Raw genomic sequence first — 115,343 nt, forward strand, 5'->3', positions numbered from 1 at the left:
TAGCAACATCAAGAAGACGATTATTATGACGAGACTCAACTTGTTGAACTACATATTGTAAATCCAGTCCTTTAGCATGTACTTTACTATTTACATATTTATCTGCATTACTGCCAAACTGTTTTTTCACAAGCTCTTCTTTACTCATATTATCATCTTCTTTCTATTGTTATTTACATATACGACTCATATAATTATTACAATTCTCTTCATGTATTTTCAAATCCTCTTTTCATCTCACTTCTCATCACGTTTCCTTATAATCAAAATAATATGATTACACGTTATTGCATTAAACAAAAAAGGCTACGGGAACTTTCCCCCTAACCTGACTAAATATTTACTACATTTTTATTTCTTCGTATATATCTATATAATATAAATCCTCTTTCAACTTCATAATAACATCTACTTCGTTATAAGTAGCCTCACGAGCATGTAAACCAAATTGATCCATACCAATCCATATCCACCCAGGTGTAAGATATAAAACATCTATATTAAAATAATCTAACTTAGTAAGCTCCGATGTAATAAATTTATCTTTATTAGCGATTTGTTTATCTATTAAACCATATTCTTTTCCATTTTCAAATAGCGATATAAATTTCCCTACAATCGGATGTTCACGAACAATAAAATGATATTCTTTTTCCTCTATATTTACCACAATCAAACGAGAAACAGATAAATCAAGCCCTGAATTCGACATATTTGTTTATTCACCTCCTTATATAGGCTTCTTAAATATGATAACAAACGAATATTCAAATTAAGTTAATATAATGTAAAAAATAAAAAAGCTGAATTCCCTTTAGAAATCAGCCTTTATAATTCGATCAACTTTATACTTTTACAAATTATTATAATGTTTCTTTTTCCTCATCATTTCCGGAAACTAAACTTCCTATAGCATCCGCTGTTACTTCCACTACAAACTCATAAATACCAGCTACAACTTCTCCAATTATTTCATCCATCTTTTTACCCCCTTATTTTATATAACTATTTGTAGTATAGAAGAAATTGGTAAATACAAACTATCGAAAAAGGTGACATAAACCTTACAGAATTGTAAGCTCTTTCCCCCCTTTGAAACTCGAAGTATTTTTAGCAGACAAATAGGCCATCATAATATGGGACAACTAATAATCCTGTCAAAGGAGGTGTTTAAAATGTACTATGTGAAATTAATTAAAGGTCAATCATTCTATGCTTTTGATCATCGTTTCTTAGTGTCTGAAGAAGAAGAAGTTTCCGAGAAAATTTATAATTACTTACGACGTAATGAATTTTTTGAAGTACGTAAAGAAGAATATTCTGCTTAATTACAAAAAGCATTAAGAAAAATATCATCTTATTTTGATATATTCTTGATGCTTTTATGTGAATTTCTTCTTTTCAATAATTGTTGTTGACTCTATTAAATAATCTAGTATTTGTCCAAGCTAATTCTTAACTATTTTTATATTCTAGTATATGAAAATAGTTAAGAATATGACTCATATCATTGATTACCAAGCTACTCAACCTATTAGTAAAACTGGTGAAACAACTTTTGCAATCCCCTCTTCTCCAAATAAAGCAATTTTAACAAATTTGAAATTGAGAATTTCAAGTAGAGATTCACGTAATAATCGAGTAGAATTAATCGCTACAATTGGTGTAGAAGGAATAACTGGGACTTCACAAGTTTTATTCCGAATTTTCCGTGATAATATTGAAGTTTTTAATGCACAAGTAGGTATTGAATCTACAGATTCTGAACAATTTTACGTACAAACATTTCAAGCTATAGATCAAAACGTTAGCAGTGGAACACACGAATATTCATTAACTGTAGAAAACCTTACTAGTGGTGCTAGTGCAGAAGTTGTTGGTCCTCTATCTTTTAGCGCTTTAGCTATTGGAAAAGAGCAAAAATGTTGCTAAGTGAATCTAATATTTAATTTTGTACTTGAGAAAAGCGAGGCGTAGTTATACGTTCTTGCTTTTATATATATTCTTACTTTCTATTAGCTTTAATCATAAAATTTTTACGTTTTGATTCACTTATTTCAGCACTTAACACATCAAATTTTTGACAAATCAAAAAGATTGAAATCCACTTATGAAACACGTAATATAGACTCTGACTCTAAAAAAGTTCGTATAAAAACACTACATAAATAAGGAGGTTTTATATACGAGTTTTTCATTTTAAAAGACGGAGAGGTTTTAATGTTATGTGGCGTAATAAAAACGTTTGGATTGTTTTAATTGGGGAGTTTATTGCAGGTCTAGGATTATGGCTTGGTATTCTTGGGAACCTTGAATTTATGCAAAAATATGTCCCTTCTGATTTCATGAAATCAGTTATATTATTTATCGGACTATTAGCCGGTGTTCTAGTTGGACCTATGGCTGGCCGTGTCATCGATCAGTATGAAAAGAAAAAAGTTCTTCTTTACGCTGGGTTTGGTCGAGTTTTAAGTGTTATTTTCATGTTTTTTGCTATTCAATTTGAAAGTATCGCATTTATGATTGCATTTATGGTTGCTCTTCAAATTTCAGCAGCATTTTATTTCCCTGCATTACAATCTGTAATTCCACTCATCGTACGTGAGCATGAGTTATTACAAATGAACGGTGTACATATGAATGTTGGTACAATTGCTCGTATTGCAGGTACTTCACTAGGTGGAATTCTTTTAGTTGTGATGAGTTTACAGTACATGTATGCCTTCTCAATGGCAGCATACGCCTTATTATTCCTCTCGACTTTCTTCCTACAATTCGAAGACAAGAAATCAACAACACCAAGTAAACAAGCTGCAAAAGATAATAGCTTTATGGAAGTATTTCGTATTTTAAAAGGAATTCCTATTGCTTTTACAGCACTTATATTAAGTATCATCCCTCTATTATTTATAGCTGGGTTTAATTTAATGGTTATTAACATTAGCGAAATGCAACATGATCCTACGATTAAAGGGTTCATATATACAATTGAAGGTGTCGCATTTATGTTAGGTGCCTTCGTAATTAAACGTCTATCTGATCATTTCAAACCTGAAAAATTACTATATTTCTTCGCAGTTTGTACTGCTTTTGCACATCTGTCATTGTTCTTTAGCGATATAAAATGGATGGCTCTTACATCATTTGGTTTGTTTGGGTTTAGTGTTGGCTGCTTCTTCCCTATTATGTCGACGATTTTCCAAACGAAAGTGGAAAAAAGTTATCACGGTCGCCTCTTCTCATTCCGTAATATGTTTGAGAGGGTTATGTTCCAAATCGTCTTACTTGGCACAGGCTTCTTCTTAGATACAATTGGGTTACAATATATGGTTCTCATCTTTGGAGTCGTTTCATTATTGATTATTTCTATTTCCCTTTCTAAGCAGAAACATTATGAAAAACAGCATTCGCAATCTGCAAATTTATAAAATAAACAAAGAAGTATGGGTCTAATATTGAATCCATACTTCTTTGTTTTATAATACGCCTATTTATTACGTTTATTGAAATTACCTAAAGGAGTATCCCCCTTTTATTTCGAATAGATTATAAAAAGTACTCTTTATAAAAGGAGTGGTAAAATGTCTGATGGCATCGAAGTATTTATTGTCCTGCTCTTTGCAATTGCTCTGTTTAGCATCCTAAACTTTTTAGCCATTTCCTCATCTGGACATAGTTTTAAAAAAAGAATCGTGGCAGGTTTCATATTTTTACTACTGACTCCCATTATTTTTTTGACTATCGCAACATTTGCTTCTATATTCGATAAAGCAGGATTTGGCGCAGGTACGTTAGCCTTTATGATCGCAAGCGTATATATATTAAATGGAATAGTGATTCTGCTTTCCTCTTTATTTATCCTCAAAAAAGACATAACATAGGCTATAGTACTAGCATGAATCTGACTTTACACTAGATTCATGCTTATTTAATTTCTCTTAAATTTTTATATGAAATTAAATAATTCTTTAAAAAAATTTAAACTTTATTTATTATAATATCCCTATCGTATTCGCACGTTTATTCAAATTTAAAAGAAAGGAGCACAAAATGAAAAAGGTTCTACTTACAATTCCTATACTAATCATCCTACTTAGTGGATGCAGCAATAACGATATATACGGTTCTTGGGAAGTCGTTGACAATAAAAAAGGTGAATGCCCTGTATATTATAAATTTGAAACAGTTGTCAAAAAAGAAAATAAAGAGGAAATTGTGCAAAATTTAGTAGAAATGCAGACAACAAAGAATAAAGACGATTTATATAAAGGCTCATTTGTCAAAAATTCTAATGTATATCACATTGATTATGGTAATTCATTTACATCGGACCAAACTTTAAAAGTTGCCGACGGTACATTAAATGTATACTTTTTGACAGCCGAAAAATTATGCACATATAAAAAGAAATGATTACATTTCAGAGGAGACGCAGAAAATATTTTCTGCGTTATTTCACTTTAGAAATCGGCCACAAAAATAGCCCTTGTTTTCGTATTCTTTTTCATTCAAAACATGAGAAATATACTTAATAAAAACTAGAAAATACCTTAAGTTATATAAAATGAATCCTATAATAGACATTTCAATTAACACATCTACGCTATTTACATCGATACTTTTCAAAATAGGCTAATCCTTCCTCTAAATTTGTCAATCGTTTTAATTTTCATAAAAAAATGATAAAATATAAACATGTGTTTTCAGAATAATTAAAAACGCAGAATGAAAGCACTGTTTTAGGAGGGGTTTTGATGACTTACACGTTAGCAACTAGAATGAAAGCATTCCAATCTTCTATATTTAGTGAATTAGGAGCCTATAAAAAAGAAAAAATTGCAGCAGGTCATAACATGATTGATTTGAGCATCGGAAATCCTGATATGCCGCCCGCTGATTTTGTAAGAGAAACAATGGTACATACAGCGAGTGAGAAAGAGAGCTACGGGTATACATTATCAGGTATTCAAGAATTTCACGAAGCTGTAACTGAATATTACAACAACACTCATAACGTTTTATTAAATGCGGATAAAGAAGTTTTATTATTAATGGGTTCACAAGACGGGCTCGTTCATTTACCTATGGTTTATGCAAATCCAGGTGATATTATATTAGTTCCTGATCCAGGATATACAGCTTATGAAACAGGTATTCAAATGGCTGGTGCAACATCTTACTACATGCCTTTAAAGAAAGAGAATGATTTCTTACCAGACTTAGAAGTCATCCCTAAAGAAATTGCCGATCAAGCAAAGATGATGATTTTAAACTTCCCAGGGAATCCCGTTCCAGCAATGGCTCATGAAGATTTCTTTAAAGAAGTAATCGCATTCGCGAAAAAGCATAATATTATCGTTGTCCATGATTTTGCTTATGCTGAATTTTATTTCGATGGTAATAAGCCAATTAGCTTCCTCTCTGTACCTGGTGCTAAAGAAGTTGGTGTAGAAATCAATTCTTTGTCAAAAAGTTATAGTTTAGCGGGTAGCCGTATTGGATATATGATTGGAAACGAAGAAATTGTTCGTGCACTTACTCAATTTAAATCTAATACCGATTACGGTGTATTTTTACCAATTCAAAAAGCGGCATCTGCAGCACTAAGAAATGGCGCTGCATTTTGTGAGAAAAACCGCAATATTTATCAAGAACGGAGAGATACTTTAGTCGATGGATTCCGAACATTTGGCTGGAATGTCGATAAGCCAGCTGGTAGTATGTTTGTCTGGGCAGAAATTCCACAAGGGTGGACTTCTCTAGACTTCGCTTATGCATTAATGGATCGTGCGAATGTCGTTGTTACACCTGGTCATGCATTTGGACCTCACGGAGAAGGCTTCGTACGTATTGCACTCGTTCAAGATAAAGAAGTGTTGCAACAAGTTGTTGAAAACATTAGAAATAGCGGCATTTTCGTTCTTGAAAAAGTAAATGAATTAGTTAAAAATTAATTCCGACTCCCCTGCTTAACTTTAGCAGGGGTATTATTAATTGGAGGTACTTTCATATGCATATTAAAGACACACTTCCCCATCGTTATCCATTTTTAATGATTGATAAAGTAACAAATGTAAAACAAGATGAATTCGTTACAGGATATAAACTCATTACAAATAACGAATGGTTTATAAATGATAGTCACAAACATATGCCTCATATGTTAATTGTAGAAGCACTTGCTCAGCTTAGTGCATTTGTACATACAAGTGATTCTGAAGGACTAGGATTCCTCTCCTCTTTAGATGGAATTGAATTCCACGGAAAAGCATATTCCGGTGATAAACTTGATTTACATTATGAGCTAACGCGCAATCGCCGAGGTTTTGTTCTTGGTAAAGGTATTGCAACTGTAAACGACCAGCCTATTGTAACTATAGAAAAACTATTAATATATCAAGCAGATTAAAGTGTTCCTTATATCAGTTGGAAATATCTATTCTCAACCAATTAAGTAAATAGGAAAATATATTACGTAGTTAGGAGCAGGAAAATGGAACGTACTATCGGTATCGATGCTGGAGGCACATTAACGAAAATAGCTTATTTTAACAAAAAAAAGCTATTAACTTTTGAAAAATTTTATTCGCATGAACAACATAAAATAATAGATTGGATTAAAAACAACAATGGCATAAAACAAATATGTATTACGGGTGGTAAATCGAAACTATTACAGCAACTGCTTACAGGTTCATATAAAATAATAGAGCTAAGCGAATTTGAAGCTACTCTTGCAGGTGTCCAATTCATATTAAAAGAAGAACAACATACTATAAACAATTTTATTTTAACCAATATCGGTACAGGTACTTCTATCCATTATGTTTATAATGAACAATATATTCGCGCTGGTGGAACCGGAGTTGGCGGTGGGACTATTATGGGACTCTCAAAATTGTTAACAAATATAGATCATTTTGAAGATATAATACCTCTAACAAAAGTAGGATCTAGAAAAGAACTAGATATTACGGTTGGAGATATTTATGGTGGTATTCTTTCCCCTATCGATAATAACTTAACTGCTAGTAACTTCGGAAAAGCAGCCATTACAGAATCAAATAATAGTAGCTCCGATATACTAGCTACTGTACAAGGACTTGTCGGTGAAGTCGTTACTGCATTAAGCCTTCAATTCGCTGAAACAAAAAACATTGAACATATTATTTATATTGGTTCGACTTTATGTAATAACGTACAACTTCAACATATTATTAGTAGCTACACCGAATATCAAAATAAAACACCAATCTTTTTACAAGATGGTGGTAATAGCGGTGCAATTGGTGCATTACTTCATGCTACGAAATAAAAAGCTGACTTTTGTCAGCTTTTTAGAAATGGCACTTCAAATTCAATAATTGATTCCCCGTTCTCTCCAATTCGCTCCACGCTTATTCTATCAATCAAACAATTTAACTTCCCATGAAAACTAGGAATCTCCTTCACTACTTCAGCAGCTAATTCGGCACTTTCTTTTCTTCCGACTGTTACATGCGGGATGTACGGAATGTCTTCTTTCAAAAATTGTAATAAAGGTCCTGTATATAGAATATTATGTAGTTCCTCTATTTGTTCTTTCCCCTTTTCAACTCGTAAAAACAAATATTCTCTTTCACTTGTAATTTGATTCGTAAATTCAATTTCTATATTCTGTATCGGTTTTGATACATTTATAATATGTAATTTCAGCTCATCATTTGAAATCGAACTTTCAAATGGGAATACGATTGTTATATGCGGTGGAATTAATCCAACTAAAGGATCATGTTTATGTCTAATGTTCTCTATTTTATCGATGGACATGTTGTTTAGAAAAAGTAAAATTGTACGCATTTTTATCCCCTCAACTTTTCCTCATTATAATATGTATCATATTCTATGATAGCCTGCCCTTCAACAACTTGTTTTGCTTACCTATAAAAATAAAAAAACTTCTCAAATGAGAAGTTTTCATATAGCATGATTATTATTTTCCCGCCAAACTTTTCTAAACTTATACTTTGAACTGTTCCACCACCGGGTAAATGATTAACAATTGCAACCACATCTGAATTATTACCAACGTATGTCCCAGTATATTTCTTAAAATCATCTGACCTAACATCATATATATCTTTTATTCTTTCTCCGTTAGAACAAGCCGCAATGAATAAAAAAATTGTTAGCATAACGATCATGTTATGATGCATATATTTCATTTAGCATCCCCCATTTTTATCGATATTTCGTTAATTACAATATTTACTTTCAAATCCCTTTTTAAATATACGCATTTTAATCAAAATTAAAAATTTTCATTTTTTATGTTTACAATTATCCATTAATTGTATATACTTACTAACGTAAGAAAAAAATTCTAAAAGGAGGTCGAAGGAAATGATGAAATTACAATTACATGCATTAACTTTAGCGTTAACTGCACCTGTGTTTTCTGGACAATTAAATATGAATTCGACCACCCTAATGGAGAATTGAAAATCGTACTTTATTTCATTTAATTCATAAATTCGCCACAGGAGGTCGTATACTTTCCTGTGGCTTTTTCACGCCCAGCCATAGGAGAACTGTATCTTCCTGTGGTTTTTTTGCGCGATTTTTTAGTCTCTTACATTATTTTTCTAAGAAAGGAGCAACATTCAATGACTATTAGCGTATTGTTTTTAAGTATTACGATTCAAAGAAATACAATTTCCAAAGATGAAATTCTTCATAATGAGCAAATTGAAAAAGCTATGAATGATGTTAAGGAGCGCCAAGCACTTTACTGTGATCACCTGTAATTCCTTTTCGAAAGGAGGAATTCATTTATGACTTTTCATATTTTCTTTTTTACGACTGTACTTCAAAAACATACTTTATCTGAAACTGAAATCAATCGTAAACAACAGTTAAAACAACTGACTGATAAAATAACTGACATTAAAAGTTCATACTACACTCAAATGTATTAAAAATATATTTTAAAGGGGTAATATATTCATGAAATTTAAAGCATTCTTTTTAACAATCACCATTCAAAAACGTAAGCTTTCACAGAAAGAGATTTTACGTGAACAACACATTCAAAACATTATGGACGAAGTAAAAGAGCGCCAATCTTCTTATTACACTCGTCTTTTCTAAATCACTTATAAAGGGGTAATTATTTTATGAAATTTAAAGTATTCTTTTTAACCATTACCATTCAAAAAAATAAATTTTCCGAGTCTGAAATGCTTCATGAGCGACAAATTAATCAGGCTATGGATTCTGTAAAAGAAAGACAAAGTCATTACTGTAGTCACCTGTAATTTCTTATTACACTCGTTTTTTCTAAATCACTTATAAAGGGGCAATTATTTTATGAAATTTAAAGTATTCTTTTTAACCATTACCATTCAAAAAAATAAATTTTCTGAGTCTGAAATGCTTCATGAACGTCAAATTAATCAGGCTATGAATTCTGTAAAAGAAAGACAAAGTCATTACTGTAGTCATCTGTAATTCCAATTCGAAAGGAGGAATTCACATATGAAGTTTCACCTTTTCTTTTTAACGATTACGATTCAAAAAGAAACAATATCTCAAAATGAATTAAAACAAGAAAGACAATATAAACAAGTTATTAATGAAATTCGAGATCGTAGAAGCAAATACTACACTCACCTTTAATCGTTTAACTATATGGAATTGAAAGGAGTCGATTATGATGTTGATAGCACGCTGTAAGGAAATGATTTGGATAGTTCAGAGGGATTCCACATAGTTTTATAGAGCTTATACCACACAAGTTTATCACTGAATTTGATGTATAAAAAATATATAATAAAATCAAATCAACCCACTTTTAATTATTTATAAACAAAAGAGATACACCACTTAAAAAGCGGTGTATCTTCCTCAGTTTTTACTATTTTCGGTTACTTCTCTTCGTCTTAAACAATCTCACTAAGTTCGAAACAACTGTTTTTGTTACTGCATAAACTGGTACTGCTAAAATCATTCCGATAATTCCCGCAAAGTTACCTACCCCTAAAATTAAAATAATAATTGTTAGTGGATGAATATTTAATTTCGAGCTCATAATACGTGGTGAAATAATATTACTTTCAAACTGTTGTACAATTGTTACGATAATAATTACGTATAAGGCTTGCATCGGAGATACGAACAGTCCTACAATAACAGCTGGTGCTGCCCCGATAAATGGACCTAAGTTAGGAATGATGTTTGTAAATGCTGCGATAATTCCTAAAACGAAAGCGTACGGTAAATCGATAATTAAATAACCGATAAAAGTAAACGCACCTACAAATATACAAACGAGCGCTTGCCCTTGAATATATGCAGATAATGTTTCGTTCGTTTCCTTAATGATACGAAGCCCCTCTTCACGGTAAGACTCTGGTAATAAACTTACCGCTTTTCCTGGAAAGGCATGTCCATCTTTAAACATGTAAAATAAAATGAACGGTACAGTAAATACAACTAATGCAACGTTCGTGATAATACCAAATAAAGCCGTTGCACTCGACGTAATTGTATTTGGTATATCTTTTAAGTATTCAATCGCATTTTTTTCAATTGTTTCAATGGAAACGTAGTTTTGTGTAGATAACCATTCAAACAACCTATGATGTGATAATTCTTGTATGTATACTTTTCCCTCTTTTATGTAGCCTGGCATATTTTTTACTAAGTCCATTAGCTGTTGTGAAATCGTAGGAACAACTACTCCAACGCCAACCGCAGTTAATGTTATGATAAAAAGATATAACAGCAATATCGCTAAATTTCTAGGTACTTTTTTATTCTCCAAAAAGATTAATACAGGATTAAATATGAAGTATAAAAAAAGCGCGATTAAGATTGGGAAAAATAATGTTGATATGAAGATACCAATCGGTTGAAATAAAAATGATATTTTTGTGCAAATAAATATGATTCCTACAACCATTAGCACTTCTAATGTCCAAAAGTGCACTTTTGATTTCAAAAAAACGGCCTCCTTTAAACTAGCACTTCTCTTCATTGTACCAAAATAAGTATGAATTTCACATAATATTTTCCTTTACAATATTCCAAAATACCGATAAATACACTACAATGAGATTACATACAAATTTGCAGGTAAAGGTGATAAAAATGACACAATGCATCATATGCAGAAAAGATACGAAAGAACTTAGTGAACAATATGTCATTCCAGAAATATTATGTGGATATTATTTCACAAACTCAATTTGTGATACTTGTCATGAACAAATGACAACAAATATTGATCGTCCTTTAATTAGGCATAAATTGAGTCAATTTAAGATTGAACAAATGAAAAGACAAATTGATTCCCCACTCTATACGAATGAGCACGGTGAGGAACTTGCGGCTGCTGAGACTGATGTTGTCGAAGTAAGCGACGAAATTCTTTATTCTAATGCATTAATTATGAAACTATGTAAAAAGCACGATATTTCCTTACATAATGAAATTTGGAAAGAGGAACGTGTAACGAAAGTAGCGAGTTCTATTCAACGGGAATTACTATTAGATAACCGTAAATATAAAATGAGTATATTAAAAATGGCTTATACATTCGCTGTACAAGCAGTTGATGGCTACTTTGAAGATCAAGATGCGATTGATATTTCTACCATTCTCTCAAATGCAGATTTCGTGGAACTAAAAGAAAAAAGTATTGTACGTGATTTAAGCAAAAGTTCTTTATGGAATACGTTAAATACAAGTAGTGAAAATCATTACTTTATTTTACTTAGCGATAAAGACGGTCTGTTTTGCTTCATTCGTTTGTTTGACATCTTTGATGTTGTCGTTCATTTATCAGAAAAAAGATTTGACCTTCCATCACCCATTGTCGGTGTAAATAATGTGAATACACAGAAATTTTATGTCCAAAGTTTAAAACAGTATATGGATGGGCTGTTCAAAGAAAAAGCACCTACTATATAATAGATACCAGAACATACGGTCTCCTTTCTTGATGAAAAGACACTGTGTTATAATGAGTATGAAAAGAACAATACAATCACATAAACCAATTATAAATTGTATATAAATAAAAAAGACTAGTGTGCGGCTACACACTAGTCCACGTAACTTAGCAGATTGGATTGTTCATTTATCCTATTTGTTTCTTACAAACAAAACAACCCACATTCTATAGGCATAGGTGGGTTGTTATTTTTTGAGCTTGTCTATTAAAACGACGACGAACGTTAACAATGCAACGAGAAACAGTCCACCCTGCAGTAGCAACGCTATTTCACTCACGTATTATCACCCCCCTCCTACTTGGAGAAGTGATAATTGAACAACCAACCGCACCTTAAGTTACCCTTTGATTTTACCATATTTTCTAATAATTTACGATGAAAACCCGCAAGCGAATAACTTGCGGATTTTTTATACCCTATTAACAGGCAGTAAACAAAATGAAGCAATAAATAAGTGAAACTTTATTTCTCACTATTTTTTTAATGCATATGCATCAGCAATCATTTCACCAACAATTTTATTTTCTTCTTTCTTCTTGTCTTTCAATAATGGGAATAACAATTCTGCCACTTCATACGCTTCTTCTAAATGCGGATATCCTGATAAAACAAACGTATCAATTCCTAACGATTCATATTCTTTTATCCTTTCTGCTACTGTATGCGGATCGCCTACAAGTGCAGTACCTGCCCCACCTCTTACAAGTCCAATTCCAGCCCATAAATTAGGGCTTATCTCTAACGACTCTCTCGTACCTTTATTTAAATGTGTCATCCGTTTTTGACCAACCGAATCATATCTTGCAAATGTCTTTTGAGCAAGCTCAATTGTTTCATTATCCACATATTGAATTAAACGTTCGGCCTCTTCCCATGCTTCTTCTTCTGTCTCTCTTACAATTACGTGTAATCTAATGCCAAATCGGACTGTACGCCCCTTCTCTTCTGCAAGTTTTCTTACTTCTTCTACTTTTTCTTTTACTTGCTCTGGCGGCTCTCCCCACGTTAAATATACATTACTATGTTCAGCTGCTACTTCTTTTCCAGCAGCTGATGATCCTCCGAAATATATAGGAGGATATGGCGTTTGAACTGGTGGGAATACAACTTTACTATCTGTAACTTGAATATGTTTTCCTTCTAAAGAGATCGTTTCACCTTGCAATGTCGATTTCCAAACTTTTAAAAATTCATCCGCTGCTTCATACCTTTCATCATGATCAAGATATAATCCATCTCCTTGTAGTTCAACTGGATCTCCTCCAGCTACTACATTAATAAGCAGTCTCCCATCTGAAATTCTATCAAATGTAGATGCCATCCTCGCTGCAACTGTAGGGGACATTAGTCCTGGTCTCACTGCTACTAAAAATTTTAATTTTTCTGTTTCAGCAGCAAGAGCTGAAGCTAACACCCAAGGGTCTTCACATCCTTGACCAGTTGGAAGTAAAACACCCGTATATCCTAAATAATCAGCTGCCGCAGCAACTTGCTTATAATAACCATATTCAGCTGCTCTTCCTCGTTTTGTCGTTCCTAAATATCGACCATCTCCATAAGCCGGAATAAACCATAATAATTCCATGCCTTTACACACCCCTTATTTATTTTGAATCGTATACTAACACATTCTATATAAATTACCCCTAATAATTTATATGTTAATTCCCAGTCTCACCTTTAAAATTATCTCGCCATCTTAAAAACTTCGCTTCTAGTAAACGTACTAGAGAGTCAGAAAACTTCCCAACAAATGCAAAGATAATTATGCCGACAAATACGATATCTGTATTTGAAAATTGCCTTGCATCCATAATCATATAACCAATACCTTCTGTAGATCCCATAAGTTCTGCTACTACTAAACTCACCCATGCAACACCTAACGATAACCTTGCTCCTAGTAAAAGGTTAGGCAATGCAGATGGTAAAATGAGTTTCGTAATTAGTTTTCTTTTGCTAAACTCTAACACTCTCGCAACATCAAATAACTTTGAATCCACACCTCTAATACCTAAAAATGCGTTTACGTATAAAGGAAAAAATGCACCATCTGCAATTAATAACACTTTCGATGTTTCACCAAAACCGAACCATAATACGAAAAGTGGCGCAACAGCTAGATGAGGTACAGTTCTTAACATTTGCACAGACGGATCTAAATATTGCTCACTTCTCGTTGAAAATCCAACAATCGTTCCTAAAATGATTCCTAAGCCCCCACCAATAAAGAAACCAGCCGCAGCCCTGAATACACTAATACTTAAATGGCCGAATAACTCTCCTGTTTTAATAAGCTCTTGGAAAGCTAGAAAAATATCTAATGGTGTTGGTAAAACTGTTTTAGAAACAAGGCCGAATACGCCAGCTAACTGCCAAATTATTAATATAATAACCGGTATAGTAATCGCCCTTACTAAAACTTTTACATTTAACTTTCGCACATTCTTAACTCTGTTTTTCTCAATCGTTATACTCGCTGGTTTCATAACAGCTTTCGTATTTTCCACTTTACAAAACCTCTTTTCACTTCGCTTTCAATGCTTTTTCTACGAAAGAATTATCTACAACTTTTTCCGCCTTAATTTCTTTCTTTATAGAACCGAGCTTATATTGAAAATCCGCTGTCTTTTGTTGTTCTGCTATTATTTCCTTCGTTACCGGAACTAAAATTGGTTTGTCGTGATTAAACACTTCTTTTACGATCTCCGCATCTATCTTTTTTACAGAAGTATATACTTTTATTGCTTCATCTAAGTTAGCATCTTGCCATACACGTGCTTTCTCATAAACTTTGAGGAATTTCTCAACTAATTCTGGATGTTCTTTCGCAAATTTTGTTCTCGTAATTAAAAATTCTGGTGAAGAGACATTTAATGTTTCACCGTCTGCAATCACCTTCGCACCTTTATTTAACGTATGTAATGATATGAAAGGGTCCCAAATCGCCCATGCATCTACTGATCCTGATTCGAATGCAGGCTGCGCTTCATCTGGTTGTAATTGAATGACATTTACCTCTTTTGCATCAATCCCTTCTTTATCAAGTGCTCGATACAATAAATTAAAGGCACTACTTCCTTTTGCTACCGCAATTTTTTTACCTTTTAACTCTTTTACACTCGCAATCTTGCTATCTTTTTGAACGAGAATTCCAGTTCCTTTTCTCGCATAACTTGTATTGGCGATTTCGGTAAATCCAATACCTGCTGCTTGCGCTGAAATGACTGGAGAATTCCCTACTTCACCAAAGTCTAATCGGTTTGATGCGATTGCTTCAAAATAAGGAGGTCCACTTTGGAACTCTGTCCATTTCACTTTAACTCCTTCTTTTTTAAACTCCTCTTCAAACCACCCCTTTTTCTTTGCTAGTAATAGCGGGCTTAACCCTTGCTGTATACCAATTTGTATTGTTACATCTTCTTTCTTACTACTTGCTGTACTTTTTTCACATCCTAATAAACATACTGATATAGCTAAAGCAAAAGAAAGAATTTTAAATTTTTTATACATATAAAATCACCCTTTTCCTATATACTTGTTTGAATCAACCCTCCATATTCAAACTGCTGTAATACTTTCGTTCGAAGTTGTTGGAACGATTGAGAAGTTTTATTTCGCGGATAAGGCAAATTATTTTCAATCACTTTATGTATTTTCCCTGGTTTTGCACTCATAATGATGATTCGGTTTGAAAGATATATCGCTTCGTCTATATCATGTGTAACGAATATCATTGTTGTTTTCTTCTGCTCCCAAATATTTAGCAATACTTCTTGTAAATGACTTCGAGTAAAAGCATCCAGCGCTCCAAAAGGTTCATCAAGTAATAATACATTTGGATCTCTTAATAACGCTCTCGCTATCGCAACACGTTGTGACATCCCGCCTGAAATTTCTTTCGGATACGATTTTTCAAAGCCATCTAACCGAACGATTTCAACCCATTCTCTCACCTTATCTTTCACATACTTATCTTTTAACGACAAATCTGCCGCTATATTTTCTTCAACTGTTAACCATGGAAAAAGCCTATGTTCTTGAAAAATAAAACCTTGTTTCTTGCTCGTTTTTAAGATAGGCTCCCCGTCAATAACAACTTCACCTTCAAAATCATTATCTAGACCTGCAACAATTTTTAGTAATGTACTTTTTCCGCACCCACTCGGACCAATTACTGTAACAAAATCCCCTTCCTCTAATTGAAAATTAATATTCTCTAGCACTTGAACCGTACCAGTTTGTTTCAAAAAATATTTTGATACCCCATCAATTGAAACAGTCATTTCTTCCCCTCCTTAAAATGATTCATATAAATGAACAGATTCAGTATTTGTGCAATAAAAAAACCAAAGGCATTTTATCTGTTGATAAAATGCCTTTGGTTTCTCCAATCAGCAATACGTTATGGAATTAAGTACATATTATACAAATATTTCCGATAAGTCAACTAGGTTTTATTAAAACATACATATGATTTGTTTGAACATTTTACTTTTGTTTATTTAAACGACGTTTACTTACTATTTTTTCTGATCTTTAATCCACTGTAACCAATAAGAAAACTCACACGCTAAATGCATTTGATGGGATTTAATTAGACTATTAGGACAAAGGACTGGGAACTCAACAACTAGACTTACTTCTATCCCTGTATCAGTATCTTTAAATTGATGTCGAACTCCACCAATAGTAGTACCATCTTTCATACGTGCAACACCTGTTGATTGGTATTGATAAGATTTATCTCTCGGTGTTTTCAATCCGGTTTCGTCACCAAAAACAATGAAAAATTGAACTGGAAACGGAGAATTACCAGTAGTTTCGATAACCTCTAATTCATTTTCCCCAAAGGGTCTTAGTACATAGTGATCAGGACAAGCAGATAAATTCACTTTGTTATTTTCACGTGATTGTTCAAGCATCAAACTATCAATTCCATGTATAGCTACTTCTGCTGTAATCCCGTCTAAATAAATACTAGTTTTTGAAAATTTTCGTCTATCACCAGATAAAAGAGTGCAGATACGCATACCTAATGCACTTAATCTAAGTTTTGATTTCAACTTTTCGTACATTTCATTGTATGTATATCGCAACTTTATTTCCGTTAGCTGTTTTATCATGACGTCTGTATCATTTATTTCAAGCTCTTTATGTCCTAATGTATATAATACTTTTTTTATCCGTTCTCTTTTCCATTTTATAAGTTGCTCTTGTGAGATATTATTTCCATCGATAATAATTTTCATAAACTTTCTCCTTCCTTTTCATTGTATCGTAGTGTAGTTAATACTAAATTAACCATTTCATGTTTTGTATCTAGATTCAACTTTACTTCTGAATGAGCAATACTGCTAAGACCGTATAGAATAAACCCAGAAGCTAATAATGAGTTATCAATATAAAAAACCCCTATGTTTATTCCCTCTTCAATTACTTGTCTAATTAACGGTTGCATACGTGCGAATAATTTCTGTTCCAGTTGAAAATGTTGTTCCGTCTGAAACGAACTCACATTTTTATAGGGTGCTAACTTTTCAATAAATGTCCAAAATATATCTAGTGAATCTTTCATCTTTTGCATGACAGACCGTTCATTTGAAACAAGTATTTCTTCAATTAACTCCATATTTTTCACAATACAGTCATTTAAAACTTCATCAACAAAATTCTCTTTAGACTTGAAGTAATAATAAAATAAGCCCGTTGCTACACCTGCATGATTCACAACATCTTTTATGCCAAATCCTTTCATACCATTTTTCATATATAGTTCAAAACCAATATCCATTAACTCTTGGCGTCTTACATCTGGTTCTTTTGATATTCTTTTCATACGTCATCTCCTACAATGTTTTCACCACGACTGAATCTGATTCAATCATAAACGACTGAACTTGATTCAGTCAATATTATTTCATAAATTTAAAATCGATTTAATAACTAAGCGACGAAATTTCTACAAAAAAAGAGTAATCTCAAGAGATATGCTACTAACCTTAGATTTTTCAAAAAAGTTAGATCATATAACTTGAGACTACTCATTCCCATTCAAAATATTTATGTAATTAAATTTTATTTCCTCTGCACCCTGGCTGTCTCCAAAACTATTGGTGGCAGCTCTTTTTGAATGATTTCTTTTAATCCATAAAGAGCTTTCTTCACATAACCACCTTCGAAATTTCCTAATGGTTCTGGTAATTCATCCTCATCCAATATGAAGTATTCTCCATTTGGAAGTACCATAATATCGATGATTAAATCTTCAAAGGAAACCACTTCATCTTTTATTTGTGTGTTTTTTACGATATTAAAATAGGAACCTAAATACTTTCCTTTTATATCTCTCCATACGTATAAATTGTACGGACGATCTCTCCAGTAATATGCGATTGTATAACTCCCTTTTGGGATTGTTAACTTAGTATCATTTGCAGTCATTGTAAATGAATACTGCACCTCGTGAAATAAAACGATACTTTGTGATTGCTTTTCAAGTAATAAGCAATTGTGATCTACTATTGTTGAGTTATACCGGATTTTTCTTTCTATAATTTCAATTTTCGATGTAAGTAACTTATTCATTATTTTGTTTCCCCTTATGCTAGTTCTATCCTCAATTATATCTATTTATGTAGTGATAAAGAAGTGTATAGTTTTTTATATAATGATTTATACAAGTACATAATAAAAACTCCTTCTTATTTAGAAAGAGTTTTTCACTATCCATGTTTCATATTTTTTCACTTCTAACGGAAACTCATTTGTTTTCATGCAACTAACAGTACTATTACTCATGTTTTAACTTTTCCTTAACCGCATCATAAAATTTTCGTTCTTCATCAACATTTAAGTAAACACGACTTACTGTTTTAGAAAAGCCGTATAACAACTGCGCTTTCACTGGCTCTTTTAATGTTATTTCAAAAGTAGCAGGTTCTTTTATGAACTCCATAACAGTTGCATCCAATACCTGCTTCCCTTCTTTTTCCGTTAGCAATTCACCCTTGTAGAACGCAATATTATCAATTTGTGTAAATGGCATAACAATTTTCTTTCCTAATCCGATTTGAATGATTACTTGTTCTTCTGTTACGACAAGTGGATTTTTGCGCATCGCTTGTATTTCAGCTATAAAATAAATCATCGCGTATACATTTAAAATAAGTAAAATCCATGCTATTACTGGATTCCACTGATGTAGTAAATAATGAAAACCAATGCTTTCAATTGCTGTTGCGTGAATAATCATGATATACACACCTATAGCACCAGTCTTTTTATGATATGAGTATACAGATTTACCTGTTGGTACTTTTTCACGCCACGATAAAAACGCATAATAGATTAACTTACACTCTGTTAGAATGACATCTATTAACTTACCTCTTTTCATAGTAGCGTCAAACGCTGCATCAATTGCATAAGAAAAGGAATAATTTTCTCTTCTATATTCTTTATATTTTTTTATTATTTTAGGAAGCACTCTAACAATTTTATAGAGAAGGAATAATTCTAGACCTACAAATGCAATTTCAGCCGCAACAATAATATAAGAGATGAATGAAAAAGCTTGTAAATAATCACTTGGAATAATAAATCTTGCAAAAATATAACCAGCTATTACAACAGGAACTATATATGTTAACGAGTATCTTTTTCGAATAATGAAGAAATACGTGATGATTGGAATGACAAACATGCAATCTAATAATGATCCAAGCACAACTTCTTTCGGCGCAACTGGTACAATTGGAAGGGCATACAATAAATAGTTTGATAGCATAATTAAAGAGACGAGTCCAATCCAAATACCTTTTCGCCTTCGTGATAGTGTAACCTTCATACGTTCACTCCTTTATTTAAAAACCTCATTTAAATGGTCTTTATAAAATGAAATGGCACGTTCAAATTCTTTTACTTCCTCTACTTTCACGACAGTTTCAAGTAATAATTTCATCGCTGATTCGTGATCGTTTACGTTATATTTTGCTAATGATAAAAATACTTTCATCGGAGCGTTCTCTGGAAATTTTTTCACCCCAGCTTCTAATACTGTAATTGCCTTTTCATATTCCCCTATACAACGATATGTACTTCCTAAACCAATATAAGCACCGCAAAGCGATTCGCCATCAAGTCCATTTGCGATTGCCTGCTCATAATACGGAACTGCTTCTGTTTCTAGCCCCATTACATCATGTATCCACGCACACTGATACAGTACTTCTGCATCCTTTGTAAAGTTTGTTAATCCTATAAGCATCTCTTTAGACTGCGCATATTTCTTTTCATTTCTAAGTTTAATAGCTTGCTTTAATAAATGTTCCATAGAATCCACTCCTCACCAATTATTCTGTGTATAGCTCTTGATTGGTATACGCTTCACATTCGTGTAAAAGTAAAATTCCCACCAATTAAAGTTTCGCTTACTTATTACTATGCGGATTCATTCTCATCTAAAAACTTAATTTTAAAAAGCAGTGACACGATTACATAATACCTCTAAGCTTTTGACAATTTCTTTCGCTGTTTCATCTTTCCCATTACACAACTTCCCTTTACCATCCTGTCCAATTACATAATGCACAGCCCCGCGCGAATATAAAGAATGTGGTGAATTCGCAATCATTACATTCGCCCTTGCTTCTTTCATTCTATTTTTTGCTCTTTCAAACAGTTCTTCTTCATTTAAATCACTTTCAAGTTTAAAACCAACAAGTACTGTTTCTGGGTCCCATTCTTTTATTTGTTTTAATACCTTTGGAGCCTTTTGAAAGTGAATAATCGGTGCTATATCACTTGAAATTTTTCCGTTCATATTAAGAACATTACCATCTTGATCACAAATTTTCTCTACAATCCAATCTGATCCAGCCGCTGCCATAATGACTGCATCAATCTTTTCATGTGATATGATACTTTTCATTTTATCTTGTAAATCAACGATTCCTTCAAATGGATGTAATTCTAACCCTCTATGTACATCACTCGGTTTCTCCGCAAAATAACCGTGTAAATATATAACATGTGCCCCTTTAGCTAGAAGTTCTTCTGCGATTATCCTTCCGATTGTACCTTTGGCCATATTCGTATGCCCGCGTACTTGATCCCATTTTTCTAGACAACCACCGCTCGTAATTAATACCTTTTTCCCCTTCATTGTAACCATCCCTTACTAATTTTTCTTACGAAACCATTCTGTTCCAAAGTCAACTATATCACGCTGTTTCATTAGACGACACGTTGCATTCCCTATCTTCCCATTTTTTACAGTTCCTTTTCGCTCAAACTCCACACCAATTTCTACAAACTTCTCAGATTCGTAATCCATTTCAACAAACTCTTTCCACACTCTTTCACCGTTTTCTATAATAGGTGCTCCTACTTGTATTAACTCACATGCACCAGAACGCACCTCGGATAAATGAACAGACGTATTGGAATCATATCCAACACCAATTAATAATACGTACCCGTCTAAATCATATATTTTTCTTAATGGAGATTCTTCTCCAAAGCTCATTGATAACGAATGGTTCATTGTTATTTCTACTGCATGTTTTCCCCATGCAGCAAAACTTCCTAACGGATGATTACTACGTACTACATTCGGATATGTACGAAAACATTCAACTATTTCACCCATTCCCCTTGTTGGGGTTATACGTGAATCAAATGCTGGGACGTTATCTCGGATAATTTGCCACCAGTCTTCCGGTACAGGTGGTCTTGACCAATGTTTCGGATCGGACAAATCCGAAGATTGCGTTGGCATTATTATCGTTCCTTCTTCCGTAACAACTTTCATTAATGCTTCTACTACAGCAACGGCACCACCAGATATCCACCCGATAGAACTTAGTGATGAATGAACGATAATTGTCATTCCTTTTTCGACTCCTAATGCTTTTAAATCTTTTGTTATTGTTTCGATTGTATTTGGAAATTGTGTACTTGCTACTATTTCATTCATTTTCATATTGGTTCCCCCACTAGCCACGTAAATTTAAACTTTTATATAAATATATTATCATATTTTTCTTAATTTTTAACTTAATCATATTCATTACTACAAAAATATGTATATTATTATACTGAAGCCTCAAAACTCTATTAAAATCGTAGATAATGATGAGCGAGAGTTTTTTTGAAATGAAGAAAAATGTAAATCCTATTTTTTCAAACTATACTCCATATGCATATTTTATACTATTTTTCCATGTAACAATGAAGTCTTTCTATCCCTGGATATTTTTCTCCTAAACTTTTAACTTGAAAACCAATTCTTTTATAAAATTCTACCGCCCCATCGTCTGTCTCCGCTTCTATATAAGTCAATTGATATATCCTTACCACTTCTTTAATCATTTGCAGTGCAATTCCTTTTTGACGATAATCTGGAGCCACTGCTATATGACATATGCGTGCTTTAGTTTCTCCGATTATTTCAATACCTAGACAAGCTTTTTCTTCATATTTGTACAAAGTCCCTTTATTACTTTGATAAAATATTACTGCCTTCTTTAAGCTTATTTCATTTGGACCGACGGCATATTGTAGCACATTTAATATTGAATCTTTCTCAATTTGTTTAACACACTGTAAATTCATACTTTCATCCCTTTCTATGAAAAAAGACTAGCTCTTAATAAAAAGAGCTAATCTCATTACGCCGTTATTTTTTCTTCTTTTTTTACAACGACAGCCACATAACTATGAAGTATCATTCCAATAATAACGAGACTCATACCAATCCAAGATAATGATGATGGGATTGGTGCAGATAACCAGATCAACTCTCCTACTAGCGCAAATAAAACTTCACCAGACTGCGTCGCTTCCACTGTTGCTAATTTTTGCGGATCATCTTTCACAAGATCTGTTGCAAAGAAAAATAATACTGTCGCGATTAACCCAGAGCTAACTGCTACAATAAAACATTGAAAAACTTGGCTACTTGACGGTAATCCGCCTGTTGATACTTCGTAACCAGATAATAAAAACCAAAATGGTAAACTTGCTAATGTCATACCGAGTACTCGCTGAAATACATCTAATTCCCCTTTACAAACTTGCATCATTTTTCTATTTCCAAGAGGATACGCAAATGCTGCAATAAGTACAGGAACTACACATAAAACGGTTTCACGAATACCTAATGAAGAAGCATGTTCTACTTGCATGAGAACGACACCGAATAAAATAATGCCCGACATTACTAATTCCTTCATCGGAAGTTTTTTATGTAGTGGATCCACCGCAAAAAATGGTGTTAACAAAATCCCTGCAACGATTGTAATTTGCCATGTTGATGCAACGAGCCAACCTGGTCCGAACGCTCCAGCAAAACTAAGCGGTGCATAAAAGAGACCAAATCCAACGATACTCCACACTAACCATTCTTTCGGATTGTTTTTCATATATTGAAAGAGTTGCTTTAAGTTCCCTCTATACATAACAATAAGTAATAGCATTGGAACCATAAAATAATACCGTAATGATGCACTCCAAATCCAGCTTCCACCTTCTAAGTCCATTGCCCTGTTCAAAACAAAGGTAAAGGCAAAGAAAAATGATGCCAGTATCCCTATAACAATTGCTTTCATTGTAAAACCCCTTGTATTTAATTTTTTATCTCTATGACATATATTTTAGTATACGCGATGAAAAATCTACATTCAAACTTACATTTCACTTTGGGATGATGAAGGAATTGTAGTAGATTTACATGGGAATAAAGTGCATTGGTATGAAATCGAGGCCATTACATGTCAAAATTTTCAAGGGTCAAAATCTACTTTAATCTCGACCCACTATACTCACCATGAAAATATACGCATCCGCTATAAAAGATGGCTACCAACTATTGCACATTCAATTTACTGGTTTTCTATTGAGAAACCAAAAGATTATCATAAAAATTTAATGATAGCTTGGGAAGAAAAGCGAACGAATAAAAACAAACGCCTCCTTTAATTATTATTTAGGGGCGTTCGTTCATTCAAAAATTAAAGAATATGTAGTTTATATTCTCTGTATAATTTCCTCAATCGACTTATATGAGCTTGATGATACCGATTATGATCTGCTATATGCCATATTCCCCATCTTATTGTCGCGTTTTCCCCTTTTTCATACAAAACTTCCCGCGTTAAATCAGTTTCTGTTAGTTTCATACATTCTTCATAAAACAATTTTTGCACTGCTTCATAATCTTGCATTAACTCTTGCAATGTGTTTTTTCTTAAACTTGGTAATTCTCCTACTTCATTTAACTTAGGACCATATTTATTTTCAAATGCTGGCGGAACATCTTCTCCCTTGAAACGATACACCCAATGTAAATCAACAACTGCTAAATGCTGAAGTAACTGCCCAATACTATTTTCATTATTTTCAGACCCTTTATAGGATAGTTCGTTCTCTTCAGTACCTTCGACTAACCTTTGCAATCTATTAAACGTATCAGCAACCGTCGCATACAAAATCGCTACTTGAGGGTCCATTTTACTTTCTAAATGGAGATCTTTCATACAAAACTTCCTCTCTTAAAAGAACAACACCATATGTTCATCATCACTATACACACCATTCATTTTTATAGCCCTTTTTTCAATTCCGTATGTTTTAAATCCCATTGACTCATATAATCGTTTGGCTGGTTCGTTCGTTGACACAACCCCTAAATTCAATTGCTCTAGCTTCATCTCTTTTGCCCTTTCAATTGCTTTACGTATTAAATCACGTGCAAGACCACTTCTTCGATTTTCAGTATCCACATACATTGCAACGATATGTCCTTTATGCTTATATGCGTCTTTTTCTTCTGTTAATAAAGTAACAACCCCAACTAAACGATTTTCATTATTAAAAGCACCAAATGTAAAACTACTGTTGGATGAAAGATTACTAGCAACTCGTTCAAGAGGGTTTTCTTGACGTACTGCTTCTTCATAAGTCGTTATAAATGCTTCTGGATTTACTTGTAGTGCTTGTAAACGCAACTCCCAATATTTTTTTGCATCCGCTTTTGTAAGTAATCGAATCATTTTATTTTCCCCTTTTTAATTTACATAATATTTTTATAGGTTATTATTTTTTTGATTCATACTCTTCTTTTAATATACTGTAACGATAGCGATGAATGAACTTTCCCTGTCTCAATCGATCATTTCTCATTAACCCTTCGCATACAAATCCGGCACTTTCATAACTCTTTTTAGCTTTTGTATTATCTTCATCTACACGTAACCAAATTTTCTCCAATTCAAACTGAGAAAAACCTATTTGTAACATGCTGTTTAGAGCTGCCATTCCAAATCCTTTACTCCAATAGTCTTTATTTCCAATCGCAATTCCTAGTTCAGCATTTTTATTTGTTTTATCAAAATTTTTAAGGTCTACCCATCCAATATGTATACCTGTCTCAGTAACGATTGCCCTTTGTTCATAACCATTTTTTCGGCTTATACAAGCTTCAATCCAGTTTCTCGTATCTCCACGAGTGAACGGAGGATATTGATCTGGTACGACTAAATGCTTTGTTACATCTCTATCTAATGACCATTGATAGCGATCTTCTACATCATCTAGTGTCAATTCTCTTAATTGAACATATGGTACATTCATTTTTTTCTCCTCTCTTTATTTACCAATAGAAAATCCTTCGAACACTCTTCCACCATACTGTTCTAACGTCTTTTCTATAAAATGAATTAATTCATTTTTCCCTCCCGTTTTATAAAAATGATCAAAAGCGGCTACAAATTTGTTTGCATATTGCTCATCATATCTTTTTAGCACTCTAATAAACCATTTTGAACTCCCAAGCCACTTACCATTTACTCTTAATACATATTCATGTACTAAATCGGCTAATAAATTAGCGATAAACAATTCTTCTTCTCTTTTTGTTGCACCAATAAAGTCATCTAAAGTATCCGTAATAAAATATCGCTTCTGCTTAATCGTTTCTTCGGTCCATTTAGCTGGTCCTTTATGTAGTAAATCATTCGCTTCTTTTTTTAATTTCTCAACAATTTCCTGTTCCCCTTTTAAGGCAATCCCTTCTGAAACTAATTGTGGTAACGACGGCCTCCCTCGATCACAATCCATTTTGAAAAAGGTTTTATATGTTTCGAAATTATGAACAAACACCTCAACAGGCCATCCATTACTATAGAAAGATTCTCTATAGCAAGAAGTTAAACTTTGATCGACTATTACAATGTCAAGGTCAGATGTTTTCGTCGCTTCTCCTCGTGCAACGCTTCCGCCGAGTAAAGCTACATCACAATTCGGAAATTGTAATGTAATTATGTTTTGTGCTGCTTCAATTGGTTTCATAACCGATCCTCTTTTCTTATTTCACTTTCTTTTTTTCAGCTCTTTCTCTCGCTTTTTTTATATAGCTTTCTGCATCTGGTGTTTTACATGATGTTGCACCATGATCAACCTCTATTTTTCCAATTTCACTTGCAATTTCAATCGCTTGTCGCTCTAAGTCTTCATTACGAATTCCTATTGCGATTAAAGCACTATTCATCGCTTCTTTTTTTCGATTTTTTTCATTATGTATATTTTCTTTAATCTCTTCTAAGTACGGAGAGAAGAAATCATCATGTAACGTTTTATTTTTAATCGCTATATTTGCTAATAAAGACCAGCCAGCTCTTCCAATCCATTCATCATTAGACTTTGTCCACTCTTCCATTCTTTCTATTGCAATTGGCGAAGTACATATAGATGTCATCAGAACATCCATTAAACAGTAATAATCAACATCCTGAATCCAACTATTAAGCTGTTCTGTCGTTATTTTTTTCGGGTCTAAAATATAAGTTGCTAATGTCATTGCGTCCATATTTTTCGTTTCCCACAATTCAACTGCTAAATCGTGATCTTTTTTTATCTTCTTTTTTAACAATTTTAAATTCGCAAAACTAACTCCAAATAACGGCTCTTTCGCTCCGTGGTTTTTATACGTTTTTCGATTTTGTTCTGTTCCATATTCCTCTAGTTGCCGCATTACTTCCTCAAGTAACATATACCCACCTCTTTATCTTTTATGTTGACTGTATATATGTATGTACGATATATTCTACATTACTTTTTGGTTTTCCTATATTTATTTTTAAAATACGGTATGTGAAATTTTTAAACATTGCACAGCTATACCATTAAAAAACTGTACATGTTAAACATACAGTTTTTTGATGGTATCAATTTTGCGTAGAATAAGATATAAACTACGAAAGAACTTTTAATAAGATGTGTATTTCCAACATGTTTAGAAAACGCTTCAAAATGGTTTACTATCATACTTTTATACCTCCTTCATAAATTATGTTTACTACATTTGTTCTTAGCCAAAATACTTTCTACATTTTAATAACTCTCTCAATAAAAATTTCTTATATAAAAATCCCTACAAACACTGTAGGGATTTATGTCTAAATCATTTTGTTACACTCTATTTCATATGAAAATAGTTTTCTTATTCAGATGCATTCATAAGCACAATTCTCCAACCGTCTGGATCCTCTATTGTGGTTCCTTTCTCTATCCAATACGGGTTTTCAGGTTCTACCTCATGATAGCCCATATTACTTAATCGATTCACTATCTTTTCAATTTCATCTTTAATAGGCATATAAAAAACTAGTAAATTATCTTTTGTCGGTGCCGGACATGGACTTCCATTAACATGTGTAGTAAACTCCAAATGATACTCTTCATCTGGTAAGCCAAACATAACCCCATCATATCCTTCATGATTGTGAAATTCCCCTATACGTTTTAAACCTAATCCTGTTTCATAAAAACTTATCACTTCTTCAAATTTATCTGTTGGTCTTGCAATTCTAAATTGAACCCAATTCTTCATGCAAATCTCCTCCTTTTCATTTTCCAAAGCTTTATAGTAATTAGTATAGGTTACATATATTCCCTTTAACATCCCTCATTAGTGTGAACTTCCTAAGTTGAAAGACCTATTAGTTAATAAACAATAGGACTTTAGTATAAAATTCATATAAAATTAGTTATATAAATATAGAGATGAATTACAAGCTATTACGTATGAAATAGTTCTCCTTGCAGGGCCTTTATATACCGATCAGCAGATCTTTGTACAGCTTTATTCGCATCTTCCACCACACCATGAAATGCATTATATAGTCGACTAAATTGGATATCTTTTACCTTCTCTGCCATATCTCTAACTGTATTCGCTGGTAATGGAATGAGATTGGGATAACTATACATAAAACTTACCCATTTCCGATCCGAAACTACTTGTATAATATCACCTGATAACAAAATACCTTTCCCTTCATTACCGTCTTTCCAATGTATAACAGTTCCACCCTTAAAATGGCCTCCTAAGCGATGCAATGTAAGTTCTTCTGATAATATCAGATGCTCCCCAGACCAAAATTTAATTTGCTTACTCGGACGAACCACCCACTCTTTATCATCTTCATGAATATAAATAGGTACATTGAATGTTTCCGCCCATTTAACTTGTGTAGAGTAATAATGTGGATGAGAAAGTGCTATTGCTTGAATACCACCTAAATCATATATACGTTGTATCGTTTTATCATCTAAATAACTAATGCAATCCCACATAACATTTAGAGTTTTACTTTGTATTAAAAATGCTGTTTGTCCAATCGCAAATTTAGGTTTAGTAGTAATGCTATACAAACCGCTTTCTTCTTTTATTATTTCGTTTTTGTATAAATTGCTATTTTGCATCGTTTCTAATGTTGTCCATGACTGCCCAATTGGATTAACATATTGTCTTTCCTCATTACAAATTTTACAGCGAGAAGGTGCTTCTTCATTTTCGGGATACTGTACTCCACATGTAGTGCAAATATAATTATCCATATTCCCACTCCTTTTTTCATGTAATTGTTTCTTTACCAATATTTTAATAAAAAACAAAAATATTCGAATCAATAATTGGAACGAAAATGAAATGATACGAAAGTATGATTTGGTGATTGAAAGTTTAAATAATAAAGTTTAAATTCATCCTATTTTTCAAAACTGCAATTGATATAAAATCTTGCATACTTTTGAATAAACTTTTTTACACTTGTAAAAAAGTTTTTTTGCATTTCCCTACCTATAATTGCTAATATAGTAGAGTAGAACTTTTATAGAGAGAAGGAAAATTATGCACAATGGAATTCGAATGACAACTTTAGTAAAAAGGGCTATGTTAGTTTGTGCGGGGGTATTATTCACATACGAAGTGGCTTTTGGATCAGTACATACTGCTCTAGCTAGTACAGAGGATGAAGCAAAATCTGTTCAACTTGTGAGTGAGATTCAAACATCTCTTGCTCCGAAAGAAGCTCCAAAACATTATAACGGGCAAGTTAGAAAAGTCGCTTATTTAACATTTGATGACGGTCCTGGAAAATACACAGCTGAGCTTTTAGATATGTTAAAGAAAGAAAATGCAAAAGCAACATTCTTCCTAATTGGTTCAAACGTAAAAGCTTTCCCTGATCTTGTAAAACGCGAAGATGCTGAAGGTCACTACGTTGGGATGCACAGTATGACTCATAACTACAAGAAACTTTACACTGAAGGTCATTACGTAGATGAAATGAAGGAAGACCAAGGCTTAATCGCTGGTGTTTTAGGTAAATCACCAGTATTAACTCGTCCATCTTACGGCTCTATGCCAGGATTAAACGAAGCTCTTCGCAACAAAGTTGTAGAAAACGGCTTAAAAGTTTGGGATTGGACAATTGATTCTTTAGACTGGAAATATAACAAAATGCAAGTTGATGCTGCATCTGCTAAAATTGTAGAAAACGTGTTACATGGTGCTACAAATCCAACAGAAGTTATCCTTATGCATGATATTCATCCACAATCAGTAAAAGCAGTTCCTGGAATTATTAAAGGACTGAAAGAAAAAGGATATGAATTAGAAGCATATAATGAGAACGAACACTTCCCATTAAACTTCTGGCATGATAATCGTATGTAATGAAAAGACTTGATTTCCTTTAGCTGGGAATCAAGTCTTTTTATCATTTTGGGAATTACTCCTCGTATATTCGACTCAAACTCCCCCTTCTCTAATATCAATAAAAATTCAAAATCACATGTTATACTATAATTTAGTTTAAATAAGTAGGTGCCATATGATCGTATATACAGTACAAACTGAAGAAGCATGGAAACAATTTAAGAAACTTGGTTATTTAGAAGGTAATAAAGAATTCATCGATCCAGACGATGTATATTCATATGACTGGATGGTGCGCGTCGCTAAAACAAGATTGCCTCATTACGAAGGTAACTATCCTATTTGGGTCTGGGAAGCAAATAATTACCCAAATCGAAATCATAAAGCTTGGGGTAGAACAAATTCAAAAATGGTAATTTTAACACTAGATGTACCGAAAGAATGGGTACTATGGAGCTATTTTGACTATTGGTGCTGTGCTATGACTGATGGATCAACATATTTACATACAAAAAATAAGTGTACTTTAGATGAATGGTATACATATATGGATAAAGAATACGGGATAATATTTGATTTCGACTATTTATTATCTCATCCTGATTGGTGTCTAGGTAAAGATGATTCGTTAGAAAAACAAGGTGTTATCGGCAAAACACCCCTTTCCTTCGTGAAAAAAGTAAGACGTTTTCGTGCTAAGACAGATAAGTCTATTAGTAAAATTCGAAGTGATAACTGGGATAATAGAAAAGAAAACCGCATTAAAAAGATGAATCGAAAATTAAGAAAGCGAAACGATAAACAAAAAAGAATACAAAAGCGACTTATACGACATTAAAACATATATCAAAATACAGTAAGAAATTATGGATTGAATATACAAATTCAATCCTATTTTTTATATTATCAACACTTTAGCACATATTACTCTTAAGGAGTGATGTGTATATGGATTTTCTTTCAGCCGAATATTTGTCCGCCCTACTTGCCATCATTGTAATTGATTTAGTGTTAGCCGGTGATAATGCCATTGTAATTGGATTAGCAGCAAGAAGATTACCGAAAGATCAGCAAAAGAAAGTTATTATATGGGGAACTATCGGGGCAATCGCGATTAGAGCCCTCGCTACCTTAGTTGTTGTTTGGTTGTTAAAAATACCAGGGCTACTTCTAATTGGTGGTGTACTCCTTATATGGATTGCTTATAAATTAATTGCTGAAGGCAAAGATCATGATATTAAGGCCGAAGAAGGATTTTGGTCTGCTATTAAAACCATTATTATTGCTGATGCGTTAATGGGCATCGATAATGTACTCGCTGTTGCAGGAGCTGCCCATGGTAACTTTTCTTTAGTAATCATCGGATTATTAGTGTCTATTCCAGTAGTCGTATGGGGCAGTACATTGATTTTAAAATGGGTAGATCGTTTTCCTGTCATCATTACGATTGGAGCAGCCGTTTTAGCTTATACTGCCGCGAAAATGATTGTAGATGAGAAATGGTTCGCTGGATTTTTCGAAAGTAACCCTTTCGTTAAATGGGCATTTATCATTATTATCATCATCGGTGTAGTTTTCTTCGGAAAGGCTAAACAAAAAGCAACAGCTGGTTCTGTCTCATAATGATGGTATATTTACAAATAAAAGGCGCTATTCATATGAATAGCGCCTTTTATTATTTATTTAGCTTCCCCTTCCGGAGTCGTTTTTACCTTCGTTTTGTTTTTATCGCGGTTGTTATAGTTATACTTCGAACGATCTACTGGAGTGAATCCTTCCGGTGTGTAGAATCGTAATAAGTCACCATTCACGACTTGGTCAGAGTATTTTAGTGAGTTTTGAACCATTTGTTCATTTTTCTTTATTTCATCTGTAAATTCTACAGGTTTTCCAGTAGTTGTATCATAGTATTTGCCGTTTAGTGCAGTAACTGTTGGGCTTACGTAGTTACCGTTACGGAACGCAACGACTTGTTTATGATCTGGTGATAATAAATCAGAACCGAATTGAACATAATTCTTTGTATCTGTACCTAGTAAGTGTAATAGCGTTGGAAGAACGTCAATTTCACCACCGTATTGATGTTGTACGCCACCTTTCACTCCTGGTACACGAACGATTAATGGTACACGTTGTAACTGTGCATTTTCAAATGAGTTCATTTCTTTACCCATTACTTTTGACATTGCTGCGTTATGATTATCTGAAATACCGTAATGGTCTCCGTACATAACAATAATTGAGTTATCATATAAACCAGATTGTTTCAAGTAATCGATGAAGCCTTTTACAGATTCATCTAAATAGCGTGCTGTTTGGAAGTACGTATCTACTGATGAATCACCTGTTGTTGCTGGTTCAATCGTTGCTTCTGCCTTATCGATTGGATAAGGGAAATGGTTCGATAACGTAATAAACTTCGTATAGAACGGTTGTTTCAACGTTTGTAATAACGGAATAGATTCATTAAAGAACGGTTTATCTTTTAACCCATAGTTTACTACGTCTTTTTCATTCATATCGTAGTATGACGCATCAAAGAATTTATTAAAACCAAATGATTTATAAATATCGTCACGGTTCCAGAATGTTTTGTAGTTACCGTGGAATACTGCTGATGTGTATCCTTGTTGTCCTAAAATAGCTGGTGCTGATTGATACGTATTATGAGATTTCGTTGTAAAGACAGAACCTTGCGGTAAACCAAACATTGAATTCTCTAACATAAACTCCGCATCAGATGTTTTCCCTTGTCCTGTTTGATGGAAGAAGTTATCAAAATAAAGTGTATTCGCATCTTTTGTAAATGAGTTTAAGAACGGTGTAACTTCTTGACCATTTAATTTGTAATCAATTAAGAAGTTTTGGAATGACTCTAAATGAATGTAAATTACGTTCATTCCCTTTCCTTTACCGAAATACTCAGGATTTGGACTTGCATAAGTTGATGTTAAATAATTTCGTACTTCTGTCATATTATCGCCATCAGCTAATGCTCGTTCTGTCGATGCTTTCGCACTTTGAATTCCATCATAAATTGTGTAGTTGTATGCACCTAAATATTTCACAATATAATTACGGTCAAACGTTCTTGTTAATAATTCAGGACGGTCAGACTCTGCAAGACCTAAGTTAACACTGAATAATAAAATACCTGCTACAAATACTAGAGATAATTTATGCTTCGCAACACGAATTGGTTTTGGATTTGCAAATTTTGTTGCGACTAACACAATTAATATAATCGTGTCTAAGAAGTATAATGGATCATAAAGATGTAGCAACGCAAGAATACTACCACCTAAATCTCCAAAGTTATTCGTTTGTGTTAATGTCGGGAACGTAATAAAGTCACTGAAAAAGCGATAGTATACTACGTTTGCGTATAAAAGAATCGACAATAACAAATTAATGATAATTAACCAAATATAAGATCGTTTCCCTTTTGCAAATAATGCAAGTCCTAAAAATAGAACTGCTGAACTAAGCGGGTTAAAAAACAGCAAGAATTTTTGAATTGTGTTTGAAATTCCTAAATTGAATTCCGTTACATAAGCTGCATATGTTTTGAGCCACAATAAAATAACGGCAAACAGAAAGAATCCAAAATGATTGCTTAACACGCTTTTGCTCTTTAATAAGAACTGTTTCATTTCTCCACCTCTTTTGATCATCCAAGGCTTATTTTTTTATAAGTCTGTCTCTCTATTCAAATTTTCTTCTTCAAATAGATTATCTTTTTTTAACTATATGAAGAATATTAGTAATTATAATTTGAAGCTAGTATTTATTCAACTATTTCTTTCTAGACATTTTGACCTTGGTTTCTATTTAACAAAATAAATTTGTAACATTTCCTGTTTTCTCCCAAGATTCATCCACTAATTATGACACCCCATACTATATACCTTTATAAACTCATTCGCAAACTATTCTATCTCCAAATTTGGTACATATTTCACATGACAAAATAATACGATTTGATTATATTACTCCACTTACATTTCCCTTCTTCAACTAACTCTTTAAATCTTAAAGTCATTACATCCCTTCATACATGAAAAAATTCTCCTGTTCATTAATATTATATTTGAATAATTATTCATTTGACCGACCAGCGATGTTACGTTTTCTCGACAAAAAAACTCGCTCTAAAAAGAGCGAGTTTTTTCATTATATATTATTGACCTTTGTACATTGCATCTACTTGTTTTTGAAGTTCCTCATTTTCTAAGAACTCATCATAAGTAGCCTCTTTATCGATTACGCCGTTTGGTGTTACTTCGATAATGCGGTTTGCAATTGTTTGCACGAACTGATGGTCATGAGATGTGAATAAGATTGTACCTTTGAATGCAATTAAACCGTTATTTAATGCTGTGATTGACTCAAGGTCTAAGTGGTTCGTTGGATCGTCAAGTGTGATTACGTTCGCACCACTTAACATCATTTTAGATAACATACAACGAACTTTTTCGCCTCCAGATAATACAGAAACGTTCTTCTTAACTTCTTCACCTGAGAATAACATACGGCCTAAGAAACCACGTAAGAAGCTTTCAGACTCATCTTGTGGAGAGAATTGACGTAACCATTCAACTAAGTTGTAATCACTGTTCTCAAAGTACTTAGAGTTATCTCTTGGGAAGTAAGATTGAGAGGTTGTAACACCCCATTTGAATGAACCGCTATCCGGCTCCATTTCACCCATAAGAATTTTAAATAATGTTGTCATCGCAATATCGTTACGGCCGATAAATGCAACTTTATCACCTTTATTTAAAGTGAAGTACACATTATCTAACACTTTTTCACCATCAATTGTTTTAGAAAGACCTTCAACAGTTAATAAGTCATTTCCTACTTCACGCTCAGGTGTGAAGCCAACGAATGGGTAACGACGTGATGACGGTCTAATATCATCTAATGTAATTTTGTCTAATAATTTTTTACGAGAAGTTGCTTGTTTCGCTTTAGAAGCGTTTGAACTAAAGCGTGCAATGAAGTTTTGTAACTCTTTTACTTTCTCTTCTTTTTTCTTATTAGCATCTTGTGTTAATTTTAAAGCTAATTGGCTTGACTCATACCAGAAGTCATAGTTACCAACATAAAGTTGAATTTTACCGAAATCAAGGTCAGCCATGTGCGTACATACTTTATTTAAGAAGTGACGGTCATGGGATACTACGATAACTGTGTTTTCAAAGTTCATTAAGAAGTTTTCTAACCATTGAATCGCTTTTAAGTCCAAGTGGTTGGTAGGCTCATCTAATAATAGAATGTCAGGTTGACCGAATAAAGCTTGAGCAAGTAATACTTTTACTTTCTCTGCCCCAGTTAATTCTGACAATTTCTTATCATGAAGATCTTCACCAATACCTAAACCTTTAAGAAGAATTGCAGCTTCTGACTCAGCTTCCCAACCGTTAAGCTCAGCGAACTCACCTTCAAGTTCAGCAGCGCGCATTCCATCTTCATCACTAAAGTCTTCTTTCATGTAAATAGCATTTTTCTCTTGCATTACTTTGTAAAGTTGCGTGTGACCCATAATTACTGTTTCTAATACTGGGAACTCTTCATATTCGAAATGGTTCTGTTTTAATACTGCTAGACGCTCACCTGGCGTAATATGTATGTCACCTGTTGATGGTTCAATTTCCCCAGATAAAATCTTTAGAAATGTAGATTTACCAGCACCGTTTGCTCCGATTAAACCGTAGCAGTTACCTGGCGTGAATTTTATGTTAACATCTTCAAATAATTTGCGATCCGCGAAACGCAAACTAACGTTACTTACTGTAATCATTTGTGTCCTCCTACTAATACCTAGGGTTTTTCAACCCTTTTCCAATTTTAACAGAAATCCATAATTTACGATTCCTTTATTATCATCTGTAAACAATTCTACTAGAACATGCTAATCATTACAACTTATAATTATGATATAAGTAATTTTATTACTTTTTTTAAAGAATTATTTAAAAATCCCCTCTAAAATCCATTAATAATTTAAGACGCTAAACACCTAGCAATATAATCACAAGAATTGCTGCCATTATAGTATCTAACAAAGTAATTTCTCGGCGACGTTTCCTATTACATACAAAAAAGAGATGGAACCCCCGTAGGATCTCTGTCAAGTTGCGTTATTTATTTCACACGTTATCGTTACGTGCTGCCCGTGGTATCTGATTTGCATATGTCTCGGTCTCCTTCGATAGTTAAATAAAAAAAGAGCGATACCGATAAGGCATCGCCCCGCTTCGTCACTACCCGACAATCTTCCGACTAGTTGCCGCACCTTCGCATTTCATGACCTCTAGTACAAACGCCTTTTCATCTTGTACGCGCATGATGGCTTCCCACCATTCCTTTTCAGCCTGTTCCTGCGCTTTTAGTCGATCTTGTTTCTCCTCGTATAGCTTTTGTTCCTCTAGATATATTTCATGTAGTGTTCTCATATTAATACACCTGTCCTTTTCGTTTATTTTCGTCTCTGTGATCGTTTTGTGAGACGTAATTTTCAAGCGCTATTACGTACAGAATTGCATCATTTTTCGTTTTCGTCCTGTATGCACGTTCGTAGAAATAGCGTAATTCTTTGTATGTAGTCGGCAATTCACCTTTTCGCAGTGGTGACGGGTTCAACTCAATTCCTGCCCGCTGCAAAATATCTTCGTCACCTGTGATCGTTATGTGCTGGCCGTGATACTTGATCTGCATTTGCTGCGGCCTCCTTCGTTGTATAAAATAAACGGTCATCGCAACAGTTTATAATGTAGTATGTGAAATTGTTCTACATTATAATTTTTCCGCCCACTGATAGACTTCGCGGCGCATTCTTTCTTCGTTCATGTGAAGACAGACCCCCGTCGCCCTTCGCCATGTTATAGACCGCTTTCCAGTGCGGATCGTTGTACGTTTGTGTATTCATTACAAGATAATTCCCGCCAAACCTAACACGTGCGGCCGCCATTACATCATGTATAGATTTCCCTTCGATTTGTTCACCGTTATTTGGATCGTAGTTTGTTTTCATTTTCGACTTCCTCCTTTTTTTGACCGCATGTTTTGACTCTGTGCGGTTTTGTTCTACTCGTTTATGTTCTATGTGACCGAGCGCAGCAGCAGCGATAAAAGTCGCCACCGCCAGCACATGACACAAATATATAACTATCATTCAGTGATTGCCGCGCCTTGCATGTCTGGATTTTGCATCTGTACGCGCAACACCCTTTCACGATGTACATCGAAATATCTTTCGCTATCATTTGCGAATTGTTTTAGGATATTATCGCCGCTGATTTCGCTAAATACTCGATCATACTTCGCATTGCTGATAAACTGCACGTTTTCCATTTCCGCGATATCCGCCAGGCTTCGTTGTGCTTCTTCATATCCGTCCGCCTTTGTGGCCTTGTTTAGCTTGTTATGTCCGTTTAATAATTCATTTCGCAGTTTCATGCCTTGTTCACTATGGCCGACACGTTGTGCGATCGCTGCGCCTAGTTGCAAGTATTCTTCCTGTACTTGTTTCGCTAGGCTCGGATGTACTGACGCCTTTTCGACTAGTTCAGCCAGGTGCTTCGCTGATCGTTCTGGCGTAGTTCCAAACATAATATTGCCGCGAAGTTGGATAAGATCCGCGTCAAAGATTGCCTTTGTCTGTGCGTCAACTGCTGGCACTTCTCGTAACAATTCCGCCTGGGCCGATGCCTTCGCCTTGCTTAAAATTTCTTTATATTCGCGATGCTTATCAGCAATCATCTGCATTGCTGCGACTTCCATTTTTCGTTTTAGGCCCGCTTCTTTTTCCATTACACCTTTACTTGATAGCATACCGTCTTTATTTAGACTCTCTTTTGCGCTTCGGAAATAGGTTGCCAGTCCTAAAATATCTCCGCTTAGTGAATCTTGAATTTCTCCCGCTTGCTGCATTAGTTCTTTTGTACTGTTTTTCATTTGAATTCCTCCGTATATCTTTATATTTTTACAGTCTGTTATTAACTTTTGTTCGTAGCTTGTCCATCATTTCAACGTTGTCAAGATCGTACAAAATCGCCTCTATACGTTGAAAAGTTTCTTCTCCAACGAAGCTGACAACCTTCGCAGCACTTTCCGCATTCGGGTTGTATCTCCCGTTTTCCCAGGTTGATATTGATCGACTTTCGATGCCTAACAATTTCGCCAGTTGCTTTTGCGTTATATTTGCGAATACTCTTATCAATCGTAGCTTATCGCCTGTTAGGTGATATTTTTTATCGTGCATTATATCGCTTCCTTTCGTGTGTGTATCGTTTTATGTGGGTATCTTTACATTTTTGATGTATCGTATTTATAAATAATAGTTTTGGAGGGTTTCACCCCTCCTAGCTCGCTACCGCTTCACATTGACGTATTATGCGACGTATGCCACCGTGTGGCGTCACGGCTGACATACACAAAGCGCCTTGAATGTTCGAAGAATTGTTGTTCAAAGAAAAATCTCAATAACTTCGATATAGAAACATCGAATTATTTTTATTTTGCGGGATTTTCCCGCTAAGTGGTTTATATTAAAATGATCGGACCACCTTTCTATAAAATTCATGTCCTATAAAAGAGATCCAGCAACACCAAACCGTGCAGCGCTGCTGATCCTAAAATAAGAGATGGAAGAATGCGAAAAACATACAAATTGTATATAACCGTTGACGACTCGCGAAGTCCGTCACAAATGATTTATGTATTTCGGGAAGTTGGGAAGGCTGAAAAACCTCCCCTTCAAATGATAAAAGAAATCTGATCCAGAAAAGAAGGACGGCTCCTTCTCTTCACTACATATGTACGGCCGATCCCTATCGAATTTCCACAAAACACGACTTTTTCTATATTTTTTTATGATTTTGTTGTATTGGCTGCAATGAGCGCCAGTTTTACCGCCCTTGAATTCCATTTTCTTTCCTTTTTCTCGCGGTTTTCACACGGTCCGCAACTTCCACGCCTGGAATATTTGCCGCGGTTTGCTCCGTTTGAATGGAATTCATGCAGCGCCTTTACTTTTTCGCAGGTGTTACACTTCTTGCATTCGACTTCCTGGCCATCAATTTCTGCGATGAATACAGATTGTTTGCCGCTATATTTAAACATGGCTTACAAGCCGATGCCAATCCGTCGTACCTCAATCGGTGTTTGTGGAAATGATCCAGCATTTTGTATTTTTTACATACGTTGCAGCGTTTAAGACCGTCGGTTTCTAGTAACGTGATATTACTTTGGTTTACTTCGCCATTGATTCTCACTTTTAAAACCTCCGATCAATTTCCGAACTCTATCCAGGATTCATTTAAACGCGGATCACCTACATATTTTTGTGCCAATTTAACCACTCCACTAGGCGTAATCATTAATGTAGTTTTCATTGCATTGTTATACTGTTTAACTGGTACGTTAATGAGCCACTGTTCGAAACCTTTTCTAGTTCGATATACTGCGTTTGTATTTCTGTTTTCGTATAAAATCCCGTCTGATTGCAACCACGCAATAAACGATTTCGTTTTTATGCCGTCTAGGTATCGTTTGCAGAATTCTTGTAGCGTCATATTTAGACCACTATCGATATACCGATCAAATAGATCCGATTTTCTACGCGCTTTTTCTAAATCTTTCACTACACTTTCGAGTTTTTCGCCAGTTTCGGTTGCTAACTGCTCGAATAGCTTCGTATTTTCTTCGGCTTTCTTCCGTGCTGCCTTTGCATCTTGCGTTATTTTTCTTTCTTCTTGTAACTCTTGTTCAGCTTTTCGCTCTAGTTCTCTAACCGTAGTTTGATAATGTTCAATCGTAGTTAATAACGATTCTTGCGCCATTTTCGGTACACCGTCGGTCATTTCATCGTACAATTCGGCTTTTTTGCGTAGCTGATCGTCTTTAACTTCGACAATCGTGTTGACATCCGCCCTTTTTAGAATTTCGGTTGCCTGATCGCGGAATTCTCGGGCAACCTCTGAATCCCTCAGCATCATGCCAACGCGAATAATCGAATCTTTTGTGAGCATCGTGTTTCTTCCGTTCGCTATTTTTGCGGATCGTTCGCCGATAGTGATTAATTTATACCCGTTCTTTTGTTCGATTTCTGTTGGTAAATTATTTTTACCGACAGAATTGATAACATCCCTACCTGATACAACTTTAACCCCTGTTTTTTGAAATTCCTTTTTGTTATTTCTAATAAGCATTTTAATTGTGTCTCTAGTTGCATTATAGAATCTTGCAACCTCGTTAAGAAGTGCCAAACTCTCGTTATCTAGTAGCATTAATCCGCCTACTTTATTGATAATATCGAACGCCTTATCTCGGTGTTTTCCGATTTCTTCACGTAGTGACTTCTCGTAGATGATATTTTCATTTACATTTTCTTTTGTATTTGTTTTCATTTTTAGTTATCCCCTTTAAGATTTTGAATTTCTTTTAATAATGTTTCTCGGCGCTGCTGCATATGTTTGGGCATTCGATCAAGATTCGTTTTATTGTATATCTTTAAATCATTCCGCAATTTCACATATCTCTTTTTCGCAGCTGGGAAAAGTTTTAACATTCGTTCGAGTTTCATCGGTACTAGTGGCTTGTACACATTAGCGAAACCCTTGCCGCGGCTTTCCGTTTTAAGCAGTCCGACGTTTTCGAGTACACGCAAGTTTTGCTTTATCGCGTTTGGCTTTCGGCCCATTTCGAATGCTAACTGGCTTTGAGTCGGGTATGCATATCCGTATAAATCGTTGTATCTATCGACAATTACGAGATATAGCCACAATGTAGACTCTTTCACGCCGTAGTCAGACATAAACATGTAATGCTTTAGATCCGCTGGTGTACGGATGAATCGAACCCCGTCGTTAAAATTCTCCTTGTTATATTCGGGCTGCTCTCCGTGTTCCTTGAATACTTCTTTTGCTGAAATTAATGCCTTTCTTTTTGGATCTTTCTTTTCTTCCTGTTGGCTGGTTTCGTTGATCTGATTCATTATCGATTTCCCCCTGTTAGGTAGTTTTTTTCGATGCTAGGATCTTTTCGAATACTACCTAGTATTTTCCCGAATGTTACATAGTATTTTTCCGATGCTTAGTGTTGTACTTTTCCGATTACGTAATAAAGCATTATATAAATCATTATTTATAAAGCATTATCTATTTATTTGAGTTTCGAGTATAAAAAGAATACTCTCACTCTACGCATACTAGGTTATTGATTAATAGCGAGATCTTTTATATAAATAATCGCCGCTCGCCGCCTTTAATATAGATGCTCTCACTTATACGTTTGGGGCTGCGTCCGTACAATTTATTTTGCGTTTCTTCTCAGCTTCTTCTCGCTTACAAAAACATAGGCGCGGCCGTTTCCGAAACTGGGTTAATAAAAACGCCCTGGTTTTAAAAATCTGATGCGCGTAAAAATTACGATCGATATATTAGCGAGCTTCGAACGCCTGGGTAAAATAGATTCGATAGACTACGAAAACGACTTACGAGATTCGATGCTACTGCACGTTAACCATCTATATAACACAAATACAAACAAATTTTATATAAATGCGCAGAAAGGTCGATAGACGTCTTTAAATTGATATATAGATAAGTGGCGAAGGGAAGTCGATAGGATAAGCGACGGATTTCGAAGGGATTGGCGACAATTGGTGCGCGGTTTAACACCCCGACTTCAAAAATTGTGCGCGCTTGTTCTGGCAGCAGCTGCAAGGGATTTCGGCCCGTGGCCTGGAGGTATGGCACTTGATTTCGATTTGGGATCGCCGTGCCTGGTCCGCTTGCTTCGATTCAATTTGATCCGATTCGACTGCGACAACGAAACAAGAAAAACTTTTAATCGCTGATTTAAACAACGAAAAACAAACAACGAAACAAATAACGAAACAAACAAACGAAATGAAGTTCGATTGACAAACGATTAAACAAAACGATTCGATTGATCAACGGTTCTTTTTAATTAGGAAAGAAAGAGCGCAACTAACATCGAACGATCTTCGATTGACTTCAATCAAACAAACGAAACAATAATTCTTTTCGCTCACGTAATTTTAATAAGAAGAAAGAAGAACGATCAAAGAAAGAGCGCAGCCACTCACGATGATCGATGACATGATACATTGCAGCAGCAGCCGACACGATAGTATACAGACATAAGTCACGCTACTTATATATAATAGACTGCGACAGATATCCGATAGGCGTTCATATCTCTTCGACAATGCTTTCTAAACGTTTAGCAACGCAATAGTATTCGAAGTATATACGACGTACCGTGCAACCTATACACGGCCTTGTATAGTGCCCTGTTATATGTCGGGGATATACGCCAACTGCTTGCGATAGGTATGGCCGCCCTGGTTATGTATGAGCGTACGGCCTGGTGATAGATATTGCGCAGATATATACGGGCCTATCTTCGTATAAGTTGCGGTCCTGGCCGAATGTATGAATTTACTTAAAAACGTACATTCATTTCATTGTTATTATTGATGCGTACGCGTTTATATGATATTCTATAAACACATTAAAAAAACGTACATTCAGATCCTTATAAATAGAGGCCTTATAATAGGAGGAAAAGAAACATGAATCAAATTAAGGACGTGCAGCCAATCCGCAGTAAACAACAAATAGAGGATATGAAGTGGGCTTTGAAACGTCATTGCTCTGAAAGGGATTACATATTATTCCTTATTGGTATTAATACGGGATTACGTGTCGGAGATCTTTTGAAGTTAAAAACATCGGATGTTATTCGTAGAAAGATCGTAAAGGTTTCAGAGGGAAAAACAAAGAAAGTCCGTGAAGTTAATCTATTAAACATATACGAAGAAGTACAAGCCTATGCGAAGGCTAACGATAGTGAATGGTTATTTCCGTCAAGAAAAGGTGATAAGCCGATCACGACAACGCAGGCATATCGACAGTTACAAAAAGCCGCTGAATTCGCAGAAGTAGAAAGCATCGGAACTCACACGATGAGAAAAACGTTCGGTTATTGGTTCTATAAGCAAACGAAGGACGTTGCGAAACTCCAAACGATATTAAACCACTCACACCCACAAGTTACATTGACATATATCGGAATTACTAGCGAAGAAATCGAAAATAGTTTAAACGAATTCGTATTATAATGCGTGAAGGATCGGCCGCTTTTGGTCGGTCTTTTTATTTATCATGAAACTCGTCTCGCTGCACCCCCTGGTTTTTGAGATCGGTCTTTCTTCGACCCTTTCCAGCTAGTATAAAGGCGAAAACTCAACGTTAATCTACCGTAATCCATGCGAAAATTTTTCTCGAAATTGTATACAAATGCAAACGCACTTACGTCAATTCGCGTATGTCTAACGCTTAGAGCCGCAGGGGATTCGGTTACTTTACGTCAAATAAGCGTATAGTTTACATTCCACTTCATTACGCTACATTTGACTACATTTTTACACAAACGACTACACTTATACGATTCATATTGCGGTTAAATCGATGGAGGATCCTACATTCCGTTACAAATATTTGTAAATCGGTTTGTTGCGCTACATTCTAATACAGAAATACGATTAATATCTTGATGCGGACGGACTCGCACTCTACCATCTCAATTATTAATATTGTACATACATTAATCGCTTTACAAATGCGATAACGCATGTTAATATGTGAATAACAACAAAAAACGTGCGGTAACGCACTCGTTAGGAGGATTCGAATGATTTTAAATAAAGTAATTGGAGTTGAAGAAGCTGCGGTTTTATGGGACTTATCGCCTGGATACATAAAAAATCTATGCGCAAAAGGGGATGTAGTATCAAAAAAGATAGGGAAAACATGGGTAATCGATGCTACACAAGGACATCCCACATTACGTTTGTACATAAAGAATATACAAGGAAGCCCATTTCTAAAGGAAGTATGTATAAGCGAGGATTCTAAAAACGTCAACATTCAATACGTTAATTCTTTCGAAGAATACGTTGCACTAAATGAAAAAACGGGTAATGACGCTAAAGCATACGAAGAATATTTCGGAACAGGCGACAAGATTAATAAAATACTAACTCAAGAAAGCGCTCGCCTACTACGCCAGTTTTCGTTTTTAGATAACGTTTCGATCAATATTCCTTATAAGGGATTAGTTCATGAAATTAAATTGAATCGGGATAAATTTAACACTTATTTAGGCTATAAAATAGAGGATTTAAACGTCCAAGATAGAACATGGCATCAAGAATTTCTGGAAAGACATGCGTATCCCAAAGAAGGTAGATCCAGACTTGTAAATGAATTCGTAACAGTAAAGTGATTTCTGAAACTAGCATAAAACGATTAAAGCCGCTTGAGATAGCGGCTTTTTTGTTACATGGTTATCTTTCCAGTAGAGCATCCGAAGTGACAGTTAATTTTATAACGTAAACACCATAGCCATTTCCTTCTATATTGCGTAAAAACCAGTCGCTATACATGTCGTTAAAAGTCTCGAAATGATCGCGTATAGTGATTAAAAAACGGAAGAAATGGGAAGCGTTTGGAAGTCAATATTATATATTTTCTTCTATGTGTAAGAAGGGAAACTGTTGTCTCCCCATTCCGCTACTTATTCTACCTCTAGCCTTGAAACATGTGCTTTAACTTTCCGTAAGTTTTCTATCAATCTTAGCACCAAATCTTTCTTCAACGGGTCTATTGCTGCTTCTTTTAACTTATCTTCAACTTTTAAAGTAAAAGCCTCTATTTCCTCTACTTCATGACTGTAGAAATCCCTTGCATTACTAATCCTTAAATATTTATCTTGTAATAATTTCCCAAACATACTTATACCTTTATTAGGCATGTAAATAATCTCACTACTGAACTTTTCTTGGTCAATAGCAACAAAGAAGTTTTTTTCACTTTCAAGCTTAGAAAAACACTGCAATAATTTCTCTTCATCTTTCCCTTTCAAAACATCTAAAAATTCAGTGAACAGAGCCTCTTTTTGTGATTTAATAATTTCAACTCTTTTATCTTTTATTTTACAAACAAGTTTTTTATAATTTTCATCCTCACACTCGTTCTCGAAATATCTATTAAGCCTAGCTTCATGTAGTGGCATCTCATGTTTATTTAGTCCATTATCTAATCCATAATCAAAAATCTTATATAGTTCTGTCTTATTTTTTTCGATATATTTTTTATCAATAAATTCAATCAATAGTTTATAAATCCCTGGATACAATTTAGGCGAATAATACGCCTCCTCAATTCCTTTAATTACAATTTCAACACACTCTCTAAGCCTATCTAATTCAACATCCTCATAAAAATAGAGGACATTAACTGCTACTTCTTCTTTATTCTCTGTCTTATAATGTTTCTCCAATATTTCTTGTTTTAATACTTCTATATCTAAATGTCCTGTAAAAATATATTCCCCTATACTTTTATACATTTTAATATACCTACTTACAGGAGATTCTTGCGCAAGGTACTTATTATAAAATTCTTTTGAGTAAATTAGCTCCTTTTTATCATCCTTATCTTGCATACCTATATAAAATCCAATAGAGAGAATCATATATTGATTCCAAGGATTCTATACTATTTAATTTCCCTTTTTTGTAATCAATCGAAATTAAAAGTATATTAGCAAAAATAGAGAGTAAAATATTATTGTTATTCTCCTGAAAAGTCTGATCGCATTTATTAATTACTTGTAAAAAGCTATCAAAAACAAACCTTAATGTTCTTAAATTAAATTCTTTTGTTGCAAAATTTATTATTTGTAATATTAATTGATTATTTTCTTTATAAAATCGATTTACTGCACTGCTTTCTCCATAAATATTACTGATAAATTCTGGTAACACTTCTTCAACTGTCTTTTCGTATTTTATAGTTCTACCAATTACCTTTTCTCTTATTAACTTAAAATGTTCATTATCATGTAGTTGATCTTCATTAGATATAAATAAAGTTTTTATATTTTCGTGTTCAATAAAATTCGTATTTATATAACCTAGAACTTGCTGGATTGAAAGTGTGCGATCAATTCTTTCCAAGTCATCAAAGCATAAAACTGCATTTTCCAAGTTAGTAAATTGCTTTGCGATATTCTCCGCTTCATCCTCTATTCCTTTTGCCAAACCTACTCCTAATCCAGGCACTTTTCCAATAACTCTTAATCCCACTTTAGTATACCTGTATGCTTTATTTCCATACTCATTAGTTGAACTCAAGAATAAACTTTCATCTATTTCCCCAACACTTTTCACACCATTTAATGATATGTAAATAAATCGATACTTCTCATTACTATTTGGAATATCCAAACTTTCTATTTTATGTTTTAATGTTTCCTTCACATAATACGTTTTTCCAATTCCCCATGGGCCATTCAACTGAATCGCATAATTAGTTTTAGGTAAATTTAAATATTCATTAATTGTTGAAAAAATAGTATCCATCCTCTACCTCCATTACATATATCTATATATTCATTCTAACATATAAAAATATTTTAAGAATGGCATTTCGTCAACCAAACATCTCACCCTGCATCGTCGGCAGCACACGGATATATGTATTAAGTGCCGTCTGTATATCCCCTAATTTTATTTTCTTCGCGTAAAATCTTTATGCGCCCCCTCTTCCTTCCTCTTGTGTATAAAATCGCCAATCGAAGCGACTACAACTAGACCAAATACTATGCTATATTACTAGCTAGTGTACAGTCGATTAGTATACGATATCCCAACGATTAACATACGTAATTGCATCGCTTAGCATATAAAAATTATACATATACGAATTCATAAAAAAAGACGCTAAGATGGTTAGTCCTAGCGCCATTTAATACGATGTATCCTTTTATAATGCGGTGTTTCGTGTGGTGTCCGCATGAATTTCGATATTATATCGTTTTTAATCCGCGTCAAGATCCGATGTATTTTCATTAATAATCTGATCAACGGTTTTTCCTCCGACTAGTGTTCCGAAATTATCCGATCCAACTGATACAATTTCATTAGTATCGTTCTTAACTTTGATCGTAAACTTTTCACCATCCTTATCGGCTAGGCTCGCGAATAAGTATACCGTGTGCCCTTCGTCATTGAATGCAGTTTTGTCCGACGTCATTCCACCATAATTTAAGATTTTTTGTGCCTTTGCGAAATCAGTTACGCCGATCAATTGATTAAACTGCGCCCTTGTCGGTGCAGCTTTCATGCCTTCTATATTCGGAATATCTTCCATACGCTCGATTTTCGATGTATCGACCGCAGCTTCGACTGTTTTGCCTTCCATATCGGCTAGGATCTCGGCTTTCACTTCCTGACGCATGTCATTCCAGTAGCTATCGTCAAAATGAACTGACATCGCACCTAGTACGAATGATACTGGAATAACTACGACGAAACCGCCAATTATTAATAATCTTTTTATCCATGTTTTCATATGCTTCTTCCTTCTTGTATAAATTCTCGTTGAACATTCCCGACGTATGCCGCGCCTTCTCTGCGTATGGTGTCGCCCTATTCTAGCGAGTGATTAACCAGTAAGTAATAAATCTTTTAACAATTACTCTCGTAATATATCAGGTATCTAGTCGTATATACTTCGATAGATGGCATCACACATCTTGTATAGCTTCCACTAAAGCATTATTTCTATTGTATGCATTCATCATCGTTCTACCTCCGTAAAATTCCCGTTATTATCCAACGTAGTTATTTTGACTGTACCGTTCCGCGTATCACTAATCGCATGATCTGCATAATATAGTTTTCCATCGACGAAGAATGCTTTTACCATCGCTACGCCATTTGAGAAATTGTATTCAATGCCTTCGACATCGAGCATCGTAGTTTTACTAGCGTGATTAGCGTTTTTAGATAGTTTTTTAACGACTGCCTCCGTCGTGTCACCTATCGTCAATCTATCGAATGTGTCGCGGTTCAATAATCCACGGTTACAATATAGTCCGCGCTCATTACACGTATTAAAATGATCGGGTTTCACTCTAGCTGCTTCGCGTTTTTCCTTCGCGATTCGTGCTGCTTCTTCTTCCTTCGCCTTTTCCGCCGCTTTTTGTTTTTCTGCTGCAGCTTCTTCGCGTTTTAGGCGCTTCGACGTTTCTTCGATTTGTTTAACTTTTGCACTTTTTTCCGTATCTTTGATAGAGTTGCCGCCAGTGAGGGCGTTACAAGCTCCGATCCCTAAAATAATCATACCGCCGATTAATAATTTCTTTTTCATTTTGATTCCTTCTTTCTATATTTTTTTGTAATAATTGCAATCGAAACATCGCGATTTTAACCTTTATACATCCCCCTCTTCTTTCCTCTTCCGTATAAAATCGCCAATCATCGCAGTAACAAACACCAAACCTACCGATAACCCGACTACAACACCGAATGCTGCTACATATAGATTGCCGAACGCCTTCGCTGCGCACATAAATACGAATGCGAATATAATTTACGCTTGTTTCTCACGCTATAATATCCTCTCTTTTGACGTTCCTTTTACGTAGTCTCTTCTTAAAACCTCTTATCGTACCTCTAGCAGAATCAAATGATCGCCCCGTCTTTTTCGATAATGCTCTAGAGATTTCAGCCTCCGTAACCTTTTCATAATACTTTGCCGTATGTATCATTGCGTCCAGTACAATAAAATCTATTTCCTTCACGCATATGGTCTCGTATAACCTTACGTAAGTCTCTTGGTATGTACTTACATTATAGATCGCTTTTTTTTCGGTGGTATCTGTACATTCCCCCGCCGTTCTAAACACGTTACTATCTTCTATAAGCGTTAACTTATCTCGTTTCTCTCCCCTTCTTCCACAATAGTCTCGTAACGATCGATAGATAAAGTACTTCACTCTTTTGTCAAAGTCTCCTCGCTCTACATCAAACGTTCTAATTGCATATCTTATTCTACGGAAACAATCATCAATGAAATGAATCTCATTGTTTATACGATGCCAATTATCGTTGACTAACCTTTCTATTAACGGTATGTAATGCGCCTCAATCCTCGTTCTATATTTATCATTGTATATTCCTATATAATAATCTTCAACTTCTTTTTTGGCTAGTATCGCTATTCTATTCAATGTTTCTTTTATATTTTCGCCTTCATTTGCGTATTGTCTTATAGTAAGCCTGTTTTCCATGCGTAAGTCTTCCACCTTTTATAGCGCCTGTGTTGTCCTCCAATATTCAGCTAACTTCCGCTAGTGGCGTTCATACCGAATTTATGCTATTGACGATCGGTGACGCATCGACTAGCAAAGGCGAGGAAGTTGTAGGAAGCTGGGCGCAGTTTGAACCCCTATTTCGCATAGATAAAAAATAACAAAGCATTTAAACTTCGTCAGATTTCGTATATATCAATGCGAATAGAGGTAAGGCGTTAACAACTAGCGTCGGCTCGTCGTGTGAGGTTTTCAGTAACGCATTCCCCGTCCTTGTGCTTTCGCACATATCGACTTTCTACACTACAAAACGTCCCGTAGTGCGTAAATCTTTCGATACACCCTGTTACCGTAGTAACAACGTATTTCCACCCTGACCTTTAACGGCAGTCACCACCTAGACCTATACGACGCACGGGGAATGATATGCGTTGAGTTGTATAGCGCTAGTGGTTGCGGTGGTCTAGCTACCCTTTTACGTTTTTATAGCGGTACGGCTTCCGCATTTTGACTTACCGCATCAGTACCTAAAAAGACATTACTAAAGACGCCTTGCAATCTTCGAATTTTTTCGATATACTGCAAAGTAGATGATCGGACTGATACGGCTTGTCCTGTATTCAGTTTAGATGTGTGTAGTTTTGAGTCTTCAGTTGGCGCTGGGGACTTTTTTAATTAATCTCTTAATTTCCTTAATGGACTGTATTTTTTATGTAATTCTGTTATATCGTCAAACATAAAATGCGTGTATCTCCTTGTCATCGTAATATCGCTATGACCCATTATTTGTTGTAGTGAAAATAAATCTCCACCGTTCCTTAAATATATGGATGCAAATGTATGTCTAAAAATATGAGGGCTACACCTAGATTGAATGTTTGCTAATTTGGCATACTTATAAATCATTTGTCTTAATCCACTATTTGTTAAAGCCTTTCCAGATATTCCACAAAACAATCTTTTTGTATACACCTCCCCTCTTATCAGTAACCATCGCTTTAGTGCGTTTTTGGTATTATCTGTAATCGGTACTTTTCTTTGATGATAAGTTTTAGTGTGTTTCACTAATAATAAATCTTGCTCCCATACTACATCTAATACACTAAGATTCAATATTTCATTTTGCCTTAATCCTGTCTCTATTAAAACTAATAAAATGGCATAATCTCTAATACCATTCCAAGTCTTTCTATCCACCTTAGAAAGTAAAGTTTTGAGTTGTTTTGGCGTAAGAACTTCAACTTCTTTTGCACGGGCTTTTAATTTTTTAATATCTTTTATTGGATTTATGGGAATATGTTTGTTCTCAAATAGAAATTTAAAAAATGTTTTATTTGCCCTTATTACAATGTTGATTGTTGATGGCTGCAAATTTCTTTTTACTTTACAGAATACAATAGCATCCTCTATATGTTCTTTCGTTACCTCGTATGGCTTAATTCCAACAGGTAATGCCCTTAAAAGTGATTTCAATTGGGCTTGATAGTGAAATAAAGTCGCTTCCCTCAATCCTTTTAAAATGCCCGCTTTATGAAAAAGTCCAAAAGCCTCCTCCCAACTCTCGATATATTCCTCGGCTGCTTCCAATTCTCCGAGAACATCTAATTCTTCCATAGATAATCTGAAATTTCTTTTCGTTTTACTTTTTTTAGCCATTAAAAAAACCTCCAGTTTACGATTCAATAAAGCAGAACCACAAACTAGAGGTTGTTATAACTGGGTTTATATAGGTTTTATAGAGGAGTCAAATAATTTGCGATCCGCGAAACGCAAACTAACGTTACTTACTGTAATCATTTGTGTCCTCCTACTAATACCGCTTATTTCAGCGTTTTCTCACCGATTGTCTTAAAAAATCGCATATTACGACTCAATTATTATAGACTATAGCTATTATATAGTAGAAGCTGGATGAATAGCAACGGTTGATTGCTATTCCTTTCTTTCCAAACTCGAATAAAACCTTTGTTTTTAATTAGATTAAAGTTACATACACGTTTTAAAGAGGATTCATTTTGAAAAAACATTTATAATTGGAGCATTATGTTTATCAATTGAAATAACACAATAATTTGTATGCATTTCGCATTATAAATAGCAAACTAAAACGCTCAGAAAATATTCTGAGCGTTTTCATTTCCTTCTCCAACTAAAGCACCAGGTAGTGTAAAAAGCTATTTCACCATTTGTATTGTTAACTTATCTTTTAACATTGACCTATATGAGTCAATTTCATATTTTGTATTATTGATTTTTTCTTTTTTCATTTTTAACATATCGAATATTTCTAACTCTAAATTCCTTCTAGCTTCAAGAACTTTTATCGCTCCTTCTACCCCTGAATGGTTATGTTCTTTCCCATAGCCTTGGTTCGTGTAATAGTCGACAATTCCTGTGGACCATTCTGGATTTCTTTCTTTTAATGCCTTCCTAAATGAAAATTCAAGATCATCTTGTTCTACATAAAATAACATTGGATTTAAATTCTCTATGATTTTTGCGACTTTCATTACATAATTTATTATTTTTTCTTTTTGTTCACCGTATTTAATCATCCCAATTGTTAATGGATTTTGTATGAAACAACATTCAAAAATATAAACCTTATTATCTTCTAGAGCAATTTCAGCAAAGTCATTCCATTTGTCAGCAATTAATTCAACATTTTTATCGAATGGCAATTCATATATATCGTTTTTAAAAATATCATTACATAATTCGTCCGAAAACTGGTCACCAAACTCATTTTTTATCTTTCTGTATGGTAATAAATAATTGCTTCCTTTTTTTAAAACTCTTTTAAGAAGCACTTCTTTAAAATCTCCACTGTTAGATACTAATCTATCGAATTCAAATTTATTAAAACAAGATACACCATCATAGTCGGCGGGGTGATTCAAATTCCCCTCTAAAAATAGTTCAACTTCAATTTTATTTTGGCTTAGAATTTCATTTATTAGCTTTGCAGTGGTCGATTTTCCAAATCCAGGTAAACCTTCTACTATTATTAGTTTTGTATTCATATTTATAAATCCCTTCCTTCAAAGTATTTAACCAAGATTTAAAAAATTACTTACTCAACTGCAATCACTCCTTCAAAATACGATATTCAACATTTCCTTTGAAAAATCCTTCTTAAAGTAACCTGACCGTTAGTTTAAGAACATTTTTTTCACAATCTCTATCATTATTTTAACATAAATTCCCATTTACCTTTTAAAAAAGATAGTCCACCATTATTTGAGTGAACTATCTAAAGTAAATTATATCTTTTAAATCAAATACTTTGTCAGTAATCCCCAATCGTTGCGCTGGTGTTTTTACTGTTTTCTTTTTCTCTTCCTTTGCAATTTAACTAGATAAAAGTACTTAAACAATGCAATAACAATTAAAAAAGGGATGCTAAATCATATGTGATTTACATCCCTAATTTGTGTGTTATTTTATATGTTCTCTCCCATAACTGAAACAGTTACTTTTAAAAGGGGATTCTTTTATTTTCTTTCACTTAATTTCTTTGCATAATTCTTCATTTTACTCGTTAAACCTATTAAAGCAGGTAACAATATTGGCATCACAATGATAGCTAATAGTAACAACGCAACGCCAACTACGGATGCTACTTGTATAAGCGTTAATACACCTGAAGGGATTAATGCAGCAAATGTACCACCTAAAATAAGTGCCGCTGATAATACGACTCCTCCGATATGACGAGAAGCAGTTACAATTTTCGTCGCTGGGTCCCCTTCTAACTCATTGTATCTCATCATTACAAAAATACTATAATCCACTCCTAAAGCGACAATCATTATGAAACTAAAGAATGGAACATTCCAGCTTAATGAATCTACATGTAAAATATGCGTACTAATTTGTTCACTTATCCCTAATGATGCAAAGTAAGCTAATAGTAACGATCCAATAATAAAGATGGTGTTTAATAATGAACGTGTAATCACAATTAATACAATCGCGATTCCAATTAACATAATTGTAGCTGTACGTAAGAAATCTTGCCCAGTTACTTCTTTTAAATCAACGTTTCTAGCTGTCGTTCCTCCGATTGCTGTTTTCGCATGATTTAATTCCGACCCCTTCAAAGTACCATCTATTGTGTTATTGATTTCTTGAATAATTGGCATCGCTTCTTTTGAATACGGATTTACGTCTAAAATGATTGTCATTTTAGCAGTCTTTCTATCATGTGACATGTACGTATTCAAAGCTTTTTGGAAATCTTCTCCCTCCAAAACTTCTTTTGGAATATAGAATTTCTCAGAGCTTTTTGATTCGTTCAGTTCTCCTAAATATTTCTGAGCATCCCCTAGGCCATTACTTACCTTTTCAAGGCCTTCTGTACTTTTAGTTAGTCCGGATTGTAATTGACCCATCTGTTCTTGCAAGTCTTTCAGTCCGGTTAATAGCTGACCTTGCCCATCGTTTATTTTCGTTAATCCGGTTTGTAACTCAGATGACTTGTTCGCAATTTGTTTTGAACCTGAAGCACCTTCATTTAATCCATTTTTAAGATCAGCTGCTCCTTTTTGTAACTTAGTAACTCCATTGTTCATTTCTTTTAAGCCATTATCCACTTTCAATAACGATTGATTCGCTTCTTTAAATGATCCCATCGCCGCATTATGCTGCGCTTTCAATTTATTTAATTCATTTGAAAGCCCACCTAATTGCTTTTGAGCCTCTTTAGCAATTCCTATCGTCTGCAGAATGTTAGGATCATTTGCTAATTCTGGTTTCGTTTGAATGAAATTGGTCATTAACATTTCAATTTGTTCATAACCTTTCTTCGCACCGTCAATCGCTTGAGAAATACTTCCGAAGTATTGATCGTAAGAACTTAAACCTTTTTCTAACTGTGTATAGCCAGCATGAAGTTGTGAAGTTGCTTGAGATAATACACTTATATTTTCATTTACTGAAGTTAACCCACTCTCAATTTGCCGCGCACCTTGTGCTCCGTCATTTATGCCATTGGATAGTTGATTTAAAGCTGTTCCTAATGCTGATACACCACTTTTCGCTTCATTTGTTCCATCAATTAACTTTTGAACGTTCGCAAGACTATTTGAGTCCTTATTACCCATCTTATCTTTCGCAGTAGTTAATCCATCATTAATTTCCTTTATACCACCATTGGCATCTCCTAAACCTGTATTTAGTTCACCCGCTTGTTTATTTATATATAGTTCTTTAATCCTATCACCAGTTGGACGTGTCGGTGAATATACTTCTGAAACACCTTTTACTTTCAAAATCTTATCAGTTAGTTCATCTAAAGTTTGAAGCGAACTCGCCTCATCTAACTTGTTATTCGATTGAATGACTAACGTACTTGGTGAAGAAAAACCAGGTGGAAAATGTTCTTCTATTACGTTAATCCCCATTTTCGACTCATATTTATTGTCTACTTCAAATAAATCGTTGTAATTAAGTGTATTAGAATATTTTAATATGAAAGTAATTGATATCACGAATACAATAATTAAAGCTACAAATGGTCTCACTACTGAGTTTTTCGCAAAGAATCCCCATAGACGACTGTCTTCATGACCTTTAAATGTTTTAACGGGATAAAACATCCCTTTTCCTAAAAGAACCATAAAAAACGGATTTAACGTAGTTAATACTAGTAATAAAACTGCGACACCAATTGCTACCGCTGAAGTAGATTGATATAGTTTAAAACTCGCTAAAGCAAGAGATGCAAAACCAATTAGTACTGCTATCCCGCTATATAAAACGGTTTTCCCTGCCGATTTAAATGTTTCTTTCGTAGCCAAAAATGCGTTTTCTCGTTTACTTAATTCTTCTTTAAATCTCGTAAATAATAAAATGTTATAGTCTGTTCCAACCCCAAACAGGACAACAACGACAAACACTTGTGTAAAGTTAGAAAATGGAAAATTAAATTGATCTACTAAATGAGCAATAATCCCCATTGAAACTAAATATGATACCCCAACAGTAAGAAGAGAAACAATTGGAACAATAGGTGAACGGAATACAATGATTAATATTACAAGAATGAAAATGATTGAAATAACTTCAGTCTTTTTCACTCCCTCTTGAGAAGATGTAAGGAAATCTCCTGCTATTAAATCACTTCCTGTTAAGTACGTTGTTACCCCTTTCGTTTTCACTTTATTATGAAGGTTATTTGTAACTTTCGATATTTCACCATGCTTTTTATCTATCGATATTTGCGTTAAAATAGTCGTATTATCTTTAGAAACTAATTGTTTCTCTAATTCTTTATTATCTAAATGTGAAACAACTTCTTTAATTCCTAATTGTTCTTTTTCATTTTGCAAAGCGTTGATTGTTTTTATTATTTCCTCTTTTTGCTCAGTCGTTAAAGCTGTTTTACTGTCACTATTAAAAACAACTATAATGTCATACTTTTCTGTCCCGTCTTTATCCATTTCTTTTATCATTTTGTCAGCAATACTACTTTGTTCTGTATTAGGAATCGTAATGTGCCCTTTTTCTTTCACTAATTTATCCATATTAGGCATCGTTACGATCATTGTAATGGTAATAACTATCCATAATAGAAAAGATAAACTTCTCCAATTTTTCAGCTTGCTCATTTGCATCATCTCCCGCGATTAAAATTTACGTTAGTTACGGAATGAATATTCATTCCTATTATTCTATTACATTATTTGTAAACTCTATTAAACTAGTCTTTCCGGAATGAATATTCATTCCTTTAGTTGCACAAATACCCTCTCCTACTCTCATTTTTTAATTCTATTTAGGAATGAATATTCATTCCTGTCCTTATAAAGCTATAGAATCAAATGATTCTAATAGCGTTCCAAGAGCTTTCTTCCAATTCTTTTACTAACTCTTTCGAGTATTCTAATTGCCCTGTTGCAATTACTTTCGTTAATTTTTCTAACGGTTGATATACAATAATAATTAAAGCAACTGGAGGCAATGGACGAAGCAAACCTTTTGCGATTCCATCTTCAATAATATTCATAAAGAAGCCTATAAAATCGTCAAATATTTTCTTACTCTGCTCATCAAGAAAATAACTATCACAGTGAGAATTTGTAAATAAAAAAGCATCCACATTGTTTCTCGCAAATTCAAATAAACGGTTATACGTATGACTAAACTGTTCACGAATATTTGCTTCAACAGGAAAATCCGTTTTTATCATTTCAGAAAGCTGTAACATACTTTTTGAAAATAATGAGTTAACAAGCGCCTCTTTATTTTCAAAATAGCGATAAATAGTACCCGCACCGACATTTGCTTTTTCAGCGATCATTGGAATTGTCGTACCATCGTAACCACGCTCTGCAAAAAGTTGCATCGCAGCATCAAAAATATCCTCTTGTTTGTTTTTAGCCATTTTTTCCACCTCTATTTTCAGGAATGAAAATTCATTCCGTTTTTAATTATAAATTACAGGGAATAAAAGTCAAGTGCGTGACAACGTATAGTTGCGATTCTATTCTCTTGTATGTGAATAAAATTATATCAGCGATTTTCAGGATATATCAACTTACCGACAAAAATTAATACAATGAGATGGAGCTATCCCAAAATTTTGTTCGAAACAACTCCATCTTATATGCAAATTAAAAGAAATCATAAATAAACGACTTGCGCACTGGTACTACATTCTCAAATGCCCGTATTTCCTCTTCGCTTCCGCTAATTAATTCTAATTCATTTAGTTCTAATGGGCGTTTGTATCCAAGCAGTATTGTAGATAGTGCATTTATATCTAGGTTGATCCCTTTATCCATTGGTTCTTCTATAATTGCTATTTCATAATTTGCAAGTCTCACCGATACATTATTCCACGGTGCAAATGAATCTGTAATATGTAAAATGACTTCTTGTTGTACATTGTTCCAGTTTAACTCATACTGTTTTAAGAACTGCTCTACATCTACAATTCTTCCCATAAAATATGGTTTTATTTCTGTTTTCACACGTGGTTCTTGCAATGTATATAACAACTGTTCGTTTTCACTTACTGTCATTTCAAGCTCTTTAATCATAGAATCATGCTGGCAAATAAAATTCCATAGACCATTTCGTGCTTCATTATGCAGTGGAACAAATTCATCTACTGTCATTTTATAGTTTTCTATTTTATATAACATATAGCCGGCTGCAGTTTTATTTTCATCGTAATAAATTGCTAATGTTAAATCCTCATAAACAGCTTGTAACCACCATTTTTCATTGCGAACTAGCATACCAGAAAAACGTTCTGCAAATGTTTCATAAAGCTTCTCGACCTCTTCTGGGTGATTTTCTTTATTGAAACGTTTCACAGTACCATTCACTTGTTTTTTCATAACTAAATCACTCTTTGTCAAATGACATACGAGAAGATTCGCACAAAGTTCCCAGCCGTATTTACGGTAAAATGTAACAGCAAATGGGTGTAACATAGAGACTGTAAAGCCATCTTTTTTCATTCTTTGAAGTGAATGTTGAAGTAGCTCTTTTACATACCCACTTCTTCTGTACTCTGGATACGTCGCTACTCCTGCAACGCCACCCATTTTAAATTTTTCTTTACCTATGTAAATATGAAACGGGATGAGGTGTAGTTTTGCAGCTAAGTCTTTCCCTTCCATAATGCCGTATATTTCATGACTTTCCTTCATTTTTGTAAGTTGCTGCTGTAATCGTTCCTCATCTACTTTATATTGAAAAGCGTATTCTGATAAACGTAATGCTTCTCTGAATTTATCTTCTTTTAATTGTATGACATTCATATAATTCTCCTCCATTCCCTTTTTGAATTGTATCATAATTCTCACTATTATAGTTCGGTAAGTGAAATTACAAGGACGTTTTAACAAAAAAGCAGATACATCACGTATCTGCTTTTCACCCTTTTTATTTAGCTAACTTTTGAAGTTCTTCGAAGAATGTAGGATATGATACACCTACTGCTTCTGCATCTTCAATAATTGTTTTTCCTTCTGCTAGGCAGCCAGCAATTGCAAGCATCATTCCAATACGGTGATCACCATAACTATTTACTGTATTGCCTTTTAGAGCTGATTTTCCGTAAATGATCATACCGTCATCAGTTGCTTCTATTCGAGCTCCTAGTTTCGTTAACTCAGCAACGACTGTATCAATACGGTTTGTTTCTTTTACTTTTAATTCGTGTGCATCTTTAATTACTGTAATTCCTTCTGCTTGCGTTGCCGCTAATGCGATTACAGGAATCTCATCGATTAATCTAGGGATAATATCTCCGCCAATTTCAATTCCTTTTAATGAAGATGTTTCGATTGTAATATTTGCAGCTGGTTCTGATGCCCCTTCGTTAATTAGGTCTACAGTGAACGTAGCACCCATTTTTTCTAAAACATCAATAATACCTGTACGGGTTGGATTCATTCCTACATTTTGTAATACTAGTTTACTATTTGGGATGATTGCACCTGCTACTAAGAAAAATGCTGCTGATGATACGTCACCGGGCACTTGAATGTCTGTTGCTGTTAATTTTTGTCCACCTGACAGCTTCACTGTTTTCCCTTCGCGAGTTACTTTAACACCAAATGCTTCGAGCATTCTTTCCGTATGGTCGCGTGAAATATGTGGTTCTGTAACAGCTGTTACACCTTCTGCACGAAGACCTGCAAGTAAAATAGCTGACTTTACTTGTGCACTTGCAACAGGAGAAATATATTCAATTGCTTTTAAATCTCCGCCACGTATTGTTAACGGTGTAAATGTTCCTTCTTCTCGGCCGTCTATGTTTGCGCCCATTTGTTTTAATGGGTTTGTTACACGCTTCATCGGTCTTTTTGCGATAGATTCATCACCTTGTACGCAAGAGAAAAATGGTGTGTTAGCTAATATACCTGACATTAATCGGATTGTTGTACCAGAATTACCAACATCTAATACAGCTTTTGGTTCTTGTAAACCTTCTAATCCTTTACCAACTACAGTAACCTCATCACCGTTTTGCGTAATTTCTACTCCCATTTCTTTAAAACATGAAATCGTACTTAAACAGTCTGCACCGGGCAAGAAACCTTTAATTGTTGTTTTCCCTTCTGCAATAGAACCGAACATAACAGCACGGTGTGAAATGGATTTATCACCTGGGATTGTAATATTGCCATTCAATCCGTTATTAACAGGTTGTATTGTTCTTTCTTTCACGTTTTTCACCTTCTCATTTAAATTGTTTCATAAGTTTGGTATTCTTCTTCTCCAAGCGCTAGTTTTGCTTTCATACGATCTTCTTCCCTTTGGAAGCTAATACGTAATACCCCAAGCAGTCCTTCACGCGCTTCTAATATTTGCAAGTTCGTAATACTAATTTCCTCGCGCGCCAAAATACTCGTAATATGAGCCAATGCCCCCACCTTATCTAATACATCGACGTATAAGTCGTGATAGGCAGGAATTGCCCCTCTCTTTCTTACTGGTAAAGAATCACGGTATTCTTTCGCATCTGCAAAATAGTTTTGAATCTCGCCTGCATCTCCGGTAGAAACTGTTTTATATAAATCTTCCATTTCAGAGATCCACTCTTTTAATAATACCATTAAATGCTCACGATTTTGCTTTACAATATCACTCCACATTTTCGGACTACTAGATGCGATACGTGTAATGTCTTTAAACCCTCCAGCAGCTAGCTGATGAATGAGCGGATTATCTCCTGCATGTTTCTCTACTTGCTTCACTAAACCTGCTGCGATAAGGTGCGGGAAATGACTAACGATCCCTGTTACATAATCATGTTCTTCTGTATTTAAAACAAGGAAATGTGATCCCGTTCCTTTTAACCAATCTTTTAACTCTTCCACATGTTCATTTGGCACATGATGCATCGGTGTTAAAATGTAAAATGCATTTTCAAATAAATGCGCTTTTGCACTTTCAACTCCCGTTTTATGAGAACCTGCCATTGGATGTCCACCAATGAAAGATACTTCCTTTGAAAATAAAGTTTCTGCTTCATTCATAATCGTGCCTTTTGTACTACCAACATCAGTCACTATAACATCTTCTCGTAAACGGAATGACGCAAGTTTGTGTAATAGCTTCTTCGTTTCTTCAACTGGAGAAGCAAAAACAATTAAATGTGCCTTTTCACATGCAAGCTGTAAATCAACTGCTATTTCATCTACTACGTGTAATTCTTTTGCACGCTCTACTTGTTCTTGAAATATATCATAACCTGTTATCGTTACATCGTGCTCTTTCTTAATTGCTAATGCGAGAGAGCCTCCGATTAAACCAGTTCCAATTAATACTACCTTTTTACGCATTTTCCTCATCTCGAGACTTTCTTTTTTTATTTTCAAAGTGTTGTTGTAACACTGAAATCACCCCTTCATTTTGCTCCCTTGTTCCGACTGTAATACGGATACCATTCGGGAACGGACGAATAATAAATCCTGCGTGTGCACAAGCTTCATAAATCTCTCCAGCATTCTCAACTGGCAAGAAGATGAAATTTGTTTGCGATGGATAAAATGGAATATCATTTTCCCTACAAAAGCTCTCGTATTGTTGTAATCCTTCTGTATTCACACGAACTATTTCTTCAATAAACTCGTCATCACCAAAAGCAATCGTCGCTGCTTTTTGCGCTAATGAAGATACGTTAAATGGCAAACGAACGACATTTAATTTTTCGATTAACTCTTCCTGTCCAACCGCATATCCAACGCGGAAAGAAGCTAATCCGTACGCTTTAGAAAATGTTCTAAGTACAAGAATATTTTTATGTTTTTCTAAAAGCGGTAATGTCTCTGGGAAATCTTTTGCTGTTACGTATTCATAGTACGCTTCATCAATGACAATTAACGTATTTTCACTAATACCTTCAATGAATTGAGTCAATTTTCGGTCATTCACATATGTGCCTGTTGGATTGTTCGGGTTACAAATCCATACAATTTTTGTATCGTTATCTACTACTGAAGAAATTTCTTCTAAGTCGTATACACCGTTATTTAACGCAATTTCCTTCACTTCGCAACCTTCTATAATGGCATGATGACGATACTGTGGGAATGTTGCACCTGCTGTTACAATGTTATCTCCCGCTCGTAATACGGCGCGGCTTATTATTTGAATGATTTCATCTAAACCACTACCACAAAGTACTTGTTCCATTTTCACATGTAACTTATCTGCGATTGTTTGACGGAGCGTTGTAGCACCTCCGTCAGGATATAAAGCATGTTCCAACCACGATTTTTGCAACTCATCTAAAACACGTGACGAACAGCCGAATGGATTTTCATTCGATGCTAATTTCACAAACGAATGATCTCCGTACACTTCTTTCATTTGTTCTGGTGATTTACCTGGTTTATATGGTTGTAATGATGATAGTTGATCTTTTACTTGCACGTTAAACCCACCTTTTTATTAAAATTCTTTTGCGTAGTTATTGTGTTGCATAATGTTTTGTTTTAATAATTCCATACGATCTTTTCCGAATTGTTCGACTAGTGCATCTGCAAGTTCCCATGCCACAACAGATTCAGCTACTACACCCGCCGCTGGTACTGCGCAACTATCAGATCTTTCAATACTCGCTTGGAATGCTTCTTTCGTATCAATATCAACGCTTGCTAACGGTTTGTATAAAGTAGGAATTGGCTTCATCACGCCTCTTACGATAATTGGCATACCTGTTGTCATACCGCCTTCTAAACCGCCGGCATTATTCGTTCTTCTCGTGTATCCTTTTTCTTCATCCCACAGAATTTCATCATGCACTTTGCTTCCTGGTTGTCGTGCCGCTTCAAAACCTACGCCGATTTCAGCACCTTTAAATGCATTTATACTCATAATTGCACCAGCAAGTTTTGCATCTAATTTACGATCGTAATGGACGTAACTACCGACGCCAATCGGCATACCTTCTGCAATGACTTCCACAATACCACCGATTGAATCTCCACTACTTTTTGCATTGTCAATCGCATTCATCATTTCTTGCTCTACTTCTTTATCTAAACATCGAACTGGTGAGTTTTCAGTAATTGTTTGAATTTCTTCAATTGATAAGTTTGAAATATGTTTTGCTTTTACTCCACCAATTTCAAGAACATGTCCTGCAATTTCCACGCCTAATTCGCTTAAAATTTGTTTTGCAACTGCACCAGCAGCTACACGAACTGTCGTTTCTCTTGCAGATGACCGCTCTAATACGTTTCTTATATCACGATGACCATATTTAATTGCTCCATTTAAATCTGCATGTCCGGGACGTGGTTTTGTAATTGTACGTTTCATGTCTTTACTTTCTTTTTCCGAAATTGGCTCTGCACCCATTACTTTCGTCCAATGTTTGAAATCATCATTTTTTACAATTAACGTAATCGGTGATCCAAGTGTCATCCCGTGACGAACACCACTTACAATTTCAACTGTATCTGTTTCAATTTGCATACGTCTTCCGCGTCCATGACCTTTTTGTCTTCTTAATAATTCTTTATTAATATGTTCCGCCGTAAGTGTCAAACCTGCTGGTACACCTTCTAAAATAACTGTTAACTGCGGTCCATGTGATTCTCCAGCTGTAATGTATCTCATTTCTCTTGCCCCTTTACTATTTTTTTGTACAAAAAAGTCCCTACTGAGCGCTCAGTAGGGACGATGTTTATCGCGGTACCACCCTAGTTGTAGACTTCTTTCGTCTACCTCTCTTCTTCTTTAACGATCGTTTGACCGTCTTCCCCTCCAAAAGTTGTCGGGAAAGATGCTCCAAGGCTGTAATTCATGCTTACCTTTGTACTGATTCACACCGACCATCAGCTCTCTTTAACAGTGAGATAAGCACTACTGTTTCCTCTTCAACGCATATATGATATGGAATTAAGATAATTTATTTTTGAAACCTTTTAACTCATCCATGAATCTATGGAATTCTGGAATGTCCATTTGTTGTGCAGAATCTGATAATGCAACTGCTGGATCTGGATGAACTTCAGCCATTACTGCATCTGCGCCAATTGCAAGTGCCGCTTTCGCTGTTGGTAATAATAAATCTCTGCGTCCAGTTGAATGTGTTACATCAACGATAACTGGTAAATGTGTTTCTTTCTTTAAAATTGGTACTGCAGAAATGTCTAATGTGTTACGTGTTGCTCTTTCGTATGTGCGGATACCGCGCTCACAAAGAATAATTTGATCGTTACCTTGCGCAATAATGTATTCCGCTGCGTTAATGAACTCATCAATTGTTGCTGCTAATCCACGTTTTAATAATACTGGTTTGTTAACTTTACCTACAGCTCGTAATAAATCGAAGTTTTGCATGTTACGTGCGCCAACTTGAATTACATCAACGTAGTCTAATGCCATTTCAACATCGTTCGGATTTAAAATTTCACTAATAATTGCTAAGTCAAACTCGTCTGCTACTTGACGTAAAATTTGAAGTCCTTCTACTCCTAAACCTTGGAAATCATATGGAGAAGTTCTCGGTTTGAATGCACCACCGCGCATTAATTTTAAGCCTTGGTCTTTCATCGCTTGCCCTACTTGACGAACTTGTTCTAAACTTTCTACTGCACAAGGTCCCATGATGAACGTTTGTGTTCCGTTTCCAATCAATTCACCTTTTACATCAACGATTGTATTTTCTTGTTTCTTTTTACGTGATACTAGTAACGCTTTACGGTTATCATCTTCTTGTAACTCTAAGCTTGCTTTGAAAATCGTTTTGAAAATATGTTGAACTGTTGATGTTTCGAATGGTCCTTCGTTATGCTCTGCGATCATATCAAGTACTTCACGCTCACGTACTGGATCAAAGCGTTTCGTGCCTTGTACTTGCTTTTGCTCTCCAATTTTTTGAACAATTTCACCACGTTTGTTTAAAAGGTGTAATAGTTGTAAATTAATTTCATCTACCTGTTTACGTAATTGATCTAATTCATGATTTGCCATTTGGAAATCCTCCTCTAATGTTTTAAAAGTATAGTAAGAGAATAAAAAATTCTCTATTTTCTGAACTGACTAATTATACAAATTTATAGTGGAATCGATACCTCTTCTTATTTTAAACTAATAATTCGTACACAGACATAAACTACTAGTTAAAAATCCACTTTTTTGTACAAAAAAGCCCTACTGATCCAATCAGTAGGGACGATATTTATCGCGGTACCACCCTAGTTGTAGACTTCTTTCGTCTACCTCTCTTCATTGTTAACGATCATCTGACCGTCTTTCCCTTCATAAAGACAATACTATCTTTACTACGAAAAAGATGCTCTAGGACTGTAATTCGCTCTTGTTTATGTACTGGTTCGCACCAACCACCAGCTCTCTGTTACAGGGAAACAACAACTACTGCTTTTCCTTTCAATGCATGACTATTTAATTTTCAAGTTGGACCACTAAAATACAAAAAGTCCCTACTGAATAAATCAGTAGGGACGATATTTATCGCGGTACCACCCTAGTTGTAGACTAACTTTCCGTCTACCTCTCTTCACTGTTAACGATCAATTGACCGCTTTTTCCTCATAAAGAAAAACTATCTTTATTACGAAAAAGATGCTCCAAGACTGTAATTCATGATTATCCCTGTACTGGTTCACACCAACCACCAGCTCTCTGTTACAGTAAGACTAACCACTACTGTGATCTCTTCATTGCACTTTGTTTATTCAAATGTTTTTGAAATTGAATAAGTATGATTCGTATTATAGAACGCTTTTCAAAACACTGTCAACAACTTTTTATATATTTTTTAAAATTCCACTTTCGTCCTATAATTCTTTTTGTAAATCACCCATTACAATTCCTATGCGAATTATTTCATTTTCTAGTAAATGTAAAACATATCCCTCTACTTCATACTGAACTAATAATTCTTTTATTTTTATGATTTCTTTTTCAAATAAAACGGCTTCGTGACATGTTTGTAGTAAAATAAAAAACACATTTGCAAATATTTCTTTATGCGCTTTCATACTTTCTTTTTTATGAAGCATTTCAATCAATAACTGCTTCATTTCCTCACCTGCACATTTACCATGTACACTTGAAAATGCACGAGACATAATACATAATCCTTTTTCTAATATTTCATCCATGTATAAAATAATACGTAAAAGCATTACATATTCTCTTGCAGTTATCTCACCCATTTTTGGTCGTTCTCGCAAAAATACACTGAGCCAAGCTGTCCAAAATTTTTGTTGTTCTTTTACACTTAATGTTTTGACGTAATAGCATAAAAACTGCATAAACTTAATTTTATTTTCTTCATTTTCTAGTATGAGTAACGGGTATAACCAATCTGTTTTTTGCTCCCAATATAGTACACATTTAATAAATACAAAGCTAAGCCATTTCAAGAAAGCTTCTCTCGTATGCGGATGTAATACTTCCAAATGTTCTATCGCATACTTAATAAATCGCTTCATTTCTGTAAATAAAGGTAGATTTATTTGCGTGTAACATAAGCCGGCCCATGCATATTCCGTAATCTCATTTTGTTTTTTTAAATCTAAGTATGGTAACAAATATTTTCGGCACCATTGTTTTTCAATATGATATAGGAATGTAATATCTGCTATTAAACGAGCAAACATAAAGTTTGTTCGTTCCGAATTAACTCTTACTTGTTCTTCAAATAAAAATAAATATTCATATACATTACGATCGTATAAATGATCATATGATAACAACTTTAATAATACAGCCGTCATTTTTCCAACTGGATGCTGAATTGATTCATTATAAAAATCTTGTTTCCCAAGCTTAAAGTCTGTATCACTCTTCATAACTTGAGGAAACACTGAAAAAGCAAATCGTTTTACAACACGTATACTATTCTCTTCTAACTCTTCTAGTCGATTACTAATTTCATATAGAAAACTACTAATTAACCAATGAAAAGCAGTATTTCTAATAAATTTCTGCAATAGCGGAATAATTTTTTGGATTTGATCATTTGTCAATCCTCGATTATTTCGCCATTCTCTAATACAAACAAACCATACTTCATTACTTATTTCTTGCACTCCTACTAATTGGTATGCAAATGAAATACTCCACTCTGTGTTTAATTTACATGCTTTTGATAACATCTCTAAAAAATGGCGTTGTTCAAAAACACCATCTTGCGAAAATTGCTGAACTTGCTTCATAATTTCAACATCTTTCAGCTGCAATAATCCGTCAGCAGTTACATTACAAGTAATGCTTTCTGCTGTATCCTCTTTCTTTTGTACACTGTATCGTTCAGAATGAAAATGAGGATGCTTTTGCTTCATTAACTCATACCCATTTGCCGTAGATGGGCTATTCGAATCACACTTGAATAATAAGTCTAATACGAGACATGCATCAAATACCCTCTCTTCTGTAAGATGCTTTATTACAGTTCGAGTGACTTCTTCTTTTGTTTTTTCTAAACAATGTGCATAATGCCTTTTTAAAAGTTGAAAAACTTCGTGTTTATAAGTGAAATCTAAAAGAAGTCCTTCATGTAACAACCATTTCATTTTGTCATCTACACGAACAAAAATATTTTTATTCATCGCATCAATTGCAATTTGCTTTTGAAGTACACTATTTGCTTCTATCATTTCTGTAATATAATAATCCGCTTTTTTCTCATTGTTTTCGCATAAATAAGTTAGACACTCTTTTACAATTCGTATTAAAAATGCAAGGTCATTTTGATGAAACTCTTTCTCTACATTTTCCTTATTTCTTTTTTTCAGTGCCGTTTGTCTTAACGACAACATTCTCAATTTTTCTAATCCAATCATCATAATTGGAACAGAATAATAAGCGATATATGGCCTCATCTTTTCGTTCCAAATTTGCTCCACATGAGAAAATGTAGATACTGGTAAGCGACTCGATTCCTCGAGTTCTATTGATTCTTGCGTATCATTTCCCCATTTCCTTACACGTTTCAACTTCAGTTTTCCGTCTAAAATAAAAGTTAGTAACAATAAGGCAATTTCTTTATGCTCAGGAAAAGAACATTTTTGCAGTAACTTAGAAATCTTTTCTATAGAGCTACTATCTTTTTCAGCTGTTTCTAATAAAAGGAGTGTCCACCTTGCAAACAACAACGGGTCCATCTTACTCTTCGTTTCGGTTAAGTAGTTACAAATTGTTCTCCATAATAACGGTGATATTTTAGAATAGTTTTTATAAATTAATTGAAATAATTCTTTCTGATGACTAAAAAGAAATTGTTCGACTAACCATTCTGCAAGTAATTCATCTACTTCATTATAGTTTGGCGTAAGCATAAACAAATTTTGTAATTTACCTTCTACTTCTAACCATTCGACCCATTCATAATCATGAGCAAATTCCACAAAGTAACGAACTGTTTCAATTTTTTTAATTGATTGCTTTATGTATGATAATTGTTCCTGTTCTACTGACGGGGGAACCGTTACAATATCCCGAATACGCATTCTTTTCGTAATATAATTATCACCCATTAATTCCGCCCAGCGTTTTACCGCTTTTACGAGAGATTGATGATTATTTACTTTATTCGGATACACAATTGGTCTTATCCCTAAATGTTCCCAGTGGTACGTATTTTCTCCTTGTGCGACAAAAGCAAATCGTCTTGTACTTGGTGGTAAACCAGTTGCTAAATATTTCATTACTGGGTCATTATGACTATATCCAACGAATAAAACGGTGTAATTTGAGAATAGATCAACTAAAAATCTTCTTGCCCACCCTTCTGTTAAGTAAGCCCTTCCAAAATCACCGTCTGTTAAAATTAAAGCCTCTTTCTCCTGTTCTACATTACCATGTATGTAAGCAAGACCTTTAAAAGCTCTCCCAGTCGGTAAAGCTGGAGCGTAATAAACATTGATATCTCTATTTATTTCTTTAATTGCAGTTGTAAAATGTTGATCAAAATTTGTTGTTACAATGCGGATATCTGTATCTAAAGGAAATAACCTTGGAATTGCATAATGCAATGGATTCGGTTTTGATTTCTCTATATGAACGAGATCTCTTGCGACTTGATGTACATCTTTTGTTTTCGCAATTTTACCAAGATAATAATCATGTGGCTCTGTTATTTCACGTTTTTCGACATATAACGTTTTTGCAATTTCATCAACTAAATCATCAAAATTCGGTAAGTTTGATTTCCCTTTCATAGAAACTCCCGCTCCAACAAATAACACTAACTTTCCTTGCTCAAGGTGATCAATTAACTCATCTGGAATTTCTACTTCTGAAGTAATCCACATTTTGGATTCCCCCTTACCTAAAAATGTCATACACTCTCATTTTACTATAACATTTTTTCATTGTTTTTATAATATTTAGACTAAATTCCGAACATGAAAAAGTTTTATGTAAATAAATCCGTTACAATGTATGAACTCCAGAATTTATTGAAAAACTATGTATAAATCGGAGGTGTAAATTTTGAATGATTTCACAGTAGTGCTTATCAAGTTTATATCGTGCATTATCGCATTTAGTATTGGGCTTGCTTTATTTTTCCCTGCAACGTTTGTTCAAATTATTTCATTCAGTCTCTTTGTTACAATCGTATCCTACATGTTCGTTGATAAAATTATTTTAAATCGAATTGGCAATACTGGTGCCATTATGTCGGATTTCTTATTAACATATTTAAGCGTATGGATTTTCGGTAATATTTTATTAGACAACTATATGCAAATTGCATGGGGCAGTATCCTTTCTGCCATCGTCTTCACTTTATCTGAAGTAATCGTTCATCGCTTCTCTAACTCTCATACAAGGCACAACAATGATAACATTCGTATTAATCGCCGCTTTGCATATGGTACAGAGTTTGCTGAAGAACAAAATATATTGGATAAAGATAAGAAAAAGTAACGTTTTAATGCAGGAGCGCCCTTTTTAATTATGTGGTGCTCCTTTTTTGTATTTTTTCATTATGGTACGTGAAATTATATAAGTGATTATTTCAAAATACCGACTTACTAACAATATTTGACGCTATTTTTTCTAATAAAAAACTGCCTCTTATTTAGAGGCAGCCACTTTTAAGTCTTTTACTGCAACAACATCCGCAAACGCTCCCAATACTGCGTTATGATGTTTCACAATATCTTCAGCACGTAACACTTCTGTATTAAATGTACTATGCGCATCACTCACTAACGTTACTTTATACCCTTCACTACATGCTCTGCGCGTTGTCGTATCTACACAATACTCTGTTTGCATTCCCGAAAGAATAACGTGTTCAATTTCTTCCTCTTGTAACACTTCGCTTAAGTTTGTATTATGGAATGAATCTGGAGTCGTCTTTTCAACTATATTATCTCCTTCTTGCGGAGCGATGGCCGCATGGATTCGCCATCCATCCGTACCTTTTTCTAACGGATGGTCTTTAGGACCGTTATGTTGGATATAAATAACTGGAATATCATTTGAACGACATTCCCTAATAAGCTCTTGCAATGTTTGTAAAAACTTTCCCCCATTATGTACTGGCATTCCAGCTGTATACATACCCGCTTGCACATCAATTACGATTAATGCTTTTTTCATTTCACACATCCCCCTTTATTTGTATAAGCCATTATTATTGTTTATATTCCATCATCCAACAATCTTCTAATTTCCCCTCATGCAACTCATGTTCCTTTAAAATCTTTACTTTTTTAAATCCACTTTTTTCATAACACTTTATTGCTCGTTCATTATTTACTTTCGGATCCATTGCAATTGCTTCTGCTCCCATTTCACCCATAATATATGTAATTGCTGCCTGAACGAGTTTTGTTCCAATTCCCTTTCCCCAATAGGCTGGTTCACCGATAAATTGGTCCATACCCCATACATTTTGCGATTCTTTATAGCCATATAACGCTTTCCACTCTGAATCCACTGGGTACATTTGTATGTAACCAATCGGAATGGTATCAAATTCTATTAAACATCTTTTTTCATTACTGTTTGGACTATGTATAAAATGATCAAGCACCTTTTCTACAGATTGCGGATTATCTCGTCCTTCGTAATACCGCAGGACTGCTGGGTCCGTTAACCATTTAGAAATGATAGATGCATCATCTTCCATTACGTATCTAATCAATAAACCTTCTTTTTGAAAAAGCATATTATACCTCTATTATTTCTTTATATTTTTTCTTGCTGTTACATCTTTCATTGCACCTACTAATGCATATGGTAGTAATGTAATCGCAAAAAATGCTGTAAATACGTTAAATTGCGGGATTGTATAGAGTGTGAACCATTCAGTGAAAAATTGAGAATTTAATATTCTATTAAAAAACTCTCCGCCTGGCCTAAAGTTTGGCGCCCACGCAGTGATTTCACACAAAATAAAGTGAAACTTTAATCAGTGGGGGTTTTGTTCATCCCCCACTGATTATTAGTTGAACCAATCGGGCTTTTACGGGCAGTTGATCCCCCCACCTAACTTCTTCGCTTTCGCTGAATTTTGAGGTGGGGGTCTTACTGCCCTTTAATGCGGGGTAAACAGTAACTGAACAATAAAAAATGCCCCTAGATAACGAAACCAAGTCCGTTTCCATATAGGTTGTGCATTTTTTAATATATCTCCCATCTTACCCCCTCCTTAAATATCCATCATATTAATTATACACTTTCCTCACTTTATTTGTTAAAATTTTCTATATAATTAATGCTGTTGGGGGGAAATACATTATGTCTAATCCTATACTTACATCCACTTTAATCATTCTTAGAGGAAACTCCGCAAGTGGTAAAACAACGATTGCAAAACAACTACAAGAACATTTCGGACAAGGAACACTTTTAGTATCACAGGATGTTGTACGTAGAGATATGCTTAGAGTACACGACACAATGGGTAATTTATCACATGATTTACTATTTGAAATTACGAAGTACGGAAAAGGAAAATGTGAATTTGTTATTTTAGAAGGTATATTGAACAGTCATAGGTATGGTGAGATGTTAAAAGAATTAATTCGTTATTTTGATGAAAATGCATTTGCATATTACTTTGATTTATCATTAGAGGAAACTATTAGACGACATAACACAAGGGACAAACGATATGAATTTGGTGAAGATTCCCTCCAAAAATGGTATAATCCGCACGATACAATTGAGGTTGCCAGAGAAACTATTTTTACAGATAACTTTATGCAAAAAGATATATTTGATGCGATTCTTAATGATGTTGCGATACAAAAACAAGACTAATATAATATGTTAGTCTTGTTATGTATTTTGTGTTTCCGTTTTTATAATTGAACAATCTTTACATAAATAATAGTATATATTCATTTCCCCAAACTGGAAATCAACTACTGAAATAAGTTCACGTTCCTCGATATCTTGTGTAATTGTAGCAACATACTTCATCTCTTTAGAACAAGTTGGACACGCCAAATGCTCTGGAAGATCCGCATATAATGGTGCCCCTAATAATCTACATACATATTCAGAACCGAACAAGTCAAAAGCTTCCCAGTAACTATCTTCATCTGTAGGTATATCTTCATTTTTCATATTTATAAGCTTTACCGTTGTTTTTGGTAATGAAGCTGGTAACTTATCTTCCTCTTCCATTATCCATTCTTCTGTATTTTGCTGCTTTATGATTTGAACTGTTTTACCTCTATCACTTAACTGAAAATATTGCGGTTCCCACACCATCGCACAGTTCAAGCATGAAACGAATGGTAAAATATTTAGTTCATTACTTTTAAGTTCAGCAAGTCTCCCATCTTTTAAATCAAAACAGAGAATTTGATGCATCTTCTCACCGCATAACTTACATACTGGCAAATTACAATCTTGACCGCCAAAGTAATGATTATATGAACCTCTTCCTTCAATTACTCTATACCCTTTCCGCTCATTACAATGTGCGCCATATAATTCTATTGTCATATTCTATCCTCGCCTTTTATAAGAATGATTCACAAAATGATAATAATTAAGACTAAAAAACATCGTCTTCCTGAATAGTTTCCATAATAAATTCTTTTAAACTCGGAGATATTTCTTCCATTTCGTCATCCGCGTGATACCAAATATATATTTTATCATCCATTTTTCCATTATTTATTTTAAAGCACAATTTATCCCCTGAACCATCGTCACCAATTATGATAAGATTTTCTGGTATAGACTCATCTCTCATGTCAATATTTTGTCTAACAATATCATCCCAAGTTTTCGTTACATTTCTATTATCTTTTAATCGGATATAGTATCCATTCCCCTATTTCAGCATTATTAACTAATTTAATAAGATCCCTATATTGATTTTGGAAAGCAGCACCTAGCTTTTCTGCCGTTTCTTTTATTTGCAACTCCAATACACCTTGTTTCTTTGTTTCAATATATTCTCTTACTTCTTTCATGAAATACACCTATCCTTTGAACTTAATTACACTATTATGAGTGAAAGTGTTTAGTAAACGATTTGATCCGATGTATATATTTCATTATACGTTAACCCTTCGTTTTCAACATACTATTCTTCTCTACTTCTCAATAACCTTCTGTTCTACTTCCTTACCTCATTCTTAATAGTTTTTCTAAACATGAGACAATTTTTATGTTTTATTACAGGTTTATTAATAAGTCATTTAAAAATCCTATTATCCTTCTACTAAAAAAATAAAAGCCAGCCTCAATAAAGAGAACTGACTTCTATTTGGATAATTATTGTTATTATAAAATTTTCACTTTAACAGTTTGTCTTCCCCAATTCATAGCTTTACTTTTTGAACCCATTAAAACATCAATACGATTACCTTTAATTGCACTTCCAGTATCACCAGCGATCGCTTCTCCATAGCCTTCTACCCATACTTTAGATCCTAATGGGATTACTTTCGGGTCAACTGCGATAATTCTCATATTCGGATTTGCCGTTAAATCATGCCCCATCGCAGTTAAAACGCGTCCACCATATGTACCATTTTCACTTGGATCAGCAGTATACGCTGTCGCTACTACCGTTAATTCACGTTTAGCAGACTGTATGTTGTTTTTAGATGCTTCTTTCGCTCTCTCTTCTTCTTTAGCCTTTGCTATTTCTCTTGCTTTCTCTTCTTCTTTAGCTTTTGCTATTTCTCTTGTTTTCTCTTCTTCTTTAGCTTTTGCTATTTCTCTTGCTTTCTCTTCTTCTTTAGCTTTTGCTATTTCTCTTGTTTTCTCTTCTTCTTTAGCTTTTGCTATTTCTCTTGCTTTCTCTTCTTCTTTAGCTTTTGCTATTTCTCTTGTTTTCTCTTCTTCTTTAGCTTTTGCTATTTCTCTTGCTTTCTCTTCTTCTTTAGCTTTTACTATTTCTCTTGCTTTCTCTTCTTCTTTAGCTTTTGCTATTTCTTGCGCTTTCTCTTCTTCTTTAGCTTTTGCTATTTCTTGCGCTTTCTCTTCTTCTTTAGCTTTTGCTATTTCTTGCGCTTTTTCTTCTTCTTTAGCCTTTGCTATTTCTTGCACTTTCTCTTCTTCTTTAACTTTTACTTCTTCTTTGATTTTTGCCTCTTCTTTAGGCTTTACTATTTCTTGCGCTTTTTCTTCTTCTTTAACTTTTACTTCTTCTTTGACTTTTGCCTCTTCTTTAGGTTTTACTATTTCTTGCGCTTTCCCTTCTTCTTTAGGTTTTACTATTTCTTGCGCTTTCCCTTCTTCTTTAACTTTTACTACTTTTGCCTCTTCTTTAGGCTTTACTATTTCTTGTGCTTTCGTTGTTTCTTTCGCTTTTGCTACTTTCTGCGTCTTTACTTCTTTCTTTTCTTTAACTGATTTTTGTACTTTCGCTACTTGCTTCGTTTTCTCTTCAGTTTTCTTTTCAGTTGGTGCTGTACTTGATAGGAAAGAAACGTTTGCATAAGCAGTTTTTCCTTTATACTCAAATTGCAACCATCCGTCTTTTACTTGATGCGTTGATTCAATTACATCATCTTTTTTTAGTCTGCCAAGAATTTCTGAATCTGTGTTTGCTTCAGTACGTACATTTAACAAATTCGCCGTTACATGATATACATCTTTTGTAAACTCCGAACTTACAAACACTTCTTTACCATTCAACTCAATTTTTGACCAGCCATCTTCGGTATTTATGACTTTTAACTCTTGCCCATTCTTTACTTTTTCGACCACTTTTGATTCTGTAGTCGGTTTTTCACGTACGTTAAGTACATCTGCTGTTACGATTGTTTCTGCGGTAGCAGTTGTGGTAAACGCTCCTAATCCAAAAACAGTTGCTGTTGCTGCGCCAATTACTTTTTTCATATTAGCCTCCATTAAATTTTTTTGAATTTTATCAAATGCCTCCGTAAAATTGTATAATTTTACATAATATCAAAACATTTGCAACAGTATATTAATATTGTTTAATATACTGTTATTAAAACTCCTTACTCCAATACTATCAAATTCTCATTTCTAATTCTATATATTATAAATCTCCTTATCTTTTATAAAAGCTCCATGCCCTTCTTCACACTAAATAGTTGTGGCAATTCCCGCCAAAAATAAACTTACGATTGCTAAAATTTGAGTAGCGACAATAGCCCCTCTTAAATGAAACTTATAATCTTTATATCCTTTCATACCTTCCGTACTAGGAATCACAACAAACCTTGGAGTAATCCAGCAAAAAATTAGCCAATCAATTATAAGTAAATCTACTAAATTGAAAATCATTAAAATACCAAAAGTGTGTAAATAGGCATCCATATACATTAACTTTTCATGCTTATGTAGTATATATGTAGAAATGAAAGGAGTACCGAAAAGAATAGTATTATATACAATATTAAAATAAATGGTTTGCTTTTTTTCATGAATCGATTTTGGAAAAACTACTTTTTGAATATCTTTCGGATAATCAGTTAACGAAAGTCGAGGATTATAATATAAGGACCCTAAAATCATTACGGATAGTACAATAGACATGATGACACCAACGTACATCATTTGCTCAAATTGATTCATATGCTTCATTCACCCTTTTCTGTAATTACTATGATGGTCATTCACTTAATTACATATTGTATGTACGTACATAATCAAAAATTAACAACTAGCTTTAATAGCGAAGCAAAATTGTTGCAATGCAAATGCAAATTTAATACAGTGGAAGCCTAATTGATACAGATAGGATTGGTGAAACCTATGAAAATTGAACATATTGCAATTTGGGTAAATGACTTAGAATGTATGCGTGATTTTTATATGAAATACTTTAATGGTAAAGCAAACTCTTTATATCATAATAAAACGAAACAATTTGAATCTTATTTTATTACGTTCGAATCTGGAGCAAGACTTGAACTTATGCGTAAAAAAGGGATTGAAAATAAGCCTAATTTAAACATAACTGGCTATGCTCATATGGCTTTTTCTGTCGGTAGTGAAGAACGTGTGAATGAACTGACAAAGGTGATAAAAGATGCTGGTTATCCTTTATTAAATGGACCACGTTTTACTGGAGATGGCTATTATGAAAGTGTAATAGGCGATCCAGAAGGCAATCAAATAGAAATTACGATTTAACTTACCCTTTTCCACCACCTCCGTATTTTTCCACGGATTAGGCGGTGCTGTTGCTGAGGTGCCAAATGAGGCAACTGCTTACTTTTACCGAAAAGCACTATCAAACATGTCAATATTCGCTACTTGGGAGCAACCAGAAGGTGCCGCTGGAAGTATTCGATGGGTTGAAGACTTCCGCTTAGCGATGCTTCCATTTACAAAAGGTGTCTACGTTAATACGCCTGATCTATCCATTAAAAATTGGCCAGATGCATACTTCAGTTGCAACTTTGACCGATTAATGAAAGTAAAAGCGAAATATGATCCGAAAAATGTCTTTAACTTTCCGCAAAGTATTCCGCTTTTTTAAACTATATACTCCACCTAATCTATCTAAATGCAAAACATCCATTTTAAAAAATGGATGTTTTGTAAAAGTAAGTTTACATAATATAATTATCAATCACTTATACCGAATAACTATTCAATCACCGAAAGTAAAACTTTCTCAAGCTCTTTTTTGGATAACATACTTTCGTTTATATAGCCATTCTTTTAATTGTACTTCATCCAAAGTTTCATTCCCCTCTCGTGATCTTTCACACTATATTCGCTCGTTTTTCACAAAAGGTTCATTTTACATGAAAATTTATTTATTACAATAAAAATATAAGGTATATTTTTATGAAAAGGAGGAATTCAATAATGAATACAGAGGATAAAATTCACGCTGAAAAAGTGTTAAAAAATCTATTCATCGGATCCCAAGTTGATGGATTACAATTTGGTATTTCTCCAGGCGCTATAAAGATTCATTTCACAAACTTTCACGACTCAGTTGATTATGACGGACAATTATATATCAATATCGAATCCAAATGGTGTTTATTTAATAAACCTCAAAAAAGCTACCCATTAAATGAAGATGAATTTGAAGTTTATTCTGAGAAAGAAGAATATGAAAGAATATGTAAGATAAGAAGACAAAAAGTTACCGATATACAACTTGGCTTAGAAAGCCCTCATTTAATTATTACATTAGAGAGTGGACAAATTATTTTTTTAAATGGTTTTCATGATTATTATGAATGTTGGCAAGCTGGTGTCCTATGTGAGCAATGGCTTGTAGTCGCTGCACCTGGGAATGAAATCGCCACTTGGGCTCCCGATGAGTTTACCGATAAGTAAACTGTCTTCACGAAGAAGAAACGAAGATATTTTATGAAGTACTATACTAATGAACTACATAATCATTTCTATTACACGTAAACAAAATGACGATTTTACTTTAATAGAACTCACTTTATTAAAGTTGAAAGGATGATAATGATGGCATGTGTCCATGATTTTGGAATAATTGACGATTTTACTTCTCAAAAAAATTACGAAGATTATACACCAGAGAAATATCATTGTATATCTGTTGATGATGATATTATCAGTAGTTTAAATCAAAATTTATCAATTATGAAAACCTACTTCCATACAGTCAAAAATCAGAAATACGGTTTAGCTTATTGTGGTATTACAATTATCCCGCCTGAATCATTAGCAATTTGCTATGAAACAGTTACATCCTCAAAGTTCTTCAGAAAATCTGATGAGCTGAATGAGTTAGCTTCAAAAATTGTACAAGCTGCAGTAGAACAGAAGTACATGATCCATTATGGGGTTTAAATGTAATTCAAAAAATGCTTAGGATTTCTCCGAAGCATTTTTTGTATGTTACTAATACATTTATTCCTTAACCATTTAGTCAATGCTTGAGCCTATGGACCCATCTTTTACAAGTGAGGGCGCCCCTATTAATCTAAATAAGCGTCTCATTTCCAATCTTCCAGCTAAACCATCTCCCGTGCCCTTCTGTTTCTCCAACCGTTTCACGATATTCGTTTCCGTTAATATAATAATCAATATGAAGGTCACGATCCCACATGTTGTTATACAGGTGGAATACATCACGTTTTGCGCCAATTTCTTGTATTTGTTTTTCTAACTTATGTTTTACTTGTTCTGGTATTTGATTTGCAACATGTGTATGGAAAATACAAATAACAGCTTCTTCACTTATTTGTTCAATAATAGATGATAATAGCTCTACACCGTCTCCTTCTATTAATTGGACAGATTCATTTTTCACTAAAGATGCAGCTTGATCAAACATCTCAAGCCTTTCTTTATGTTCTGGCCAAATTAAAGCACGTAACCATAAATAATCTTCCTTATTATGTAAATCATTCACATGTAAGTCCAGTCCAATTCTTTCTACGACAGATGGGCTTTCTTTTAGAAAATGCGGCACATTCGTCCCTCTTATTTCAGAAGTTACATGCACATTTGAATTTATATTTCCGTACATTTCATCCGTCCCGTACGAATAACTATATTGGTCCCAGAACAGTTGCAACCCAGAACTTGTCCCAATTTCAATTAACGCTAACGGCTTCTTCACTTTGTTAAATATGTAGCAGAAACTTGGGTATAAGTATGCGCACCGTCTTACTTCATTTGTTTGAACGAGTTTCGTTTGTAACAAAGTAATGATTTCTTCTCGGTACTCTTTACAGAAATCTTTAAAATGATTAAAAGCTTTATCTAAATTTGTATCAGCATTTTCAACTAAACTACTATAATACGTTTTTAAATGATGTTCTTTCCCTGCTAGCAATAAATAATGTACTGCACCTAATAGTAAGTTTGGGACTGGTTGACCTACCTGAGCATAGGACGATAGTGTAAGTACTTCCTCATCTTCAGCAATTTTCATTGATAAATATTCATATAAATCACTTGACCCTTTACATTCCTTTATTGAAAAGTTTCGAAATAAGTTTGAAATTTGTTCTTTTGTACACATTAGAGTCCCTCCTTTTTATTTTTCAGAATAATCTTACCATTGCAGAAAGAATAATTCCATAAAAAGGTACTCGATTTAGTCCCTTAAGGATACGTAAGCTTTTTCGAGATAATTTCAAACTGTAATTTTTTTCTATTTATCACCTTAAAAGAGCTTGTTAAATAAGATTTTTAGCGAATAAAACGTTAAATAGTTTAAAATTATCAGATAACACTAGATATTTTAGTCTATTAATTATTATAATAGAGTATGAGATGGTTATATAATTGAGACAAAAAAGGTATACACCTAGGTGGGGCCTAGGCGGTGTTTCTCTTTTACGGCTTAGACATAGAAAACACCTACACTTTTTTGCCAATATAGGGGATGGAGAGATTATCATGAGCAACATGCAGCAAAAAACAGACGTTATCTTAATTGGTGCAGGAATTATGAGTGCAACGTTAGGCTCATTACTAAAAGAATTAGCACCAGAATGGGAAATTAAAGTTTTTGAAAAACTCGCAAGTGCCGGGGAAGAAAGCTCTAACGAATGGAATAATGCAGGTACAGGGCATTCTGCGCTATGCGAACTGAACTATACTTCCGAAAAAGCTGACGGATCTATAGATATTAGTAAGGCTGTAAAAGTGAATGAGCAATTCCAGCTTTCAAGACAATTTTGGGCATATCTTGTAAAGAGCAAATTAATTCGTAATCCACAAGATTTTATTATGCCACTACCTCATATGAGTTTAGTACAAGGGGAAAAAAATGTTGAGTTTCTAAAAAACCGTTTTGAAGCGCTTTCAAAAAATCCACTGTTTCAAGGAATGGAATTTTCTGATGCTCCTGAAACATTAAAAAAATGGCTTCCACTCATTATGGAAGGCCGCACATCTAATGAACCGATGGCGGCAACGAAGATTGACTCTGGAACAGACGTTAACTTCGGTGCATTAACACGTATGTTGTTTGATTACTTAAAAACAAAAAATGTCGAGCTAAACTACAAGCATAGTGTCGAAAATATTAAGCGCACGAAAAATGGTTTGTGGGAAGTAAAAGTACACGATATGAATAGTGGTAAAATTGAGCATCATACTGCTAAATTCGTCTTTATTGGCGGCGGTGGCGGTAGCCTACCTCTACTTCAAAAGACTGGTATCCCTGAATCAAAACATATCGGTGGATTCCCGGTAAGTGGACTATTTATGGTATGTAAAAACCAAAAAGTTGTAGAGCAACATCATGCGAAAGTGTACGGTAAAGCTAAGGTTGGTGCTCCGCCAATGTCTGTACCTCATCTAGATACGCGATATATAGACAATAAAAAAGCTTTACTGTTTGGACCATTCGCAGGCTTCTCACCTAAATTCTTAAAAACAGGTTCAAATCTTGACTTAATCGGTTCTGTAAAACCGAATAACGTCTTAACGATGTTAGCCGCTGGTGTAAAAGAAATGGGACTTACAAAATACTTAATTCAGCAAGTTATGTTATCACATGAAAAACGTATGGAAGAATTACGCGAATTCATTCCGAACGCGAAAAGTGAAGATTGGGATATTGTAGTTGCTGGGCAACGTGTACAAGTAATTAAAGATACTGATGCTGGTGGTAAAGGGACACTTCAATTTGGTACAGAAGTAGTAAGTGCAGCTGACGGCTCAATCGCCGCATTACTAGGCGCATCACCAGGTGCTTCTACTGCTGTTCACGTCATGCTTGAAGTATTAGAAAAATGTTTCCCAAGCCGCATGGTAGAATGGGAAGAAAAAATAAAAGAAATGATTCCTTCATATGGCATTTCACTAACTGAAAATCCAAGATTGTTCCAAGATCTTCACACTTCTACTGGTCGTACACTTGGATTAAACGAAAAAGAAACTGTTCATAATTAATGAAGAAATAAAAAAACGTCCGATATATTCGGACGTTTTTTTGTCTACTAAAAATTATACTTATCAATATTATCTTTCGTAAATACAACTCGTTCTGGTAATACGATAATTCCATTCCCTTCTGCCTCATAATCATATCCTTGAATGGAGTTTGGCTCTACCTTCACTTTTCCAATTCCTTTTACTTCGAAGCTATCCCCTACTTTTAACTTCTTCCCTTTTACAACAATTTCATTTGCTACATACGTTGCGAGAGCACCTTGTTGTTTTACATCCCATAAACCAAATTGTGCTACTGTTCCTCGTTTTACGTAATCACGCATAACGTTTGGTGTAGAGAAGCCAGTTACGACAACCTTTTTATCCATTTTTAAATTTTCAGCTGCTTGTGCCATTGCCGGAAGTGCCGTTGCATCTGGACAAATGACTGCATTAATATCAGGATACGTTTTTAAAATATTCTCTCCTACTGACAAAGACTTTTGCGCATTATTTTCACCGTACTGCGTCGTTACAATTTCCCAGTTCGGATATTTCTTTTTAATAATTTCTTTCGCTTTCGTTACCCATTGGTTTTGATCCGTTACTGTCGGGCTAGAATAAAAGAAGGCTACTTTTCCTTTATCTCCAATTTGCTTTGAAGTCATTTCTATTAATAAATTAGCAAGTTGGTCTGGTGTTCCTTGGCTGATATAAAAGGAACGGTCTTTCGGATTCACATCAGAATCCCATGTTAACACCGTCATCCCTTTTTTCTTAGCACGTTGCAGTGATTGCGATAACCCATCCACTGACGTAGATGAAACCATAATCGCATCATAGTTTTGATTAATGAAATTGTTTATATATTTAACTTGCCCTGAAACACTCGCTTCAGACGGTCCATCATACTTCACTTGCACGCCTAACTTATCTCCCATCTCTTTTGCCCCTTCACCACCCGATGTGAAGAAACCAACTCCTGTTAATTTCGGAATAAATGCAAATTTCACATCATCAACCTTTTTCTTATCTGCCGTTTGGCTAGAACACGCAATTAAACCGATTAAACAAATACATACAATCAATACAATCCCCAGTTTTCTCTTCATGACATTTCCCCCTTATGCAAATTCTTTCTTTTCTCCGCTAAGAATTGATGTAATTTGAAATGTCTCATAATAACTGAAAGAATAAGGATAATACCTATTACTACATTGGATTGTTCATTTGTTAAACCCGTCATTTGCAAGCCATACTGCATGAGCCCAATAAAAATACTCGCTAGTACAGTACCAATAATACTTCCTTTTCCCCCCGTAATAAGTGTCCCGCCTAATACGACTGCTGTAATGATTGGTAAAATTGTTTCACTTCCCATATCAGCACGTGCGGAACCGAAGTAGGCAGTTAAGAAAGCGCCTCCTAATCCACCTCCTAACCCTGAAAGTATGTAAGCAATAATGACTACTTTTTTCGTTTTAATCCCGGTGTATTTTGCTGTATTTTCGTTCGCACCTGTTAATTTTACATGGCGCCCGTATATAGTTCGGTGAAATAATACAGTACATAAAACTGTTAATACGATCAGTAGCCATAATAAATTCGGTATTCCTATAAAACTACCGTTTGCCAGTTGTACAAATGTGTCAGGTAAACCGCTTATTCCTTCGTACCCAGAAGCACCTGCCCCTCCTGAAATGACGAGGGCAATTCCCCCGTATAAAAACATCGTTCCGAGTGTAACGACGAGTGGTTCTACATCCGTCATTTTTATAATGAGTCCGTTTAAAGCGCCTGCTAAACAACTAATTATTAGGGCGATTATAACAGCAAACAAAATAGGTATTCCGTTCATCCAAAGTACACCGATTAAGATTGAAGTGAGCCCCATTATTGAGCCGATCGATACATCAATTCCTCCTGTTACTATAACAAAAGTCATTGGTATCGCCGCAATTGCGATAAATAGAAAATCATTTGTACTAAAAAGGAGATTACTAATATTTAAGAAATCACTATTTATTAAACTAAAAAGGATGAATTCTACAAGAAGTAATACAATTAGAACCCCTTCCCATCTATATACATACTTCATAGATTCATCCTCCTTTCTGCCTTCCACTTTTTCATAACACTATCTAATATGATGATAAGTAATAATAAAAAACCTGAAATAGCATTATTCCAAAATGCTGGTATTTTTAAAAAGACGAGTGAGCTACTTATTGTTTCTAAAAATAACGCTCCTAATGCAGCTCCAAATAAAGATCCTGTTCCTCCTTTTAAATGAATTCCTCCTAGTACAGCGGCTGCGATTACTTGTAATTCTAATCCTGTACCTGTTTGATTTGGCACGAAACCGATATTCATAACAAATATGCAACCAGCGAGCGCAGCGCTTATCCCTGAAATCATAAACGCATATATCTTCACTTTATTTACAGGTATACCAATAAGCCTCGCGCCATCTTCATTATCACCTACCGCATAAAAGTATCTTCCCAATGGCACTTTTCTTAAAAAGAAGTATAGTAGTAGTAAAATAATAAGAACGAACCATACAGTTATAGGTAAACCAAGAATGATGATAGATGACAGCTGCTTAAAATCGTTTGGAATATCTTCAATCCACTTCCCGCCTGTGAAAATTAACATTGTACCTCTAATAATTCCTAACATGCCTAATGTCATAATAATGGCTGGTACCCGAAACTTCGCAACTCCAATACCATTTACGAAACCGATAATGGCTCCAAGTATAATAGCTACAAATATCGACAAGAATGCACTATACCCATTCGTTAACATCATTCCGCAAACTGCTGCACTTAGCCCCATGCTTGAACCAACTGATACATCTATATTTTTCGTAAATAAGACGAACGATTGACCGATTGCTAGCACGACTAAAATAACGCTTGATTTCATCAGTAAAGATAACGAGTTAAATTGAATAAAACTAGGGTTTATCATTCCTACAATAGCTATATAAATTAGTAGTAACAGTATGATAGACGTTTCATGCATTTTTAACATATGTTTCATTCCGCTACACCTCCGTATGCAAGGCGTGTAACTTCATTCACACTCAGTTGTTCTTTTTCCATATGAGAAACAAATCGCCCATTTCTCATTACATATACACGGTTTACTAATTGGACAATTTCTTCAACATCTGAAGAGATTAATAAAATTGCGAGTCCTTCCCTTTTCATTTTTTTTATCGTCTCATACACTTCAAGCCTTGCTTTCGCATCAATTCCGCGAGTCGGCTCATCAAGAATAATAATTTTAGGATTACATGCAAGATACTTCGCAAGCACGACCTTCTGCTGATTACCTCCTGATAAAGATGCCAGTTCTTTATTCATATTCTGTACAACAATTCGGAACTGTTCTATAAACGAATTAACTAAAGCGCTTTCTTTTTCTTGATTTATAAAAAAGCGATTATTTTGATATAAACTTGCTGCTGCAATATTTTCTTTAACAGAAGCAATTGAGAAAATTCCATTCCTCGCCCTATCCTCTGGTACATAAACTAGTCCTTCGTCTAGCCTTTTATGCAAAGAACACGTATCAATTGATTTTCCACCCAATAAGATAGACCCTGATTTTATAGTTTTCAATCCAAATATCGCTTCTGCTAATTCCGTTCTGCCAGATCCTATAATGCCAGCAACACCTACAACCTCACCCGCATGTACAGTGAATGATATATTTTCGAATGCGTGACCATTTATATCAACCACTTCTAATATTTTTTTCGTCTTTGCTGTCTCTTGAACTACTTCTATTTTCTCTTTCTGTTTATATCCTTTTGGCAATAGTCCCTCCATCAGCATGTCATATGTATAGTCACATACATTACCTTGGCTTACAATCATTCCATCACGTAGTATTGCTACTTTGTTGGCAATTTCAAAGATTTCTGGAAAACGATGCGTAATATAAATCATCCCAATTCCTTTTTCTTGTAAACTTTTCATCAACACAAAAAGACTCTTAATTTCGTGTGTTGTTAATGTCGATGTTGGCTCATCTAGAATAAGAATCTCAGCTTCTCTTATTAATCCTCTAACGATTTCTACTAACTGTTGTTGCGCAATCGATAATGTTCCTCCTAGTTTATTAAGGTCAATATCCCATCCTAAGCTGCTAATCAATTGCTGAATCTGTACTTTTAGTTTCTTTTTCTTTTCTTTTAACCCGATACATATATTTTCTTCAATAGTCATATGCGGAAAAATGAGTGGTTCTTGCGGTATTAAATAAATACCTTTTCGGTGTGCTTCTGATGGATTTGAAAACTGTTGCTTCCTTCCTTTTACATACATCTCTCCATCATCATACGAATATAACCCCGTTAATATTTTCATTAATGTTGATTTCCCGGCGCCATTTCCCCCCACTAAAGCGTATATATCTCCGCGCTCTACTTGTAAGTTCACTTCTTTTAATACAAGTTGATTTAAAAACGCCTTACTCATTTTCTTTACTTGTAATAAAGGTACGTTCTCCACATGATGTCACCTGCCTTTATCCAGAACATTTTTTGAGAAAATGATTATTTGTTCTACTTGTTTTGTAGCATTGTATATTCCTTTTTTTATATCTAGAACACTTTTTTCTACGTACTATTAATCGTTTCAACTGGAATAAACAAAATATATGGTACATATGTTTAAGCTGTGGTCAATTGTTGAAAGGGATGAAGAGTATGACTCAGCTGAACTTTGAAGAAAATTTATTAACTAAAGTAGCTTGGTACTATTATAAAGACCAATTAACACAACAGGAGATCGCGTCACTTCTTCATATTTCAAGAAATAAAGTCGTCCGGTTATTAGATAAAGCGCGGAGTGAAGGTATCGTTACATTTCACGTAAAAGGGACTGGTTTGCACTGTTTAAGTATTGAGCGTGACCTAATGAAAAAATTCCACTTAAAAGATGCTTTTATTATCCCTACCCCAGTAAACAATTATCACGCTTCTCTCGGAAAAGCTGCTGCACAATATTTAGAAACTCATCTCCAGCAAGGCGATTTACTCGGTATTGGCTGGGGAGAAACAATTAGCAAAATGCTAGAAAACATTCATTTTGAAAGTTCTATCAACCTTTCAATCGTAACGCTCACAGGCGGGGTAAATCACTATCTCCCGAGAAAACAAAACTATTTACACTACATGCAAGGCGAACTTCACATTATCCCTACGCCGTTTCTAGCGTCTACAACCGAAATGGCACAAAGTATTCTATCAGAACCGAGTGTAAAAGATATGCTTCAAGTCGCTTCACTTGCTCATACGGCTGTTGTCGGTATTGGGGGATTATCTCAAGACGCTACGATTGTAAAAGAAGAAAAATTAACACTACGTGAGATGACATATATTCGTAGTCAAAACGGTGCTGGCGATATTTTAGGACAGTTTTATAATACAAATGGCGATTTATTAGAACTCTCGCATCACAATCGTCTAATTGGCACGCCCCTCTCTATTTTGCGCAATATGAAGCATGTCGTCGGTGTTGCTGGAGGTACTGAAAAGATAGATGCAATTTATGGTGCCTTAAAAGGAAAGTTTATTCATTCATTAATTACCGATGAGGAAACTGCCCTCTCCTTATTACGAAAGGATGGTGATTGTTAATGTCCCATTTATTAGCTTTCGATGCTGGTACAGGGAGCATTCGAGCAGTTCTTTTTGATTTACATGGTAATCAAATTGCAGTAAGTCAAAAAGAATGGATTCACAAATCTGACCTTCGTTATCCAGGCTCTATGAACTTTGATGTAGTAGAAAATTGGAAGCTAGTACAAGAATGTACGAAAGAGGTGCTTCAAAAAAACAACACTCCTGCCTCTTCTATTCTTGCTATTAGCGCTACAAGTATGCGAGAAGGATTTGTTTTATATGATCAAGATGGGCAAGAAATATGGGCGTGTGCAAATGTTGATGGGCGCGCATCCGTCGAAGTTAGTGAATTAAAAGAAATTCGGTCACATCTTGAAAAAGATTTATATACAAAGTCTGGTCAAACTTTTTCATTAGGTGCTTTACCACGCCTACTCTGGATAAAAAAACATGAACCCGACGTCTATAATACTATTCACTCTTTTACAATGTTAAACGATTGGATTTTATATAAACTAAGCGGCGTACTACAAATTGATCCCTCAAACGGATGCACGTCAGGTATTTTTGACTTACAAAATAGAGTGTGGGATAACGATGTCGCTAAGGAGTGCGGTCTATCTTTGCCATTTTCACCAACAGTAAATGAAGCTGGTACAGTAATTGGCAACGTTACAAAAGAGTGTGCAGCATTAACTGGATTACGTGAAGGGATTCCTGTCGTCGCCGGGGGTGGAGATGCTCAAATGGCATCGCTCGGAACAGGAATCGTGAAACCGAATCAAACGTTAATATGCGGGGGTAGCTTTTGGCAACAAGAAGTGAATGTTACTGAGCCAATAACAGATCCACATGCTGCGATTCGAGTAAATTGTCACGTCGTTCCGAACCTATGGCAATATGAAACAATCGCCTTTTTCCCAGGTCTCGTTATGCGCTGGTTTCGAGACGCTTTTTGCCAAGAAGAAAAGAAACTTGCTGATAAACTTGGTGTAGATGCTTATGAATTACTAGAAGAACAAGCGAAAGACGTACCTGTCGGTTCACATGGCATTATCCCTACTTTTTCAAACGTTATGAACTACATTTCTTGGCGTCATGCCGCACCTTCATTCTTAAATTTAAGTTTAGACGCTGACAAATGCGGAAAAAAAGAACTGTTTCGTGCTATTGAAGAAAATGCAGCCTTCATTACACTTGGAAACTTAAAATTAATAAAAAATCTAACTGGCACATTCCCTTCTGAAGTTATTTTTGCTGGCGGTGCCGCTAAAGGAAAACTATGGCCACAAATTCTATCAGACGTACTCGGTATTCCTGTAAAAGTACCTGTTGTGAAAGAAGCAGCTGCTTTAGGAACTGCGATTGCTGCTGGAGTTGGTGCTGGCATATATTCATCTATGGAAGAAACTGCCGAAGAGTTTGTACAGTGGGAGCAAACATTCGAACCAGTTACTGAAAATCACGAACTATATAAAGAGTTCTATGAAACATGGAAAACTGTATATGACAGTCAGCTCGCTTTAGCTGATAAAGGGCTCACCTCACATATGTGGATTGCGCCTGGTGCACTGTAACACATTACATAAAGGAGTGAACTGTATGTTAAAAGCGAATGAAAATGACTTCTCCTATCGCTTCGGTGATAACGGGCCGAAATATTTAATACAAGGGCCAAATATTGATCTTGGCCTTGTTGTCATTCAACCGGGCCAGGAGTTTCAAAACCATTATCATACGACGTGCGAAGAGGTCTTTTATGCATTAGAAGGTGAAATAGACTTCTATGTAAATAACGAAAGAGTTCCGATTAAACAAGGTGATGTCCTGCAAGTTCGCCCTCATGAATCTCACTATCTGATTAACCATTCTGACAAACCTTTTAAAGCTGTTTTTATAAAGTCACCACATTTACCAAATAAAGATACGGTACAAACGGAAAATCCAACATTAACGAAGGAGTGATTTTGAATGACTTGGGGATTTAAAAATCGATTAAATACAATTTTACCTGATGGTAGAGCGGTTATGTTAGCAATAGATCACGGTTATTTCTTAGGACCAATTCACGGACTAGAACAACCACTTGAAACAGTTAAAAACTTACTTCCTTATACAGACTCCCTCTTTTTAACACGCGGTGTACTTAGCTCCTGCATTCCTGAAAACTGCAACACACCGATGGTTATGCGTGTATCTGGTGGCGCTACTGTCGTCGGTAAAGATTTAGCGAATGAAACAATTGTTACACCTGTGAAGGAAGCAGTGAAGCAAAACGCAATTGGCGTTGGCGTTTCTGTTTTTGTCGGATCAGACTATGAAACACAAACTGTTACAAATCTCGCAAATGTAGTTTCTGAAGCTCATGATTACGGCCTACCAGTACTCGGCATTACCGCAGTCGCAAAGGAATTACAAAAACGTGAAGCTCGCTTTCTAGCACTTGCTTCCCGCGTATGTGTTGAAATGGGTGCTGATATTATTAAAACGTATTACTGCGAAGGATTCGAAAAAATAACGAGCACATGCCCTGCCCCAGTCGTCATCGCGGGCGGCCCAAAACTAGATTCAATTGAAGACGCATTAAACATTACGTACAATGCATTGCAAGAAGGAGCAATTGGAGTAGACATGGGCCGAAACATATGGCAATCCGAGCACCCAGCTGCGATGATCCAAGCAATACATGGCATTGTGAAAAATGGATTGAATGTGAAAGAGGCACTTGAACTTTATGATGATGTGAAGAATTAATGTGAAAAGACAGACTATTTATTAGTCTGTCTTTTTTACTTTACAGTGAAACTTTCATACCTTCTCTATAATCAAGACAAGACACTTCAATTAATAAGCCATTAAATACTGTAAAATAAAAACCATAACTACTACCTCGCATCGAATAAGGTTCCTTATCTATTTCAATGCCGCCTGCTACTAAACGATTATACGCTTGATCAACTTCATTTGAAGTATCCACTAAAAAACCAATATGAAAAGCTTCAGGATACATCACTTCCTTATTCCCCTTAAATGCTTTGGGGTCGCTTAGCACCAGTATAAATCCACTCTCATCACTCATTACTAATAATGCCTTTCCCTTTTGCTCTAAAAATTGAAAATCAAAAAATGTTTCAAAGAAATGTCTCGCTTCTGATAAGTCATCAACACATAAATTTAAATGATTCAGCTTCATGTACTCATCTCCTTTTAAAAAGAAGGGATATAGACTCATTTTCATAACCCTTAAATATGTAAGGCAAGATATTCAAGCGTTCCGTCTAAGACTATGCTTTATAAGTCTAATACTTTTCTCCATAGCCTAGAACGTTTTTTATGACTGCAATTATATAAACTGTTCGACGTGAAATATTAATGTACCTATATAAAATAGTCTCATTATTTATTTTCCAGATTGTGTAGAACCCACTCAACCAGGAAAATTGCTGAAGGGATGCGCTCTGTTGTATCACCTAAAAATAGCTTATTAAGTAACTCATCTAAATGAATTGGCTTATTCGGCAACGTTTGAATATACCTTAAAGCAGATCCCGCTGGCGGTACTGGCTTATTATTAATAGCCCATATCCCTTCTAACAATGTCCAAGTTGACGTATGAACTAAGTATGAAGCTTTTAACTCATCATTTGCTTTTAAAGCAGATTGAATTTTAATAAGCGAACTATGCAACCAATGAGAAATGCCCTTCATTTTGTCGCTTGAAACACGATAGTTTTCAAATTCATATGTAGCTATTTCCTTTAACTTTTTTAACTCACCGCTTTTATCAAACAAAATTTTCCCTTCTAGAAATGAGTATAGTTCCATCGGATTGTTTTTAAAGTTTACTTGAATTTGATTAAAATCTGCACCCTTATATTCAACTAAAATATCTTCTCTCATTTCAGAATGAAATTTCTTCTTTTGTCCGTCTTCTAAAAGAATATAGAAGTCTAAATCAGATTCAGGATATGCATCGCCTCTTGCAACAGATCCAATTAGCATGAATCCATTTACCTTTTCCATAGATAAGACTTCCGCTACTATTGTTTGCACTAATTTTTTATGTTGTTCATATGTAATGAATGCAAGTTTTTCTATCATTCCCATCCCCCCAGTCATAAAAAAGAGGATACATGATTGCTTCTACAACATGTATCCTCTACTTATATATTACGACTGTTGATAAGCCGATTTCGATGATTTCACATAATAAACTGCATGATCCACATTAATAATATGATCTGGCTTTGGTTTACCACGGCCCGCTCTATGTCCAGCTAAGTGTTCTTCACTTGTTTCCCAGTTTTTCCATGCTTCTTCAGATTCCCAGCGAATCATTACGACAACTTCTTCGTCGCCGCGTCTTACTTTTTTCACGAGAACACTTAAATCGATGAAGCCTTCAAATTTTTCAATAATACCTTCTCCAGTGAAACGTTCTACAACTATATTTGATGTACCTTCTTTTACTGTAAATGTTTTCGTTTCGATAAACATATATCCCACTCCCTCTTTGTTATACGAATACTAGTATTCTTCTATTATAATTGATTATGATAATTATTTTCAATTGTAAAGTTTTAATTTTTTGAATTATGCTGATTTCTTTTCTATCGCCTCATCTAAAAATTTGAAATATGGAAGTAACATCCCTATTAAAGATGTAACACATATAATTGCACCGATGATTACATATAGCGCTCTTACTCCCCACATTTCACTCAATATCCCCCCTACTAACACACCTAATGGCATAGCGGATCGTATAAAAAATAAACGCACTGAAAATACTTGTCCTATCATATTATTTGGGACGGTTTGTTGGCATATTGTCGTGTTATGAACATTGAAAAATGCAATACAAATCCCTGCTATTACTTCAATTATTATTGCAATGATAATACTATGATTGAATCCTAATGAAATGTATGTGAGTCCCCCTATAAACAATCCTCCAAGCATCAGTATACGCCGGCTTTTATATGTTACTTTTCCGACTAATACTGAGCCAATTACGTAGCCAAGTGGAAAACCTGCCATGAAATAACCGTACTCTGCATATCCCGCTGACAGCTCGTCTTTTATATAAGGAAGATTTGTGACCATCGTTACCCCTACTCCAAACTGCACGAAAGTAAGAAATATACCGAGCCAAACGATGATTGGTTTTGTGAAAAAATATGTAAAACCGTGAAAAAACTGTTCTAGCCACGTTTTCCGAATAGGTTGCGACGTTCTATTTTCTTTTATATAAAATAAGAAAGTGCCACTAACAAATAAACATATGCATACGAAAGATAATGTAAGTTCTGTTCCAATCAAATGAATGACTACTCCGCCTAATACTGGCGCAAGAAACATCATAAGGCGAGTCATTCCATCAATGTACGCATTTGCATCTTGAAGTTGTTCTTTCCCTACAATGCTCGGTGTAATTGCTTGACTTGCAGGTGTATAAAGTGGTGTAATAAGTCCCACTACAATTTGAACAACATAAATGTGCCAAACTTCTATACTACCCGAAACTAGCATCACCAAAGGTAATAAAAATACGGACGCTCGTATCCATTGTGAAAATATCATAATCCACTTCCGGCTCCATTTATCAATAAATGGGCCACTTATTAATTGCAATATGAGTGATGGGATGAAATATAATAACCACATACTACTTAAAGCCATTTCTGATCCTGTTAACTCATATACTAGAATTGAATTACATAACGTTCCGAAAGCCCCTCCTAATTCAGAGATTGCACTACCAATCCACATAAAAAAGAACGAACGATTTTTCAATATATTTTTCAATTTCACACACCAACTTTTCTTTTATATTCCTCCCTTTATGTACATTCTCGTTGTTAATTATCTATTCAAAAACATATCTAATTCTTTCGCTAAAGACTGTACTGCTTTCTTTCTTAATACATATTTTCCGTCATGTATATCAACTAACTTCGCTGCACGTAACAATTTCAAATGATGGTGTACAGTCGATTTACCGAGTTGCAATCTTTCCGTTATTTCCTGTAATGTACGTTCTTTTTCAAACAACATTTTTACAATTCGCAATCTCGCTTCATCTCCAAGAGCCTTATGTTTTTGAACTAAAAAATAATTCGGTTCATACGGATCTTCAGGATGAATGCTTTCATTCGCAACTGGATAATGAAATACTTTCGTATCATCAATATCTGCTTCAATATTCCACGGTCTGTACGTCATTTGCGGAATAAGAAGTACGTGATGAACACTTGGCTCTGGCATATAGTTCACGCCACCAGTCGCCCACTCGACAAACTCTTCCGGCTTCATCTTTTTATTCATTTCATTTTTTGCTTCATAATCTCGTTTTAATATAGAAAGTATTTCTTCTTCCTCACTCTTAATTACACTCTCATACCAACCTGTCATTACAGCGATTAAATGAGATTTCAGCACTTGTACATCTACATCACATATAAAGCGAATGTACGTAGAGAAAAACTGATGATCATGTGTTAATTCCTTTAGTTCATGTATTGCAGTTCCATCTCTACTTGCGGCTAAACGTCTTTTTTTCTCATATTTCTCCCCTAAAAACGGTAAACATATATACTTCAAATCTTCTTCTAAAAGTGAATCGATTTTAACATGAAACTGTGATACATCCTGTATGTCTTCTTCATACAACAACTGAAGCAATGCTTTCCACGTATTATTTTCTTCGACAAATTGTAAGTGCTCTCTCATTTCTTCTGTTAATGATTTCTTAATTTCTTCCCATTCATTTTGACTCTTTTCAAGTGTATCAATTAACCTCTTATGAGTAATTGCTGCAATGCCAAGCGCACATTCGAAAAGTATCGAATATTTCACTTGAACGTTATACGTTTCCCTCTTTCTACTCGTTATGTGATAGACCTCCATTTTTATCCCCTCCTTGTTTGCTATATATCAAATTCTATTTTTATCGAATTTAACCTTCTATATTTTTAGAATTATTTTGCGACTTCAAAAAAACTCTAATCCATGAGCAAATAGAGAAAAGTTTATACTCTTTTTCATTCTGACTCAATTAAAGCCTTGATTATTAAGTATCATATTAAAAAGAAGTTTTTTAATGGCTCTGTTATAAGTTGTCTTTCACCCTCTTGTGCAACTATAGAAAAGGTTTATTGAAGAGAAAAGAGAATTGGTTTTATTAAGAAAAATGAACAGGAGGCTATACGAATGGGAAGAAAAGAAATGTTGCAAAATGGAGTCCAACAAGTTTTTTACGAAGAAGAATGGTACCCACCAATATCAGAAGCGTTAAAGAATCTTACGGTTGAACAAGCATGTTGGCAACCAGAAGGTGCTGCCAGTAATACGATTTGGGAAAATGTGAACCATTTATTAATCTTTAAAGAACGCCTACTTTCCCGTTTACATGAAGACGACACATTTGTTGCTCCACAAAATAATGATGAGACGTTTATCCAAGGTGGACCTAATGATGATGCCGCTTGGCAGCAAACCGTAAAGCGAACGCTTCAAGTACATGATGCCTTACAATCTTCATTAACCGCCCTTCAAGAAGCAGAACTAGATCAACTAAGTCCTTCTCTACCAGTTTGGCAACAATATATGAATATCCTTTTGCATGATGCTTATCATACAGGACAAATTATACAGCTTCGGAAACTTCAAGGTTCATGGCCAACTCACCGTTCTTATTTATAAAGTGAAATTTTAATCAGCTCTTACCAATCGGGATTTTGCGGGCAGCCCATCCCCACCTCACTTCTTTGTTTTCCTTGAATTTTGAGGTAAAAATCTTACTGTCCGTTAATCCGGAATAAACGATGTTTAAAATCGCATACGTTTAATATCCAACAAAACAATTGAAAACAGCTAATTGTTCGATAATTACTGCGATTGCTCAAAATAAAGCAAATTAAAATACATTGATTCCTAACATAACTTACATGCTTCATAACTTCTAATCATAATCCAAATTTGGAAGAATAGATGCTTTTTTATATACAAATAATAACTCTCAAGGAGTTGTTGACATGCATTTCATATTGAATATGTTAGGGATTTTCGTTGTCATATTAATCATTTTCTTATGTTCGCCTAATAAAAAACATATAAAATGGAGACCAATTGTAATTCTCATCCTATTGGAGCTTTTTATTACGTGGTTTATGTTAGGCACAAAGCTCGGCAGTATTATCATTAATAAAATTGCGTCATTTTTCAGTTGGCTACTAGCATGTGCGAATGAAGGTATTCGATTTGCATTTCCTTCAGCTATGGAAAGTCAGCACATTGATTTCTTCTTTAGTGCGTTACTTCCTATCATTTTTGTTATTACTTTTTTCGATATTCTTTCTTATTTCGGAATCTTAACTTGGATTATTGATAAAGTAGGTGCAGTTATTTCAAAGATTTCTCGTTTACCAAAGTTAGAAAGTTTCTTTTCGATTCAAATGATGTTTTTAGGAAACACCGAAGCACTTGCGGTTGTTCGTGATCAATTATCTGTTTTAAAAGAAAATCGATTATTAACTTTTGGAATTATGAGTATGAGTAGCGTTAGCGGATCCATTCTTGGTGCTTATTTATCAATGGTTCCAGCAACATATATTTTCAGCGCAATCCCATTAAACTGTATTAACGCATTAATTTTAGCCAATGTATTAAATCCTGTGGAAGTTTCGAAAGAAGAAGACATTGTTTACACACCTTCAAAACATGAAAAAAAGGATTTCTTTTCTACTATTTCAAACAGTATGTTAGTTGGGATGAATATGGTTATCGTTATTTTAGCTATGGTAATTGGTTATGTAGCTTTAACAGCATGTTTAAATGGGATTTTAGGATTTTTTGTAACGGGGTTAACAATTCAAAAAATCTTCTCCATTATCTTTAGTCCTTTTGCATTTTTACTCGGTTTATCAGGCAGTGATGCTATGTATGTAGCTGAATTAATGGGGATCAAAATAACGACGAATGAATTTGTTGCAATGATGGATTTAAAATCAAACTTAAAGTCGCTACAACCGCATACGGTTGCGGTTGCAACGACATTTCTAGCTTCTTTTGCTAACTTTAGTACAGTAGGTATGATTTACGGAACTTACAATTCATTATTTGGCGGAGAAAAATCATCAGTCATCGGTAAAAATGTTTGGAAGCTTCTTGTTAGCGGGATGGCTGTTTCTTTATTAAGTGCTATGCTCGTTGGGCTATTTGTATGGTAATTAATTTTAATAATAAAAGACACCCAAGCCAATTGAGTGTCTTTTATTATTATTTTCGAATTTGTCCATTTCCACGAATCACATATTTTGTAGAAGTTAATGCTGGAAGCCCCATTGGTCCTCTTACGTGTAACTTTTGTGTACTGATACCAATTTCCGCTCCGAATCCAAATTCGGATCCATCTGTAAAACGAGTCGATGCATTATGATAAAGTGCCGCGGCATCTACAGAAGTAAAAAACTTGCTGACGTTTTCCTCGTTTTCAGTAATAATTGCTTCAGAATGCATAGATCCATACGTATTTATATGATGAATCGCTTCTTCAACAGTGGAAACCACTTTCACTGCTAGTGTGAGAGATAAAAACTCAGTTTCCCAGTCTTCTTCTGTCGCAAGTAAGATAGAAGAATCAATCGCCACTGCTTTATTATCACCACGTAGCTCCACTCCTCTTTCATTCAAGGAAGAAAACAACTCGCTACCATATTGCTCTACCCAATTCTCATGAAGTACAATCGTCTCAATTGCATTACATACAGATGGACGCTGTGTTTTTGCATTTATAATAATATTAAACGCCATTTGTTTATCTGCTGTTTCATCAATGAATATATGACAATTTCCCGCACCTGTTTCAAGTACTGGAACAGACGCTTCTCTCACTACTGTATCAATTAATTGTTTACCGCCTCTTGGTATAAGAACATCCAAGTACTCGTTCAATGTAAACAACTGTTTTGCACTATCTCTCGTTGTATCTTCTATGAGCTGTACACTTTCTGAAGGCAAGCTAGTTTGCTTAAGCGCCCGGTGAATAACGCTAACGATGGCTTTGTTAGAATGGATAGCAGAAGAACTACCACGTAGTATTACTGCGTTTCCTGTTTTTAAACAAATTGTAGCAGCATCAACAGTTACATTCGGTCTTGCCTCATAAATCATCCCGACAACACCAAGTGGTACGCGCATCTCCTGAATAGATAGTCCATTTGGCCTTTCCCATGCACTTACACATTCTCCTACAGGATCACGTAATTCAATTAGCTGCTTAATCCCCTCTGTCATATCAATAATACGATTTTCAGTTAGCAGAAGACGATCAAGGAGTGAATCAGAAAATCCTTTTGCCTTACCTTCTTCAATATCCCTCTTGTTTTCTTCTAAAATATAAGCTGTTTCTAATATTAACTGATCAGCTATTGCGGAAAGTGCTTCGTTTTTTTGCTCTGTAGATTTAAGCACAAGCTCTCTAGCAACCTCTTTTGCTTTTATCCCCTTTGCCAACACTTCATTCATTTTTATTTCCTCCTTTTTAAAGTGAAACCCAATGATCCCTATGGATGACTTCATAACTATGTCTCTCGCCTCTTACTTGAATATCTTGGCTTTGCATACCTTTTACATCTATTAGTTCCTCTGCACTATATGTGCATTGTCCTTTTCCTATTACGCGCCCTTGTTGCGTTACAACCTCTACAACTTCACCCACTTGGAAAAATCCTGATACATTCGTAACACCAGCTGGAAGTAAACTCTTACCATGCTGAATGATGGCAGTAGCTGCCCCAGCATCTACTTCAATTTGTCCGCTAACAAGCGAATGTAAGGCAATCCATTGCTTGTTCATCTTCATTTCTTTTTGAGGAGCATTACCAACATACGTTCCATCACCCTTACCCTTACCCTTCAAAACATCTACAAACTTTTCCTGTCCACGTCCTGTTCCGATAAATACACTCACACCAAGAGAGAGCGCTGTCTTTGCAGCGTCGATTTTTGATTTCATACCGCCAGTCCCAAGTTTTGAGCCAGCATCTCCTGCAAGAGAAGAAATTTCTTCCGTAACTTCAGGAAGAAAATAATATTTTTTTGCATCCGGATTTTTCTGAGGATTTTTGTCATATAACCCGTTCACATCCGTAAAGATCATAAGCATATCCGCCGAAACAAGCCCGCTTACTAAAGCTGACAGCATATCATTATCACCGAACGTCAGCTCCTCTAAAGAGATGGAATCATTTTCATTAATAATTGGAAGAGCGGAGCGGTTTAATAATTCTCCTAACGTAGCGTAAGCATTACTATATTGTTCTTTTCTAGAAAAATCACTCCTCGTCAGCAAAAGTTGCGCAGTAACGATGCCATATTTACGGAATTCCTCCGTGTACGCCTGCATTAACAAACTTTGTCCGACAGCTGCTGCAGCCTGTTTCCCTTTAATCGTTACAGGTCTGCTAGGATATCCTAGCGCTGAAAAACCTGCAGCGACGGCTCCAGATGTAATTAACACAACCTCGTGCCCCTCTTCTTTCAACCGAGCCAATGCGGCAACGTGATCTGAAAGCTGTTCTGTAGAGATGCCTCCGTGACTATCTGCCAAGGAACTACTCCCAATCTTTACAACAACTCGTTGTTTTTTCACTTTTTTATCCCCCAAGTCTAAAATCAAAGTTTTTTATAAATTACACTTCATTCACTTTGTAACTATATCTATTCTCATCAATGCTGCAATGAGGTATTTAAGAGCAAAATAAAAATGACCGCTTCGCCCTTAATAAAATAAAAAGGACGAAACGGTCATTGTTCCGCGGTACCACCTTAATTGATATACATAGATATCCACTTGGTGCCTATAACGCAGGCGAACGCCTAAACTTTCATTTAAGACTCAGGGATAGGTTCGATATATTCTATACGAGGAATCTTTCAGCCGGTGAATTCCACTCTCTTTCGCAAGAAGACATATGTACTAATTCCCTTCAACGATTTTCAATCTAATTTTTTTATATTATGCGATATAGTTCGATTCGGTGTCAAGAGGTATTTTTAAAAATAAATAGAGCCGCAAGTTATTTGTATGAAATTATCGCCCTACTGAATGAAAATACAAAATGATATAAGTTTAACTCATATTCATAAACATAAAACCTTACATTATAGTGTATATATTTACATAATGTCGAATATAATTAATTTTTATCTTTTAGTGTTGCAAAAAGGAATATATTCTCTTAGAATGTTTCTTTATATTGCACAGGGATGTTATTCTTATTCTAAGAAAATAATATCAAACCGATATAATTGATTATAAAAGGAGCAAGATTGAGTTATTATGGATAAACAAATTGGATTCATCGGTTGCGGAAATATGGGAATGGCTATGATTGGCGGAATGATAAACAAAAATATAGTGTCTTCAAATCAAATTATTTGTTCAGATTTAAACACTGCTAATTTAAAAAATGCTAGTGAAAAATATGGGCTAACTACAACTACCGACAACAATGAAGTAGCTAAAAATGCTGATATTTTAATTTTATCAATCAAACCAGACCTATACGCGTCAATAATTAATGAAATAAAAGAAATAATCAAAAACGATGCTATCATCGTTACGATCGCTGCTGGGAAAAGTATTGAAAGTACTGAAAATGCCTTTAATAAAAAAGTAAAGGTTGTAAGGGTAATGCCTAATACTCCTGCTCTTGTTGGAGAAGGAATGTCTGCATTATGCCCGAATGAAATGGTGACAGAAAAAGATTTAGAAGATGTACTAAACATTTTCAATAGTTTTGGTCAAACAGAGATCGTAAGTGAAAAATTAATGGATGTTGTCACATCCGTAAGTGGTTCTTCACCAGCTTATGTATATATGATTATAGAAGCGATGGCAGATGCTGCTGTACTAGATGGTATGCCAAGAAATCAAGCATATAAATTCGCTGCTCAAGCTGTGTTAGGCTCTGCAAAAATGGTACTAGAAACAGGAATACATCCAGGTGAATTGAAAGATATGGTTTGTTCTCCTGGCGGAACGACAATAGAAGCTGTAGCAACATTGGAGGAAAAAGGACTGAGAACAGCGATTATTTCAGCTATGCAGCGTTGTACGCAAAAGTCTGTTGAACTATCTGGTCAAACTAAAAAGTAAAACTGTAAAAGAGATCGCGTTAGCTATGAATTCATATGAATTTAATTAGAAATTCACTACATGATAAACGGCCAAACTCATATATAATTGAGTTTGGCCGTTTCAGTTTTAATTATATTAAAATAATTTCATTCAAATCTTCTTTACAGGTTCTGTTTTATCCCTTACCTATTCCCTACTATGATTGTGTAATTTTATTAGAAACTAATAATTTTTCAATGCACTTCGGTAACATATCTAATAGCGTTTCAAATGCGTAGTTTACATCTAGACGTTCTGTCCATTGATGTGCATCTTTTCCTACCGGCCCCATATTTAATACTGGAACATCAAACTCTTCTAATTCCTGAAGCGGAATTGAATAACCTTTATCCCATAATGGCATATTGTCTACAAGTGAACTCATTGAATCCAGTGGATACTGCAAGCCTACATAACTTAAATCTGAAATCCCCCCAAAATAATTTTGGTTTTCAAATGTAATTTTATGATTGTAGTGTGCATACTTTTCCATTTCTACAACTACCTCTTTTATTAAAGGATTGTTGCGTGAACTCACAGCTGGATAGTACGGCGGAGCGAAGAAAAGTACAATCATCGGTGCCTTTTCTTTACATAAAATCGCTAATTTATCTACTAAATCAATGGTTACCGCACGATCATCTTTATCTCCTCTATTTTTTATAATATTAGATTGAATATGATTTATTTTTTCTCGTCCATGTTGCTCAATTGCATATGTGATAAGCTCTTCATAAGTTAATACATTTACTTTGAGATTAGGTGGTATAAATGGATTATATTTAGAAAAACGATATGCATGTTTTTCATACGACTCTTCTATTTTCTCTGCTACTTTCGTTACTTTTTGACGTAACAATGAAACTACATCTGTCATTGATTTTTCTAATAAAAACAAATTAAATAATGTAACTGCACGATGCGGAATTTGTACAGAATAATCCTCTTTTAAGTCCCTTTGAAGTAAGTTAGTTGGCGGAGGACTCGCTTCCCCTTCTACAATATCACAAAGGTCTGTGTTTAACTCTAATTCTGCTGTTATTAATGAAGCCATATAACTCCCATTTAACCCTGCAAAAGGTTCACCTACATGTGTCTCTTTTCCGTAGCAAAGAAAACCAGGTAACACTTTACCAATAGAGCCAGTGTAAATATACTTATTTTGGTCACCAGGATGTCTTGAAAACATAGGCTCTGAGTTTAGTACCGTTTTATACTCTAAATCATGTTCTCTTGCTAACTCTAGTAATCTTGGAACAGCAGCTCTCATCCCTACAGAGTTTACTTCTTCATCTGGTACAGCCAATAAAAGAACATTCCCATCAAATCTTTCTTCGCAAGCTTGCTCAATCATTGCCATTTGTAATGCTAGACCGCATTTCATATCCATTGTTCCTCTACCAAACAGCCATTCTCCATGTTCTATATCTTCACGTACATGGTCTGGAAGTTCATCTTTATGAGAATAAAACATAGATGTTAACTTTTTAGGATTAAATGCATCTTCTTTCCACATTCCGTAATCTTGTACATCTACAACATCAAAGTGACTTACTAGAATTACAGTATTTTTTGTACTATCGCTTTTCTTTACTAGTGCTGTAACAAAATATCGTCCGTCCCCTGTCGGATTTTTTTGCAAATGGTGCGGGTTTTCTTTGAAATACTGTAAGTCAGATAATTGTTCCACAACAAAGTCTGGCAATATTACTTCAGCTTCTGAACCGGTAATACTAGGAATTTCAACAAGACTGCTTAATAATTGAACCAATTGTTCTTTTGATTGCCACTTTGACATATAAATCCCCCTATTTTCCGCATTATGAAAACTAATTCCAGTATATGAATAAAAAATGACGACAGCTATCAAAATTATAGTTCTGATGTACTGCCGATTTTTATTGATATTTCATGAGCCGCTTGTTTTACCTTGCTAATAAGAAAAGATAGTCGATCATCATTAATACGATGACTAATTAACCCAACACTTAATGCTCCTACTACTTTATGATTAAATCCGATAATAGGTGCAGCTACTGAAGCTGTCCCTTCTGTTTTTTCACCATAACTGACAGCATATCCTTCATTTTTTATTTGCTTTATTTGATTAAGAAGAATTTGCTTTTGTTCTGGTAATGAAGGAAGTAAATACTCTACAATATGTTCCATTTCATTCGTTTTCATATTGGCAAGCATCGTTTTATTTGCAGCACCAATTGAAAGTGGAATTTGTTCTCCTAGATTATCGATAACTCGAATTTTTAAAGGACTATCAATTCTTTCAATGATAATAGAATGTGTTCCGTTTGGAATATTCAAATAGACACTTTCTTCCACTTCAGAAGCCAAACGTTTCATCACTTCTCTTGCAACAGATCTATAGTCTACCTTCTCCAATTGACGCAACCCTATTTCCATCCACATTGGTCCAATTTTGTACTGTTTTGTCTCTGTAATTTGTGTAACTAACCCATGCTCCATTAGAGAGTTAAGTAATCTATGTACTGTACTAACCGGGAGATGTGTTCCATCAGCTATATCAGAAATAGCCCAATACTCTTTTTCATTTGTAGAATTCAATAATTTAATAATACTTATCGCTCGATCAATGGACTGTACCATAACTCGCCTCAACTTTACTCGTAATATGTTAGTACGCTAATTAACTATCAATTTAGCAAACATTCGAAATGAAATCAATCTATTTATTTAATTTTCTAACAATAAAAACATATCACTAACAACAAATTGAAAACGCAAACAAAAAAATATTGACTTTTCTTTTTAATTATCTGAAAATTATAACAAGATTTCACATCACGGAATACATTCCATAATACGGAAAAACATCAAACGTTATTCTATCAACTACGAAAGTGAGGAAAACAATGGCGCAAGTAAGCAATACAAACAATGAATTAAAACGTACGATGAAAAGTAGACACTTATTCATGATTGCACTCGGTGGTGTGATTGGAACCGGGTTATTTAACGGATCTGGCTTTATTATAAGTCAGGCTGGACCTGGTGGATCCGTACTTGCCTTTATTGCTGGTGGATTATTAATGTATTTCGTTATGCTATGTCTTGGTGAACTTGCTGTAGCCATGCCTGTTTCAGGTTCTTTTCAGGAATATGCTACTAAATTCATCAATCCTGCAACTGGCTTTACAATCGGATGGTTGTATTGGTTAAGCTGGGCGAATACGACCGGTCTTGAATTTACAACTGCCGGTATTACAATGCAGCGCTGGTTTCCTGATATTCCTGTTTGGGTTTGGTGTTTAATATTTGGCGTTACCATCTTCACTATTAACGCATTATCTGCTCGTAGTTATGCAGAAACAGAATTTTGGTTTTCAAGTATAAAAGTATCTGCCATTATAGCTTTTATAATTCTTGGTGGCGCCGCTATGTTCGGTTTTATTGATTTAAAAGGCGATGAACCAGCTCCACTTCTTTCAAATTTCGTAAATCATGGTGGTTTATTTCCGAATGGACTTGCAGCTATTCTATTAACAATGGTTACAGTCAATTATTCCTTCCAAGGTACAGAGCTTGTCGGAATCGCAGCAGGTGAAAGTGAAGATCCAGCAAAAACTTTACCTCGTTCTATTAGAAATATTATATGGCGCACAATGTTTTTCTTCATCTTAGCAATCTTTGTTCTTGTTGCTTTAATTCCTTGGGAAGAAGCTGGATTAACAAAGAGTCCATTCGTTGCTGTTTTTGATAATATCGGTATTCCATATGCAGCTGATATTATGAACTTTGTTATTCTTACTGCTGTTCTTTCTGTCGCAAACTCAGGACTATACGCTGCTACTCGAATGCTTTGGTCTTTATCAAAAAACGAAATGGCTCCAGCATTTTTAAAGAAATTATCATCACGTGGGATTCCTCTCAACGCTTTAATCATGACAATAGCTATTTCTGCTTTTTCTCTTTTGACAAGTGTAGTAGCTGCTGAAACTGTTTACTTGTGGCTCATTTCAATTTCCGGAGTCATTACCATTATTGTTTGGATGTCAATTTGTGTTTCTCAATTCTTTTTCCGCAAACATTATTTAGCAGACGGCGGAAAATTAGAAGACTTAAAATTTAAAACGCCACTTTATCCACTCGTACCAATTCTTGGTTTTGGATTGTATGGCATTATATTAATCAGTCTTATTTTTATCCCAGAACAACGACTTGGAATCTATTGCACTGTCCCATTTATCATCTTTTGCTACACTTACTATCACTTTAAAGTTAAGAAAAGAAATTCTACTAACACTCATAGTGAAACTAAAATTAGCGAGACTTCGTAATATTTGACTATACATAAAAGACTACACATGGCGTTTCACTTCATGTGTGGTCTTTTTTCATCATTTTTATATGATTTCATCTGAATTTAATGAATATATCCCCTTTCCTACAAAAGTAGTAGAGTGTTCATTTAAACACTTACTACCTCAGTGGGATTTATCACATTCCAATTTCAATATAATAGTAAATAGGTATATCGGATATAGATGTACATTACTAGGCTTATACATATTTCAACTTTAGAATTATATTCACTATTGAATTGGTAATTACCAATAAAGAAAGAAAGAAAGGAATGATCATAATAATACAGAACATATACGAAACTCATTTACATGTAAGAAATTTAGAGAAGGCAATAAATTTCTATCAAAACAAGCTAGGATTAACGTTAGCAAGAAAACTCTCCAAAAGAAGAGTGGCTTTCTTTTGGGTCGGAGAAAATAAACAACAAATGCTTGGACTATGGGAAGTACATAACATTGAAGACTTTGAGCCGAGACATTTTGCTTTTGGTGTAAATTTAGAGTTTTTAATGACTTCTAAAGCGTGGCTAGAGGAACGTGGAATAGCAGTGATAGGAAGTCAAGGAAAAGGAAATCAAGAGCCAATTGTCCAAAGGTGGATGCCTGCTGCAAGTGTATACTTTCTAGATGGTGATGGAAACAAATTAGAATTCATTTCTATGTTACATGAGAATCCAGATGAATTAGAATATGCGTCCTATTTAAGTGTATGGAATGCGGAACACCAAGAAAAATGAATGGAATTTTCGTTCAAGTCTTTTCTTATTTTTGGATATAATGTTGTACGATCCCCCCTTTTACTATGAATTTGTTAACATAATGCATTTACTGTCATCTTATATTTGTACTTACGTACGAGCAATTCCTAATCTGCTTCAATTACAATTTGAATTATGTAAATTTTCCTCTTATCTGGTCTGGCATCTACTCTTTAAACACAAACTCCCCTTAAATCGAAAATGATTAAGGGGAGTTTTATATACGATGCAATTATAGTTCAGATTTCACTCGAACAGAAACATTATTTTTAATTATATTTTTGACATCTTTAAAGCTAACAAAATTGTTACTTTTCTCATCCCAAAGACGGAAACGTAGTGATTGTAAGCTTGTAGCAAGCGTAATCGTTGGTACATTTTTTAACGGAAGCGTATTATTGTGTGCCTCTTCTAGTTTATAGTTAGGTACCCTTGGGCTTAAATGGTGAACATGATGGAATCCAATATTACCAGTTAAGAATTGCAAAATTTTAGGAAGCTTATAAAAAGAACTTCCTTCCACTGCCGCTTTCACATATTCCCAATCTTTATCCTCTTCAAAATAAGAATCTTCAAATGTGTGCTGTACGTAAAACAGCCAAATCCCTACTGAACCTGCTATTAAGAATATAGTACCATGTACTAACAGAAACGATTGCCACCCAATTGCCCAGCAAAGTATAGCTACTACAGCAACAATTATAATATTCGTCAAATAAGTATTCATACGTTCTTTCTGCCTTGCACCTTTTCGGTTAAATCTATTTTTAAGCAAGAAAACATAAATCGGACCTAATCCAAACATAACGAATGGATTGCGATATAAGCGATATGCTAAACGAAGTCTAAATGGTGCAGCTACATATTCATCAACTGTAAGCGTCCAAATATCCCCTGTACCCCTCTTATCCAAATTACCACTCGTAGCGTGGTGAATAGAATGTTCATGCCCCCACTGATCAAATGGGAATAATGTTAAAACACCCATACACGTTCCAACTATTCTATTTGCACGTCGACTTTTAAAGAACGAATAATGGGTGCAATCATGAAAAATAATGAAAATTCTTGTCATAAATCCAGCGGCTAACAGTGCTGGAACTAATGTTAACCAATAAGAAACTGACAAACTTTTATAAGCAAGGTACCATAAAATAATAAATGGCACGATTGTGTTGATCAGTTGCCAAACACTTTTTTTAATCGTTGATTTTTCAAAAGGAGCAACTTGTTTTTTTAAATTTTTAGTATTTTCTAAGGTCATTGTTCTAATTCCTTTCCTTTTTGTTGCTAATTCATATTATAGCACACTATTAGTATCAGGTGTTAAAAGTAGCTATAATAAATATTATATACTATGAAAATCTCTTTTTTCTTACTCATTACTTACAAATTACTTACGCCCAAAATAGCTTCTATAATTGGACAGGCGGAGTATTTTATTTATAAAAGAAACTTCGAATTTTTCCAATAAGTACATAAAAAAACAGCAAGTTTTTTCACAAGAAGAAAAAAGCTGCGATAAGTCAGTTTCACCGACTTATCGCAGCTCCTCTTCGTTTTACCTTATTTTATCGATGAAGCCACACTGCACCTGCAGACTTGTCTTCAGCTTGGCCTACCACTTCAAACTTCAGTCCTAGTTTCGGTAACTTACGTCCTGCATCAGGAATAATGCTGTTGATGTATTGCTTAGAATCATCAAATTTTGCCACTCCTGGTAATCCTTTATAATCGAAGATACCGCGAGTTGGTGAATTTACTTTCCATGCTGGTGTTTGATCAAATGAGAATGCCGCATCGGCAATTTGGTAACGCGTACTGCTCTTCACAGTAGGTTGTCCGTTTAATGTCCCTACAATTGCCTCTGGATGAGAATCTACTACTCCTAAGAACCCTTCACCTGGATGAACGCCTACCCAGTTATCTGTAAAGCTTTGATCCGCATACCATACAACCATTCCCGTATTAAATACTGGGCCACGTGCATGTTGTAACGCAGTGTCAGAACCAGCGTAATTTCTCCACTCTACATAGTAATTATGTTTTTTCTGTTCAAATCCGTTAGACACAGTAAAGCCTTTTAACGTCATTGCTGGCTGACCTTCTGCATCATCAGAGAAAACAACTTTTCCATCTACAGTTAATGCTGCATTATCTAACGCAAACCCTTTATAAGCTACTGCAATATCTGTTAAGTACTCAAATTGCAGTTTTACTTTTTTTCCTTTGAATTGGCTTAAATCGTATGATTTATCAACCCACTTACCATCAGTTGTATCCGCGCCGCCTTTTACATCTTTTTCGCCCATTCTATCAATGCGTGTCTTCGTTCCATCTTCTGCAATCGCATATACGTCAAGGAAATCATACTTCGCTTCAAGTTCGTAAAATGCCTTATAATCGAACTTAGCATCCTTTGCATTTGTTAAGTCAAATACTGGTGTCTCAAGTGTTGTATGAATGTCATTTCCTTTTGTACTGTAATAGAACTTCTTACCAAACGCTGATTCGATATTTTTTATATCTTTGTCCGGCAAGTTAACACGAACGATTCCAGGTCGTTTAGATTTTGTAGTACTTTGATCTACATATGTCGCAACACCGATTCCTTTGCTAAGTTTGTCATAATCTACTTCAAGGATATTCGCCCAGTTCCCCTTCATATTCTTTTGGAAAAATTCTTTATTTTGTGGTGAGAAACTCGTTGGCTCTGTTCCTGCAATTTTTCCAGCCCAGCTACCACCACTCATAATAGACCATGACTCAACAGGTTCACCTTGTCCTGAGTACTTTGTATCATATTCATCTGGTAAGCCTAAATCATGGCCATACTCATGTGCAAACACACCAACTGCCCCGTCTTCAGGCTCGATTGTATAATCATATGCAGCCATCTTTCCGCCCCAGTTCGAAACAGAAGATTTCGTGCCATCAATTGCATATGGTTTTGAACCTAGTTTTGAACGATGTGACCAAATCGCATCATCTTTCAATTTACCGCCGCCAGCTTCTTGACCAACGCCAGCATGTACAACCATTAAATGATCAATAATGCCATCTGGCTCATTTTTATTTCCATCACCATCTTGATCGTATTGATCAAATTGGTCATAGTCTGCTAAATTGATTCCTTTTGCTACCGCTGCTTTTAATGCTTCTTTCACAAAATCTTTTGGTCCTAAAGGCCCCTTGTTATCATGCCCAGTACCCGCATCAGCACCATAATCTGATGCTTTTCCTGGAACAGTAAGCCATTCTGTTACAGTCCCATCAACTGTGTAGCTACCACCAGATTGTTCTTCATAATATTGCTTAAATGTGTTAATCTTCGATCCATCAAATAAAGTAAATGGTTCATCACCAAATAACATTTTTTGATAATGTTCACGATTAAAGTCTTTAGAATACATGTATCCTGGCTCTTGATCAATATTGTTATGCTTAAAATCGCTAAATTCTACAAGTAAAACAAGTACTTTATCTTTTCGAACAGCTCCATTGTATTCTTCTTGCTTCGCTGATGTAGTAGGTACTTTTCCATTTAATTTCCCAGAGTTCAATGCTACACCTTGTCCAGCTACTGGGCCTACTTCAGGCTGCTGCGCCTGTTCATTTTCCTTCATTTTTGCATCTTTTACTTTTTTCATAAAATCAGAAGCTTCTTGCGTAAGACTATCTCCTGTTAAAATTTCTTTCCCAGGGTTTTCCCCTTTCTTTTTCTCAACATATTTTTCGACAGCCTTTGACGTCTCAGCTTGCGATGCAGATTGATCAATTACCCCCCGTTGTTTTAGCGCTTCAGCCAAGCGCTCCTCCGGTATTAAGTGCTCATCTATTGGTAGAGATGATGTTGGTGTCTCAGCATGCGCTGCGTGACCTCCAAAAGCAAACGTACTACTTAGTACTGCTGCTGTTGTTAATACCGCTAATGGTTTTAATTTCTTTTTCTTTTTCAATGTATTTCCTCCCCAGTGTCTGCAAATTATCGTTTTTTGCCGATAACAACATAATATTCGTTATAATACGAATATTCAATCTTTTTCAACAAATAAAATGTTGAGAAATATTTTTTATGAAGGGTGAAATACATACGATAGAAAAACAAACTCACCTATAAATAACAGTGAACTTTTTTAGTAAAAATAAGAATTAAATATTCTCTATACTATTTAATCTATGGGTTACCATATTACTCACTATTCTCATTATTACAAGCTAATAGTGGTTCGTACATCATTATAGCGTGATTCTCTGTTACATATTGATCTTCTATTAACTGTTTCTGTAGATTATATACTTTACGTTGAATCACATTATGTCGTATATAACCGCCCCAGTATGCAGGTTGAATTGAGTGTTCTTTCTCATACACTTCATATTGATAAAGTTGCGGATAGACTGTTCTCCATTCACCAACTAAATGTTCATCTGTCATATAAAGGTGAAGTTGATACGGTTGGTCCGTTTCATTTTTAATTTGTAAATCCAAATAGTTATAGGAACAAGTCGCCCCACTCCCAAACGGTTGAGTTCGCCTAGAATCAGGAAAGACATCAAAGCTATGACGATATCGTTCGGTTACTGTCAGTGGTGTATGTAAAGTCATCCAATATATTAAATTCGAAAGCTGACAAAGACCTCCTCCAATACCTGTTTGAAAAGATCCGTAGTGTAATACCATACCTTCTACATACCCTTTTTTCTTCGTTGGCTTACCTATTAAACGCCAGTAAGAAAATGTTTCTCCCGGTCTAATGACGATATCATTTAGTTTTTTAACAGCAATTTTCAAATTAACAACCTTATTCTGTTGATACCACATATCTACATCTTTAAGCTTACGAAGTAATATCGTTTGGTGCTGAATTGCTGTACAAGGTAGCTTTTCTTGTTGGAACCTTTTTGCATATGTTTTTCCGTCTGCTAACCACTGAATGTACCTCTTTGTAGAGTAATACCACTTCCCTAGCATAATGCGATACTTAGACCGCTGTTTAGGACGTAAGTGCACTATATTCATTTTATTCCCTCTCTCTTTCTTCAACTAAATTCTAATATATTTCTAATTCAATAAACTACAGTTTTCTTAGCTGCATAATAATTTTCGCAAAAAAAATAATAAATTTACTCTAGTGGAGATTTTATTTTGATGATTGCTTTATAATTATATAAAACTACGCTGAAATACAATAAATTGAAATAAATACATTATAAATATAACGCATACCTTAAATAAAAAATAATGAAAATTAAAGAAATTCTAAAGTATTAATATATTTTTCGTAAATATTAATTGATAACACATTAGACTTTACTATATGTATAAATTCTCTATTCTACAAAACGAAATTTTTTAATGTAAGAAAAAATATAACTCCCCTTTCACATTTATACAAGTCTCATCTGGAAAACTTTCCAAAACAATCCGAACCCTTATATTTAGAATAAACACAAAAAATTGCCACCAGTTAGCTTAACTGGTTGGCAATTTTTTAACGAGAATGCTTTACAAATAGTTGAATTGCTTCTTCTGGTACATAGCACTTTCCATTACTCTCTACAATAATACTTCTTAATTCATGTCCTTTACCATTGATACGAATTATATTTTTGTTACCAAATAATTGTGCTTCTACTTTATTACGTTTTACTACGAGTAACGGGTTTGCTCCTTCGGTTTTGTCGGCTGTTACAGTTGCACCGATTTTCTTAAAGACTTGTTCACTCTCTAAAAATATTTTATTCGTTACTTCTTCTAAGTTAAAGCCCATCGCTTTCGCCATCGTCTTCGCAATGTCTGTATTTTGGATTAAGCCTTCTGGTTTTTGAGGTCCATAAGAATGTAAGAATACATCCTCACCTGTATGTCCTCCTGTCGTAAAGCCGATATTTGCACGATTAGCCAATAATGTAGTAAGAATTCGTCCTACATCCATTTTCTTTTTTGCCGCTTTTAATTTTTCTTTTTCATCATGAGTTAGATTATCCAAACCATATAGTTTAGCTACATCTTCTACATTTGATAAATCAGATTTCAGTTTATTTATAGTTCCTTCAAGTGTCATTTTCGCCTTTTTCAATGGATCAATGTATGCAGAAACCGGTGTAGTATTGTATCCTTTTGTCGTATTCCTATTCCCTATAGAGATGCCGCTGTTACCATGATCAGTTAAAGCGATGAGCATCGTATCCCCATCTTTCTTCGCAAATTGTAACGCCTTTGCTACCGCTTCATCAAATGCCAATATATCACTAATCATCCCAATTGGGTCATTAGCATGGGCTGCCCAATCAGGCTTACTACCTTCTATGAATAAAAAGAAGCCATCTTTATCTTTTGATAATGTTTGAATTGCTTTTTCTGTCATTTGAGAAAGTGTTGGTTGTTCTGGGTTTGTTGCTATACGATCCATATCAAACGCAAGAGCATGATGTGAGAAAGAGCCCCAAATTTTATTAGATTTGGAGTTCAATAACGCATCTTTCGTTTCAACGAAATCGTATCCTTTGTCTTGAATCACCTTCACTAAATTTTCACCATCTTTTCGGATTCCATTACTTTGCATAGGTAGCAGCGCTGCTTTTCCCCCGCCTAATACGACATCTATATTTTGATATACTTGCTGCTTCGCAATTACGTCAAATTGCTTGCGATTGACATGGTGAGCCGAGAATCCCGCCGGAGTAGCATGCTGAATTTCAGATGTAGCAACAATTCCAGTTGCACGACCAGTACGTTTTGCACCTTCTAATACGTTTGCGACCGGCCGTAACTTGTCCTCTTCTTTTATTGGCTCTAAGCTAGGCGAACTTACAATAGAAGGTAATACACCTACATATCCTGAATTTGATTTATTTCCAGTTGCTAATGCTGTTGCTGCTGGCGCTGAGTCTGTAATAGCTGATTCCGCCGAAAACGTACGAACTCCTCCTGTTACAATTTGATCTAACGTAAGCGGTGCCCCTTTATACCAGCGAGCCAATGTTGCCGCCGTTGAACTCGTTCCGTCCATAACCATTATAATTATATTTTTAGGCTGATGTTCTACTTTTTTCACCTTAGCTTTGGCCGCATGATAATTCATCATACTTTCCGTACTTAATACGCTTACTATTATAGCTGCCACTAATAGCAACTTTTTCATCTTCACACCATAATTCAACATGATTGTTCCTCCATAAACTTTGCATTCATTTTAAATACACACTATTTCCTTTTCCATACCAAAACCTACATATGTTTTATTAGTTCCCAATTCTCATAAAGCTAACAATAGTTACTTTCCCTTTCTTTCCTTTATTAAATATCGGTATGTATCATCTATCTTATAAAAAAGATTTAACATCCTTTTCATTAATTACTTGTTTAACAATAAATCCTCGATCAAAAGAAATAAAAATTTATTGTTAAACAATAAATTTCGTGTTAAATTAATAAGATATTAAATAAATGAGGTGCTTTTTATGAAACAAGGATCCACACTCTTTTTAAAGACCGTTGTGATTCTGATCGGAATCCCCGTTCTTGCTATGTGCATTTTTTTAGTCCCTAAAATAGGAGCTTTCGCTGCAGAATTATATCCAGATATTGCATATATTAAATATCTTGTATTTATCAATTTATATGCAACAGCAATACCTTATTACTTCGCACTGTACCAAACATTTAAGCTTTTAAACTATATTGATAAAAATAACGCATTCTCAGAGTTATCTGTTCAAGCTTTAAAAAATATTAAGTACAGCGCATTGGCAATTAGTGTATTATATGTATTAGGTATGCCACTTTTCTATCTCGTGGCAGAGAGAGATGACGCCCCTGGCATTATTATTATCGGAATGATTATGATTTTTGCTTCAATGGTAATCGCGGTCTTTGCTGCCGTTCTCCAAAGACTATTAAAAGATGCTATAGATATAAAATCAGAAAATGATTTAACGGTCTGAGGTGAATAATATGGCAATTATTATTAATATTGATGTAATGTTAGCAAAAAGAAAAATGAGTGTAACAGAGCTTTCGGAGAAGGTTGGAATTACAATGGCTAACCTTTCTATCTTGAAAAATGGAAAAGCAAAAGCAGTCCGTTTTTCAACTTTAGAAGCAATATGTAAAGCATTAGAATGCCAACCGGGGGATATTTTAGAATATCAACCTGAAGATACCGAGTAAAAAGAGTCCTTCATACGAGAAGGACTCTTTTTATTACACATTACGGTGCAAAACTAATTTGACCAGTAAACAATAGGATAATTGCTATGATCCAAAATATAAAAAATGATGAGGACAGTATTAATGAAAGAATAGCAATTCCCTTCTTCTCTGTTCTTTTCGTCATTGTGATTATTGAAAGTATGATACCTACACCTGTCAGGGCAATTGTAATATAATCTCCAACTATATTACCTGCATTGGCTATCCTTGTTGGCGTTATAAAAACGAATAGAAAACACAAAATGCCGATGAGTAAAGATACATAGCTTATTATACTGTACTTCTTTTTAGGAACTATTTCAGTTTTCATACTAACCCCACCCCTTCTATATAGCTATGAATTCATATTAACATGAATAACCATAATTTGGTTAAAATATAAAAAAGATAAAGTAGACGCTATCACTTTATCTTTCGGTTTATTTCTATCTAACAATTAACCTGGCTACTTCCTTAATAAAGATGGACGATCATTCTTTAACCTCTAGTAATTATTATATACAGAAAATAAAGTGAAACTTTAATCAGTGGAGGTTTTGTTCACCCTTCACTGATTATTAGTTGAACCAATCAGGCTACCCGTTAATGCGGAATAAAATGAAAGAGTTCTAAAAAATAAAGACTGTACCTTTAAAATGAAAGATTCAGTCTTTATTAATAACTTTTTTTATAAAGAAAACTCTCTATCACTCACTATCTTAAAAAACTCCGAGTAATGTGATAAAGAATAGTCCGCTACATCACAATCACCTTGAAACATACATGTTGAAATACCTAATTCTTTTGCAGGTAATAAATCTAATTCTCTATCTCCAATAGCTAAATCAATATTGTATTTTTTATGCAGATGATTATAAGCTAAAGAGTTTGGCTTTCGAGGAAAGCCATCGTCAATTGTAACCATATCTACGAAGTATTTTTCCCAGCCGTAATATTTTAAAATGCCCATAACCCCTTCCCTATGTTTATGGGTCATAATCACATTTTTATTTGCAAATTTCAAAACCTCTTCGACACCTGCAAAAGGTTTCATATCTTTTGGCGTGAATTTCCCCTTCAAAACTTTAATCTTTTCTTCCTGCTCACATGAAATATTATAATACTGAATTGCATGAGAGTATGATATTTTTAAGTTTTTGTATATTTCTTGTTTTTCTACTGAATCACCTAATATTTCAGAAAGCATCATTGTATATGCAGGATACGTATCAAATAACGTCCCATCAAAATCCCATAAAATATTCATTCTATTCACCTTCTATTTTCAAATCATTCAATGACTAAATCCGCCCTATCCCTCGGCAATTCCGTTTTTAAGTAATAATCCTCTGCTTTCCAATACCTATTTTCAAACTTTGAAAGGTTTTTCTGCGTTTTTTCACTCTCACGTAGAAACCTTGTCTCTCTTGGACAGTCCAAATAGACCATATAATGAAAAAAATCTCTCCATTCTTTTCGCTGCAGAAAAACTCCTTCAATAACAATTACGCCTACAATAGGAATCTGTACTTTTTCCATTTCACATATATCTGTTTCTTCATGAAAGAAAGGTAATTTCAATTTTGTTTCATGTTGTAGCTTTTGAAAAAATTTCCGCCTTAGCCATTCAATGTCCCATTGTAAATAATAATGCTCATACCATTCTTCATATCCAGTATGATATCGTTTATTACGCTCCACTATATGATCATCAATATGGAAAATACGAAACGGAATGCCTTCTTGTTTCATATTTTCTTTTAAATTGGCTACGAATGTTGTTTTTCCAGATCGACTTAAACCATCTATACCTAAAATGAATCTATTTTCCCTATGCTTCTTCATAATCGTTATAAGTTCGTTTGTACTCATTACTTCTTCCACTCTTCTTTTAATAAAGAATATAAAATGGTATCATGAGCAACTCCATTTTGAATCATATGTTTTCGAAGTAATCCTTCTTCTTGAAATCCTGCTTTTATTAATAATTTTTGAGAAGCTTTATTTTCTACATATACAACCGCTGCGATTCTTATTAGTTGCAGTATTTCAAATCCGTAAGCTAAAATTGCTTGTAATGCTTCCAATGCATATCCTTGTCCCCAATATGTATCATCTAATTCATAACCAATTTCAGCTCGTTTATGATGATTATTAATTAAATGAAATCCGCACGTTCCGATTAATTGGCCCGTCCCTTTTTTCTCGATTCCCCAGCGAAATACACTGCCCTCTTCATAACGATTTTTGAACGTTTGAATCATTGTTTTCGCTTGCTCAATATTTTGGAAAGAATCCATTCCGAAATAACGTATAACTGATTCTTTCGAAAAATATTGGAATATCGTTTCTGCATCTAATAGTGTAAGTTCTCTTAAGAATAAACGTTCTGTTTCTAGTTTCGGAAATCCCATTTCTCTTTCTCCCTCTATTCTAATGAACTGCAAATTTCAATATAATTTCCATCTGGATCAGCAATGTAGGCAATTGTTTGTCCCCACGGTTTTACAATTGGCTCTACTAAAATTTTAATACCTTGCTCTCTAAATTGCTCAATCGTTTCTTGTACATTCTCAACAACGAATCCTAACTCGAAATGAGAAGACTGTAATTCACCTTCTGTAAGCGGTAGTCCTGTTAATTCTTTCACATCTTGCCGCGTATTCATCGCTAAAATGGTAGTTCCAGTATTAAATTCAATATATGTGCCGTGCTCTGCTTTTATAGGTAACTGTAAAATATCTTTATAGAACTTTAAACATTCCTCAAACTTTTCTACATATAAAAT

120 protein-coding genes, 3 pseudogenes and 4 other annotated features (2 of these 127 running past the window's edge) are annotated in these 115,343 nt (G+C 34.7%); of the genes and pseudogenes, 39 read left to right on the top strand and 84 right to left on the bottom strand.

From position 1 onward, the window contains the following. Positions 1–148 carry the start of a class I SAM-dependent methyltransferase gene (locus BLT20_RS11415; RefSeq protein ID WP_000031317.1) on the bottom strand. The gene continues 638 nt to the left of window position 1, outside the view, so only the first 148 of its 786 coding nucleotides appear in the window; the start codon lies at positions 146–148; its stop codon lies off the left edge, out of view. A 195-nt stretch (positions 149–343) separates the two neighbouring features. After that, positions 344–712: a hypothetical protein gene (locus BLT20_RS11420; protein WP_000071475.1), complete on the bottom strand. Its 369-nt coding sequence runs from the start codon at positions 710–712 to the stop codon at positions 344–346. Between the two features lie 463 nt (positions 713–1,175). Here BLT20_RS11420 and BLT20_RS11430 point away from each other — a divergent pair, with 463 nt between their 5' ends. The 8 genes from BLT20_RS11430 (at position 1,176) to coaW (ending at position 7,315) form a co-directional block, all read left to right on the top strand. After that, positions 1,176–1,328, top strand: a complete 153-nt coding sequence (locus BLT20_RS11430; protein WP_000291905.1) for a YqbF domain-containing protein — start codon at positions 1,176–1,178, stop codon at positions 1,326–1,328. A gap of 169 nt (positions 1,329–1,497) precedes the next feature. Further along, entirely contained in the window at positions 1,498–1,932 is a 435-nt protein-coding gene (exsC, locus tag BLT20_RS11435) for an exosporium protein ExsC (RefSeq protein WP_000148809.1), read from the top strand. A 293-nt stretch (positions 1,933–2,225) separates the two neighbouring features. Next, entirely contained in the window at positions 2,226–3,428 is a 1,203-nt protein-coding gene (locus BLT20_RS11440) for an MFS transporter (protein ID WP_000269261.1), read from the top strand. Between the two features lie 153 nt (positions 3,429–3,581). Continuing rightward, entirely contained in the window at positions 3,582–3,881 is a 300-nt protein-coding gene (locus BLT20_RS30165; RefSeq protein ID WP_001279468.1) for a hypothetical protein, read from the top strand. A gap of 169 nt (positions 3,882–4,050) precedes the next feature. Beyond that, complete coding sequence (locus BLT20_RS11450) at positions 4,051–4,413, top strand: hypothetical protein (RefSeq protein ID WP_000757017.1); 363 nt, start codon at positions 4,051–4,053, stop codon at positions 4,411–4,413. Between the two features lie 341 nt (positions 4,414–4,754). Further along, the gene (locus tag BLT20_RS11455; protein ID WP_000222701.1) at positions 4,755–5,954 is read left to right on the top strand and encodes an LL-diaminopimelate aminotransferase; all 1,200 of its coding nucleotides are present in this window, start codon (positions 4,755–4,757) and stop codon (positions 5,952–5,954) included. Between the two features lie 56 nt (positions 5,955–6,010). Next, the gene (locus BLT20_RS11460; protein WP_000547648.1) at positions 6,011–6,409 is read left to right on the top strand and encodes a 3-hydroxyacyl-ACP dehydratase FabZ family protein; all 399 of its coding nucleotides are present in this window, start codon (positions 6,011–6,013) and stop codon (positions 6,407–6,409) included. A gap of 84 nt (positions 6,410–6,493) precedes the next feature. Then, complete coding sequence (coaW, locus tag BLT20_RS11465; protein WP_000442501.1) at positions 6,494–7,315, top strand: type II pantothenate kinase; 822 nt, start codon at positions 6,494–6,496, stop codon at positions 7,313–7,315. A 14-nt stretch (positions 7,316–7,329) separates the two neighbouring features. Here the strand turns inward: coaW and BLT20_RS11470 are convergent, their stop codons facing one another. Further along, positions 7,330–7,839 carry a 2'-5' RNA ligase family protein gene (locus BLT20_RS11470; protein WP_001259210.1) on the bottom strand — a complete coding sequence of 170 codons (510 nt, stop codon included), beginning with the start codon at positions 7,837–7,839 and terminating at the stop codon, positions 7,330–7,332. Between the two features lie 134 nt (positions 7,840–7,973). Continuing rightward, positions 7,974–8,204 (bottom strand): annotated as a pseudogene (locus BLT20_RS11475) (DUF4825 domain-containing protein); the annotation flags it as partial. A gap of 441 nt (positions 8,205–8,645) precedes the next feature. On the opposite strand from BLT20_RS11475, the gene BLT20_RS11485 reads away from it, so the two are divergent. From BLT20_RS11485 to BLT20_RS11510, 6 genes are read left to right on the top strand one after another with little or no spacing between them, the layout of a single operon-like run. Beyond that, positions 8,646–8,786, top strand: coding sequence for a YrzI family small protein (locus BLT20_RS11485; RefSeq protein ID WP_000156193.1), 141 nt, complete (start codon positions 8,646–8,648; stop codon positions 8,784–8,786). Between the two features lie 27 nt (positions 8,787–8,813). Then, positions 8,814–8,957, top strand: a complete 144-nt coding sequence (locus BLT20_RS11490) for a YrzI family small protein (protein WP_000142712.1) — start codon at positions 8,814–8,816, stop codon at positions 8,955–8,957. Between the two features lie 28 nt (positions 8,958–8,985). Beyond that, positions 8,986–9,129, top strand: coding sequence for a YrzI family small protein (locus tag BLT20_RS11495; RefSeq protein ID WP_000668963.1), 144 nt, complete (start codon positions 8,986–8,988; stop codon positions 9,127–9,129). A gap of 26 nt (positions 9,130–9,155) precedes the next feature. Beyond that, positions 9,156–9,296: a YrzI family small protein gene (locus tag BLT20_RS11500; protein WP_000669805.1), complete on the top strand. Its 141-nt coding sequence runs from the start codon at positions 9,156–9,158 to the stop codon at positions 9,294–9,296. Positions 9,297–9,348: 52 nt separating this feature from the next. Continuing rightward, entirely contained in the window at positions 9,349–9,489 is a 141-nt protein-coding gene (locus BLT20_RS11505; RefSeq protein WP_000669806.1) for a YrzI family small protein, read from the top strand. A 27-nt stretch (positions 9,490–9,516) separates the two neighbouring features. Next, on the top strand, positions 9,517–9,657 hold the full coding sequence (locus tag BLT20_RS11510) for a YrzI family small protein (protein WP_000668498.1): 141 nt from the start codon (positions 9,517–9,519) through the stop codon (positions 9,655–9,657). A 238-nt stretch (positions 9,658–9,895) separates the two neighbouring features. On the opposite strand, the gene BLT20_RS11515 is transcribed toward BLT20_RS11510, so the two are convergent. Continuing rightward, entirely contained in the window at positions 9,896–10,981 is a 1,086-nt protein-coding gene (locus BLT20_RS11515; protein ID WP_000837892.1) for an AI-2E family transporter, read from the bottom strand. A gap of 149 nt (positions 10,982–11,130) precedes the next feature. Here BLT20_RS11515 and BLT20_RS11520 point away from each other — a divergent pair, with 149 nt between their 5' ends. Next, entirely contained in the window at positions 11,131–11,952 is an 822-nt protein-coding gene (locus BLT20_RS11520; RefSeq protein WP_000189709.1) for an HNH endonuclease, read from the top strand. Positions 11,953–12,180: 228 nt separating this feature from the next. Here BLT20_RS11520 and BLT20_RS31025 read toward each other — a convergent pair whose 3' ends face one another. From BLT20_RS31025 to BLT20_RS11630, 21 genes are all read right to left on the bottom strand, one after another. Then, positions 12,181–12,258, bottom strand: a complete 78-nt coding sequence (locus BLT20_RS31025) for a putative holin-like toxin (protein WP_098546627.1) — start codon at positions 12,256–12,258, stop codon at positions 12,181–12,183. Positions 12,259–12,468: 210 nt separating this feature from the next. Beyond that, entirely contained in the window at positions 12,469–13,581 is a 1,113-nt protein-coding gene (gene ssuD / locus BLT20_RS11530; protein WP_000422246.1) for an FMNH2-dependent alkanesulfonate monooxygenase, read from the bottom strand. Between the two features lie 76 nt (positions 13,582–13,657). Further along, a complete protein-coding gene (locus BLT20_RS11535) occupies positions 13,658–14,506 on the bottom strand; it encodes an ABC transporter permease (RefSeq protein WP_000432128.1) in 849 nt (282 codons plus the stop codon). A 16-nt stretch (positions 14,507–14,522) separates the two neighbouring features. After that, the gene (locus BLT20_RS11540; RefSeq protein ID WP_000276909.1) at positions 14,523–15,509 is read right to left on the bottom strand and encodes an aliphatic sulfonate ABC transporter substrate-binding protein; all 987 of its coding nucleotides are present in this window, start codon (positions 15,507–15,509) and stop codon (positions 14,523–14,525) included. 17 nt (positions 15,510–15,526) lie between these two features. Next, positions 15,527–16,282: an ABC transporter ATP-binding protein gene (locus BLT20_RS11545; RefSeq protein WP_000218576.1), complete on the bottom strand. Its 756-nt coding sequence runs from the start codon at positions 16,280–16,282 to the stop codon at positions 15,527–15,529. Between the two features lie 237 nt (positions 16,283–16,519). After that, positions 16,520–17,248: a hypothetical protein gene (locus BLT20_RS11550; protein WP_000691337.1), complete on the bottom strand. Its 729-nt coding sequence runs from the start codon at positions 17,246–17,248 to the stop codon at positions 16,520–16,522. Next, the gene (locus tag BLT20_RS11555; RefSeq protein ID WP_000822618.1) at positions 17,245–17,835 is read right to left on the bottom strand and encodes a TetR/AcrR family transcriptional regulator; all 591 of its coding nucleotides are present in this window, start codon (positions 17,833–17,835) and stop codon (positions 17,245–17,247) included. Before BLT20_RS11555 ends, BLT20_RS11550 begins: the two co-directional genes overlap by 4 nt. Positions 17,836–18,074: 239 nt before the next feature. Further along, complete coding sequence (locus tag BLT20_RS11560) at positions 18,075–18,584, bottom strand: ribonuclease FAU-1 family protein (protein ID WP_001037884.1); 510 nt, start codon at positions 18,582–18,584, stop codon at positions 18,075–18,077. A 205-nt stretch (positions 18,585–18,789) separates the two neighbouring features. Beyond that, complete coding sequence (locus tag BLT20_RS11565) at positions 18,790–19,845, bottom strand: hypothetical protein (RefSeq protein ID WP_000869232.1); 1,056 nt, start codon at positions 19,843–19,845, stop codon at positions 18,790–18,792. 12 nt (positions 19,846–19,857) lie between these two features. Then, positions 19,858–20,331 carry a tetratricopeptide repeat protein gene (locus BLT20_RS11570; protein WP_000400636.1) on the bottom strand — a complete coding sequence of 158 codons (474 nt, stop codon included), beginning with the start codon at positions 20,329–20,331 and terminating at the stop codon, positions 19,858–19,860. Positions 20,332–20,472: 141 nt separating this feature from the next. After that, positions 20,473–21,162 (bottom strand): phosphopantothenoylcysteine decarboxylase domain-containing protein, encoded by a 690-nt coding sequence (locus tag BLT20_RS11575; RefSeq protein WP_000676725.1) that lies wholly within the window; start codon positions 21,160–21,162, stop codon positions 20,473–20,475. Between the two features lie 15 nt (positions 21,163–21,177). Next, positions 21,178–21,981 (bottom strand): AAC(3) family N-acetyltransferase, encoded by an 804-nt coding sequence (locus BLT20_RS11580; protein ID WP_000783346.1) that lies wholly within the window; start codon positions 21,979–21,981, stop codon positions 21,178–21,180. A gap of 230 nt (positions 21,982–22,211) precedes the next feature. After that, complete coding sequence (locus tag BLT20_RS11585; protein WP_001053116.1) at positions 22,212–22,613, bottom strand: GNAT family N-acetyltransferase; 402 nt, start codon at positions 22,611–22,613, stop codon at positions 22,212–22,214. Between the two features lie 56 nt (positions 22,614–22,669). Further along, positions 22,670–23,608: a DMT family transporter gene (locus BLT20_RS11590; protein ID WP_000644594.1), complete on the bottom strand. Its 939-nt coding sequence runs from the start codon at positions 23,606–23,608 to the stop codon at positions 22,670–22,672. Between the two features lie 402 nt (positions 23,609–24,010). Then, positions 24,011–24,535, bottom strand: coding sequence for a DinB family protein (locus BLT20_RS11600; protein ID WP_000653849.1), 525 nt, complete (start codon positions 24,533–24,535; stop codon positions 24,011–24,013). Positions 24,536–24,550: 15 nt separating this feature from the next. After that, positions 24,551–25,051, bottom strand: a complete 501-nt coding sequence (locus tag BLT20_RS11605; protein WP_000620314.1) for a GNAT family N-acetyltransferase — start codon at positions 25,049–25,051, stop codon at positions 24,551–24,553. 43 nt (positions 25,052–25,094) lie between these two features. After that, on the bottom strand, positions 25,095–25,631 hold the full coding sequence (locus tag BLT20_RS11610) for a GNAT family N-acetyltransferase (protein WP_001102500.1): 537 nt from the start codon (positions 25,629–25,631) through the stop codon (positions 25,095–25,097). A 15-nt stretch (positions 25,632–25,646) separates the two neighbouring features. Continuing rightward, a complete protein-coding gene (locus BLT20_RS11615) occupies positions 25,647–26,348 on the bottom strand; it encodes a nucleotidyltransferase domain-containing protein (RefSeq protein WP_000802424.1) in 702 nt (233 codons plus the stop codon). A gap of 16 nt (positions 26,349–26,364) precedes the next feature. Continuing rightward, entirely contained in the window at positions 26,365–27,048 is a 684-nt protein-coding gene (locus tag BLT20_RS11620) for a DNA alkylation repair protein (RefSeq protein WP_000923471.1), read from the bottom strand. Between the two features lie 450 nt (positions 27,049–27,498). Then, the gene (locus tag BLT20_RS11625) at positions 27,499–27,888 is read right to left on the bottom strand and encodes a VOC family protein (RefSeq protein ID WP_000800667.1); all 390 of its coding nucleotides are present in this window, start codon (positions 27,886–27,888) and stop codon (positions 27,499–27,501) included. 188 nt (positions 27,889–28,076) lie between these two features. Next, positions 28,077–28,898 carry an MBL fold metallo-hydrolase gene (locus BLT20_RS11630; protein ID WP_000371022.1) on the bottom strand — a complete coding sequence of 274 codons (822 nt, stop codon included), beginning with the start codon at positions 28,896–28,898 and terminating at the stop codon, positions 28,077–28,079. A gap of 292 nt (positions 28,899–29,190) precedes the next feature. Here BLT20_RS11630 and BLT20_RS11635 point away from each other — a divergent pair, with 292 nt between their 5' ends. From BLT20_RS11635 to BLT20_RS11645, 3 genes are all read left to right on the top strand, one after another. Next, a complete protein-coding gene (locus BLT20_RS11635) occupies positions 29,191–30,018 on the top strand; it encodes a peptidoglycan-N-acetylglucosamine deacetylase (protein ID WP_000551452.1) in 828 nt (275 codons plus the stop codon). Positions 30,019–30,175: 157 nt separating this feature from the next. Then, entirely contained in the window at positions 30,176–30,838 is a 663-nt protein-coding gene (locus tag BLT20_RS11640; protein WP_000637703.1) for a DUF3841 domain-containing protein, read from the top strand. 110 nt (positions 30,839–30,948) lie between these two features. Further along, positions 30,949–31,623 (top strand): TerC family protein, encoded by a 675-nt coding sequence (locus BLT20_RS11645; protein ID WP_000346930.1) that lies wholly within the window; start codon positions 30,949–30,951, stop codon positions 31,621–31,623. A gap of 56 nt (positions 31,624–31,679) precedes the next feature. Here BLT20_RS11645 and BLT20_RS11650 read toward each other — a convergent pair whose 3' ends face one another. From BLT20_RS11650 to BLT20_RS11680, 7 genes are all read right to left on the bottom strand, one after another. Next, entirely contained in the window at positions 31,680–33,653 is a 1,974-nt protein-coding gene (locus BLT20_RS11650; protein WP_000808770.1) for a lipoteichoic acid synthase, read from the bottom strand. A gap of 527 nt (positions 33,654–34,180) precedes the next feature. Next, the gene (locus BLT20_RS11655) at positions 34,181–35,806 is read right to left on the bottom strand and encodes an ABC-F family ATP-binding cassette domain-containing protein (RefSeq protein ID WP_000633864.1); all 1,626 of its coding nucleotides are present in this window, start codon (positions 35,804–35,806) and stop codon (positions 34,181–34,183) included. 463 nt (positions 35,807–36,269) lie between these two features. Then, positions 36,270–36,461 (bottom strand): hypothetical protein, encoded by a 192-nt coding sequence (locus BLT20_RS11660; protein ID WP_001259513.1) that lies wholly within the window; start codon positions 36,459–36,461, stop codon positions 36,270–36,272. Between the two features lies 1 nt (position 36,462). Next, positions 36,463–36,723, bottom strand: coding sequence for a hypothetical protein (locus tag BLT20_RS11665; RefSeq protein WP_001166142.1), 261 nt, complete (start codon positions 36,721–36,723; stop codon positions 36,463–36,465). Positions 36,724–36,796: 73 nt separating this feature from the next. Continuing rightward, positions 36,797–37,180: a hypothetical protein gene (locus tag BLT20_RS11670; RefSeq protein ID WP_000635644.1), complete on the bottom strand. Its 384-nt coding sequence runs from the start codon at positions 37,178–37,180 to the stop codon at positions 36,797–36,799. Next, positions 37,177–37,962, bottom strand: a complete 786-nt coding sequence (locus BLT20_RS11675) for a hypothetical protein (RefSeq protein ID WP_000798531.1) — start codon at positions 37,960–37,962, stop codon at positions 37,177–37,179. The genes BLT20_RS11670 and BLT20_RS11675 overlap by 4 nt, the downstream gene beginning before the upstream one ends. 28 nt (positions 37,963–37,990) lie before the next feature. Beyond that, a complete protein-coding gene (locus BLT20_RS11680) occupies positions 37,991–38,269 on the bottom strand; it encodes a helix-turn-helix transcriptional regulator (protein WP_000543742.1) in 279 nt (92 codons plus the stop codon). A gap of 792 nt (positions 38,270–39,061) precedes the next feature. Between BLT20_RS11680 and BLT20_RS30570 the strand changes: the two genes are divergently transcribed. Then, a complete protein-coding gene (locus BLT20_RS30570) occupies positions 39,062–39,223 on the top strand; it encodes a hypothetical protein (protein ID WP_154696801.1) in 162 nt (53 codons plus the stop codon). 73 nt (positions 39,224–39,296) lie between these two features. On the opposite strand, the gene BLT20_RS11690 is transcribed toward BLT20_RS30570, so the two are convergent. The 3 genes from BLT20_RS11690 to BLT20_RS31030 form a co-directional block, all read right to left on the bottom strand. Next, complete coding sequence (locus BLT20_RS11690; protein WP_073339206.1) at positions 39,297–40,415, bottom strand: phage antirepressor KilAC domain-containing protein; 1,119 nt, start codon at positions 40,413–40,415, stop codon at positions 39,297–39,299. Between the two features lie 2 nt (positions 40,416–40,417). Continuing rightward, positions 40,418–41,002 (bottom strand): helix-turn-helix domain-containing protein, encoded by a 585-nt coding sequence (locus tag BLT20_RS11695; protein WP_001071849.1) that lies wholly within the window; start codon positions 41,000–41,002, stop codon positions 40,418–40,420. Between the two features lie 1,024 nt (positions 41,003–42,026). Then, positions 42,027–42,158, bottom strand: a complete 132-nt coding sequence (locus tag BLT20_RS31030) for a hypothetical protein (RefSeq protein WP_002025953.1) — start codon at positions 42,156–42,158, stop codon at positions 42,027–42,029. Positions 42,159–42,607: 449 nt separating this feature from the next. Here BLT20_RS31030 and BLT20_RS11700 point away from each other — a divergent pair, with 449 nt between their 5' ends. Then, on the top strand, positions 42,608–43,156 hold the full coding sequence (locus tag BLT20_RS11700; protein ID WP_001071818.1) for a tyrosine-type recombinase/integrase: 549 nt from the start codon (positions 42,608–42,610) through the stop codon (positions 43,154–43,156). A 572-nt stretch (positions 43,157–43,728) separates the two neighbouring features. Beyond that, positions 43,729–44,322, top strand: a complete 594-nt coding sequence (locus BLT20_RS11705; protein WP_000602689.1) for a helix-turn-helix domain-containing protein — start codon at positions 43,729–43,731, stop codon at positions 44,320–44,322. A gap of 291 nt (positions 44,323–44,613) precedes the next feature. On the opposite strand, the gene BLT20_RS11710 is transcribed toward BLT20_RS11705, so the two are convergent. From BLT20_RS11710 to BLT20_RS11790, 17 genes are all read right to left on the bottom strand, one after another. Further along, on the bottom strand, positions 44,614–45,573 hold the full coding sequence (locus BLT20_RS11710; protein ID WP_073339208.1) for a hypothetical protein: 960 nt from the start codon (positions 45,571–45,573) through the stop codon (positions 44,614–44,616). After that, complete coding sequence (locus BLT20_RS11715; RefSeq protein ID WP_073339210.1) at positions 45,533–46,462, bottom strand: P-loop NTPase fold protein; 930 nt, start codon at positions 46,460–46,462, stop codon at positions 45,533–45,535. Before BLT20_RS11715 ends, BLT20_RS11710 begins: the two co-directional genes overlap by 41 nt. 457 nt (positions 46,463–46,919) lie before the next feature. Further along, complete coding sequence (locus BLT20_RS11720) at positions 46,920–47,453, bottom strand: hypothetical protein (protein WP_000860453.1); 534 nt, start codon at positions 47,451–47,453, stop codon at positions 46,920–46,922. 228 nt (positions 47,454–47,681) lie between these two features. After that, positions 47,682–48,254 (bottom strand): hypothetical protein, encoded by a 573-nt coding sequence (locus BLT20_RS11725; RefSeq protein ID WP_000727990.1) that lies wholly within the window; start codon positions 48,252–48,254, stop codon positions 47,682–47,684. Positions 48,255–48,317: 63 nt separating this feature from the next. Next, a complete protein-coding gene (locus tag BLT20_RS30575) occupies positions 48,318–48,455 on the bottom strand; it encodes a hypothetical protein (RefSeq protein ID WP_002025952.1) in 138 nt (45 codons plus the stop codon). A gap of 34 nt (positions 48,456–48,489) precedes the next feature. Beyond that, positions 48,490–49,176, bottom strand: coding sequence for a hypothetical protein (locus BLT20_RS11730; RefSeq protein WP_000431570.1), 687 nt, complete (start codon positions 49,174–49,176; stop codon positions 48,490–48,492). A 696-nt stretch (positions 49,177–49,872) separates the two neighbouring features. Further along, a complete protein-coding gene (locus BLT20_RS11735; protein ID WP_001085686.1) occupies positions 49,873–50,853 on the bottom strand; it encodes a tyrosine-type recombinase/integrase in 981 nt (326 codons plus the stop codon). A 518-nt stretch (positions 50,854–51,371) separates the two neighbouring features. Then, complete coding sequence (locus BLT20_RS11740) at positions 51,372–52,220, bottom strand: P-loop NTPase family protein (RefSeq protein WP_001093195.1); 849 nt, start codon at positions 52,218–52,220, stop codon at positions 51,372–51,374. A gap of 471 nt (positions 52,221–52,691) precedes the next feature. Next, on the bottom strand, positions 52,692–55,808 hold the full coding sequence (locus tag BLT20_RS11745) for an MMPL family transporter (protein WP_000040233.1): 3,117 nt from the start codon (positions 55,806–55,808) through the stop codon (positions 52,692–52,694). A gap of 209 nt (positions 55,809–56,017) precedes the next feature. After that, on the bottom strand, positions 56,018–56,584 hold the full coding sequence (locus tag BLT20_RS11750; RefSeq protein WP_001107309.1) for a TetR/AcrR family transcriptional regulator: 567 nt from the start codon (positions 56,582–56,584) through the stop codon (positions 56,018–56,020). Positions 56,585–56,813: 229 nt separating this feature from the next. Next, positions 56,814–57,971, bottom strand: coding sequence for a GNAT family N-acetyltransferase (eis, locus tag BLT20_RS11755; protein WP_001100924.1), 1,158 nt, complete (start codon positions 57,969–57,971; stop codon positions 56,814–56,816). A gap of 124 nt (positions 57,972–58,095) precedes the next feature. Then, on the bottom strand, positions 58,096–59,385 hold the full coding sequence (gene aroA, locus BLT20_RS11760) for a 3-phosphoshikimate 1-carboxyvinyltransferase (RefSeq protein WP_000664631.1): 1,290 nt from the start codon (positions 59,383–59,385) through the stop codon (positions 58,096–58,098). A gap of 17 nt (positions 59,386–59,402) precedes the next feature. After that, the gene (gene tyrA / locus BLT20_RS11765; RefSeq protein WP_001228141.1) at positions 59,403–60,503 is read right to left on the bottom strand and encodes a prephenate dehydrogenase; all 1,101 of its coding nucleotides are present in this window, start codon (positions 60,501–60,503) and stop codon (positions 59,403–59,405) included. After that, on the bottom strand, positions 60,496–61,596 hold the full coding sequence (gene hisC / locus BLT20_RS11770; protein WP_001197280.1) for a histidinol-phosphate transaminase: 1,101 nt from the start codon (positions 61,594–61,596) through the stop codon (positions 60,496–60,498). The genes tyrA and hisC overlap by 8 nt, the downstream gene beginning before the upstream one ends. Positions 61,597–61,614: 18 nt before the next feature. Continuing rightward, the gene (gene aroC / locus BLT20_RS11775) at positions 61,615–62,787 is read right to left on the bottom strand and encodes a chorismate synthase (protein ID WP_001269425.1); all 1,173 of its coding nucleotides are present in this window, start codon (positions 62,785–62,787) and stop codon (positions 61,615–61,617) included. Between the two features lie 53 nt (positions 62,788–62,840). Continuing rightward, positions 62,841–63,060, bottom strand: a binding site (T-box leader). 9 nt (positions 63,061–63,069) lie between these two features. Continuing rightward, a complete protein-coding gene (locus BLT20_RS11785; protein ID WP_001273575.1) occupies positions 63,070–64,146 on the bottom strand; it encodes a bifunctional 3-deoxy-7-phosphoheptulonate synthase/chorismate mutase in 1,077 nt (358 codons plus the stop codon). Positions 64,147–64,340: 194 nt separating this feature from the next. Further along, positions 64,341–64,576: a binding site (T-box leader), on the bottom strand. A gap of 54 nt (positions 64,577–64,630) precedes the next feature. Continuing rightward, positions 64,631–64,866, bottom strand: a binding site (T-box leader). Positions 64,867–64,973: 107 nt separating this feature from the next. After that, positions 64,974–68,456 carry a DUF4020 domain-containing protein gene (locus tag BLT20_RS11790; RefSeq protein WP_000265223.1) on the bottom strand — a complete coding sequence of 1,161 codons (3,483 nt, stop codon included), beginning with the start codon at positions 68,454–68,456 and terminating at the stop codon, positions 64,974–64,976. Positions 68,457–68,637: 181 nt separating this feature from the next. Between BLT20_RS11790 and BLT20_RS11795 the strand changes: the two genes are divergently transcribed. Continuing rightward, a complete protein-coding gene (locus BLT20_RS11795; protein WP_000997702.1) occupies positions 68,638–69,075 on the top strand; it encodes a YndM family protein in 438 nt (145 codons plus the stop codon). Positions 69,076–69,225: 150 nt separating this feature from the next. Here BLT20_RS11795 and BLT20_RS11805 read toward each other — a convergent pair whose 3' ends face one another. The 4 genes and pseudogenes from BLT20_RS11805 to BLT20_RS30785 form a co-directional block, all read right to left on the bottom strand. After that, positions 69,226–69,756 carry a cysteine hydrolase family protein gene (locus tag BLT20_RS11805; protein WP_000709537.1) on the bottom strand — a complete coding sequence of 177 codons (531 nt, stop codon included), beginning with the start codon at positions 69,754–69,756 and terminating at the stop codon, positions 69,226–69,228. 34 nt (positions 69,757–69,790) lie between these two features. Further along, positions 69,791–70,327 (bottom strand): GNAT family N-acetyltransferase, encoded by a 537-nt coding sequence (locus BLT20_RS11810; protein WP_000898772.1) that lies wholly within the window; start codon positions 70,325–70,327, stop codon positions 69,791–69,793. A 12-nt stretch (positions 70,328–70,339) separates the two neighbouring features. Then, positions 70,340–70,558, bottom strand: a pseudogene (locus BLT20_RS11815) (YfzA family protein); the annotation flags it as partial. Positions 70,559–70,696: 138 nt separating this feature from the next. Beyond that, positions 70,697–70,798, bottom strand: a complete 102-nt coding sequence (locus BLT20_RS30785) for a YfzA family protein (protein ID WP_000502345.1) — start codon at positions 70,796–70,798, stop codon at positions 70,697–70,699. A 101-nt stretch (positions 70,799–70,899) separates the two neighbouring features. Here BLT20_RS30785 and BLT20_RS11825 point away from each other — a divergent pair, with 101 nt between their 5' ends. Then, positions 70,900–71,424, top strand: a complete 525-nt coding sequence (locus BLT20_RS11825; RefSeq protein WP_000070147.1) for a kinase — start codon at positions 70,900–70,902, stop codon at positions 71,422–71,424. Between the two features lie 18 nt (positions 71,425–71,442). Here BLT20_RS11825 and BLT20_RS30170 read toward each other — a convergent pair whose 3' ends face one another. The 4 genes and pseudogenes from BLT20_RS30170 to BLT20_RS11845 form a co-directional block, all read right to left on the bottom strand. Then, complete coding sequence (locus BLT20_RS30170; RefSeq protein ID WP_000151354.1) at positions 71,443–72,117, bottom strand: hypothetical protein; 675 nt, start codon at positions 72,115–72,117, stop codon at positions 71,443–71,445. A gap of 52 nt (positions 72,118–72,169) precedes the next feature. Further along, a pseudogene (locus tag BLT20_RS11835) lies at positions 72,170–72,593 on the bottom strand (SMI1/KNR4 family protein). A 313-nt stretch (positions 72,594–72,906) separates the two neighbouring features. Next, complete coding sequence (gene entB, locus BLT20_RS11840; RefSeq protein WP_090869550.1) at positions 72,907–74,472, bottom strand: cell wall-binding protein EntB; 1,566 nt, start codon at positions 74,470–74,472, stop codon at positions 72,907–72,909. A 213-nt stretch (positions 74,473–74,685) separates the two neighbouring features. Further along, a complete protein-coding gene (locus BLT20_RS11845) occupies positions 74,686–75,177 on the bottom strand; it encodes a hypothetical protein (protein WP_001071241.1) in 492 nt (163 codons plus the stop codon). A gap of 180 nt (positions 75,178–75,357) precedes the next feature. On the opposite strand from BLT20_RS11845, the gene BLT20_RS11850 reads away from it, so the two are divergent. The 4 genes from BLT20_RS11850 to BLT20_RS11865 all read left to right on the top strand — a co-directional run bounded on the left by BLT20_RS11850 (position 75,358) and on the right by BLT20_RS11865 (position 77,394). Then, a complete protein-coding gene (locus BLT20_RS11850; RefSeq protein WP_000687534.1) occupies positions 75,358–75,738 on the top strand; it encodes a VOC family protein in 381 nt (126 codons plus the stop codon). A gap of 58 nt (positions 75,739–75,796) precedes the next feature. Continuing rightward, on the top strand, positions 75,797–76,087 hold the full coding sequence (locus tag BLT20_RS30175) for a BBE domain-containing protein (protein WP_002025969.1): 291 nt from the start codon (positions 75,797–75,799) through the stop codon (positions 76,085–76,087). Positions 76,088–76,422: 335 nt separating this feature from the next. Continuing rightward, complete coding sequence (locus tag BLT20_RS11860) at positions 76,423–76,905, top strand: hypothetical protein (RefSeq protein ID WP_001090913.1); 483 nt, start codon at positions 76,423–76,425, stop codon at positions 76,903–76,905. Positions 76,906–77,043: 138 nt separating this feature from the next. After that, the gene (locus BLT20_RS11865) at positions 77,044–77,394 is read left to right on the top strand and encodes a hypothetical protein (RefSeq protein WP_002025970.1); all 351 of its coding nucleotides are present in this window, start codon (positions 77,044–77,046) and stop codon (positions 77,392–77,394) included. 133 nt (positions 77,395–77,527) lie between these two features. On the opposite strand, the gene BLT20_RS11870 is transcribed toward BLT20_RS11865, so the two are convergent. Then, on the bottom strand, positions 77,528–78,574 hold the full coding sequence (locus BLT20_RS11870) for a DUF2332 domain-containing protein (RefSeq protein ID WP_000337441.1): 1,047 nt from the start codon (positions 78,572–78,574) through the stop codon (positions 77,528–77,530). A 380-nt stretch (positions 78,575–78,954) separates the two neighbouring features. On the opposite strand from BLT20_RS11870, the gene BLT20_RS11875 reads away from it, so the two are divergent. Further along, entirely contained in the window at positions 78,955–80,457 is a 1,503-nt protein-coding gene (locus BLT20_RS11875; protein ID WP_000069138.1) for a malate:quinone oxidoreductase, read from the top strand. 47 nt (positions 80,458–80,504) lie between these two features. On the opposite strand, the gene lsrB is transcribed toward BLT20_RS11875, so the two are convergent. From lsrB to BLT20_RS11895, 4 genes are read right to left on the bottom strand one after another with little or no spacing between them, the layout of a single operon-like run. Beyond that, a complete protein-coding gene (lsrB, locus tag BLT20_RS11880) occupies positions 80,505–81,548 on the bottom strand; it encodes an autoinducer 2 ABC transporter substrate-binding protein LsrB (protein WP_000823660.1) in 1,044 nt (347 codons plus the stop codon). Continuing rightward, a complete protein-coding gene (locus BLT20_RS11885) occupies positions 81,545–82,534 on the bottom strand; it encodes an ABC transporter permease (protein ID WP_000878521.1) in 990 nt (329 codons plus the stop codon). Before BLT20_RS11885 ends, lsrB begins: the two co-directional genes overlap by 4 nt. Then, positions 82,531–83,484, bottom strand: a complete 954-nt coding sequence (locus BLT20_RS11890; protein ID WP_000682144.1) for an ABC transporter permease subunit — start codon at positions 83,482–83,484, stop codon at positions 82,531–82,533. Before BLT20_RS11890 ends, BLT20_RS11885 begins: the two co-directional genes overlap by 4 nt. Continuing rightward, positions 83,481–84,962, bottom strand: a complete 1,482-nt coding sequence (locus BLT20_RS11895; protein WP_000432613.1) for a sugar ABC transporter ATP-binding protein — start codon at positions 84,960–84,962, stop codon at positions 83,481–83,483. Before BLT20_RS11895 ends, BLT20_RS11890 begins: the two co-directional genes overlap by 4 nt. 197 nt (positions 84,963–85,159) lie before the next feature. On the opposite strand from BLT20_RS11895, the gene BLT20_RS11900 reads away from it, so the two are divergent. The 4 genes from BLT20_RS11900 to lsrF are packed head-to-tail and all read left to right on the top strand — an operon-like array spanning position 85,160 to position 88,831. Continuing rightward, positions 85,160–86,092, top strand: a complete 933-nt coding sequence (locus tag BLT20_RS11900; protein ID WP_000192709.1) for a sugar-binding transcriptional regulator — start codon at positions 85,160–85,162, stop codon at positions 86,090–86,092. Further along, on the top strand, positions 86,092–87,654 hold the full coding sequence (lsrK, locus tag BLT20_RS11905; RefSeq protein WP_000018807.1) for an autoinducer-2 kinase: 1,563 nt from the start codon (positions 86,092–86,094) through the stop codon (positions 87,652–87,654). The genes BLT20_RS11900 and lsrK overlap by 1 nt, the downstream gene beginning before the upstream one ends. Before the next feature lie 25 nt (positions 87,655–87,679). Then, positions 87,680–88,042, top strand: a complete 363-nt coding sequence (locus BLT20_RS11910; RefSeq protein WP_000909986.1) for a cupin domain-containing protein — start codon at positions 87,680–87,682, stop codon at positions 88,040–88,042. 6 nt (positions 88,043–88,048) lie between these two features. Beyond that, positions 88,049–88,831 carry a 3-hydroxy-5-phosphonooxypentane-2,4-dione thiolase gene (gene lsrF / locus BLT20_RS11915; RefSeq protein WP_000219765.1) on the top strand — a complete coding sequence of 261 codons (783 nt, stop codon included), beginning with the start codon at positions 88,049–88,051 and terminating at the stop codon, positions 88,829–88,831. A gap of 40 nt (positions 88,832–88,871) precedes the next feature. Here lsrF and BLT20_RS11920 read toward each other — a convergent pair whose 3' ends face one another. The 5 genes from BLT20_RS11920 to BLT20_RS11940 all read right to left on the bottom strand — a co-directional run bounded on the left by BLT20_RS11920 (position 88,872) and on the right by BLT20_RS11940 (position 92,986). Beyond that, on the bottom strand, positions 88,872–89,270 hold the full coding sequence (locus tag BLT20_RS11920; protein WP_000773074.1) for a VOC family protein: 399 nt from the start codon (positions 89,268–89,270) through the stop codon (positions 88,872–88,874). Positions 89,271–89,473: 203 nt separating this feature from the next. After that, positions 89,474–90,178, bottom strand: a complete 705-nt coding sequence (locus BLT20_RS11925; protein WP_000570640.1) for a nucleotidyltransferase family protein — start codon at positions 90,176–90,178, stop codon at positions 89,474–89,476. A gap of 69 nt (positions 90,179–90,247) precedes the next feature. Continuing rightward, positions 90,248–90,574 carry a heme-degrading monooxygenase HmoA gene (gene hmoA / locus BLT20_RS11930; RefSeq protein WP_000469498.1) on the bottom strand — a complete coding sequence of 109 codons (327 nt, stop codon included), beginning with the start codon at positions 90,572–90,574 and terminating at the stop codon, positions 90,248–90,250. Positions 90,575–90,670: 96 nt separating this feature from the next. Next, positions 90,671–91,891, bottom strand: a complete 1,221-nt coding sequence (locus BLT20_RS11935; protein WP_000769173.1) for an MFS transporter — start codon at positions 91,889–91,891, stop codon at positions 90,671–90,673. A gap of 51 nt (positions 91,892–91,942) precedes the next feature. Next, the gene (locus BLT20_RS11940) at positions 91,943–92,986 is read right to left on the bottom strand and encodes an ArsR/SmtB family transcription factor (RefSeq protein ID WP_000454561.1); all 1,044 of its coding nucleotides are present in this window, start codon (positions 92,984–92,986) and stop codon (positions 91,943–91,945) included. A 303-nt stretch (positions 92,987–93,289) separates the two neighbouring features. Between BLT20_RS11940 and BLT20_RS11945 the strand changes: the two genes are divergently transcribed. Continuing rightward, on the top strand, positions 93,290–93,781 hold the full coding sequence (locus BLT20_RS11945) for a DinB family protein (RefSeq protein ID WP_000532733.1): 492 nt from the start codon (positions 93,290–93,292) through the stop codon (positions 93,779–93,781). A gap of 332 nt (positions 93,782–94,113) precedes the next feature. Beyond that, positions 94,114–95,307, top strand: coding sequence for a NupC/NupG family nucleoside CNT transporter (locus tag BLT20_RS11950; protein ID WP_000545478.1), 1,194 nt, complete (start codon positions 94,114–94,116; stop codon positions 95,305–95,307). Between the two features lie 49 nt (positions 95,308–95,356). Here the strand turns inward: BLT20_RS11950 and BLT20_RS11955 are convergent, their stop codons facing one another. Further along, positions 95,357–96,604 carry a glutamate-5-semialdehyde dehydrogenase gene (locus BLT20_RS11955; protein WP_001006612.1) on the bottom strand — a complete coding sequence of 416 codons (1,248 nt, stop codon included), beginning with the start codon at positions 96,602–96,604 and terminating at the stop codon, positions 95,357–95,359. 16 nt (positions 96,605–96,620) lie between these two features. Continuing rightward, complete coding sequence (proB, locus tag BLT20_RS11960) at positions 96,621–97,730, bottom strand: glutamate 5-kinase (RefSeq protein WP_000744810.1); 1,110 nt, start codon at positions 97,728–97,730, stop codon at positions 96,621–96,623. Positions 97,731–97,869: 139 nt separating this feature from the next. Further along, positions 97,870–98,080: a binding site (T-box leader), on the bottom strand. 340 nt (positions 98,081–98,420) lie between these two features. Between proB and proC the strand changes: the two genes are divergently transcribed. After that, complete coding sequence (proC, locus tag BLT20_RS11970) at positions 98,421–99,239, top strand: pyrroline-5-carboxylate reductase (protein WP_000360723.1); 819 nt, start codon at positions 98,421–98,423, stop codon at positions 99,237–99,239. 178 nt (positions 99,240–99,417) lie between these two features. On the opposite strand, the gene BLT20_RS11975 is transcribed toward proC, so the two are convergent. Together BLT20_RS11975 and BLT20_RS11980 are read right to left on the bottom strand one after the other, a co-directional pair. Further along, positions 99,418–101,058 (bottom strand): M20/M25/M40 family metallo-hydrolase, encoded by a 1,641-nt coding sequence (locus BLT20_RS11975; RefSeq protein WP_000049567.1) that lies wholly within the window; start codon positions 101,056–101,058, stop codon positions 99,418–99,420. Between the two features lie 74 nt (positions 101,059–101,132). After that, on the bottom strand, positions 101,133–101,882 hold the full coding sequence (locus BLT20_RS11980; RefSeq protein WP_000250758.1) for an IclR family transcriptional regulator: 750 nt from the start codon (positions 101,880–101,882) through the stop codon (positions 101,133–101,135). Between the two features lie 266 nt (positions 101,883–102,148). On the opposite strand from BLT20_RS11980, the gene BLT20_RS11990 reads away from it, so the two are divergent. Beyond that, positions 102,149–103,573, top strand: a complete 1,425-nt coding sequence (locus BLT20_RS11990; protein WP_000079989.1) for an amino acid permease — start codon at positions 102,149–102,151, stop codon at positions 103,571–103,573. A gap of 305 nt (positions 103,574–103,878) precedes the next feature. Next, positions 103,879–104,337, top strand: a complete 459-nt coding sequence (locus BLT20_RS12000) for a VOC family protein (RefSeq protein WP_033684647.1) — start codon at positions 103,879–103,881, stop codon at positions 104,335–104,337. Positions 104,338–104,590: 253 nt separating this feature from the next. On the opposite strand, the gene BLT20_RS12005 is transcribed toward BLT20_RS12000, so the two are convergent. From BLT20_RS12005 to BLT20_RS12020, 4 genes are all read right to left on the bottom strand, one after another. Next, positions 104,591–105,622 (bottom strand): Delta(5) desaturase DesA, encoded by a 1,032-nt coding sequence (locus BLT20_RS12005; protein WP_000171504.1) that lies wholly within the window; start codon positions 105,620–105,622, stop codon positions 104,591–104,593. 307 nt (positions 105,623–105,929) lie between these two features. Next, complete coding sequence (locus tag BLT20_RS12010) at positions 105,930–108,317, bottom strand: immune inhibitor A domain-containing protein (protein WP_000727442.1); 2,388 nt, start codon at positions 108,315–108,317, stop codon at positions 105,930–105,932. 233 nt (positions 108,318–108,550) lie between these two features. Next, positions 108,551–109,381, bottom strand: coding sequence for a VanW family protein (locus BLT20_RS12015; protein WP_001028241.1), 831 nt, complete (start codon positions 109,379–109,381; stop codon positions 108,551–108,553). A 472-nt stretch (positions 109,382–109,853) separates the two neighbouring features. Next, entirely contained in the window at positions 109,854–111,527 is a 1,674-nt protein-coding gene (locus BLT20_RS12020) for an alkaline phosphatase (RefSeq protein ID WP_000935916.1), read from the bottom strand. A 298-nt stretch (positions 111,528–111,825) separates the two neighbouring features. Between BLT20_RS12020 and BLT20_RS12025 the strand changes: the two genes are divergently transcribed. Together BLT20_RS12025 and BLT20_RS12030 are read left to right on the top strand one after the other, a co-directional pair. After that, positions 111,826–112,308: a DUF2975 domain-containing protein gene (locus BLT20_RS12025; protein WP_000809113.1), complete on the top strand. Its 483-nt coding sequence runs from the start codon at positions 111,826–111,828 to the stop codon at positions 112,306–112,308. A gap of 10 nt (positions 112,309–112,318) precedes the next feature. Beyond that, entirely contained in the window at positions 112,319–112,534 is a 216-nt protein-coding gene (locus tag BLT20_RS12030; RefSeq protein WP_000974619.1) for a helix-turn-helix domain-containing protein, read from the top strand. A gap of 40 nt (positions 112,535–112,574) precedes the next feature. On the opposite strand, the gene BLT20_RS12035 is transcribed toward BLT20_RS12030, so the two are convergent. The 5 genes from BLT20_RS12035 to BLT20_RS12055 form a co-directional block, all read right to left on the bottom strand. Further along, positions 112,575–112,886 carry a hypothetical protein gene (locus BLT20_RS12035; RefSeq protein ID WP_000845558.1) on the bottom strand — a complete coding sequence of 104 codons (312 nt, stop codon included), beginning with the start codon at positions 112,884–112,886 and terminating at the stop codon, positions 112,575–112,577. Positions 112,887–113,243: 357 nt separating this feature from the next. After that, complete coding sequence (locus tag BLT20_RS12040) at positions 113,244–113,822, bottom strand: HAD-IA family hydrolase (protein WP_001024243.1); 579 nt, start codon at positions 113,820–113,822, stop codon at positions 113,244–113,246. 23 nt (positions 113,823–113,845) lie between these two features. Then, on the bottom strand, positions 113,846–114,427 hold the full coding sequence (locus BLT20_RS12045) for a kinase (protein ID WP_000106113.1): 582 nt from the start codon (positions 114,425–114,427) through the stop codon (positions 113,846–113,848). After that, positions 114,427–114,969: a GNAT family N-acetyltransferase gene (locus tag BLT20_RS12050; protein ID WP_000506636.1), complete on the bottom strand. Its 543-nt coding sequence runs from the start codon at positions 114,967–114,969 to the stop codon at positions 114,427–114,429. Before BLT20_RS12050 ends, BLT20_RS12045 begins: the two co-directional genes overlap by 1 nt. A 14-nt stretch (positions 114,970–114,983) precedes the next feature. Then, positions 114,984–115,343, bottom strand: partial view of a glyoxalase/bleomycin resistance/dioxygenase family protein gene (locus tag BLT20_RS12055; protein ID WP_001049849.1) — the 3' portion only. Its footprint extends 24 nt past the window's final position; 360 of the gene's 384 nt are visible here — the last part of the coding sequence; its start codon lies off the right edge, out of view; its stop codon occupies positions 114,984–114,986.

This window comes from Bacillus sp. cl96 (assembly GCF_900100505.1).
In the GTDB taxonomy this organism is placed as follows: domain Bacteria; phylum Bacillota; class Bacilli; order Bacillales; family Bacillaceae_G; genus Bacillus_A; species Bacillus_A cereus.

Excerpts from the sequence above, each read along its gene's own strand:
- BLT20_RS11420 (WP_000071475.1), bottom strand. The coding sequence starts at position 712 with ATGTCGAATTCAGGGCTTGATTTATCTGTTTCTCGTTTGATTGTGGTA.
- BLT20_RS11430 (WP_000291905.1), top strand. The coding sequence starts at position 1,176 with ATGTACTATGTGAAATTAATTAAAGGTCAATCATTCTATGCTTTTGAT.
- exsC (WP_000148809.1), top strand. The coding sequence starts at position 1,498 with ATGACTCATATCATTGATTACCAAGCTACTCAACCTATTAGTAAAACT.
- BLT20_RS11440 (WP_000269261.1), top strand. The coding sequence starts at position 2,226 with ATGTGGCGTAATAAAAACGTTTGGATTGTTTTAATTGGGGAGTTTATT.
- BLT20_RS30165 (WP_001279468.1), top strand. The coding sequence starts at position 3,582 with ATGTCTGATGGCATCGAAGTATTTATTGTCCTGCTCTTTGCAATTGCT.
- BLT20_RS11450 (WP_000757017.1), top strand. The coding sequence starts at position 4,051 with ATGAAAAAGGTTCTACTTACAATTCCTATACTAATCATCCTACTTAGT.
- BLT20_RS11455 (WP_000222701.1), top strand. The coding sequence starts at position 4,755 with ATGACTTACACGTTAGCAACTAGAATGAAAGCATTCCAATCTTCTATA.
- BLT20_RS11460 (WP_000547648.1), top strand. The coding sequence starts at position 6,011 with ATGCATATTAAAGACACACTTCCCCATCGTTATCCATTTTTAATGATT.
- coaW (WP_000442501.1), top strand. The coding sequence starts at position 6,494 with ATGGAACGTACTATCGGTATCGATGCTGGAGGCACATTAACGAAAATA.
- BLT20_RS11470 (WP_001259210.1), bottom strand. The coding sequence starts at position 7,839 with ATGCGTACAATTTTACTTTTTCTAAACAACATGTCCATCGATAAAATA.
- BLT20_RS11485 (WP_000156193.1), top strand. The coding sequence starts at position 8,646 with ATGACTATTAGCGTATTGTTTTTAAGTATTACGATTCAAAGAAATACA.
- BLT20_RS11490 (WP_000142712.1), top strand. The coding sequence starts at position 8,814 with ATGACTTTTCATATTTTCTTTTTTACGACTGTACTTCAAAAACATACT.
- BLT20_RS11495 (WP_000668963.1), top strand. The coding sequence starts at position 8,986 with ATGAAATTTAAAGCATTCTTTTTAACAATCACCATTCAAAAACGTAAG.
- BLT20_RS11500 (WP_000669805.1), top strand. The coding sequence starts at position 9,156 with ATGAAATTTAAAGTATTCTTTTTAACCATTACCATTCAAAAAAATAAA.
- BLT20_RS11505 (WP_000669806.1), top strand. The coding sequence starts at position 9,349 with ATGAAATTTAAAGTATTCTTTTTAACCATTACCATTCAAAAAAATAAA.
- BLT20_RS11510 (WP_000668498.1), top strand. The coding sequence starts at position 9,517 with ATGAAGTTTCACCTTTTCTTTTTAACGATTACGATTCAAAAAGAAACA.
- BLT20_RS11520 (WP_000189709.1), top strand. The coding sequence starts at position 11,131 with ATGACACAATGCATCATATGCAGAAAAGATACGAAAGAACTTAGTGAA.
- ssuD (WP_000422246.1), bottom strand. The coding sequence starts at position 13,581 with ATGGAATTATTATGGTTTATTCCGGCTTATGGAGATGGTCGATATTTA.
- BLT20_RS11540 (WP_000276909.1), bottom strand. The coding sequence starts at position 15,509 with ATGTATAAAAAATTTAAAATTCTTTCTTTTGCTTTAGCTATATCAGTA.
- BLT20_RS11545 (WP_000218576.1), bottom strand. The coding sequence starts at position 16,282 with ATGACTGTTTCAATTGATGGGGTATCAAAATATTTTTTGAAACAAACT.
- BLT20_RS11550 (WP_000691337.1), bottom strand. The coding sequence starts at position 17,248 with ATGAAAATTATTATCGATGGAAATAATATCTCACAAGAGCAACTTATA.
- BLT20_RS11555 (WP_000822618.1), bottom strand. The coding sequence starts at position 17,835 with ATGAAAAGAATATCAAAAGAACCAGATGTAAGACGCCAAGAGTTAATG.
- BLT20_RS11560 (WP_001037884.1), bottom strand. The coding sequence starts at position 18,584 with ATGAATAAGTTACTTACATCGAAAATTGAAATTATAGAAAGAAAAATC.
- BLT20_RS11565 (WP_000869232.1), bottom strand. The coding sequence starts at position 19,845 with ATGAAGGTTACACTATCACGAAGGCGAAAAGGTATTTGGATTGGACTC.
- BLT20_RS11570 (WP_000400636.1), bottom strand. The coding sequence starts at position 20,331 with ATGGAACATTTATTAAAGCAAGCTATTAAACTTAGAAATGAAAAGAAA.
- BLT20_RS11575 (WP_000676725.1), bottom strand. The coding sequence starts at position 21,162 with ATGAAGGGGAAAAAGGTATTAATTACGAGCGGTGGTTGTCTAGAAAAA.
- BLT20_RS11580 (WP_000783346.1), bottom strand. The coding sequence starts at position 21,981 with ATGAAAATGAATGAAATAGTAGCAAGTACACAATTTCCAAATACAATC.
- BLT20_RS11585 (WP_001053116.1), bottom strand. The coding sequence starts at position 22,613 with ATGAATTTACAGTGTGTTAAACAAATTGAGAAAGATTCAATATTAAAT.
- BLT20_RS11590 (WP_000644594.1), bottom strand. The coding sequence starts at position 23,608 with ATGAAAGCAATTGTTATAGGGATACTGGCATCATTTTTCTTTGCCTTT.
- BLT20_RS11600 (WP_000653849.1), bottom strand. The coding sequence starts at position 24,535 with ATGAAAGATCTCCATTTAGAAAGTAAAATGGACCCTCAAGTAGCGATT.
- BLT20_RS11605 (WP_000620314.1), bottom strand. The coding sequence starts at position 25,051 with ATGATTCGATTACTTACAAAAGCGGATGCAAAAAAATATTGGGAGTTG.
- BLT20_RS11610 (WP_001102500.1), bottom strand. The coding sequence starts at position 25,631 with ATGAATGTACCATATGTTCAATTAAGAGAATTGACACTAGATGATGTA.
- BLT20_RS11615 (WP_000802424.1), bottom strand. The coding sequence starts at position 26,348 with ATGAAACCAATTGAAGCAGCACAAAACATAATTACATTACAATTTCCG.
- BLT20_RS11620 (WP_000923471.1), bottom strand. The coding sequence starts at position 27,048 with ATGTTACTTGAGGAAGTAATGCGGCAACTAGAGGAATATGGAACAGAA.
- BLT20_RS11625 (WP_000800667.1), bottom strand. The coding sequence starts at position 27,888 with ATGAAGAATTGGGTTCAATTTAGAATTGCAAGACCAACAGATAAATTT.
- BLT20_RS11630 (WP_000371022.1), bottom strand. The coding sequence starts at position 28,898 with ATGGATAATTATATTTGCACTACATGTGGAGTACAGTATCCCGAAAAT.
- BLT20_RS11635 (WP_000551452.1), top strand. The coding sequence starts at position 29,191 with ATGCACAATGGAATTCGAATGACAACTTTAGTAAAAAGGGCTATGTTA.
- BLT20_RS11640 (WP_000637703.1), top strand. The coding sequence starts at position 30,176 with ATGATCGTATATACAGTACAAACTGAAGAAGCATGGAAACAATTTAAG.
- BLT20_RS11645 (WP_000346930.1), top strand. The coding sequence starts at position 30,949 with ATGGATTTTCTTTCAGCCGAATATTTGTCCGCCCTACTTGCCATCATT.
- BLT20_RS11650 (WP_000808770.1), bottom strand. The coding sequence starts at position 33,653 with ATGAAACAGTTCTTATTAAAGAGCAAAAGCGTGTTAAGCAATCATTTT.
- BLT20_RS11655 (WP_000633864.1), bottom strand. The coding sequence starts at position 35,806 with ATGATTACAGTAAGTAACGTTAGTTTGCGTTTCGCGGATCGCAAATTA.
- BLT20_RS11660 (WP_001259513.1), bottom strand. The coding sequence starts at position 36,461 with ATGAGAACACTACATGAAATATATCTAGAGGAACAAAAGCTATACGAG.
- BLT20_RS11665 (WP_001166142.1), bottom strand. The coding sequence starts at position 36,723 with ATGCAGATCAAGTATCACGGCCAGCACATAACGATCACAGGTGACGAA.
- BLT20_RS11670 (WP_000635644.1), bottom strand. The coding sequence starts at position 37,180 with ATGATAGTTATATATTTGTGTCATGTGCTGGCGGTGGCGACTTTTATC.
- BLT20_RS11675 (WP_000798531.1), bottom strand. The coding sequence starts at position 37,962 with ATGAAAAACAGTACAAAAGAACTAATGCAGCAAGCGGGAGAAATTCAA.
- BLT20_RS11680 (WP_000543742.1), bottom strand. The coding sequence starts at position 38,269 with ATGCACGATAAAAAATATCACCTAACAGGCGATAAGCTACGATTGATA.
- BLT20_RS11690 (WP_073339206.1), bottom strand. The coding sequence starts at position 40,415 with ATGAAAACAAATACAAAAGAAAATGTAAATGAAAATATCATCTACGAG.
- BLT20_RS11695 (WP_001071849.1), bottom strand. The coding sequence starts at position 41,002 with ATGAATCAGATCAACGAAACCAGCCAACAGGAAGAAAAGAAAGATCCA.
- BLT20_RS11700 (WP_001071818.1), top strand. The coding sequence starts at position 42,608 with ATGAATCAAATTAAGGACGTGCAGCCAATCCGCAGTAAACAACAAATA.
- BLT20_RS11705 (WP_000602689.1), top strand. The coding sequence starts at position 43,729 with ATGATTTTAAATAAAGTAATTGGAGTTGAAGAAGCTGCGGTTTTATGG.
- BLT20_RS11710 (WP_073339208.1), bottom strand. The coding sequence starts at position 45,573 with ATGATTCTCTCTATTGGATTTTATATAGGTATGCAAGATAAGGATGAT.
- BLT20_RS11715 (WP_073339210.1), bottom strand. The coding sequence starts at position 46,462 with ATGGATACTATTTTTTCAACAATTAATGAATATTTAAATTTACCTAAA.
- BLT20_RS11720 (WP_000860453.1), bottom strand. The coding sequence starts at position 47,453 with ATGAAAACATGGATAAAAAGATTATTAATAATTGGCGGTTTCGTCGTA.
- BLT20_RS11725 (WP_000727990.1), bottom strand. The coding sequence starts at position 48,254 with ATGAAAAAGAAATTATTAATCGGCGGTATGATTATTTTAGGGATCGGA.
- BLT20_RS30575 (WP_002025952.1), bottom strand. The coding sequence starts at position 48,455 with ATGTGCGCAGCGAAGGCGTTCGGCAATCTATATGTAGCAGCATTCGGT.
- BLT20_RS11730 (WP_000431570.1), bottom strand. The coding sequence starts at position 49,176 with ATGGAAAACAGGCTTACTATAAGACAATACGCAAATGAAGGCGAAAAT.
- BLT20_RS11735 (WP_001085686.1), bottom strand. The coding sequence starts at position 50,853 with ATGGCTAAAAAAAGTAAAACGAAAAGAAATTTCAGATTATCTATGGAA.
- BLT20_RS11740 (WP_001093195.1), bottom strand. The coding sequence starts at position 52,220 with ATGAATACAAAACTAATAATAGTAGAAGGTTTACCTGGATTTGGAAAA.
- BLT20_RS11745 (WP_000040233.1), bottom strand. The coding sequence starts at position 55,808 with ATGAGCAAGCTGAAAAATTGGAGAAGTTTATCTTTTCTATTATGGATA.
- BLT20_RS11750 (WP_001107309.1), bottom strand. The coding sequence starts at position 56,584 with ATGGCTAAAAACAAACAAGAGGATATTTTTGATGCTGCGATGCAACTT.
- eis (WP_001100924.1), bottom strand. The coding sequence starts at position 57,971 with ATGAATGTCATACAATTAAAAGAAGATAAATTCAGAGAAGCATTACGT.
- tyrA (WP_001228141.1), bottom strand. The coding sequence starts at position 60,503 with ATGCGTAAAAAGGTAGTATTAATTGGAACTGGTTTAATCGGAGGCTCT.
- aroC (WP_001269425.1), bottom strand. The coding sequence starts at position 62,787 with ATGAGATACATTACAGCTGGAGAATCACATGGACCGCAGTTAACAGTT.
- BLT20_RS11785 (WP_001273575.1), bottom strand. The coding sequence starts at position 64,146 with ATGGCAAATCATGAATTAGATCAATTACGTAAACAGGTAGATGAAATT.
- BLT20_RS11790 (WP_000265223.1), bottom strand. The coding sequence starts at position 68,456 with ATGTGGATTACTTCAGAAGTAGAAATTCCAGATGAGTTAATTGATCAC.
- BLT20_RS11805 (WP_000709537.1), bottom strand. The coding sequence starts at position 69,756 with ATGAAAAAAGCATTAATCGTAATTGATGTGCAAGCGGGTATGTATACA.
- BLT20_RS11810 (WP_000898772.1), bottom strand. The coding sequence starts at position 70,327 with ATGCTTTTTCAAAAAGAAGGTTTATTGATTAGATACGTAATGGAAGAT.
- BLT20_RS30785 (WP_000502345.1), bottom strand. The coding sequence starts at position 70,798 with ATGGGAGATATATTAAAAAATGCACAACCTATATGGAAACGGACTTGG.
- BLT20_RS11825 (WP_000070147.1), top strand. The coding sequence starts at position 70,900 with ATGTCTAATCCTATACTTACATCCACTTTAATCATTCTTAGAGGAAAC.
- BLT20_RS30170 (WP_000151354.1), bottom strand. The coding sequence starts at position 72,117 with ATGACAATAGAATTATATGGCGCACATTGTAATGAGCGGAAAGGGTAT.
- entB (WP_090869550.1), bottom strand. The coding sequence starts at position 74,472 with ATGAAAAAAGTAATTGGCGCAGCAACAGCAACTGTTTTTGGATTAGGA.
- BLT20_RS11845 (WP_001071241.1), bottom strand. The coding sequence starts at position 75,177 with ATGAATCAATTTGAGCAAATGATGTACGTTGGTGTCATCATGTCTATT.
- BLT20_RS11850 (WP_000687534.1), top strand. The coding sequence starts at position 75,358 with ATGAAAATTGAACATATTGCAATTTGGGTAAATGACTTAGAATGTATG.
- BLT20_RS11860 (WP_001090913.1), top strand. The coding sequence starts at position 76,423 with ATGAATACAGAGGATAAAATTCACGCTGAAAAAGTGTTAAAAAATCTA.
- BLT20_RS11865 (WP_002025970.1), top strand. The coding sequence starts at position 77,044 with ATGATGGCATGTGTCCATGATTTTGGAATAATTGACGATTTTACTTCT.
- BLT20_RS11870 (WP_000337441.1), bottom strand. The coding sequence starts at position 78,574 with ATGTGTACAAAAGAACAAATTTCAAACTTATTTCGAAACTTTTCAATA.
- BLT20_RS11875 (WP_000069138.1), top strand. The coding sequence starts at position 78,955 with ATGAGCAACATGCAGCAAAAAACAGACGTTATCTTAATTGGTGCAGGA.
- lsrB (WP_000823660.1), bottom strand. The coding sequence starts at position 81,548 with ATGAAGAGAAAACTGGGGATTGTATTGATTGTATGTATTTGTTTAATC.
- BLT20_RS11885 (WP_000878521.1), bottom strand. The coding sequence starts at position 82,534 with ATGAAGTATGTATATAGATGGGAAGGGGTTCTAATTGTATTACTTCTT.
- BLT20_RS11890 (WP_000682144.1), bottom strand. The coding sequence starts at position 83,484 with ATGAAACATATGTTAAAAATGCATGAAACGTCTATCATACTGTTACTA.
- BLT20_RS11900 (WP_000192709.1), top strand. The coding sequence starts at position 85,160 with ATGACTCAGCTGAACTTTGAAGAAAATTTATTAACTAAAGTAGCTTGG.
- lsrK (WP_000018807.1), top strand. The coding sequence starts at position 86,092 with ATGTCCCATTTATTAGCTTTCGATGCTGGTACAGGGAGCATTCGAGCA.
- BLT20_RS11910 (WP_000909986.1), top strand. The coding sequence starts at position 87,680 with ATGTTAAAAGCGAATGAAAATGACTTCTCCTATCGCTTCGGTGATAAC.
- lsrF (WP_000219765.1), top strand. The coding sequence starts at position 88,049 with ATGACTTGGGGATTTAAAAATCGATTAAATACAATTTTACCTGATGGT.
- BLT20_RS11920 (WP_000773074.1), bottom strand. The coding sequence starts at position 89,270 with ATGAAGCTGAATCATTTAAATTTATGTGTTGATGACTTATCAGAAGCG.
- BLT20_RS11925 (WP_000570640.1), bottom strand. The coding sequence starts at position 90,178 with ATGATAGAAAAACTTGCATTCATTACATATGAACAACATAAAAAATTA.
- hmoA (WP_000469498.1), bottom strand. The coding sequence starts at position 90,574 with ATGTTTATCGAAACGAAAACATTTACAGTAAAAGAAGGTACATCAAAT.
- BLT20_RS11940 (WP_000454561.1), bottom strand. The coding sequence starts at position 92,986 with ATGGAGGTCTATCACATAACGAGTAGAAAGAGGGAAACGTATAACGTT.
- BLT20_RS11945 (WP_000532733.1), top strand. The coding sequence starts at position 93,290 with ATGGGAAGAAAAGAAATGTTGCAAAATGGAGTCCAACAAGTTTTTTAC.
- BLT20_RS11950 (WP_000545478.1), top strand. The coding sequence starts at position 94,114 with ATGCATTTCATATTGAATATGTTAGGGATTTTCGTTGTCATATTAATC.
- BLT20_RS11955 (WP_001006612.1), bottom strand. The coding sequence starts at position 96,604 with ATGAATGAAGTGTTGGCAAAGGGGATAAAAGCAAAAGAGGTTGCTAGA.
- proC (WP_000360723.1), top strand. The coding sequence starts at position 98,421 with ATGGATAAACAAATTGGATTCATCGGTTGCGGAAATATGGGAATGGCT.
- BLT20_RS11975 (WP_000049567.1), bottom strand. The coding sequence starts at position 101,058 with ATGTCAAAGTGGCAATCAAAAGAACAATTGGTTCAATTATTAAGCAGT.
- BLT20_RS11980 (WP_000250758.1), bottom strand. The coding sequence starts at position 101,882 with ATGGTACAGTCCATTGATCGAGCGATAAGTATTATTAAATTATTGAAT.
- BLT20_RS11990 (WP_000079989.1), top strand. The coding sequence starts at position 102,149 with ATGGCGCAAGTAAGCAATACAAACAATGAATTAAAACGTACGATGAAA.
- BLT20_RS12005 (WP_000171504.1), bottom strand. The coding sequence starts at position 105,622 with ATGACCTTAGAAAATACTAAAAATTTAAAAAAACAAGTTGCTCCTTTT.
- BLT20_RS12015 (WP_001028241.1), bottom strand. The coding sequence starts at position 109,381 with ATGAATATAGTGCACTTACGTCCTAAACAGCGGTCTAAGTATCGCATT.
- BLT20_RS12020 (WP_000935916.1), bottom strand. The coding sequence starts at position 111,527 with ATGTTGAATTATGGTGTGAAGATGAAAAAGTTGCTATTAGTGGCAGCT.
- BLT20_RS12025 (WP_000809113.1), top strand. The coding sequence starts at position 111,826 with ATGAAACAAGGATCCACACTCTTTTTAAAGACCGTTGTGATTCTGATC.
- BLT20_RS12030 (WP_000974619.1), top strand. The coding sequence starts at position 112,319 with ATGGCAATTATTATTAATATTGATGTAATGTTAGCAAAAAGAAAAATG.
- BLT20_RS12035 (WP_000845558.1), bottom strand. The coding sequence starts at position 112,886 with ATGAAAACTGAAATAGTTCCTAAAAAGAAGTACAGTATAATAAGCTAT.
- BLT20_RS12040 (WP_001024243.1), bottom strand. The coding sequence starts at position 113,822 with ATGAATATTTTATGGGATTTTGATGGGACGTTATTTGATACGTATCCT.
- BLT20_RS12045 (WP_000106113.1), bottom strand. The coding sequence starts at position 114,427 with ATGAGTACAAACGAACTTATAACGATTATGAAGAAGCATAGGGAAAAT.
- BLT20_RS12050 (WP_000506636.1), bottom strand. The coding sequence starts at position 114,969 with ATGGGATTTCCGAAACTAGAAACAGAACGTTTATTCTTAAGAGAACTT.